Genomic DNA, 89,088 nt, shown 5'->3' on the forward strand with positions numbered 1-89,088 from the left:
TCAGGCTGACAAGGGGAAATTTAAAATAATTTTCCGAGTGATTATTTTTTATTCTTTGCGCTTATTTTGGCAACGTTTTGTGGGTTAATTGGGCAATTTCCCGTGCAAAACCCGCGACCTGTTCCCAATCGGTATACACCACTTCTTTATGCGTATCCGTTTCACCGCCTGACATCTTCATTATCAGTTGGATCATCACACGGTCATACCAGCGATAGCGGGGATACAGCAAAGCGCCGGCAATAACCGCACTGCGATCCGGCCGCCACGGCGAACTCATCAGGAACTTACGCGCATAGCTGTTGGTTTGCGGCGTACGCTTCTCCGGTTTACGGGCAACCAGGTTAACGGAGTAGAACGCACTCGGCATCGCATTCAGCCGCGTGGCATGCTTTTTCACAAACTCCTGAAATGCGGCATGGTAATGACCATAGCGAATCGAGGCGCCAATCACCACGCTGTCATAATTTTGCCAGTCAGGCTCCGCGGTGCGATGCAAATTAACAACATCCGTCCAAACGCCCAGCTCTTTGAGTTCAGAAGCCAGATACTCGGCGATTTCACGCGTTTGCCCGTCCCGGGAAGAAAAAAGAATCAGTGTTTTCACGTGTTACTCCATTATTCACGCCAGAAAGTAGGGGTAAAGAGTACCAGCAGAGTAAAGACCTCCAGACGACCAAACAGCATATTGGCAATCAGGATCCACTTCGCCACGGGGTTCATACTGGCAAAGTTGTCGGCGACAACGCCCAGCCCTGGCCCGAGGTTATTCAGCGTCGCCACCACGGAGGCAAACGCGGAGAAGTCATCAACACCGGTCGCAATAATCGCCAGCATACTGATAATAAAGACCAGTGCATAGGCAGAAAAGAATCCCCAGACGGCTTCAAGAATTCGCTCCGGCAGCGCACGGTTACCCAGCTTGATACTGTAAACAGCATTCGGGTGAACCAGACGTTTCAACTCGCGGTTACCTTGCTTAAACAGCAACAGGATACGAATCACTTTCAAGCCACCGCCCGTAGACCCGGCACAGCCGCCGATAAAGGCAGAACACAACAACAACACCGGCAGGAACAGCGGCCAGCGGGCAATGCTGTCGGTGGTAAATCCGGCGGTCGTCGCCATTGATACCACCTGGAAAAAGGCCTGGTTGATGGTCGTGAGCGCTGAACCGTAGGTATTGTGTATCCACAGTACCAGCGTACAGACAGCCACTAGCGTCAACTGCACGCCGATGAACATGCGAAATTCCGGATCGCGCCAGTAGACCTTCAGGCTACGGCCGCTTAATAAAGAGAAGTGCAGGCCATAGTTACAGCCGGAGATCAGCAAGAAGATAGCAATGATGGTGTTGATCGTGGGACTGTCGAAATATCCCACGCTGGCATCGTGCGTGGAAAAGCCGCCAATCGCAATCGTGGCAAAGCTGTGCCCAATGGCGTCAAACGCTGGCATCCCGGCAAACCATAGCGCCAGTGCACATGCCACCGTCAGCAATACATAGATAAGCCACAGGGTTTTCGCCGTTTCGGCAATACGCGGGCGCATTTTATTATCTTTCAGCGGCCCCGGCATTTCTGCCCGGTAGAGCTGCATCCCCCCGACGCCAAGAATAGGCAGAATAGCCACCGCCAGCACGATGATCCCCATCCCGCCGAACCATTGCAGCATCTGCCGATAAAAGAGGATAGCGTGTGGCAATGAATCCAGCCCCACCAGCGTTGTTGCCCCGGTGGTGGTCAATCCGGAAAAGGATTCAAAAAATGCATCGGTAATCGTCAGGTTAGGGCTTTCCGCAAAGATGAACGGCAGCGCACCCACGCTACCCAGCACGGTCCAGAACAAGACGACAATCAGAAAACCTTCGCGAGATTTCAGCTCGCCTTTCTCTTTGCGGTTCGGCCACCACAGCATGGAGCCGATCGCCAGAGCAACGAAGAAAGTTTGGGTAAATGCACGCCCTGCCCCATCGCGATAGATGAGAGCCACCAGTCCGGGGATAATCATTGTTCCCGAGAATAAGATGACCAGTAGTCCAACGATTCGGGTAATGGCGCGAAAATGCATCTCTACCGCTTCCTTAGTTCTTTAAAATGAGGTGGGGATTATTCTTCAATCGCTAACAATTGCAATGAACCACGACTAAAATCCGCCAGTTTTGCCGAAAATTCATCCACTTTGGCATAAGGAAGCGCCACCCTGAGCCGAACAAAAGCCTGGTAATCACTGGCAACGACTTTACCGTCAAACTGACCCAGCAAAGCTTCTATGCCTGCCAACTGACCGTACTCACACTGCAAAGTATATTCGGTTAATGGCGTCTTGCGCTGTGTCGTTAACTGACGCAACGCCTGATTCACACCGCCACCGTAGGCTTTTACCAGCCCCCCCGTACCGAGAAGGATACCGCCGTAGTAGCGCACCACCACCGCGGTAATCTCACCGACACCGCTGCCCATCAGTTGCGCGAGCATCGGCTTGCCTGCCGTTCCCCTGAAAAGCCCAACTGCTGCGAGTCATTCGGCGCACCGGCCACCCATGCCACACAATGGTGGCGGGCGTCCGGGTGTTCCGCTTTGACGGACTCAACGAATGCTTTCGCCGCTTCTACGCCGTCCGTATGGGCGAGCAGCGTAATGAAGCGGCTTTTTTTGATCTCTTCAACGACGCTAACCGGCGCCGCAGGGATTAACCAACTGTCCATTACGCCAGTTTTAAATCCCGCGTCATGTTCTCGATATTGTTCTCGTGGACCACCACGTTGTCTTCAATACGAATACCGCCGAACGGTTTCAGAGCTTCAATTTTCTGCCAGTTGAAGTGTTTGCTGAACTGCCCTTCACGCCACGGCGCCAGCAGCGATTCAATAAAGTAGATGCCCGGTTCGATGGTCAGTACCATGCCCGGCTGCAGAACACGGGTGCAGCGCAGGTAAGGATACTTCGACGGGGCAGCAAGGTGGGTACCGCTGTCATCCTGCATAAAGCCAGCGACATCATGCACCTGCAGACCCAACGGGTGACCAATACCGTGCGGCATAAACGGTCCAGTAAGATCGTTTTCCACCATCGCCTCTTCACTCATATCGGTGATGATTTGATGCTTACGCAGCAGCTTCGCGATGCGCTGATGGAACTGAATGTGGTAATCCACGTAGCTGGTACCCGCTTTCATGGTAGCAATAAGCGCCAGCTCTTCGTCGTTAACATCTTTCACCAGATGCGCATAGTCGTTGTCGCTTTTCGCCGACCAGGTACGCGTCAGGTCTGCCGCATAGCCGTTATATTCCGCACCAGCGTCCAGCAGGAAGCTGCGAATTTCAGACGGCGCCTGATGATCCAGTTTGGTGTAATGAAGAACCGACGCATGCTCATTAAGCGCAACGATGTTGCTGTATGGCACGTCGGTGTCGCGGTGACCGGTCGCGGTCAGATAAGCCAGGTTGATGTCAAATTCGCTCATCCCGGAACGGAACGCTTCTTCCGCGGCACGGTGTCCATTCACCGCCATTTTCTGCGCTTCGCGCATACAGGCCAGTTCGTAATCCGTTTTAAAGGCGCGGTAATAATGCAGGTAGTCGATCACCCCTTTCGGGTTGATGTTGCTGGCCGCGATGTCCAGTTGCAACGCACGTTCCGGAACCGGACCGATATAACCGATATTGCCGCGAGCAGCTGGCAGTTGGCTACCGATACCGTCCGCTTTTGGCAGCGCGATGATCTCGATTTCTTCTGTCCAGAAGGAGGTCGGCAGCGGCTCAACGTTATGCCAGTAGTCGACCGGCAGATAGAACCACAATTTTGGCTTATTCACACCATCCACCAGCAACCAGCAGTTAGGGACCTGCGTTACGGGTACCCAAGCTTTGAATTGCGGATTGACCTTAAACGGGTACGGATGGTCGTCAAGAAAGACGTTAACAAGTTCGCCAGAGTGAATAAGTAACGCATCCAGCTTGAAGCGTTCCAGCGCGTCGCGCGCCCGCTCTTGTAAGGTAACGATATGATTTTTATAGAGTGCGGCCAGTGATTCCATTTTCTATCCTTCTGTTTTTGACCTCAAGACTCCGCATCTTAGCACATCGCTTTGTGAGTGCGTGATTTCTGCCGAGCGTGATCAAATCGTCATTTCTTTAATCATTCATTTGCATTTTTTTAACATAAAACACACACTTCGATTCATCTGGTATGACCAGATCACCTTGCGGATTCAGGAGACTGACATGCTTTACAAAGGCGACACCCTGTACCTCGACTGGCTGGAAGATGGCATCGCCGAACTGGTGTTCGATGCCCCTGGTTCGGTCAATAAACTCGACACGGCCACCGTTGCCAGCCTGGGCCATGCGCTTGACGTGCTGGAAAAACAACCGAATTTAAAAGGGCTGCTGCTGCGCTCTAACAAAGCAGCCTTTATTGTCGGTGCCGATATCACCGAATTCCTTTCATTGTTCCTCGTGCCTGAAGAACAGTTGAGCCAGTGGCTGCATTTTGCCAACAGCGTCTTTAATCGTCTGGAAGATCTACCTGTTCCGACCCTCTCAGCGGTAAATGGCTATGCGCTGGGCGGCGGCTGCGAGTGTGTGCTGGCGACCGATTACCGTCTGGCAACGCCGGACCTGCGCATCGGCCTGCCGGAAACCAAGCTGGGCATTATGCCGGGCTTTGGCGGATCCGTACGTATGCCACGTATGCTGGGTGCGGACAGCGCGCTGGAAATCATTGCTGCGGGTAAAGATGTTGGTGCTGAGCAGGCGCTGAAAATCGGCCTGGTCGATGGCGTCGTGAAACACGAGAAACTGCTTGATGGCGCGATCGCCATATTACGTCAGGCGATTAACGGCGATCTCGACTGGAAAGCCAAACGCCAGCCGAAGCTGGAACCGTTGAAACTCAGCAAAATTGAAGCGGCGATGAGCTTTACTATCGCCAAAGGTATGGTGGCGCAGACGGCCGGGAAGCATTATCCCGCACCAATCACTGCCGTGAAAACGATTGAGGCGGCAGCCCGTTTTGGCCGTGAAGAAGCGCTGAACCTGGAAAATAAAAGTTTTGTTCCACTGGCGCACACCAGTGAAGCTCGCGCATTGGTTGGGATCTTCCTTAACGATCAGTTCGTGAAAGCCAAAGCCAAAAAGCTCACCAAAAATATTGAAGCGCCAAAGCAAGCGGCGGTGCTGGGCGCGGGCATTATGGGCGGCGGTATCGCTTACCAGTCGGCCTGGAAAGGCGTGCCGGTTGTGATGAAAGATATCAACGACAAATCATTAACGCTGGGCATGACCGAAGCGGCCAAGCTGCTGAACAAACAGCTCGAGCGCGGCAAAATTGACGGCCTGAAAATGGCGGGCGTGATTTCCACTATCCATCCAACCCTCGACTATAGCGGTTTCGAGCGTGTGGACGTAGTAGTCGAAGCGGTTGTGGAAAACCCGAAAGTGAAAAAAGCGGTACTGGCGGAAACCGAAGATAAGGTACGCCCGGACACCGTACTGGCTTCGAACACCTCAACCATTCCAATCAACGAACTGGCCAGCGTGCTCAAACGCCCGGAAAACTTCTGTGGCATGCACTTCTTTAACCCGGTGCACCGCATGCCGTTGGTTGAGATCATTCGCGGCGAAAAAAGCTCAGATGAAACCATCGCTAAGGTTGTCGCCTGGGCAAGCCAGATGGGCAAAACGCCAATTGTGGTCAACGACTGCCCTGGTTTCTTCGTCAACCGCGTGCTGTTCCCCTATTTTGCCGGTTTCAGCCAGTTGCTGCGCGACGGAGCGGATTTCCGCAAAGTCGACAAAGTGATGGAAAAACAGTTTGGCTGGCCTATGGGCCCGGCTTATCTGTTGGACGTGGTGGGGATCGATACCGCGCATCACGCACAGGCGGTGATGTCTGCGGGCTTCCCACAGCGTATGCAGAAAGATTATCGCGATGCGATCGATGCCCTGTTTGATGCTAACCGTTTCGGACAGAAAAACGGTCTCGGGTTCTGGCGTTATAAAGAAGACAACAAGGGCAAGCCGAAGAAAGAAGAAGATGCCGCCGTTGATGGTCTGCTGGCAGAGGTCAGCCAACCGAAACGCGACTTCAGCGATGACGAGATTATCGCCCGCATGATGATCCCAATGGTCAACGAAGTGGTGCGTTGTCTGGAAGAAGGCATTATCGCCAGCCCGGCAGAAGCCGATATGGCGCTGGTTTATGGCCTGGGCTTCCCTCCGTTCCACGGCGGCGCGTTCCGCTGGCTGGATACGCTCGGCAGCGCGAAGTATCTCGATATGGCCCAACAGTATCAGCACCTAGGCCCACTGTATGAAGTTCCGGCCGGTCTGCGTGATAAAGCGCGCCATAACGAACCGTATTATCCCCAGGTTGAGCCTGCCCGCCCGGTTGGCAGCCTGAAAACGGCTTAAGGAGTCACAATGGAACAGGTTGTAATTGTTGATGCGATCCGTACCCCGATGGGCCGTTCAAAAGGGGGAGCGTTTCGTAACGTGCGGGCAGAAGACCTCTCCGCACATTTAATGCGTAGCCTGCTGGCGCGTAATCCGGCGCTGGAGCCATCCGCGCTTGATGATATTTACTGGGGCTGCGTGCAGCAAACGCTGGAGCAGGGTTTCAATATCGCTCGTAACGCGTCACTACTGGCGGAAATCCCACATTCAGTACCGGCAGTGACCGTTAACCGTCTGTGTGGTTCATCCATGCAGGCGCTGCATGATGCAGCACGCATGATCATGACCGGCGATGCTCAGGCGTGCCTGATTGGCGGCGTGGAACATATGGGGCATGTGCCGATGAGTCACGGCGTTGATTTCCACCCGGGTATGAGCCGCAACGTGGCGAAAGCCGCGGGGATGATGGGCCTGACGGCGGAAATGCTCTCCCGCATGCACGGTATTAGCCGTGAAATGCAGGATGCCTTCGCCGCACGTTCACACGCTCGCGCCTGGGCTGCTACACAGTCTGGCGCATTTAAAAATGAAATCATCCCGACTGGCGGTCATGATGCAGACGGCGTGCTGAAGCAGTTTAACTACGATGAAGTTATCCGCCCGGAGACCACGGTTGAAGCGCTTTCTACCCTGCGCCCGGCATTCGATCCAGTTAGCGGCACGGTGACGGCCGGTACCTCTTCCGCGCTTTCCGATGGTGCTGCCGCGATGCTGGTCATGAGCGAAAGCCGTGCCCGTGAGCTGGGTCTGACGCCACGTGCCCGAATTCGTTCAATGGCCGTTGTCGGCTGCGACCCTTCTATCATGGGTTACGGTCCGGTTCCGGCTTCAAAGCTGGCGCTGAAAAAAGCGGGACTCTCCACCAGCGACATCGGCTTGTTTGAGATGAATGAAGCTTTTGCCGCCCAGATCCTGCCGTGTATTAAAGATCTGGGGCTGATGGAGCAGATCGACGAGAAGATCAACCTCAACGGCGGGGCGATCGCATTGGGTCACCCGCTGGGTTGTTCCGGTGCGCGTATCAGCACTACCCTGCTCAATCTGATGGAACGCAAAGACGTACAGTTTGGTCTGGCGACGATGTGTATCGGGTTAGGTCAGGGTATCGCGACGGTATTTGAGCGAGTTTAATCAAGGCACGCCGGGGGCGCTTCGCTTGCCCGGCCTACGAAATGTTATCTCAAAGCCATTGGTGCCAGAACAAGGCGGCAAGTGAATGAATCCCGATGAGCTTACGTGTAGTAAGTGATTCGGGTGAATGAGCGCAGCCAACACAGTTATGGTGCTAATGGCGAAGAGAGAAAATTTAGTTGCCGTTCTTCCCGCCTGTCAGGGGCGGGTTTTTTATTTCCCTGAACTACCACGTACCACTAACTGCACCGGCAGCAGCAGATTCTCTTCCTGCTTCTCTTCCAACAGTAAACGCAGCGCTTCCCGACCCAGCTGTTGCTTATCAACCGCGATAGTGCTCAGCGGCGGATGTGACCAGGCTGCAGCATCAATATCATCAAACCCTACCAGCGCAAGGTCTTCCGGGATACGTATGCCCTGCTGCGCGCACACTCTTTGAACAACCATCGCTGCCGCATCGTTATAGGCAAAAATGGCATCGGGTGGCTCCGGCAGCCTGAGCAGTTCATTAACCGCCTCTACCAAAGATTGCTCGGTATCCAGCAACGGCGGCGCGATGGCTTCGTACTCTGGCGGCATCAGCAACCGGGCTTCATACAATGCCTGACGATAGCCCTTCTCACGCTGACGAATACTGTAGTGAGAAAGTGTACTGGCAAGAAACGCGATGCGGTTGCGACCTTGTGCAATCAGGTGTTGCGTGGCCAGATAGCCGCCCTGGGTATTGTCCGGATTGACACAAGGCAGGCCAGGCGCCCAGAGATCCACCAGCACCAGCGGCAGTTTCATCTGTTGCAGCAGCCCAAGCAATTCAGGCTCAAAAAATCCGGCGCAGATCAGCGCATCCGGCTGGTGCAGCATCACCTGCTCACTCACCGTATCACCCGGACCGATAGACAGAAAGCTCAGCGCAATACCATTCTCGCGACAAAGATCTTCTATACCTAACAACAGTTGGGAGTAAAACGGTAATGCGCGGCTGATATTGTGCTGACGATGCAGCAAAAACAGGACGCGTTTGATCTTGTCGCTGCGCAAGCGGGAAAAATCATAACCCTGCTGCTGCGCCACAGAAATAATGCGCAACCGGGTATCTTCACGCAGCCCCGGCTGCCCTTTTAGGGCGCGGGAAACAGCGCCAACTGAGACCCCACATGCTTCGGCAATGTCTCTGATACGTACAGGTTTCGTCATTTCACTCTCATTGATTCTACGCAGGCTCGTTGCGCCCCCAGCCAGGCGGCACCACGCACGCCGCTGCTGTCGCCGTGTCTGGCCGGAACGATCGGTGTACGGCACTGTTTACCAAATACGTACTGTGCTACTCGCGCCTGCAAGCCAGAATACAGTAAATCGATATTAGATACCCCGCCCCCCAACACAATCACATCGGGATCGAGCGTATTCACCACGCTTGCCAACGCCCGCGCCAGTTGATCGCAATAGCGTTCCCATAACAAACAGGCATCTGCATCACCCGATTCTACCTGTCGCATAATTTGTGGCACACCCGCATGTTGCGCGGTGTGGTTCAAATACTGGCGTTCCAGGCCGCTGCCGGAAATAAAGCTTTCGATACAGTTCAACTGTCCGCAATAGCATGTCACTGCGGCCCCATCCCGGGATTCATGATAACGCGGCAAGGCATTATGCCCCCACTCGCCTGCGCAGGCGTTAGGGCCGGAAATCAGGCGGTTATCGATACACACACCGCCGCCGCAACCGGTACCGAGGATGACGCCAAAAACGACGCTGTGTCCATATCCGCTGCCGTCCATCGCCTCTGACAGCGTAAAGCAGTTAGCATCGTTGGTGACGGGCACAGCCATCCCTAACGCTTGCTCAAGATCTTGCGCAAAGCTCTGCTGATTCAGCACCAGAATGTTGGAGTTTTTGATTAACCCTTCGCTATCCACCGCACCGGGCACCCCAACGCCAACCGAGAAAGACTGATTAACGGCCTGCCTGGCCTTAGCAATCATCTCCGTTACGGCGTGGAAAAAATCGCCATAGCTCTGCTTTGGGGTTGCGCATCGCTCGCGATAAACAATTTCCCCCGTATTATCAATCACTACCGCTTCGATTTTAGTCCCGCCAATATCCAGACCAAGCCTCATGATTTTCCCTCGTTTGCGCCTTGTAATGTGATGCTGCATAGCTTGCCAACTTTGTTTACTAAACAAAAAGAGTTCCGTCACAAAAGCTTGTTTTTATGATTAATAGATAGCCAAAAAATGTTTACTAAAAACTGGTGAGGAAAGAAAGGCAACGAGACCGGGCTTGCACCCTGTTAGTAGAAGTAAGGTGAGTAATGAATGCGCCGGAAGGGCTCCGGCGCACAGCGCTTAAATAAACGCGAACGCGTCGCCAAACAGGCGGTCTTCACGCGCACTGCGTTCATTGCAGAACAGATCGCGCGCGATTTTAGCCATTTCAAAACGTCCGGCAATGTAGATATCGTGTTCCGCCAGGGTACCGTAATCCTGTAATACTGCCGTTAATACGGTGCCCGTACGGCCACGCCAGCCTTCTTCAGGCTGTTCTACCACTGGCTCAACGCGCAGATTCGGGTGATTTACTGACAGCGCTTCCAGCTCAGAGAGATCGTAGAGATGCTTCTCTTCGCGCCCGCCCCAGTAAATAGTGATATCGCGATTTGGATTGCGCGCCAGCGCGGTAAGCAGAATGGAACGCGCGTATGAGAATCCCGTCCCGCCGGCAATCAGGAGCAACGGTCGTTCGTCCTCATCACGTAGCCAGGCTTCGCCATGCGGAATGTCGACCTTAATTTCCCGGTCTTTCAGAATGCGGTCCATCACGGCCATGGCGTACAGATTTAGCTCAGAAGCGCCAACGTGCAGTTCAATGAACCCCTGCTCGTCCGGCGTAGATGCCATGGAGAACGGGCGCTTATCTCGTTCGTCCATCACGACCATTAAATACTGGCCGGCACGAAAGGAAAACGCCGCGTCTGGCACTAAACGAACGCGATATACGGTGTCAGTGATAGCTTCTACCGAGGTCACTTTACAGCTTAAGGTTGTCATGCGCTCTCTCTGTCGGATCAATAGGCAAAACGATCGCGCCTCAGGCGCTTTTGCCGTCATTAAAGATGGCCAGTTCATCCCAAATTGCGTCAATACGTGCAGTGACTTCAGGATCTTTTTTTATCGGACGTCCCCATTCGCGTTGGGTTTCGCCCGGCCATTTATTGGTGGCATCCAGCCCCATTTTTGAACCAAGACCGGAAACCGGCGAGGCAAAATCCAGGTAATCAATGGGTGTATTCTCTACCAGTACAGTATCCCGGGCGGGGTCCATACGCGTCGTAATCGCCCAAATCACATCATTCCAGTCGCGTGCGTTGACGTCATCATCGCAGACAATAACAAATTTGGTGTACATAAACTGACGCAAAAACGACCAGACACCCATCATGACGCGTTTGGCATGACCGGCGTACTGTTTTTTTATCGTCACTACGGCCAGACGATATGAACAGCCTTCCGGAGGCAGGTAAAAGTCGACGATTTCCGGAAACTGCTTTTGCAGAATAGGCACGAAGACTTCATTCAGCGCCACGCCAAGCACTGCGGGCTCATCCGGCGGGCGTCCGGTGTAGGTAGAGTGATAAATTGCATCTTCACGCTGAGTAACGTGCGTGACGGTAAAGACCGGGAAGCTATCTACTTCATTGTAGTAACCAGTATGATCGCCATATGGTCCTTCCGGGGCCATTTCACCCGGTTCGATATAGCCTTCCAGCACAATTTCAGCGCTGGCAGGCACTTCCAGATCGTTGGAAATACATTTGACCACTTCAGTTTTGGTGCCACGCAACAGCCCGGCAAATGCGTACTCAGATAATGTATCCGGGACAGGGGTAACAGCGCCCAGAATTGTTGCCGGGTCTGCTCCCAAGGCCACAGAAACCGGGAACCGTTCACCAGGATGCGCCGCGCACCACTCCTGATAATCAAGCGCGCCGCCGCGATGGGAAAGCCAGCGCATAATGAGCTTGTTTTTGCCAATCAGCTGCTGACGATAGATACCGAGATTCTGCCGCTCTTTATGCGGGCCGCGCGTAACGGTCAGCCCCCAGGTAATCAGCGGCGCAGCATCCTCTGGCCAGCAGGTCATAATCGGAATACGGTTTAAGTCGACTTCATCGCCTGAATAGATTTTTTGCTGGCAAGGCGCGCCGCGTAACCGCTTAGTCGGCATGTTCAACACCTGCTTAAACTGCGGCAGCTTATCGAACAGATCGCGAAATCCTTTCGGTGGCTCAGGCTCTTTCAAAAACGCCAACAGCTTACCAACTTCCCGTAGCGCCGAGACATCTTCTTGCCCCATCCCCATCGCCACACGCTTCGGTGTGCCAAACAGGTTACACAGCACCGGCATTGTATAGCCTTTAGGATTTTCAAACAGTAACGCAGGCCCACCGGCACGCAAGGTGCGATCGGCAATTTCAGTGATCTCCAGATGGGGATCCACCTCAAGCGAAATGCGTTTGAGCTCGCCCTGCTGTTCAAGCAGCGTCAGGAAGTCGCGTAAATCGTGATATTTCATGGCGTCCATTGTGGCCTCTTCGTAAGCGCTTCATTATACGGCGTTCATCATTGTGATGCTGTATTTTTGTTAAATTAGCGTGAACTCTGGCGATACATATCAGGCCTGGGAGTATATACCCATTGGGTTTCAGCCTGCTTTGCGGCGGGTATAATTAACTTAACTCATGGCTTTTGCTATGCTGGCGCTCAGAACAAGCGGATAAGAGTTATTATGCAATCCTGGTATTTACTGTACTGCAAACGTGGGCAACTTCAGCGAGCCCAGGAACATCTGGAAAGACAGGCGGTGAACTGCCTGACGCCTATGATCACCCTGGAAAAAATGGTGCGCGGTAAACGGACCACAGTCAGTGAACCCCTATTCCCTAATTATATGTTTGTCGAGTTCGACCCGGAAGTGATCCACACCACCACCATCAATGCCACGCGTGGTGTCAGCCATTTCGTCCGTTTCGGTGCGACGCCGGCGACCGTTCCTTCTCCCGTCATTCATCAACTTTCCATCTATAAACCTGAAGGTATTGTTGACCCTGAAACCCCTCATCCGGGGGACAGTGTGATTATTACCGAAGGTGCGTTTGAGGGGTTGAAAGCGATCTTTACCGAACCTGATGGCGAAGCGCGTTCCATGCTGCTGCTTAACCTATTGAATAAAGAGGTTAAGCAGAGCGTGAAAAACACTGGCTTTCGAAAAATTTAAGTCGCCTTAGAAAGTCACTTCAAACAGCGTTCTGACGTTCGCATCAATGGTTGCTGACAACCATTGAGGATCCTCGCCGCGCCAATGGGCAATACGCTCAAGAATATGGGGTAGGTGTGCAGGTTCATTGCGCCGTGACGCTGGTTTAGGCGTTAAATCCCGGGGAAGTAAGTAGGGCGCATCGGTTTCGATCAGCAATCTCTCAACCGGGATAAAGGGCAGCAGCTCACGCAGTTCCATGCCCCGGCGCTCATCACACACCCACCCGGTGATACCAATGTAAAGACCGCGATCTACACAGTCCTGCATCTCCTGGCGCGAGCCTGTAAAGCAGTGCAGCACCGCACCGGGCAGGCTGTCCAGCCATGGCTCCAGTAACGTCAGAAAACGCTCATGGGCGTCCCGACAATGCATGAAAACCGGCATCTGCAGTTCAGCAGCAATGCGCAGTTGTGCCACAAAAGCACGCTCCTGCTCCTGCGGCGTGGAGAAATTGCGATTGAAATCCAGGCCGCACTCACCAATAGCGACCACCTGTGAATGGTTTGCCAGCGCAACAATTTCTGCTTCTGTTGAGGACTGCCATTGGCTGCTGTCATGCGGGTGCACGCCAGCCGTGGACCAGCAATGCGGATAATGCTGCGCCAACGTTAAAGCCTGCTGGCTTTCGTGCAGGTTTGTTCCGGTCAGAAGCATACCGTTTACGCCCGCAGCAAAGGCGCGCGCCACGACCTCATCCCGGTCTTTCGCAAATTGTGAACTGGTTAAATTAACGCCAATATCAAACATGCTTCCTCCCATATGACAACCGCCCTGACGGGCGGTTGCGTTTATTCTTCAGTTTTCTCGGTGGCTTCAGCTTCTTTTGCTTCTTCAGCCTCGTTATCCTCATCTCGCGTACGTCGCTTACCGACATAGAATCGAGAGAAGAACACACCCACCTCGAACAGGCAGTACATCGGTATCGCCAACAGCGTTTGCGAGAAGACATCAGGCGGGGTCAATAGCATCCCGACGACAAATGCGCCCACTACAACGTAAGGGCGTTTCTTGCGTAAGTCTTCAGGCGTCGTAATGCCCATCCAGCATAGCAGCACAATGGCGACAGGGACCTCAAAAGAGACACCGAAAGCCATAAACAGCGCCATTACGAAACTGAGATAGCTGGCAATGTCTGTCGATACCTGTACGCCTTGCGGAGCCGTATTGGCAAGGAAACCAAACGCCAACGGGAAGACGACAAAATAGGCAAATGCCATACCGATGTAGAACAATAACGAACTGGAGACCAGCAACGGCACAACCAGGCGACGTTCATGTTTGTACAAAGCAGGCGCAATGAATGCCCAGACCTGATAGAGGATCACTGGCGCTGACAGAATCAGCGACACCATGAAGGTTAACTTTATCGGGGTAAAGAATGGCGAGGCCACATCGGTGGCGATCATCGTTGCGCCCTGCGGCATCTGTTTGATCAACGGCGCCGCAACCATATGGTAAATGTCGTTGGCAAAGTACACCAATGCCAGAAAGATCACGAACACAGCAATAATGCAGTTCAGGAGTCGCTTACGCAGCTCAATAAGATGCGTGATGAGCGGTTGGGTATCTTCTACAGCCATGTTTACGGTTTATCACTCGACGAGGGGGAGGATTCGACAACAGGTGCGGCAGCTTTCTTTTCTGCATCCATCAACGTGGCGGAAGTGTTTTCCGTCGGCTCTGGCGTTTTAGCACCCGTGGATTCCGGTTTTTGCTCCGGCGAACTGGCCTGGTTTTCAGCGGCAGCTGGGGTGACCCCTTCTCGCTGCGCTTCACCGTCTTTCACCACCGGATTATGGATAGTGTGCGCTTCATCGCTGGCTTTCTCAGGATCGTGCACGCTATAAGAACGCTTCATCGACTCCGCCGCTTCACGCAGCTCATCCATTGATGCTTTCAGCTCCGGGGTCAGATTTGTCAGGCTCGCTTTCTCTACTTTCTTCAGGCTGTCCTGGAATTCCTGAAGCTTAAGCTCCTGGGTCAGTTCGTTCTGAACAGTAGTTGCAAGGGAACGCAAAGCGCGAACCCAGCCAGCAACCGTTTTTACCGCCACGGGTAATCGTTGCGGCCCCAGGACAATGAGGCCGATCACGAATACCAATAACAGTTCGCTAAAACCGATATCAAACACGGATTATACCTGCTCTTTATCTTGGCTTTTGGCGTCTTCCTTTTTCACTTCGCCCTGCTTATCGGTAATGGATTTAGCAGTAAAATCAGCGTCCTGGCTGGTTTTATCTTGCTTAGGTTCATCATCACCCATCGCTTTTTTGAAGCCTTTAATAGACGCGCCAAGATCGGAACCGATGGAGCCGAGTTTCTTGGTGCCAAATAGCAGTACAACGATGACGGCAATGATCAACAACTGCCAAATACTGATACCACCCATACATGTTCCTCTGTCATAGATGATGAATTAATAAGGCCGTAGTATACGTTACACGGCCTGCCTTGGGCGATGAAAAATTCAGCGCATTTTGCGCCAGCCAATTATCCAGGCTATGACGCCTCCCGCCATTAACCAGCCCGGCATAAGCCCCCACTCAGGGCGGCTTACCAGCAGGAATGTTCCACTTAGCAACAATGTTGCGCCAATGCCCAATAAATAACGGGATTGTCCCTGACGCACATGATTCGCGTGAAGCTCGCGGGCAATCTTATCAACACTGTGCTGTAAATATTTGCCCTGGCGCAAACTGTCATACACCAGTTCAGGTATTTCTGGCATTTTTTCGACCCAGAACGGAGCTTTTTCTTTAAATGCCCTGACGAGCGCAGGAATACCGACCTGATCTTTAATCCAGGATTCGAGAAACGGCTTGGCCGTTTTCCACAAATCTAACTGCGGATAGAGTTGTCGTCCGACACCTTCAACGTACAGTAGCGTCTTCTGGAGCAAAACCAACTGAGGCTGGACTTCCATATTGAATCGACGCGCGGTGTTAAACAGATTCAACAGCACGTGGCCAAAGGAAATCTCCGCCAGCGGTTTTTCGAATATCGGCTCGCACACGGTACGGATTGCAAACTCAAACTCTTCAACGTTGGTATCAGGCGGAACCCAACCTGAATCCACGTGCAGTTCGGCAACTTTGCGGTAGTCTCGGTTAAAGAACGCAATAAAGTTTTCAGCAAGATAGCGCTTATCTTCTTTATTTAAAGAACCCACAATCCCGCAATCAATACCAATGTATTTCGGGTTTTCAGGGTGCTCATAACTCACGAAAATATTCCCAGGATGCATGTCCGCATGGAAAAAACTGTCGCGAAATACCTGAGTAAAGAAGACCTGCACGCCGCGTTCAGCCAACAACTTCATGTTGGTGCCATTCTTCTCAAGCGTTGCGACATCAGATACGGGGATACCATATATGCGCTCCATCACCATCATGTTCTGACTGCAATAGTCGGAATACACTTCCGGGATGTACAGCATCGGGCTATCTTCAAAATTACGTCGCAGCTGAATTGCGTTCGCCGATTCGCGCAGCAGGTTCAGCTCATCAATCAACGTTTTTTCATACTCGCGGACCACTTCTGTTGGCCGTAGACGACGACCATCCGGTAGCAGACGAGGAACCCAGCGCGCAAGGCGGTAAATCAGTTTTAAATCCGCTTTAATGACCGGCAGTATGTCCGGGCGGATAACTTTGATCACCACCTCTTTACCATTGGACTTCAGTCGTGCGGTATGGACCTGAGCAATAGACGCGGATGCCAGCGGCGTGATCTCAAAATCATCAAACCACTCCTCGACGGGCAGCCCGCCCATGGCTTCTTCGATTTGTTCTTTCGCTCGCTGCCCATCGAATGGGGCAACGCGATCCTGCAATAGCGCAAGCTGATCGGCGATGTGCGGTGGGAAAAGGTCACGACGGGTAGAGAGCATTTGCCCAAATTTGATCCACACCGGGCCGAGCTCCTGTAAAGCCAGTCTCAGCCTTTCTCCCAGCGGTTTGTCTTTATGTTGGTTGGGCATCCAGAACAGCGAGTAACGCCACAACCGAAGCGGCAGCGTGATACGCATTTTAGGGATGAGTTCATCAAGACCGTAGCTTAAAAAAGTGCGAATGATGAAATAAAGGCGCCGTACTTCACCTGGCGTCATTTGGCCTCCAGTTTTTCCAGCCGTTTGGCCAGAGATTCGACCGCACGTTCAACGGCTGCCGTTTCTTCTGCAAACCATGCAACCTCGAGCGAGCCGGGAGCCATACGCCACTCTTCGGTGATCGCTTCGGCTACATAGCGCTGCTGGCGCTGAATGTTATGGCGCAAGAACTTCGCGCCGCCACGCAAGACTTTGCTGACTCCCTCCGCGACGATATCGCCGGTATAGGGCGCTAACAGTTCTGCGGGATCAAACTCAGCCAGATCGGCCAGCGCCACAAAGTTCTGCACCACCTGGATATCACCCTGAACCTCCAGCTCACCGCTGCGAATAAGCGTGGTAAGTTGCTGGCGGTCGCGTAATTTCGGCAACACGCTGGCATGTGTGATTACTGTGCAATCGGCTTCGCCTTCCCATGCCCCCAGCACATCGACCTGGCGCTCACTAAACACCAGGACTAAGGGTGTTGAAAATCCTTTAAGATCAACACGCAGCACCTTGCTCTGTAAACGCGTTCGGGCTGATTTCAGCGCAGGAGAACGATACAGAAAGGTATTGAGCAGATTTTCAACGCCTGCGGTCACTAAGGGTTTTAAAGGCATCCCCAATCTCCTGTCAGAACTTGTAACCACGATGCAGCGCAACGACACCAGCCGTCAGGTTGTAGTAATCAACGCTTTCGAACCCGGCATCTTGCATCATTGCTTTTAGCGTGTCCTGATCGGGATGCATACGAATGGATTCCGCCAAATAGCGGTAACTGTCCGCATCGCTTGCGACCATGGAACCGATGCGCGGCAGAACATGGAAAGAATAAGCATCGTAGGCCTTGCTCAGCGGTTCGATAATCGGCTTGGAGAACTCCAGCACCAGTAAACGTCCGCCCGGCTTCAACACGCGATACATGGATCGTAAAGCTTTGTCTTTATCCGTTACGTTGCGCAGACCGAAAGAAATGGTAATGCAGTCAAACGTGTTGTCAGGGAAAGGCAGTACTTCCGCGTTCGCCTGAACGTACTCAACGTTACCTACTACGCCGATATTACGCAGCTTTTCGCGACCCATTTTGAGCATTGAGTCATTGATATCCGCCAGTACGACTTTACCGGTTTCACCCACCATGCGAGAGAATTTCGCCGTCAGGTCGCCCGTACCGCCCGCCAAATCCAGAACGGTTTGACCGCGACGCACGCCACTGCAATCAATGGTGAAGCGCTTCCACAAACGATGAATGCCAAATGACATTAAGTCATTCATAACGTCATATTTCGAGGCCACAGAATGAAAAACGTGGGCCACCATGTCAGCTTTCTGCTCTTTAGCGACGGTCTGAAAGCCAAAGTGCGTCGTTTCTTGTGAATTATCCACCATCTCAGTGCCTGCTCATTCAAAAAATGTTCAAGAAGTGTAACAGATTGGGCCAATTTGCCCTACCCTTCTGCCCCGTTCAACTACCCCAAACGGACTAGTTTGATTGCTGATTTACCGCTTCGTCATCAGGGTAAGGCGCATCCTGTTGCGTCTCAGGGACCGAGCGCAAGCGGTACTCTTCATCCTGCGTAGTGGCTTGTTCAGCCAGCTCAGGATTTATCTCGCGCTTAATTTCCACACCTAAACTGCGAAACGCCTCTGCCTGTGACAGGACGTTTCCACGGCCTGAAGAGAGTTTTTTCATCGCTTGTCGGTAGTTGTCCTGGGCTTTATCCAGACTTTGGCCAATCGCCGACATATCATCCACAAACAAGCGCATCTTGTCATAAAGTTTACTGGCCCGATCGGCAATTTGTTGCGCATTACGGCTCTGATGCTCGTAGCGCCACAGGTTGGCGATCGTGCGCAATGCCACTAACAACGTGGTGGGGCTGACCAGCATAATGTTATTTTTAAGCGCCTCGGTTATCAGTTCAGGTTGCCTGTCCAGCGCCAGCAAAAAAGCAGGCTCGACGGGAATAAACATCAGCACGTAGTCAAGCGAACGCAGCCCGGGAAGCTGTTGATAATCTTTTCGGCCCAGCAGACGAATATGGTTTCGCACTGAGGCGATGTGCTCCTGCAACGCGCTCTCGCGGGTATATTCATCTTCCGCGTTAAAATAGCGCTCATAGGCAACCAACGTCATTTTTGCGTCGATCACCACATCTTTCCCCTGGGGTAGCCGGACAATGACATCGGGCTGCATACGCGAACGGGCATCGTTTTCAATGCTAACCTGAGTTTCGTATTCATAACCTTCACGCAGACCGGAGGCTTCAAGCACCCGCGTGAGTACCACCTCCCCCCAGTTGCCCTGCGTTTTGTTATCGCCTTTTAACGCCCGCGTCAGGTTTACCGCTTCCTGCGCCATCTGCGCGTTCAGTTGCTGAAGATTACGAATTTCATGCGCCAGAGTATGACGTTCCTGCGCCTCTTTGCCGAAGCTATCCTGAACCTGACGACGAAAACCGTCCAGCTGTTCACGAAGCGGCGCCAGCAGGCTGTTCAGGCTTTGGCGGTTTTGCTCATCGACGCGGCGGTTGCTGTGCTCAAAAATGCGGTTCGCCAGGTTTTCAAACTGTTCACTCAGGCGCTGTTCGCTGTTGATCATCTGGCGGATTTTATCTTCCGCATGCTGCTGCGTCGCTTCCAGCCGGGTAGTGACTTCACGGAGATCGGCTTCCAGAGAGGTGTTGATGCTGTGCAGGCTGCGTAATTCGTTATTGAGTAGCTCGCACTCGTCGCGCCAGTGGGCTTCCTGTGCGAGTTGTTGGCGGGCAGCGCTTAACGCAATATCCAGTTCACGTCGCTCTTCGATGAGGTCGGCACGGATCTGATCGGCCCGCGCTTTTGTCGTCAGCCACCCCACCAGCAGCCCTGCGGCTAACGCCAACACAGCACTCATCATAATTGAAATATCCACAACGCCCCCTTACAGCAACGGCTTACCCGCACAAAATAGAATTGTGCTGTATAAACGTCCAGTTTAAAAGGAATTTCCTGCGAGGCACTACGCAAAATAAAAAGGCCGAACACGTCGGCCTTTTTGAACAGAAGTGAGAATTACAGTAAACGGCGGGCAGCTTCCACCACGATTTTCACCGCGTGGCTTTCCGTTTGTTTCATCGTTTCCGCATTGGGGATCTCTTGCTGAGTACGGTTCACGATAACACCAGCAACCATACCGGCACGCAGGCCCTGGCTGGCACACATGGTCAGCAACGTTGCGGATTCCATTTCGTAGTTCATGACCCCCATGGACTGCCACTCTTCCATCGAGCCTTTGAAACGGCTCACTACGCGACCAGAGAAGGTGTCATAACGCTCCTGGCCCGGGTAGAAGGTGTCAGATGACGCGGTGACGCCCACGTGGGTAGTCGCACCGATAGATTTCGCCGCTTCCACCAGCGCAGTGGTGCACTCGAAGTCGGCAACGGCCGGGAATTCCATTGGCGCGAAGTGCAGGCTTGCACCATCCAGACGGACAGACGCAGTGGTGACCAGCACGTCGCCAACATTGATGTGCGGCTGAATTGCGCCAGTCGTACCGATACGCAGGAAGGTACGAATGCCCAGTTGCGCCAGTTCTTCTACGGCAATAGAGGTGGACGGGCCGCCGATACCGGTAGAGCAAACGATCACGGCTTTACCATCCAGCTCAGCACGCCAGGTCGTGAACTCGCGATGGGATGCCAGCTTAACCGGCTTATCCATCAGCGCGGCGATCTTTTCCACACGCTCCGGGTCGCCAGGGACGATAGCGAGCTGGGCCCCTTGTAAATCGTTCTTAGTGAGGCCGAGATGAAAAACATCAGACTTAGACATAAAAACTCCTCTGTGAATCGGTTTTGTCAGAAGAAGCAAAAACACACTTTACCGAAGGCATAAACAAATTTTCGTGACAGACATCACCATGATGTAAATCAATTGCATTCTATTACCATGAAATAGTGATGAACATCACATAAATGACGTGATGTAAGGACGCCTTGCACAAAAGATAGACCGTTTAAGGCAATGTGGTTCGTTGCATATGTCTATAGTTAATAATGCGCTTTTTGGCTGAATATTTAAGGGTACGGAGAATACCATGACCACACGACAATCTGGCTTTGCACCTGCTGTATCTCCACCGACGTCTACTACGGTTCACACACCGGATAACGCAATTATCGCCGGTGTAACGTCCATACCTTCACAAGGCGATGATATGCCAGCGTATCACGCACGACCAAAACAGACCGATGGCCCCCTGCCCGTGGTCATTGTCGTGCAGGAGATTTTTGGCATTCATGAACACATTCGTGACGTTTGCCGCCGTCTGGCCCTGGAAGGGTATCTGGCTATCGCGCCAGAGCTCTATTTCCGCGAAGGCGATCCCAATGACTTTGCCGATATCCCCACGCTGCTCAGCGGCCTTGTCGCCAAAGTGCCTGACGCTCAGGTACTAGCCGATCTGGACCACGTCGCCAGTTGGGCCTCCCGCAACGGCGGTGACGCGCATCGATTAATGATCACAGGTTTTTGCTGGGGTGGACGCATCACCTGGCTGTATGCAGCGCACAATCCGCAGTTAAAAGCAGCGGTAGCGTGGTATGGCAAACTGGTAGGCGATAAGACCCTCAACTCGCCGAAACATCCCGTTGATATCGCCACCGATCTTAACGCTCCTGTTCTGGGGCTTTATGGTGGTCAGGACACCAGTATTCCTCAGGTTACCGTCGAAACTATGCGTCAGGCGCTACGCGCCGCTAATGCAAAAGCGGAAATTGTGGTTTATCCCGATGCCGGGCATGCATTTAATGCCGATTACCGCCCGAGCTACCACGAAGAGTCCGCCAAAGATGGCTGGCAGAGAATGCTGGAGTGGTTCGCGCAATACGGCGAGAAGAAATAAGTATCGCCAGGTAAACCGATCATCAAAACGGAGGCGTTAGCCTCCGTTTTGTTTTTAAGCCTGACGCAAGTTCTGCGCGGCCTTCACCATATTCGCCAGTGCGGCACGGGTTTCCGGCCAGCCTCGGGTTTTCAGGCCGCAGTCCGGGTTCACCCACAGCCGCTCCGCCGGAATACGCTGCTCCGCCTTCTTCAGCAGGGCCTCAATCCACTCCACGCTCGGGACGTTCGGCGAGTGAATATCGTAGACACCCGGCCCAATTTCATTCGGATAGTCGAACTCTTCAAACGATTCCAGCAACTCCATGTCGGAGCGTGAGGTCTCAATGGTGATCACATCCGCGTCCAGCGCCGCAATGGAATCCATGATGTCGTTGAACTCGCAGTAACACATGTGGGTGTGGATCTGAGTTTCATCCTTCGCCACCGCCGCGTTAATGCGGAAGGCTTCTACCCCCCACGCCAGATACGCGGCCCAGTCGCTGCGACGTAGCGGCAGACCTTCGCGCAGCGCCGGTTCATCAATCTGAATAATACCGATACCCGCCGCTTCCAGATCCGCCACTTCATCACGCAGCGCCAGCGCAATCTGCTTGGCGATGGTTTCACGCGTCACGTCTTCACGCGGGAATGACCAGCAAAGAATGGTCACCGGACCGGTCAACATACCTTTTACCGGCTTGTCGGTAAGCGACTGCGCGTACTTCGCCCACTCCACGGTGATCGCTTCCGGGCGGCTGACGTCGCCAATTACCACCGGCGGCTTCACGCAGCGAGAACCATAGCTCTGCACCCAACCGTTCTGGGTAAAGACAAAACCATCCAGATGCTCGCCAAAGTATTCCACCATGTCATTACGCTCGGCTTCACCGTGCACCAGCACATCGAGGCCCAGACGTTCCTGTTCAACGATCGCCTGTTTTATATGTTCGGCGATACCGGTACGGTAGTGACCAGCATCCAGGTTGCCCTTTTTGAAATCCAGCCGCAGACCGCGAATTTCGGTGGTTTGCGGGAATGAACCGATCGTAGTGGTCGGCCATGCCGGTAGATTAAAGCGGGCACGCTGCGCCTCGGCGCGAACCGGGTAAGCGTTGGCGCGCTGGCTGTCTTGCGCGGTGATCGCCGCCAGACGTTTTTCCACTGCGGCGTTGTGTACGCGGGTAGAGTGACGACGCGCCTGGATCGGTGCGCTCCATTCCACAATTGCCGCCGTATCGCCGCTGTTCAGGGCATCGCGCAGCAGCGCCAGCTCGCCGCACTTTTGCAGCGCGAAGGCAAACCAGCTCTTCACTTCGGCATCAAGGCGGGTTTCCACACTGAGATCGATTGGGCTGTGCAGCAGAGAGCAGGAAGAAGCCACCCACAGAGCACGTTTCCCGACGATGTCTTTACTTTGTGCATATTTTTCGCTGAGATCGGCGCGCCAGACGTTACGACCGTTTACCAAACCGGCTGACAGCAGCCAGTCGGCAGGCAGGCGTTGGTGCAGCTCGGCAACGTCATCTTTGCCATGAACGAAATCAACGTGCAGACCCTGCACCGGCAGCGCGGTAATGGTATCCAGGTTCGGCGTTACGCCTTCAAAATAAGTGGTCAGCAGTAATTTTACCTGCCCTGCCAGCGCGTCATACGCGGGTTTGAAGGCGTTCAGCCAAACCTGCGGCAGCTCCAGTACCAGCGCGGGTTCATCAATCTGTACCCACTCAATACCGCGTTTCGCCAGCTCGGCCAGCACCTGCTGGTAAACCGGCAGAATGTCGTTGAGCAGGGTCAGGCGGTCAAACTGTTCGCCCTTCACTTTCCCCAGCCACAGGTAAGTTACCGGCCCAAGCAGTACAGGCTTCACCTTGTGGCCGAGCGCCAGCGCTTCGTCCACTTCATCCAGCAGTTGGGTCCAGGTCAGTTTGAACTGCTGACCTTTGGTGAACTCCGGCACCATGTAGTGATAGTTGGTGTTAAACCATTTGGTCATTTCTGCCGCCGCCGCTGGCTCACCCGTCGGGGCGCGACCACGACCAATGCGGAATAAGGTATCGATATCAACCGAGCCGTCTTTATTTTGATGACGCGCCGGAACGTTACCGAGCAGCAGGCTGGTGGTTAGCACGTGATCGTACCAGGCAAAATCGCCCACCGGCAGCAGGTCAATGCCCGCCTGCTTCTGCTGATCCCAGTGGCGGGCGCGCAGCTCGCGGCCAACGGCCAGCAATTCCTCACGGGAAGAATTTCCCGCCCAGTAGCTTTCTTGCGCTTTTTTCAGCTCGCGACGCAGGCCAACGCGAGGGAAACCGAGGGTGTGATTCAATATTGTCATTTTTCTTCCTCTAATTATATGTAAATCCTATGGATTTTGAATTTAGGGAAGGCGGCAAGTTTGCTCATCCCAGGAGCTTACTGAAGTAAGTGACTGGGGTGGGGAAACGAAGCCAACGCACCATAAATTTAAAAGACGAAGGATTTTAGCCATCCAGATGTTTACACATCCATAATTGGCGGTTACTGTATATTCCTCAAGCGCAATTTGTTCATGCCGAAGTGAAGGACTTTCATGATCGAGATTAAACACCTGAAAACGCTCCAGGCGTTGCGGAATAGTGGTTCGCTGGCAGCCGCAGCGGCGACGTTGCATCAGACCCAATCCGCCCTTTCTCACCAGTTCAGCGATCTGGAGCAACGCCTCGGCTTTCGTCTTTTTATCCGTAAAAGTCAGCCTCTGCGCTTTACGCCGCAGGGCGAAATTTTGCTGCAGCTGGCAAACCAGGTGTTGCCGCAAATCGGTCGCGCGCTGCAGGCCTGCAACGAACCGCAGCAAACCCGGCTACGCATCGCGATTGAATGCCACAGCTGTATCCAATGGCTGACGCCCGCGCTGGAGAATTTTCGTGCCAACTGGCCGCAGGTGGAAATGGACTTTAAATCCGGCGTGACGTTCGATCCGCAACCTGCGCTACAGCAGGATGAATTGGATCTGGTGTTGACCTCCGACATTCTGCCGCGCAGCGGATTGCACTACTCGCCGATGTTTGATTTTGAAGTACGCCTGGTCCTGGCGCCGGACCATCCGCTGGCCAGCAAAACGCAAATCACCCCGGAGGATTTAGCCAGCGAGACGCTGCTTATTTATCCGGTACAACGGAGTCGGCTGGATGTCTGGCGGCATTTCCTGCAGCCTGCGGGCGTTAGCCCGTCGCTGAAGAGCGTGGATAACACCCTGCTGCTGATTCAGATGGTTGCAGCCAAAATGGGTATCGCGGCTTTACCACACTGGGTGGTGGAGAGTTTTGAGCGCCAGGGTCTGGTGGTAACCAAAACCCTGGGTGATGGATTGTGGAGCCGACTGTACGCCGCCGTGCGCGATGGCGAACAGCGACAGCCGGTCACGGAAGCGTTTATTCGCTCAGCGCGGAATCACGCCTGCGATCACCTGCCGTTTGTGCGGAGTGCGGAACGACCCACTTTCGATGTACCCACAGTGAGGCCACTATCACAGCCGCACCAATGATGAAGCTCGGCCAGTGAGGCTGTTGATGCCAGATAGCCAGGTTAACCAGCAGCCCGGCCGGCACATGCATATTGTTCATGATGCCCAGCGTACCCGCATCCACCTGCGTCGCGCCATAGTTCCACATAAAGTAACCGATGCCGGACGCCGCCACGCCAAGAAACACCAGGATGCCCCACTGTAGCGTAGTTGCAGGCATTTTCTGCGCGTTACCCAGCATGAACCAGGCCACTATCGCCACCATAAATGCCCCCATGTAAAACCAGGCGAAGGCGTTGTGCTGCGGCATTGGCCGTGTTTCCATCAGACGCTTGTAGCCCACCATGCCAATGGCAAAGCTGATATTGGACAACTGTACCAGCAGCAGGCCGGTCCAGAAGTGGCTGGTCACCTGGTCGTAACGAATGATCCCCGCACCGATCACCGCCAGCAACGCACTGAAGGCGTAGCTCCAGCGCAGACGACGTCCGCTCATGAGATCATAAATCAGCGTAATGTAGAGCGGCGTCAGTACGGTAAAGAGCAGCAGTTCTGAAACCGTCAGGTACAGATAGGCGTGAAAACTCAGCATATACATAATGCCAAGCTGCATGGCCCCTACCAGCATATACAGCGCGATCGTTTTTACGCTGTGCCCACGGGTGCGTAAAAATGGCAGGAACACCAGCGCCGCCAGCCCAACACGCACCAGCACCGCAAAATAGCTATCGACATGACCGGCAAGGTACTCGCCAAACAGGCTAAAGGAAAAGGCCCACAGAATTGTGGTAATGATGAGTAACGCCACAATGGATGTCTCTTAACAAAAGGTACACCCATTGTAGCGAAGTTTTTAGTTGACAACTGGTCAACTAACGAACGATGACGTTACTGCAAAAAGAGCTTACGCAGATAGTGCGGCACGGCATCATCGGCGTTGAGTCCAATCACGTCCAGTTCCGGATGAAGATCTTTCAGGCGTTGGTGCGCGTTGCCCATGATGCAGCCTTTACCAGCCATGGAGAGCATTTCCGCATCGTTCATGCCATCGCCGAAAGCGATGCAGTCCTGCAGGCTGTAGCCCATCGCTTTCGCCACTGCTTCCAGCGCATGACCTTTCGACACGCCGCCAGCCATAACTTCCAGACAGGTAAGCGTAGAGAAGCTGACGTTGACGCGATCGCCCCAGCGGGCGTTAATCGCCTGCTCCAGCGGCAGCAGCCTTTCATGAGAATCGGTGGTAAAAAACACTTTGCTGACGCCTTCAGGCTCCAGTAGCGCAGGTTCAAACAGAGAATAGTTAAATACCGCTTCTTTAAAGAAGCGCATTTCGTCCGGGCGATGGCGATTCATAAACCATTCATCATCACGATAAACGTTGGTTACGATGTCCGGATTTGCATTTACCACGCCGAACAGGTCGCTGGCAATGTCGCGATCCAGGTTATGGGTAAACACCAGATTCCCGGCAGAATCGTGCACGCGCGCGCCGTTGGATGTGATCATGTAGGTTTTAATGCCAAGGTTATCGCGAATTTGCCCCACATCAACATGATGACGGCCAGTCGCAAACACGAAGTTAACGCCACGTGCGGTCAATAATTTCAGTGTCTCTTTGGCATAAGGGGACAACGTATGGTCGGGGGAAAGCAGCGTACCGTCTAAATCAGACGCAACAACCTGATACATAAGAAAATTAAACCTCTAGGCAAAGCGGTTTCCGCTGGATGAGTTATGCTTGTCGAAAAATTCGACAATAGCGTTAAGCGCGACTGAGCGCATTGCGTCCTTTTCAAAAAGGATCTCATGGTACGCGCCTTTGATGACAAGCGGCTGGCCTCCCTCTACTGGATGGCCCGCTGCAGCGCGGAGTTCACAAAAGCGATCGTGCATACGGTTATCAACCAAACGCTCTTCTTCGGCCTGGATAAGCAATGTTGGCGTCGCGTCATCTCCCGCCCCGGCCAGGACCTGTTCACCCGCCAGAATGCCTTCACGTACCCAGTGGTAAGTGGGACCGCCCACGCGCAGCCGAGGTTCATCGGCATAGAAACGCAGATTGCGCCGATAGCGCTGTCGACTGTGGGTTACCGCATTCATCCCGAATGGCAGCGCCCGCCAGCGCCCGGTCCCCATGGCATAACCCTCGCGGATCCGTGGATGCCCTTCAGCCCAGTCCAGAATTTGACGCACCATCCAGTCGGGAAAGCGCATCACAATACCAAACATCGGCGCGCAAAGCGCAATGGCATCACACTGATTCGGGTGACGCTGCAGAAACAACGTGGCAATCGCCCCGCCCATAGAATGCGCCAGTATATAGCGTTTTCTCCACGGACCGGGTGACACTTCCTGCTGCCAGAAAGCGGTTAAATCGTCGACATAGTCATTAAAGTTATCCACATGACCGCGATGCGGATCCGAAAGCATACGGCCGGAACGCCCCTGGCCACGGTGATCGATAATGAGAACGTCAAAACCAGAATGAAACAGGTCGTACGCCAGTTCAGCGTATTTTACATAGCTTTCAATGCGTCCAGGACAGACGACGATGACGCGATCGTTTTTCTCTGCGTGAAAGCGCACAAAATGTACGGGGACATTATCTACGCCCGTAAACTCCGCTTCTTCCCGCTGACGCCAGAAATCTGTCAGTGGTCCCATGGAAAAAGCAGCAAACGCGTTTTCTCTTGTTTCCCAGTCTTTTTGCTGCTGAAACATCGGGTATCCAGCCTCGTTGACCAAGTAAAATCGTTTTTTTTGCCATGTCTGATACAACGTACCGACAGTAGCGTATTGTGGCATAAAAATAGACAATCCGGGAGTTTCTCATGACCTTTGAATGGTGGTTCGCCTACCTGCTGACCTCTATTATTTTGAGCCTGTCTCCAGGCTCTGGCGCAATCAACACCATGACCACCGCCATCAGCCACGGTTATCGCGGTGCCAGCGCATCGATTGCGGGTCTACAGACCGGACTGGGCATTCATATCGTTTTGGTTGGCGTAGGGCTGGGAACGCTATTTTCACGTTCAGCGATCGCGTTTGAAGTGCTGAAGTGGGCGGGCGCGGCTTACCTGATTTGGCTAGGAATTCAGCAATGGCGGGCGGCGGGCGCTATCGATCTGAACACCATGGCGAATACGCAATCGCGCAGCCGCCTGTTCAAACGCGCGGTCTTTGTTAATCTGACCAACCCCAAAAGCATTGTTTTTCTTGCCGCCCTGTTCCCGCAGTTTATCCTGCCGCAGGAACCGCAGTTGATGCAGTATGTGGTGCTTGGCATCACGACCATTGTGGTCGATATTATTGTGATGATCGGTTACGCGACGCTGGCTACGCGCATTGCTGGCTGGATTAAGGGGCCAAAGCAAATGAAAGCGCTGAACAAAGTGTTTGGTTCGCTGTTTATGCTGATAGGCGCCCTGCTGGCATCGGCAAGGCATGCCTGATAACGGTGCCGGATGGCGTTAGCGCTTATCCGGCATGAAGGAAGCTTAGCGCGAAATGATCAGATGGATACCGAAACCCGCGAACAGCGCGCCGGCAAAGCCATCGATCCACTTCGCCAGACGTTGATAGCCGCGACGCATTTTCGGTAATGCAAACAGGCTGGCAACCACGGTAAACCACGCCAGCGTTTCCACGATGATCAGCGCGAAAATGCCCCAACGCGCGCCCGTTCCTACACTATCGCCAACAAACAATGAGAACACGGAGCCAAAATAGATAATCGCTTTCGGGTTGGCGAGGTTGGTCAACAGGCCTTTTAAAAAGCTGCGTCCGCTCTGCGCCAGTTCAACCTGTGGGGCAGGGGCCGCTACGTCCTGTTTTTTAAACGCGCCGCGCAGCATCTGGTAACCCATCCAGCACAGATACAGGCCGCCGCCCACCATGATAATGGTGTGCAGCCAGGCCATTTTTTCGATAATCAGATGCAGGCCAAGCAGCGCCACGCCAGCCCAGACCATGACGCCACAGGTAATACCCAGCACGCCCATCATGGCTTCTTTGCGCGAACGGCTAACGGCCGTTTGAGAAACAAAGAAGAAATCGGGACCGGGACTCATCAGCGCAACGATATGCACCAACGCAACGGTAAAAAATAGCGTTAACATAAAAATGACTCGCGGGGAAATAGTTCAGTGAGTCACCATCCTGGCACTTTTTTGCCTGGCTGACTACTCTTCGTCGTCACCATCGACGTGGGCGCGAATAAGTGCCATAAACTCTTTGCCAAAACGTTCAAGTTTACGCATTCCCACGCCGTTGACGCTCAGCATTTCGCTCGGCGAAACCGGCATCTGCTCGGCCATTTCAATCAACGTGGCGTCGTTGAACACCACATACGGCGGGATATTCTCTTCATCGGCAATGGCTTTACGCAGCTTACGCAATTTGGCAAACAGTTTGCGATCGTAATTGCCGCCGAAGGATTTCTGCATAGCGCGCGGTTTCAGCGCCACGATTCGCGGTACCGCAAGCTGCAACGGGACTTCGCCGCGCAGAACCGGACGCGCGGCATCGGTCATCTGCAGTGCGGAATGCTGCGCGATATTTTGCGTCACCAGCCCAAGATGGATAAGTTGGCGAATTACGCTCACCCAGTGTTCATGGCTTTTATCGCGCCCCATGCCATAAACCTTGAGTTTATCGTGTCCCAACTCGCGGATACGCTGATTATTCGCTCCGCGCAGAACCTCCACCACATATCCCATACCAAAGCGCTGATTGACCCGGCCAATCGTGGAAAGCGCAATCTGCGCATCGTTTAAGCCGTCGTATTGTTTTGGCGGATCGAGACAGATATCGCAGTTACCACACGGCTCCTGACGCCCCTCGCCAAAATAATTCAGCAGAACCAGACGACGACAGGTTTGCGCCTCGGCAAACGCCCCCATCGCATTGAGCTTATGGCGTTCGATATCCAGCAGTTGTCCGGCAGGTTTCTCTTCGAGGCAACGGCGGAGCCACGCCATATCAGCCGGATCGTAAAACAGCATCGCTTCCGCCGGCAGGCCATCACGCCCGGCACGACCGGTTTCCTGATAATAGGACTCAATGTTGCGCGGGATATCAAAATGCACCACGAAGCGCACGTTAGGTTTGTTGATCCCCATGCCGAACGCTACGGTCGCCACCACAATTTGCAGGTCATCGCGCTGGAATTTTTCCTGCACCTCGGCGCGCACGCTGTTTTCCAGCCCGGCATGATAAGCCCCGGCGCTGATGCCGCGGCTTTGCAGGCGCGCAGCGGTGTCTTCGACTTTGGCGCGGCTGTTACAGTAAATAATGCCGGATTTACCGCGTTGTTCTTGCACGTAGCGCATCAGTTGATCGAGCGGCTTAAACTTCTCCATCAGCATGTAGCGAATATTCGGCCGATCAAAGCTGCTGATCTGAATTAACGGATCGTTGAGGCCCAGCAGGCGCACGATATCCAGCCGGGTGGTTTCATCCGCGGTCGCGGTTAACGCCACAAACGGCAGCGTTGGGAAACGCTGACGCAGTTGGCCCAGCGCGGCGTATTCAGGGCGGAAGTCATGCCCCCACTGCGAAATACAGTGCGCTTCATCCACCGCCAGCAGCACCGGATTCCAGTGCCCAAGATGCTCAAGGAAGTTATCCAGCATCAGGCGTTCAGGGGCAATATACAGCAAGCGAACCTGCCCGCTGCGACAGCCGGCCATCACCTCAAGCTGCTGCTCACGACTTTGGGTGGAGTTCAGGCACGCCGCCGCCACGCCGTTGGCCAGCAGTTGATCGACCTGGTCTTTCATCAGGGAAATCAGCGGCGAAACAACAACGGTGAGTCCGTTGAGTAATAATGCGGGAATTTGATAGCACAGGGATTTGCCGCCACCGGTGGGCATAACGACCAGGCAGTCGCGACCAGAGAGCACGGTGTCGATAATTTCTTCCTGGCCTGGGCGAAACTGTTGGTAGCCAAAGGTTTCCTGCAAAACCTGTTTAGCGCCCATTTCCAGATTCAACACTTCCGCCTGCGCCACATTAACCCCATTAACCTGAAATAAAAACAGGCGCTATTTTCAGCGCCTGAGAAAGAAACTGCAATGATTAAAATACTCTCAATATCTGTCAGAAGATATCGTTAAGCATTACACCCACGCCAACACGGGTCTGATTGAAGTTGTAGTCAATCAGCGATTCTCCGTAACCACTGTAGACCTGGGTGTAGAGACGAACATGCTTCGTAATAGGATAGCTTGCCCCTAACTCTGCGCCGCCGTAGCCGGTGTTCCAGTTGTACTGACCTTTCACGCTGATAACGGCGTCGCCCAGGTGATACCCCATTTTCAGCTGATAATAGCCCATGTATTTGGTGATGTCGGGGTTATCATCGGTACTGCCAATGACGTACCACGGCTTTACTTCCACCAGCCAGTTGCCGTTTTCTGCCATCAGGCGGGTATACAGGCGGTTCCAGCTACGTGAAGTGGGGTCGGAGCGCCCGTTGGAATCATGGTTATAACCCATTTCGACATCACGTAGCGTCCACCCGGCAAAGCGATAGTCGGTGGCGAAACCAAGGAACAACTGCGGCTCGTAGTTGGTTTCGCGAAACGGTGAAGATTCTTCACTGTTCGAAAGCTGCCACCAGGATTTCTGCGTATAGGAACCGCCAAGAACCGAGTTCGGACCCAATATTCCTCGCCAAAGGGGAAACGCCAGGCTTAGCTGAAACTTCACCTCATCTTTGCGCGCATTGTCCGACCAGCTATAGCTGCTGATCGCCTCTTTGTTCATGTCGCTGGTATTGGTGTAGATAAGGTAGTTGGTGTCATAAGGGTAAAGCGTGAAAGGGTTGTCATGCTCTTGCAGCATATTAGCGATGATACTGCCCCGAACTGCTGGTGCATCATGAATCTCTTTTACTGTCGCTTCCTGCGCATACGCGGTCAACGGCAGCATGACTGCTGGTAGTAACCATCCCAGAATCGCCCGCATCGGTAATGTTCTCCTGAACCAAAATATTGATGAATTGTATAATTTTCTGACAAGCATTCTACATACTTAGCTCGTTCCTCGTTAGTTATCCCGTCCTAAAGTAGAAAACAACAAATAATAAGCATAATATCAACATTTCATTAACCAATAAGGTATTAAGATCGTATGTCTGCTGTACTGACCGCTGAAGAAGCCCTGAAGTTAGTGGGTGAAATGTTTGTTTATCATATGCCGTTTAACCGTGCGCTGGGGCTGGAACTGGAACGCTATGAAAAAGAATTTGCGCAATTAGCGTTTAATAATCAACCGATGATGGTCGGTAACTGGGCGCAAAGCATTCTGCATGGCGGAGTGATCGCCTCAGCACTCGACGTCGCCGCCGGACTGGTGTGTGTAGGCAGCACGTTGACCCGTCACGAAACGATCAGTGAGGACGAACTGCGTCAGCGCATGTCACGTATGGGCACCATCGATTTACGCGTTGATTACCTGCGCCCGGGGAGAGGGAATCGCTTTACCGCTACCAGCAGCCTGCTGCGGGCGGGTAATAAAGTAGCCGTTGCGCGCGTGGAACTGCATAACGAAGAACAGCTCTATATCGCCAGCGCAACCGCCACTTATATGGTGGGGTAAGCGCTTAAAAAAAGGTAAACTGCTGTTACATTTCTGCAATGAGTTTTCCCGATGGATGCTAAACAAACGCGGCAGGGCGTGTTACTCGCTCTGGCTGCCTATTTTATTTGGGGTATCGCTCCCGCCTACTTCAAGCTGATTTACTATGTCCCGGCGGATGAGATCCTGACGCACCGCGTCATCTGGTCATTTTTCTTTATGGTGGTGCTGATGAGCATCAGCCGCCAGTGGTCGGGTGTTAAAACGCTGCTACAAACGCCAAAGAAGATCTTCCTGCTGGCGCTCTCTGCGGTGCTCATCGGCGGAAACTGGCTGCTGTTCATTTGGGCGGTCAATAATCACCATATGCTGGAAGCCAGTCTCGGCTATTTTATTAACCCGCTAGTGAATATCGTGCTGGGGATGCTTTTCCTCGGCGAGCGCTTTCGTCGCATGCAGTGGTTGGCGGTACTGTTAGCCGCCTGCGGCGTACTGGTACAGCTGTGGACCTTCGGCTCATTGCCGATAATCGCGCTGGGACTGGCGTTCAGCTTTGCTTTTTATGGTCTGGTGCGTAAGAAGATTGCCGTTGAAGCGCAAACCGGCATGTTGATTGAAACCCTGTGGCTCTTACCCGTTGCCGCTATCTACCTGTTTGGCATTGCGGATAGCCCAACCAGCCATATGGGGCAAAACCCGATATCACTCAATCTGCTACTGATTGCCGCCGGTATCGTGACCACCATTCCGTTGCTGTGCTTTACCGGCGCAGCGACACGTCTGCGTCTTTCCACACTGGGTTTCTTCCAGTATATCGGACCCACGTTGATGTTCCTGCTGGCGATCACCTTTTACGGTGAAGTGCCGGGAGCGGATAAAATGGTGACGTTCGCCTTTATCTGGGTGGCGCTGGCGATTTTCGTGATGGATGCGATTTATACGCAACGCAGAACGCGTATGGGGATGTGAAGGCTTTTTGCCTGATGGCGCTACGCTTATCAGGCCTACGGGAGCTGTAGGCCTGATAAGACACCGCCATTAAAGCCAGTTCTTACGTTTAAAGTACAGATACGGCGCCAAACCTGCGAGCATCATAAAGACAATCGCGCCAGGATAACCGAAGCTCCAGTGCAGTTCCGGCATGAATTCAAAGTTCATGCCGTAGCTGGAAGCCACCAGCGTCGGCGGCAGAAATACCACCGAGACCACCGAGAAGATCTTGATGATGCGGTTCTGCTCAATATTGATAAAGCCCATCGCCGCCTGCATCAGGAAGTTAACCTTCTGGAACAGCGATTCGTTATGCGGCAGCAGAGACTCGATATCGCGCAGGATCTCACGCGCCTGCTCCAGTTGACCACCCGGCAGACGCGCTTTACGCACCAGAAAGTTCAGTGCGCGCTGGGTATCCATCAGACACAGGCGTACCTTCCAGCCGATATCTTCCTGTTCCGCCAGCGTGGAAAGCGCTTCGTCATACTCATCGCCCTGACGCCCTTCCATGATCACACGGCTGAGTTTTTCCAGGTCGCTATAGATGTTTTCAATCTCATCCGCCAACTGTTCAATTTTGGTTTCGAACAGATCGAGTAGCAGCTCGTAGGCGTTACCATCCACCATCGCCTGGTTACGCGCACGCATGCGATACAGACGAAACGCCGGCAGTTCGCGTTCGCGCAGGGTAAACAGGCGGCCTTCGCGAATGGTAAATGCGACGGTTGAGTTACCCGCGTGATCGTCGGCGTCTTCATAGAAGAAGAAGGAGTGAATGTGCAGTCCATCCTCGTCTTCAAAAAAACGTGCGGATGCTTCGATGTCTTCCAGTTCAGGGCGCGTGGCCAGATTCTGGCCCAAGTCCTTTTGCACACGGTTTCGTTCTTCGTCATCCGGCTCGACTAAATCGACCCAAACCGAACTGGCCAGGTGCTCGATCTCGTCTGCCTCAAGGCGAGTTAAACGATTGTTTTCCAGTTGAAATGCGCTCAGCATGACCGGGACTCCCAATGCAAAAAATTATCGGACAGTTCGGAGGGCACACAGAAACAAATTGGGTTTCAGACCATTAAACAGCCTGACTCAGCGCGACGGGAAAAAACAGAAGGTCGCTGACAACCGCGAAGGCTATCAGCAAAAAGGGATAGCCTTAGGAGTTGATCCTGGATGACAGGATAATGAGCCAGTATCTACTGGGTGTGTCCAAGGCGAATGTCCTCTTAGCGTAATCGTGCGCGCATGTTACGCCAGCAAAATTTTGACGTCAACACGCAACGGATGGCGAAAAAGTAATAATTTCCCCTTATACAGAAAGGTTAGCAGAGGGGAATTATTTATCTATGATTTCAGAATATTAACCGGCAGATAGCCGAATGGCGGCTTCGCCTTATCCGGCCTACAAATCAAAATGTTACCCGGTCAGTAGATCTGATACGCGCAACGACATCAGGCGATCACACCGTTTCCAGTCTGGCGTAAGCCGCCACCAGCCATTTAATGCCCTGCCCCTGGAACGCGACCTGCAAACGACTGTGCTCACCGCTACCTTCGAGGTTGACGATGGTACCCTCGCCGAACTTCGCGTGGCGTACCCGCTGGCCAAGTTTGTAGCCGGTATCGTTTTCCGCCATTGGCGTGCCCATCCGCTGATGGCTCACCGGACGGCTAACCGTGGCGCGCAGACGCACCTCTTCAACGCACGCTTCCGGCAGTTCGCCGATAAAGCGCGACGGACGATGGTAAACCTCTTTACCGTACAAACGACGCGTTTCGGCGTAGGTGAGCGTCAGTTTCTGCATCGCGCGGGTGACGCCAACATAGGCCAGGCGACGTTCTTCTTCGAGACGGCCGCCTTCATCCAGCGACATCTGGCTCGGGAACATGCCTTCTTCCATACCCACGATAAATACCTGCGGGAACTCCAGCCCTTTCGCCGAGTGCAGGGTCATCAGCTGTACCGCGTCCTGCCAGGTATCCGCTTGCCCTTCGCCTGCTTCCAGCGCGGCGTGGGAGAGGAACGCCTGCAGCGGCATTAAGTCTTCGTCTTCTTCGTTGTAGCTGAACTGGCGCGTTGCCGTCACCAGTTCGTCTAAGTTTTCGATACGCGTCTGACCCTTCTCGCCTTTTTCCTGCTCGTACATCATGCGCAGACCGGAATCTTTAATCACCCGGTCAGTCTGCACGTGCAGCGGCATATCGGCAGTCTCTTGCGCCAGCGCGTCAATCAATTCCATAAAGCGCTGTAAGGCGCTGGCGGCGCGACCGGCCAGGGCTTTTTCCTGCAGCAGTTCACGACAGGCCTGCCACAACGTTAGCTGGCGGTCACGGGAAGTCTGGCGTACGACATCTAAAGTACGATCGCCAATCCCGCGCGTTGGCGTATTCACCACACGCTCAAACGCGGCATCGTCATTGCGATTAGCGATCAGACGCAGGTAGGAGAGCGCGTCTTTAATTTCCTGACGTTCAAAGAAGCGCATACCGCCATAGATACGATACGGCATGCTGGCCTGTAGTAAGGCTTCTTCCAACACGCGTGACTGGGCGTTGCTACGATACAGAATCGCGCACTGTTCCAGCGCGCCGCCGTTGTCCTGCCAGGTTTTAATGCGATTGACCACGAAGCGCGCTTCATCAAGTTCGTTGAAGGCGCAATACAGCGAGATCGGCTCGCCGTCGACGCCGTCGGTCCACAGTTTTTTACCCAGGCGCCCGTTGTTATTTTCAATCAGGGCGTTAGCTGCGCTAAGAATATTGTTGGTCGAACGGTAGTTCTGCTCCAGACGAATGGTTTCTGCGCCCGGGAAATCGTTGAGGAAGCGCTGAATGTTCTCCACCTGCGCGCCGCGCCAGCCGTAGATCGACTGGTCATCATCGCCCACGATCATCACCTTGCCGGTGTCGCCCGCCAGCAGACGGATCCAGGCGTACTGAATGTTGTTGGTATCCTGGAATTCGTCCACCAGGATATTGGTAAAGCGTTCGCGGTAGTGCTGCAGAATGTGCGGCTTGTTGAGCCACAATTCATGTGCGCGCAGCAGCAGTTCGGCGAAATCCACCAGCCCCGCGCGATCGCAGGCTTCCTGATAAGCCTGATAGACCTTCTGCCAGGTCTGTTCGACCGGGTTGCCGTAGCTTTGCAGATGGTGCGGGCGCAGCCCTTCATCTTTCTGGCTGTTGATAAACCACATTGCCTGACGCGGTGGCCACTGCTTTTCGTCAAGGTTCATCGCTTTGATCAGGCGCTTGAGCAGACGCAGTTGGTCCTCGCTGTCGAGGATCTGGAAATCCTGCGGCAGATTCGCATCCATATGGTGCGCGCGCAACAGACGGTGCGCCAGGCCGTGAAAGGTCCCCACCCACATTCCGCCCTGGCTGGTTCCCATGATCTGACCAATACGGTGGCGCATTTCCGCCGCCGCTTTGTTGGTAAAGGTCACCGCCATAATGGAGTACGGCGAGTTGTTCTCTACCGTCAGTAACCAGGCGATACGGTGCACCAGTACGCGAGTTTTACCACTCCCCGCGCCTGCCAGAACCAGCATGTTGCTGCGTGGCGCGGCCACCGCTTCACGCTGTTTATCATTAAGGCTGTCGAGCAGGTAAGAAACGTCCATTGGCACCGCCGCGTAAAAGTATGTAAGGCGGAGAAGCGTAGCGCCATCCGCCAAAAAGCTGGGTATATATACAGAGTTCTGCTGGTGATTATATCAGCGAGGTCAGAGATGCCAACTGTGAAATTTCAATATGCGGCAGCAAACGGCTGTCTGCGGTTTGCATCAGGTCGGCATTTTCCGGTTTGATCCAGCAAGCCTGCATACCACAACGAATAGCGCCTGCAACGTCTGTCGTCAGGTCATCACCCACATGCAGAATTTCACCTACCGGCATTTTCAGTTTTTCCGCCGCCAGCGCGTACATGTCGCTGAACGGTTTTGAGCGCCCGTCGGGACCGGCGCGCAGCACAAACTCAAAATAATCACCCAGACCAAACAGTTCCGGCTGCGCGTTACCATTGGTGATCGCCACCAGCGGCCATTTGCGGGCCAGCGCCTTCAGCGTGTCATGCGTCGCCTGCGGAACATCAATGCGGCTACGCCATTTGGCGAAATTCATCATCGCCGCATTCGCCCCCATCAAGGCTTCTGCCGCTGACAGACCAGCCTCAAGCATAGCGCGCTCTACGGCGCGGTGACGCCATTGGGTAACGTCGTGGTAGATTTCCGGCTCGGCGTCACGAACGGCCTGACGTAAGCGCTGCAGGTCGCTATTTTGCAGCGAATTCAACGCCGGATGATAATTCTGTACAAACGCGAGCGCTTCCTGCTCTGTGCGTGTGATAACGGGACGGTTATCGTAAAGGGTGTCATCAAGGTCAAAGGTGAGCGCAGAAATACGCCCCAAAGGCCGGTAAAAACGCATTATTTCCCCCGTTTGGCGCGCGGATGCGCCGCATCGTACACTGAAGCCAGGTGTTGAAAATCAAGATGGGTATAGATTTGAGTAGTGGAGAGATTGGCATGACCCAATAACTCCTGCACTCCGCGTAGATCGCCGCTCGACTCCAGCATATGCGTCGCAAAAGAGTGGCGCAATTTGTGGGGATGGACGTGGCTGTTCAGCCCCTGTTTGATACCCCATTCCGCAAAGCGTTTCTGCACGTTACGCGCAGAGATGCGCTTGCCCAGTTTAGACAGGAACAACGCATCGTCATCCCCGCCAAATAAACCGCGCAGATCCAGCCAGTGCTCAATCCACGCCACCGCATTGCGGCCGATCGGCAGACGACGTTCTTTACTGCCCTTGCCCATCACCCACACTTCGCCGGTGTCGAGATTGAGATGTTTAATATCCAGCCCAACCAGTTCAGATAAACGCAGTCCCGCGCCGTACATCACTTCCAGCATCGCCCGGTCGCGCACGGCAAGGGGATCGTTGAGATCGATATCCAGCAGACGATTAACATCATCGACGTCGATATTTTTAGGTAAGTGGCGTGGCGCTTTCGGCGCGGAAACGCTTTTTGCCGGGTTGGCTTTCAGCTCGCCCTGATTAACCAGCCAGTCGAAGAAACTGCGTAGTGCGGAGAGACGCAATGCCAGACTCGCCGCTCCCAGCCCTTTACGACGGCTGCGCACAGCAAAGCTGCGTACCATTGCAGCGTCACATTGTTGCCAGCTTTGCAGACCGGTTTCTCCGGCTAACGCGATGATGGCATCAAGCTGACGCTGATAATTGAGTAGCGTGATCGGGCTAAGCTGGCGCTCAACGCCCAGATAGCGCAAAAAGCGCGCCACATCCTGAGAAAGGGGTGAATCGGTCATACGCGTTCAATCCAGCGCTCCAGCAGCTCCGGCAACATCAGCGAGATTTCTTGCAGTAATTGTGTACCTTGCCCCTGCTGGTAATGGTTAACGTCACGGCTGCTGAATAGCATCACGCCCAGGGAACCATCTTGCCCCAGCATCGACATCGCCACCGAGCCTATCGCTTTCGCCTCCGGCATCATAACCAGCAATTCCGGACCATTGAGTGGCCCAAGATAGTGCTGCGACTGCCCCAGACGCTGAATACGCAACGGTTCAAAGGCCTGACGGCTTAATGCCAGATGCGTAAATTTGGATGGCGCGCCAAGTCGCCACCGGTCCGGAAACAGACGCACCGTCGCGCCGGCCAGCCCCAGCTCACGCGCCCAGCGATGAAATCGCATCAGCATATCGTCAAGACTGCTGGCCGACACCAGGCGACTTTGCAGATTTAGCAGACGATAGAACAGGCTTTCATTGGCGTTGGCTTGTTCCATCAATAACGCCATGTTCTCTTCAAGCACATTAATATGATTACGTGCCCGCGCCATATGCCATTCAACTAAAGAGATCGTGCCCCGCACAGGGTGTGGGACGCGCATCGCTTCAACTGCCCGGGCATTACGGATAAAAAACTCAGGATTACGTTGCAGGTAATCGACGACCGCCCGATCGTCGAGCTCCATGAGCGTTTCCTGTAGTTCTTCCCCTGGTTGCTTCATAAGTGAATAAATCCGTCGTAGACATGTGCCGCCGGGCCAGTCATATACAGCGGATGACCCGGACCTTTCCAGGCGATATCAAGTCGACCGCCAGGTAACTCCACCCTCACCTCTTCTGCCAGCAGGCCCTGCTGAATACCTACCGCAACAGCGGCGCACGCTCCGCTGCCGCAGGCCTGCGTTTCACCCGCCCCGCGTTCATAGACGCGCAGCCGGATATGCTCGCGCTTTACCACCTGCATAAAGCCGATGTTGGCGCGTTCAGGAAAGCGTTCGTGGCTTTCCAGCACCGGTCCCAGCGTTTCCACCGTGGCCGTATCAACATCATCAACCTGAATCACGCAGTGTGGGTTCCCCATTGAAACCACGCCGCACAATATTGTCTGTTCGGCCGCGCGCATAATATAGGTCTTCTCTGCTTTGTTGGCGCGAAACGGAACCTGCGAAGGTTCAAAGTTGGGTTCCCCCATATTCACCCGCACCAGTTCGTCGTCGGTTACGGTTAACACCATACGACCATTCGCGGTACTGACGCGAATATCACGTTTATTGGTCAGCCCTTTCAGGCGAACAAAGCGAGCAAAACAACGGGCGCCATTGCCACACTGTGACACTTCACTGCCGTCGGCATTAAAAATACGGTAGTGGAAATCCAGCTCCGGATCATACGGAGGTTCAACCACCAGCAACTGATCAAACCCAACGCCGAGATGCCTGTCGGACAGGCGGCGGATCAGCTCTGGTGAGAAAAAGACATTCTGCGTTACCGCGTCGACGACCATAAAATCGTTGCCAAGGCCATGCATTTTAGAGAATTGCATCATTCACTCCGTTCACGCGGGTACAGAAATGTAAATCTATTCCTGCCGTCAGTAATTCACCTGAGAAGGGCCGTCGCTGATCCCACGATCGTTTTTCTCAGGCGTGGTGGATTGCGATTGCGGCTGAACGCTCTTGGTCGGAGGCGGCGCGGTTTTATCTGCTGGCGGGAAATAGAGCGGGCCTTTTAGCCCGCAGCCCGTCAGGCTGAACAGAGTTAAAATGACAGCGAGTGGCTTTAACACGTTTTTCATTATGGATTGCCTGTAAAGTTCATGCTTTCTGTTTTCTATCATCGCAGGAGAAGGCGTAAAAGCAAGAGTTAGCCTGTAATCTGCAACGCGTTTTGTTTCAGGTTATACTGCCGTCATCACGAAAAACAGGATAAGAAAATGAACGACAGTGAATTTCATCGCCTTGCCGACACCCTGTGGATGACCATTGAGGAGCGTCTGGATGACTGGGACGGCGACAGCGATATCGATTGTGAGATCAACGGCGGCGTGCTGACCATCAGCTTCGAAAACGGCAGCAAAATCATTATTAACCGTCAGGAGCCGCTGCACCAGGTGTGGCTGGCAACCAAACAAGGCGGCTACCACTTTGACCTGAAAGGCGACGAGTGGATCTGCGACCGTAGCGGCGAAACGTTCTGGGATTTGCTGGAGCAGGCGGCAACGCAGCAGTCGGGTGAAGAGGTGAGCTTCCGTTGATTTTTTGCCGGATACGCTTTGCTTATCCGGCCTACAGTAGGCCCGGTAAGGCGTAGCCGCCACCGGGCGAAAAGCCTCAGGAGAAATACTGCTGCAACATCGGCGTGTCGTTATCCTGATTAGCTGGCGGGACTGGGTTGAGCGGCTGGGTACGGAACGGAATCACCTGCGCACGTCCGTCGGTTTTCACAATCTGATAGAACTGCGGCAGGTTAAAGTTGATGAAGCTGGAGCCGTAGGTAAAGCGATCGTGCGACGATGAATAGAAGCGGCTGACATCACGTACCAGCTCTTCTTTGCTTCCCTCGCAGTGGTGATACACCTCCGCACGGTTACTCTCATCCAGTATATAAATATTAAAGCCCTGCTCATCGCCCGTTTCTTCGAAAAAGAACTGAATGATCCCTTCACTGGCAAAACCGTCCACCACCGACGGGAGTTTCACGTGGTTCGTTTCAACCTGGACGGAAAGGCCGTGCAGTTTGTTGTGTGAAATCGCCCCATAGAATTCGATGGCGTTTTCCAGTTTCTGTACCGATACGTTCAGACGCTCGAAGAACAGTCCCCACGTCTGACCAGACACGCGCAGCGCTTTGAAACGCCCGGTTTCCTGGCGGGTACTGGAAAGGCGCAGCTCGATACACTCAGAAACCAGTTGCTGCACGCGGGTACGGATTAACCCACGCAGATGCTGGCTGTAGCAGAACACTTCGACGCTATCCGGCGGCGCGGCATCCTGGTGCATTTTGCCCAGAATCGTTTTTAACGCTTCAATCATCGCCTGCTCGCCGTTGAAGTGCAGCGTACGTACTTCATTCCACGAGTTGCGGTACAGCAGGTCGACGCTCCCTACCAGGCAATTTTGCTCTTCGCCAAAGCTGAAGACGTCCAGCTTACGGAAATCAAAATGCACCACCTGATTACGGAATGCGGTCGTCGGGTCATATTCAAGGTTAACGATAATCGCCAGATGGCGAATTTCGCACGGGCTGTAGAGCGCTTTCGGCGTTGGTGCCGGCAGGCGCAGCGGGAAGTGGTGCGATACATCGGCGACCATTTCCTGCAGCTTCGGCAAATCAACAATACCGTTGCCCTTAATAAACAAATGCGTACGCGATGTCAGCAGACCGTTGAACCAGGCCCACGCCACCAGCTTGTTGAGGTAGCGGTTATATTCCAGCGGCTGATGGCTAATGATCGAATCCATATTTGGCGCGCGGTTGTAGAGATACCAACCCGAACGATTGGCGCGGCCCGGCGGCACATGGATAAAGGTCAGGTTCGGTTCTGAGAGGTCCGGAGATATTTGCGGGTTCACCAGCGTTACCTTACCCGGCAACGCTTCAAACGCGGCATACAGCTTACGGGTCAGCACGCCGATATCCTGCGGACTGGCGCTAACGCTGAGGTTATTGCGCCGCGCAAAGCGGATCAGATTACGATAGCTCTGCATCATCGCATCAAGCAGTTCGTTATGCGCTTCACGTACCTGATCAATCTTCCAGTTAGCGCGGTTATCCAGCATTGTCAGACGGGCTTCGTCCCAGCCCCATTCTTGCACTAACTGACTTAATACTTCACGACGCCAGCCCACGCAGGCGCGCTCGCGGCTCAGTTTCTCACACACTTTTAAGTAGAAACATCGACGCACTAAATCCAGGCGCGTCGGGTCTTCGATCGCCGTGAGATATTCGGTCACACGCTCCAGCATCATGCAGTAGGGATCGAGACCAAAAGAGACGATCTCGCCATCGTGCAGGCGCTGTTTAATGTCTTTCGCCAACAGGCGAGGATTGGGATATTCCCAGGAGTAGGCTTCCAGCAGCAGCGTCTTCAGCACCGCTTTGTACGGGGAATCGATACTTTTATATAACTGCCAGAGGCTGGCGCCAAAGTACTCTTCGGCGGAGAGCGAACTGAGTCCGCCGAGATCCAGCCATTCGTTTGGCGTTAATACGCCCTGCGCGTAGAGCTTCATGACGTAATCGTCGTAATGCTCTTCTTCGTCGCCCGGCACCATATTCCACAGAATACGTTTGCCCGCGAGGCGCACAGCGGTGCGATAGAATTCATCAAGCAACAGGATATGCTGCGTCGAGCCACAGTCTTCACCACCAAGACTGCCGCTTTCATTGTGACGGAAACGGTTTTCATCAATCAGGAAGAAACTGACTTCCACGCCCAGCGAAGCGGCCCAGCTTTCGAGCAGGCTACATTTACGCTGCAACAGCTGGCGCTCTTCGCTATCCAGCCAGGATTGGTGGCAGACCCAGATATCGAGGTCGGAAGAACAGCTTTGCCCTACCGAAGAGGTGCTGCCCATTGAGTAGACGCCGGTGATCGGCAGTTCGCCCTTGGGAGGTTCCTGCGGTGACATACCGCGGTACAGTTCGAGTTCGTTAAGGTAGTGGCGTTGGGTTTCATCAGGCGTGTAAAAGCATATGCCTTTGGGAACGTTACCATCGAGGTAACCCGGCATCAGAGGGTGGTGGTAGTGCAATAATGTCGGCAGCAGACTGTATACCTGCTGGAAAGCAGGTCCCATGGCAGCAAGCGCGCGATCCACACGCAGTTGATTTATGGCATCCAGTCTCTGTTTCAGAGTCTCAATATAGAGGTACAAGACGTATCGCCTGATGTTGCTATCCGTCATGCTGTCGATTGCTGCGGCGCAAGCGCTCACAATAATCGACATCAATTCGGATAAACCGTATGTCAAAAATAACCGTTACCTGTTTTTCGTCCGTATTTTTTTGTGCGGTACAGCCGAAAAAATGGTCTAAAACGTGATCAATTTAACACCTTGCTCATTGACCGTAAAGAAAGATGCGCTACATACAAGTGTAGCACCGTTCGTTACGTGTAAATTCCTTCATACGGTCGGAAGGTTTCTCGTCATTATTCACTGCCACTGATGATGCAGCAGCTTTTCCTCTCACTTACGTTTGAGCGTAACGCTGACATCCCTTTGATAAGGATGTTAGGATGGTCAATGATTGATAATGACGGTAACAAGCATGTTAGACAATGTTTTGAGAATTGCCACACGCCAAAGCCCCCTTGCGCTCTGGCAGGCACATTATGTCAAAGACGCCTTAATGGCAAATCACCCCGGTCTGATCGTGGAACTGGTTCCTATGGTAACCCGTGGCGATGTGATCCTTGATACCCCGCTGGCAAAGGTCGGAGGGAAAGGGTTGTTTGTTAAAGAGCTGGAAGTCGCGCTGCTGGAAAAACGCGCCGATATCGCCGTGCATTCCATGAAGGATGTGCCGGTTGAATTCCCTGACGGTCTTGGACTGGTCACCATTTGCGAGCGAGAGGATCCGCGTGATGCTTTCGTCTCAAATAAGTACAACACGTTGGATGACCTTCCCGCAGGTAGTATTGTCGGGACATCCAGTTTGCGTCGCCAGTGCCAGTTGGCAAAGCGTCGCCCGGATCTCGTCATCCGTTCGCTGCGCGGCAACGTCGGTACGCGTCTCGGCAAATTGGATAACGGCGATTACGACGCCATTATCCTGGCGGTCGCCGGGTTAAAACGTTTAGGGCTTGAATCGCGAGTCCGTACCGCACTGCCGCCGGAAGTCTCCCTGCCCGCTGTCGGGCAAGGCGCCGTCGGCATAGAGTGCCGACTGGACGATATGCGTACTCAGGCGTTGTTAGCGCCGCTCAACCACGAAGAGACCGCGCTACGCGTAACAGCCGAACGCGCCATGAACACTCGCCTCGAAGGGGGATGTCAGGTGCCTATCGGCAGTTATGCCGAACTCATCAACGGTGAGATTTGGCTACGCGCGCTGGTCGGCGCGCCTGACGGATCGCAGATGGTATGCGGGGAACGTCGCGGTGCCGCGCTGGATGCTGAACAGATGGGCATCTCTCTGGCAGAAGAGCTCCTGGAGAATGGTGCGCGCGCCATTCTGGCTGAAGTTTATAACGGAGAAGCACCCGCATGAGTATTCTGGTCACCCGCCCGTCTCCCGCAGGGGAAGAGTTAGTGAGCCGTCTGCGCACACTGGGGCAGGTGGCCTGGAGTTTTCCGCTCATCGAGTTTTCCCCGGGTCGGGAACTGGCAACACTCGCCTCCCGACTGTCGGCGCTGACGGATAACGATCTGGTTTTTGCCCTCTCGCAGCACGCTGTCACCTTTGCCGATGCCGAACTTCAGCAACAAGGGAAAAGCTGGCCTTCCCTTCCGCATTATTTTGCCATTGGTCGTACAACGGCGCTGGCACTGCATACTGTTAGCGGCTGCAATATTCACTATCCTCTGGATCGGGAAATCAGCGAAGTCTTGCTACAATTACCTGAATTACAAAATATTGCGGGAAAACGCGCGCTTATTTTACGCGGCAACGGCGGTCGGGAACTGATAGGTGAAACCCTGACGGCGCGTGGAGCCGATGTTGATTTTTGTGAATGTTATCAACGCAGTGCAAAAAATTACGATGGTGCGGAAGAAGCAATGCGCTGGCAATCTCGCGGCGTGACCACGGTGGTGGTCACCAGCGGTGAGATGTTACAACAGCTCTGGTCGCTCATTCCGCAGTGGTATCGTGAGCACTGGTTACTACGCTGTCGGCTGCTGGTCGTCAGTGAGCGTCTGGCGCACCTCGCCCGGGAACTGGGCTGGCAAGATATTAAGGTCGCTGATAACGCCGACAACGATGCGCTACTACGCGCATTACAATAACTCTCATAATGGGATGCCATAATGACGGAACAAGAAAAATCCTCCGCCGTGGTTGAAGAGACCAGGGAGGCCGTGGAAACCACAGCACAGCCAGTCAATACTGAAAAAAAGGGTAACAACAGCACGGCGCTGATTCTGAGCGCGGTGGCGATTGCTATTGCGCTGGCAGCAGGTGTGGGTCTGTATGGCTGGGGGAAACAGCAGGCAACAACGCAGACGGCAACCAGCGATGCGCTGGCGAACCAGCTGACGGCGCTGCAAAAAGCGCAAGAAAGCCAAAAAGCTGAGCTGGAAGGCATCATTAAACAGCAGGCAACGCAGCTTGATGAAGCCACTCGCCAGCAAGCCGCGCTGGTCAAACAGCTTGATGAAGTGCAGCAAAAAGTCGCCACTATCTCCGGCAGCGATGCTGGGACATGGCTGCTGGCGCAGGCTGATTTTCTGGTAAAACTGGCTGGTCGTAAATTATGGAGCGATCAGGACGTTACCACCGCCGCGGCGCTGCTGAAAAGCGCCGACGCCAGTCTGGCGGATATGAACGACCCGAGCTTAATTGCCGCCCGTCGCGCGATTACTGACGACATCGCGAGCCTCTCCGCGGTAACTCAGGTCGACTATGACGGCATTATCCTGAAAGTGAATCAGCTCTCTAACCAGATTGATAACCTGCGTCTGGCCGACAACGACACCGACGATTCACCGATGGACTCCGACAGCAGCGAGCTGTCCAGCTCAATTAGTGAATGGCGCGTCAACCTGCAAAAAAGCTGGCAGAATTTTATGGACAGCTTTATCACTGTTCGCCGTCGAGATGAAACCGCCGTCCCGCTGCTGGCGCCGAACCAGGACGTTTACTTACGTGAGAACATTCGTTCTCGCCTGTTAGTAGCCGCCCAGGCCGTACCGCGTCATCAGGAAGAGACATACCGCCAGGCGCTGGAAAATGTCTCTACCTGGGTACGCGCCTACTACGACACCGACGATGCAACCACCAAAGCTTTCCTGGAAGAGGTAGACCAGCTGAGCCAACAAAGCATCAGTATGGATGTGCCAGAAACACTGCAGAGCCAGGCTATTCTCGACAAATTAATGCAGACCCGCGTGCGTAATTTACTGGCGCAGCCTGTCACAGCGCCGGTTGCCGCCGCTCCTGCTCCTTCGGCAGACACCCCGGCAACCGCGCCGCAAGGAGAATAATGATGCTAAAAGTATTATTACTCTTTGTACTGTTGATTGCCGGGATCGTCGTTGGTCCAATGATTGCCGGTCATCAGGGCTACGTGCTGATCCAAACCGATAATTACAACATTGAAACCAGCGTGACGGGCCTGGTGATCATCCTGATCGTCGCGATGGTCGTCCTGTTTGCGATTGAATGGCTGCTGCGCCGAATTTTCCGCACCGGCGCGCATACCCGCGGATGGTTTGTCGGCCGTAAACGTCGCCGCGCCCGCAAGCAGACTGAACAAGCGCTGCTCAAACTGGCGGAAGGCGATTATCAGCAGGTTGAAAAGCTGATGTCGAAAAACGCCGATCATGCTGAACAACCGGTAGTGAATTACCTGCTGGCGGCAGAAGCGGCCCAGCAACGCGGCGATGAAGCGCGCGCGAATCAACACCTTGAGCGTGCAGCTGAACTGGCCGGGAATGATACGATCCCGGTAGAAATCGCTCGCGTTCGTCTGCAACTGGCGCGTAATGAAAATCACGCCGCGCGCCACAGCGTAGATAAGCTGCTGGAGGTGACGCCACGTCATCCGGAAGTGCTGCGTCTGGCTGAGCAAGCCTACATTCGCACCGGCGCATGGAGTTCGTTACTGGATATCATTCCATCTATGGCTAAAGCGCATGTGGGTGATGAAGAGCACCGCGCAATGCTGGAACAACAGGCATGGGTGGGTCTGATGGATCAGGTTCGCGCCGATCAGGGCAGTGAGGGGCTACGTACGTGGTGGAAAAACCAGAACCGTAAAACCCGTCATCAGGTTGCCCTGCAGGTAGCGATGGCTGAACATCTGATTGAGTGCGACGATCACGATACGGCTCAGCAGGTCATCATTGACGGTCTGAAACGTCAGTATGACGACCGTCTGGTGCTGCCGATCCCGCGCCTGAAAACCAACAACCCGGAACAGATAGAAAAAGTGTTGCGCCAGCAGATTAAGGCCGTTGGCGATCGCCCGTTGCTGTGGAGCACGCTGGGGCAATCGTTAATGAAGCATGGCGAATGGCAGGAAGCCACGCTCGCCTTCCGTGCTGCGCTCAAACAGCGCCCGGACGCCTACGACTACGCCTGGCTTGCTGACGCGCTGGACAGGCTGCATCAGCCGGAAGAAGCCGCCACCATGCGCCGTGATGGTCTGATGTTGACGCTGCAGAACAACAATCCCCCGCAGTAATTCCCTCTTGCCCGGTGGCGCTTCGCTTACCGGGCCTACCGTCTACACAAAATCATTCAAGATGCATCAAGGCGGCAAGTCTGGGAATCCCCAAGAGCTTACATAAGTAAGTGACTGGGGTGAGCAGACGTAGCCAACAAAGAGGCAGCTTGAAGGATGACGTGTATATGCATAAAAAAACGCCCGCTCGGTAAGGAGCAGGCGTTAAACAGGTCTGTATGACAACATAATGGGTGCTTCACTCAACGTTATGTCCATGGTGTTTGATGAGGCATGAGCGACATCTGTCTGTGGACGATAAGCACCGTAAACGGCTCTGCATCATTCCTGAGTTTATGAGGCCTGATGGCGAACATAAGAGATGGAATGAGCATCTACCCGTATATTATTGCACAACGCATGCCACGATTGCACTGCAAAAACTATGGATTCGAACTTTTTAAGACATCAGGTAATTCGCGAGAATAAAGGCTGAGGAGGGAAAATCAGAAAACAAAAAACCCCGCCGAAGCGGGGTTCAAAATTGGTCGGCGAGAGAGGATTCGAACCTCCGACCCACTGGTCCCAAACCAGTTGCGCTACCAAGCTGCGCTACTCGCCGTTTTACTGCTTTTTGAATTTTTAGTTCAATTCTTTAAGTCGTGGTGCGAGGGGGGGGACTCGAACCCCCACATCCTAAGGACACTAACACCTGAAGCTAGCGCGTCTACCAATTCCGCCACCTTCGCATTTCACAACTTTAAATTAATGGGGTGGCTAATGGGATTCGAACCCACGACAACTGGAATCACAATCCAGGGCTCTACCAACTGAGCTATAGCCACCACTGCAAATCTTTTACGCGGTATTAAAACCACCGCAGCTCCGGCACCTAACTAAATGGTGCGCCCGACAGGATTCGAACCTGAGACCTCTGCCTCCGGAGGGCAGCGCTCTATCCAGCTGAGCTACGGGCGCTTAGCGCCGTTGCGGGGCTGGATATTACGGAGGTCTCGGTCTTCTGTCTAGTGCTTTTTTAAAATAAATTATCGTTTGGTCATGGTTTGTGCGTTTTGTCGCTTATTCCCGCAATTTATGGGCTGTGCCATGACGATTCAGACCAAAAACCTTATAAATGAGCGTCACAGCCAGTAAGAAGATAATCCCAACAAACAGCGACATTCGGGTATCTTCATTAAAGTACATACCGATTAATACGCAAACCAGGAACGCCATCGTCAAATAATTCGCCCACGGGAACAGAATCGAGCGGAAAGGATGACTGGCGATCGCCGCTTTATGCGCCTGACGGAAACGCAGCTGGCTTATCAGGATCACAAACCACGGCACCATCCCCGGCAACACACTGGCACTATAGACATAAACGAACACCCGTTGCGGATTGGGAATGATGTAGTTCAGGCACGAACCAATCAGCAGGATCGCGATAGAAATCGCTACACCGGCAACCGGCACGCCATGGCGAGAGACTTTTCCAACAGCGGCTGGTAGCTGGCGATTCTTTGCCAGCGCGTAGAGCATACGCCCGCAGCTGTACATGCCGCTGTTACAGCCAGACAGTGCCGCCGTCAGGACCACAAAGTTAATAATCCCTGCCGCGGCGGTAATACCAATCTTGGCAAAGGTGAGAACAAACGGGCTGCCGTTGCTGCCGATCTCGTTCCACGGGAAAATAGTGACGATAACAAAGATCGCGCCGACGTAGAAAATCAGGATACGCCACAGCACCTTCCCCACCGCGCTACGCAGCGTGACCTGGGGGTTCTTCGCCTCACCCGCAGTAATGCCGATCAGCTCTACGCCCTGGTAGGAAGCCACGACAATACACAATGCCGTCAGAAAACCCTTCCAGCCGCCGGCAAAGAAGCCGCCGTGGTCGGTCAGGTTGCCAAAGCCAATCGCCTGACCGCCATTGCCAAAGCCGAAGAAAATGACCCCTAACCCAATAACGATCATCACAATGATGGTGGTCACTTTGATCATGGCAAACCAGAATTCAATTTCACCATACAGGCGAACCGCGGCGAGGTTTGCCAGCGCAACCAGCCCGACAGCAATCAGGGCAGGTATCCATTGCGCCATTTCCGGGAACCAGAACTGTACGTACACCCCGATGGCGGTAATCTCTGATATCCCTACCGCCATCCACATAAACCAGTATGACCAGGCGGTGAGATAGCCAAAGAAGGGGCTCATGTAACGGTGCGCGTAAACCGCGAATGAACCGGCAACCGGCTCGAGGAATAACATCTCCCCCATGGAACGCATAATGAAAAAGACGAACAGCCCCGCGACGATATACGCCAGCAGTACCGAAGGCCCCGCCCATTTCAGGGTACTGGCGGCGCCCATAAACAGTCCGACGCCAATAGTGCCTCCAAGGGCAATTAATTCGATGTGACGAGCCTCCAGCCCACGCTGTAGCTCAGGTTTGTTCTCGGCCATAAATCCTCTTGATGTGTTTGCATGCTGTCCGGTATTACCGGTTCTCGTTATGGGTACATCTTGTTATTCCATAACAGGCCATACGGCACCGACCGCTTAACGGTTGACGCCAAAAACACCACGGCACTGTAATGATTGTTGCGAATGGTTTCCTAAAATCGCTTAAATGGCAATTAAAGCATTCAAAAAATGAATAGATTGTGCGAGAAAGCAGCGATTATGTTGTGAATAAGTAGCGTGATTAGCAGATCACGCTACTTATCAGAGGAGAGAGCATCAGAGGTTGCCGGTATAGTGCCAGCGGAGATAGCGCAACAAACGAAGTTGACGGGTGATACGGCTCGGCTGTGACAGTAAGCGATACAGCCACTCCAGCCCCAGATTTTGCCAGAGTTTAGGCGCACGCTTAACGTGACCGGTAAAGACGTCGTAGGTCCCCCCTACCCCCATATACAGCGCTTCAGGGTGGATCTTCCGGCAATCACGCATAAAAATTTCTTGTTTCGGCGATCCCATCGCTACCGTCACAATTTGCGCACCGCTGGCGTGGATACGTTCAAACAATGCCTGACGCTGCTCCGGCGTAAAATAACCGTCCTGGCTACCCACAATGTTCACATGCCACTGCGCACGCAATTTGGCTTCGGTTTGCGCCAGAACCTCAGGCTTGCCGCCAATCAGGAAAACCGGCGTTCCCTCCTGCCCGGCTCTCGCCATTAGCGCTTCCCAGAGATCGGCCCCCGCTACGCGTGAAATCTGAGCCTGCGGGAATTTTTTACGCACCGAACGCACCACGCTAATACCATCCGCATATTTGAACTCAGCGGCGTTAATCAGATCCCGTACTTCAGGGTTATCTTCTGCCGTCAGCATTTTCTCGGCATTGATAGCCACCAGCGTCCCAGGCCTGAGGCGTCCTTCGGCAAACAGGTAATTTAGCGCGTGTTGCATATCGCGCCAGCCAATCAGTTGTAGTCCGCGCAGCGAATAGAGTGGCGCAGTTGTGTTATCCGTCATTACGATCCTTCAATCTGTGTCCGGGGCAGCGATTTAATTCGTTTATGGATAAGTCCCGCGCTATCGAATAGCCAGAACAGCAGTTTTGCCACCAGCAGACAAACGCCAAAAATCACGAGGAAAAAGACCACTCGCGAGACAAACGAATCCAGTCCTTCACGTGCCAAAACGATCATATTGAAAATGGCGCCAAAACAGAAACTGTGCAAAATGGCCGCCTTGTAGCGATTGGTTTCGCGGTTACCTAATTCATATAGCCAGTCGAACCATTTAATGATTAACCCGACGACAATCGCGCCTAACGGTATAAACAGCGCCCCGCCCATCACCACCAGCGAACCAATTAACGTGGGTGAAATCGCCAGCCCCGAGTGGTTGTTCAACACTTCCCAGGTAAAGTAGTTCGCGGAGTTGAGAACGATACTCGGCCGCCCAGGCCACAGCCAGGTGGGGATAAAGACGTAGAAATCACGGACGATCGGCGCCAGCCCCTGGAACTCAATATTGTGGTAGTTCTGCAGCAACAGCGCCAGGTTTTCCCACGGCGAGAAAGTATCACGCGTCAGGTACAGGAAGGTATAGAACGCCTCGTCACCGCTCACGTTCATCCCGTAGCGTTTCAGCGCCAGCCAGAACATACCGACGATGCCCAACACGCCTGCTGCGGCCAGCATCCACAGCGAAATCCAACCGCGAATAATGCCGATAAACAGGAAGATGGCAAACGCGATAATAATATTGGCGCGCGTTCCGCCGACAATCATATAGGTCAACAAGCCAAACGCGACGGTGCTTACCAGGAAGAACAGCCACGCTTTGCTGTCCTGACGCAGAAAGTAGACCACCAGCATCGCCGGAATGAAGAAGTAGAAGAAGCGCTTTAACGCCACGCCAGAGACTTCACTGGAAAAAATCTGGCTGTAGGATTGCAGTCTGAACAGCAGGAACCCATTGTGCATAAAGAAGACGCCCACGCTCACCAACGCAATCGCCATCAGAATAACCCAGGTTAAATGGGCTTCAACGCGATTAATGGTAAATAGCGGCCTGCGCGGCTTATCCTCTACGCGCTTACGTAAACGCGTTTTATACGTCACGTAGTAAACGGCATAGAAGCAAGCGGCTGACAGCAAAGCCTGCAGCAGGATCTCCGGGGGCGCTACCGCCACATCAAAACGAAACACCAGGATGCTGGTCAGCGGGAATCCGAAGAAGAACGTTAGCAAAAACAGCAACGAGAAAAAGACGTTGAAGTTAAAACGCACGCGGCGAAATTCAAACCAGGTCAGCGTGGCGATAAACAAAGTGGAGAGCAGCCAGACCACCAGCAGCCCGCTGAATTGCATCAGGCTCATTTAGTTTCTCCTGAAGCAATGCGCAGCGCGTTATGCCACGGCTGCAGATAATTCGGACTAAAGAAGGTGATCGTATTTTTATCTACCAACGCCAGTTGCCGCTGCGCTTCGCGTACGAGACCTTCATTGAGTTGATCTGTCGTAAACAGAACCGGGATATTTTGCTCTGCCATATCCTGCCAGAAAGGATTTTCACGGTTGAGCACGCACGGGATACCGGCCTGGATCAACAAACATAAGGTGCCGATCCCTTGCTGACGAGCAAAAATAAAGTAGCCCAGATCGCACTGACGCAATAGTGCCAGATAGGCATCAAACTCCAGTTTTTCACTCAATATTTGCAAATTATCAGCGCTAAATAATGCCAGACCCGCCTGACGAACCTCGTCGATATAGGCCGTATTATTGGCAGGATACCCCATCGGCACTATCACATTCACCGTGTCACCAAACTGCTGGCGAACAGCACGTAGCGCGGCAATATGCTCATTGCTGCGATCGCCAGAGTTGCCAACCAACACCGTCATCTTACCGCTGCGCTGGCTTTCACTGCTCATATTATTGAGCGAGGGATCCATCCGCGTTGGGAAATAGAGCAGTTCGCCGCGAACGTGCGGATGCTGCCCGGCGAAATAACGTAAATCGCCTCGCGTAGCAAACACGCAGCCCACGCGATTCTGCGCCATGCGACGAATCGGGTAAAACAGGCGGAATTTCAGCCCACTGGAAACTTCATATAAATCCGCGCCCCAGATGTGCCAGTAAAACTGCTCCGGTTTAATTCCCCCACTCAGCAGCGCCAGCCACAGGCTGGTGTTGAACTGACCATGAAAGAAGAAGCGCTGTTGGCGATCCGCTTTCGCCTTCGCAATAACCGCCTGGGCCAGCGCCTTTTTTCCGTCGTAGAAACTCAGCGATAACGCCGGGCAGCTCTCACTGAACCCAGCATCCTGGCCTGCAACCATAAACGTGCGCGCATGCTCGCTCGTCGCAGCCAGCGAATCGTTAAAAAACCGCAGCACGGTGTGGTTATGGTGAGGGATATCCGATCCCAGAACGTGAATCAGTACAGTCATGCCCGCCTACGCCAGAGTAAAAACACGCCACAACAAAGAGAAAAATAGACGATGTATGTTGCCATATACGCCTGCGCTGCGCCCAGAGCACCATGTGCCGGGATCAGCCAGTGGGCAAACGCCGTCAATAACATGAACTGGCTAATTTCAGCCAAAATATAAAACCGCAGCGACGCTTTCGCGATCACCAGATACCCAAAAACGTAGGCGCCAACTTTCAGTACATCGCCGACCAGTTGCCAGGCAAACAGGTCGCGCATGGCGGTAAATTTTGCGGAAAAGAGCAGCCAGATCGCAAAATCACGCAATAGCCAAACCGTAAAGCTCGCGGCGGCAACCGCCGGCAGCACGAACTTCAGCGACTTAATGACCTCGCGGGTAATGTCATGCTTTTCTGTCAGCCGCGACAACGTCGGCAGCAAGTAAACGCTGAATGAGGCGGTAATAAATTGCAGATACGCATCGGAGATACTGCTGACCCCCTGCCAGATCCCCACATCATCCCAGCTGTACTGTGCCGCCAGCAGGTTTCGCATCATCACGTATGCCACAGGCAGCGTTACAGAGGTAATCAGCGCCATCAGCGTAAACTTGCTTAACTGCCCTGCCAGACCATTGTCCCACGAGGGCTTCAGGTAATGCAGCGGAATAGTTCCACGCTTAAGCAGCATAATAATGGCAGGGATAACGACCAGCGCAGGCACCAGAGCCAGGCCCAGCAAGGCGCCTTCATAGCCCCCCAGGCGATAGCAGCCATAGTAAGCCACTACGCCAACCAGGCTACCCACAATCAGCGACAGCGCGTTGCCTGCCGCATCGCGGAAGCCTTTCATCAGCGCCAGCAGCAGGTTAGCCCAGGCGATGCCCATCTGCACCAGCGCAACCAGTCGAACCAGCCCCTGATAATGCGTATGGCCAAACAACCCCTGACTGATCGGCGCGGCCGCCAGCAGAAAAACCGCCGCCATCAGCGTAGAGAATCCCAGCACCATTGCGGAAGATGTACCGACCACCTTACGGAGCCGGGCCGGATCGTCATGGTGCTGCGCAACGTATTTCGTGACACCGTTGAAAATGCCAGCCCCCGCCAACACGCCCAGCACGGTGACCATTTGGCGAAAATTACCCGCCTGGCCCACACCTGCCGGGCCAAAGGAGACGGCCAATAGTTTCACCACCAGCAAACCCGCCCCAATTTTTACCAGCGTACTGGCCGCCGTCCATAAGGACGCTTTAGCAAGCGACATATCAGGAGAAGTAATTGAGTAAGGTCGAAATTACCGTTCGCTGGTTAACCGGTGACAGGTTATAGAACAGCGGTAAACGCAGCAGACGCTCGCTCTCTTTGGTGGTGTAACGATCAACACCGGCAAACTCGCCAAATTTATCGCCAGCCGGGCAATCATGCAGCGGAATATAGTGGAACACCGCCATAATTTCGGCTTCTTTGAGGAAATTAATCAACGCGGTGCGATCGTCGATATCGCGCAGCTTGATATAAAACATATGGGCATTCTGCACGCAGTTTTCCGGGACAGCAGGCAGCTCAATACGTCCGGCACGCGCCAGCGGTTCGAGGGCATCATAGTAATTCTGCCACAGCGCCAGACGCTGCTGGTTAATACGGTCGGCCGCTTCCAGTTGCGCCCACAAATAGGCAGCCTGCAGATCGGACATCAGATAGCTGGAGCCGATATCGCGCCAGGTATACTTATCTACCTGGCCACGGAAAAATTGACTACGGTTTGTCCCTTTTTCACGAATAATCTCGGCACGTTCGACTAATTTTTTATCATTGATCAGCGTCGCGCCGCCTTCACCGCCTGCGGTATAGTTTTTAGTCTCATGGAAGCTAAAGCAGCCGATGTGACCAATTGTCCCCAGCGCCCGGCCTTTGTAGGTCGACATCACGCCCTGAGCCGCATCTTCGACCACATACAGGTTATGTTTGCTGGCCAGCGCCATAATGGTATCCATTTCGCAGGCCACGCCCGCGTAATGTACCGGCACAATAGCGCGGGTTTTGTCGGTGATCGCCGCTTCAATCAGCGTTTCGTCAATGTTCATGGTATCCGGACGGATATCAACAAAGACGATTTTCGCCCCGCGTAAAACGAATGCGTTAGCCGTGGAGACAAATGTGTAGCTCGGCATGATGATTTCATCGCCGGGCTGAATGTCCAACAGCAATGCCGCCATCTCAAGCGATGCGGTACAAGATGGCGTCAACAGAACTTTCTCGCTGCCAAAATGCTGCTCCAGCCACTGCTGACAGCGACGGGTAAAGCCGCCGTCGCCACACAGTTTGCCGCTGTTCATCGCAGACTGCATGTAATCGAGTTCAGTTCCCACCACCGGCGGTGCATTAAATGGAATCATCGTGTCACCTGTATAACCAATACGCGGTGCTTTCCACATTCGCACCACTGTGTATGTAACGTTTAAGCGCGGCGGTGTTACCCATTTGGGTTGCCACGCGCAATATTGTTTTACCGCGGGCCTGCGCCCAGCAAAGCGCAGCCAGCATTAGTTCTTCACCCGCACCACGCCCAGCCAGTAGGCCTATTCGCGCCTCGGTCGCATTCAGTTCGCGCAGCGAGACATAACCACGAATTTCACCTGTCGGCGTGCGTAAAACGAGGCATTGATGATCGAACGTCCCCAGCACCGCATTTTCAATCCACTGCGCATAAAAACGCGAACTGGCATCTGCGGCATACCACGGGGCGCGAAAACGGCTTTGCGCGAATGCCTGTTCTGCCAGGCAGCGTAATGCCGGGATATCCGTAGTTTGCGCGATCTGCGCGTCAGAGTTGCCGCTGGCACACGTCACGGGCAGTACAAAATCCACTTCGCCTTCGACCAGTGAGAAACCCAACCGCTGCAAGGCATCCAATTCATGGGTATTTGCGGCAGCAATTTTTGCCTGTACCCGCGACCAGGGACGTAACGCATCCACCGTCAGAACCGGCGCGTGTTGGTCAAAACGTATAATGGCGCTATTCACGCCAAAAAACGTATTTTCCCAGCTAAGCGGCTCAATACTGGCGCGGACGAGCACGGAGCAGCTCCAGCAAATATTGGCCATAGCCCGTTTTAGCCAGCGAGCTGGCGGCACGTTTCACGCCTTCATCATCCAGCCAACCGTTACGCCAGGCGATCTCTTCCAGACAGGCTATTTTAAAACCCTGACGTTTTTCTACCGTCTGCACAAAAGTACTCGCTTCGATCAGACTGTCATGCGTACCGGTATCCAGCCAGGCAAAGCCACGTCCAAGCAATTCCACCGTCAGATGCCCATCATCAAGATACATCTGGTTGATCGACGTAATCTCCAGTTCTCCACGCTCAGAAGGTTTCACGCGTTTTGCGTATTCCACCACTTTACTGTCATAGAAATAGAGCCCTGTTACCGCCCAGTTAGATTTCGGTGCTTTCGGCTTCTCTTCCAGAGAGATAGCGCGAAAATTGTCGTCAAACTCCACAACACCAAAACGTTCAGGATCCATGACCTGGTAACCAAACACCGTCGCACCTTCTGTGCGGGCGGCTACATGACGTAGTTTTGGACTGAAGCCCTGACCAAAGAAGATATTATCCCCTAATACCAGACATGATGGTTCACCGTTAAGGAACGTTTCACCAATGATAAATGCCTGCGCTAATCCATCCGGGCTGGGTTGCTCGGCATAGTGCAATTCAATGCCGAACTCAGAGCCATCGCCTAACAAACGCTGGAAATAACCTTTATCTTCCGGCGTGGTAATAATCAGAATTTCGCGAATCCCCGCCAGCATTAGCACTGATAGCGGGTAGTAAATCATCGGCTTATCGTAAATGGGCAATAGCTGCTTCGATACGCCACGCGTAATGGGATACAGGCGAGTACCTGAACCGCCCGCCAGAATGATACCTTTCATGCGTTGTCTCCTCCGGGAGCCAAAACCAGGCTGTTAGCCCTTCAGACCTAAACGTTCACCCTGATAGCTGCCATCCTGCACGGGTTTCCACCATGCCTGATTATCCAGATACCACTGCACGGTTTTGCGCATTCCGCTTTCAAACGTTTCCTGCGGTATCCAGCCTAATTCACGCGCAATTTTCGACGCGTCAATGGCATACCGCACATCATGACCCGGGCGATCGTCAACAAAAGTGATCAAGTCTCGGTACTGTGCAATGCCTTGTGGTTTTTGCGGCGCCAGCTCTTCCAACAGGCTGCAAACCGTTTCGACAACGTCCAGGTTTTTACGCTCATTGTGACCACCAATATTATAGGTTTCCCCAATCGCGCCCGTTGTCGCCACGCAATAGAGCGCCCTGGCATGATCTTCTACATACAACCAGTCGCGGATCTGTTGCCCATTGCCGTATACCGGCAGCGGTTTCCCAGCCAATGCGTTGAGGATCATCAGCGGGATGAGTTTTTCCGGGAAATGGTAGGGGCCATAGTTGTTAGAGCAGTTGGTAATGAGCGTTGGCAGGCCATAGGTTCGCAACCACGCGCGTACCAGATGATCGCTGCTGGCTTTCGACGCGGAATAAGGGCTACTCGGCGCATAAGGCGTGCTTTCAGTAAAGAAATCATCTGTCGAATGGAGATCGCCATACACCTCATCAGTTGAGATATGGTGGAAGCGAAACGCCGATTTTTTCTCGCTGGCCAATGCACTCCAGTAAGCGCGTGCCGCTTCCAACAGCGTGTAGGTGCCCACAATGTTGGTTTCGATAAAAGCAGCCGGACCATCAATAGAGCGATCGACATGGCTTTCTGCCGCCAGATGCATCACGCAGTCTGGCTGGTAGTGTTGAAACACTTTGTCGAGCGATGCCCGATCGCAGATATCCACTTTCTCAAAGGCAAAACGGTCATTCTGTGCAACCGGCGTCAGCGACATCAGGTTTCCGGCATAGGTCAGCTTATCGACCACAACCACCGCATCCTGGGTCTCTTGAATAATATGCCGTACAACCGCCGAGCCGATAAACCCCGCGCCACCGGTAACCAGAATTCGTTTCATTAGCGCCAGACCCCTTTGGTATCAACGATGTACTGCTGAAGAACCGCATCGCCTTTAATGGCTTTAAATTCATTATGGTCGACCAGCATGACCAGCACATCGGCGCTTGCCAGCGCATCGTCCAATGTCGCCAGTTGGCAAATGCCGTCCAGTTTTTTCGGCAGTTGATGGATATTCGGTTCCACCACCAGCATTTCACCTTTGTGCCAATGCGCGATACTCTGCGCAATTCCCATCGCCGGGCTTTCACGTAAATCATCAATATTCGGTTTAAAAGCCAAACCAAAGCAGGCGATTTTCACTTCACTGGCCCGTTTGTTGGTATCTGCCAGACAGTCGGCCACAGCGGCTTTTACCCGCTCGACGACCCAATGAGGCTTACCATCATTAACTTCGCGTGCGGTACGGATCAGTTTCGCCTGCTGCGGGTTCTGCGCCACGATAAACCACGGATCGACCGCGATACAGTGTCCACCAACGCCAGGTCCTGGTTGCAGAATATTGACTCGCGGATGACGGTTTGCCAGGCGAATCAGTTCCCAGACGTTAATCCCCTGATCGGCGCAAATTAGCGATAATTCATTCGCAAAGGCGATATTAACGTCGCGGAAGCTATTCTCAGTCAGCTTGCACATTTCCGCGGTGCGGGCGTTGGTCACGACACATTCGCCCTCAAGGAAGATGTTATACAACTCACTGGCACGCGCGGAGCAGACGGCGGTCATCCCGCCGATCACGCGGTCGTTTTTAATCAGTTCGACCATGACCTGGCCTGGCAGCACGCGCTCCGGACAATACGCAATATTCACATCGGCCTGTTCACCGACCTGCTGCGGGAAAGTCAGATCAGGCCGCATTTCTGCAAGCCATGCGGCCATCTGTTCAGTTGCCCCGACAGGTGACGTCGATTCAAGTATCACCAACGCGCCTTTTTTCAGCACTGGCGCAAGAGACTTCGCCGCAGCTTCAACGTAGACCATATCGGGTTCATGCTCTCCCTTGAACGGGGTAGGCACAGCAATCAGATACGCATCAGCGTCTACGGGAGTAGTGGTTGCACGAAGAAATCCGTTTTCGACCGCCGTTTTCACCACAGCGGCCAGATCGGGCTCAACAATGTGAATTTCGCCGCGATTAATGGTATCCACTGCATGTTGATTTACATCTACGCCAATTACATGTTTTTGACGGGAAGCAAAGGCAGCCGCCGTTGGCAGTCCGATATAACCCAGCCCAATGACAGAAATGGTCGTAAAACTCATAGCGATACCCGATTATTTTTTAACGCGTGTAAAATGCGGCCACACGCCAGCCCGTCACCATATGGGTTATGGGCACGGCTCATGGTCTGATATTCATTGTCGTCATGCAGCAAACGCGTGACTTCTTCTACAATACGCTGTGGGTCAGTCCCCACCAGGCGTACAGTGCCTGCGGTAATAGCTTCAGGCCGTTCCGTTGTTTCACGCATCACCAGCACCGGTTTCCCCAGGGATGGGGCTTCTTCCTGAATCCCGCCGGAATCGGTCAGGATCAGCCAGGCGTGATTCATCAGCCAGACAAACGGCATGTAGTCCTGCGGTTCAATCAGAATCACGTTTTCAACGTGCCCCAGGATGCGGTTGACCGGCTCGCTGACGTTAGGATTCAGGTGTACCGGATAGACAATCTGCACATTCTGATTAGCCGCAGCAATTTCCGCCAGCGCGTGGCAAATGTTTTCAAAGCCGCGACCGAAGCTTTCCCGACGATGACCGGTCACCAGGATCATCTTTTTATTAGCGTCGAGGAAAGGGTAATGTTCGGCCAGTTCAGCCCGCAATGCATCACTCGCCAGTACGCGGTCGCGTACCCAGATCAACGCATCAATAACCGTATTGCCCGTGACGAAAATACGATTATCAGGAATAGCTTCCCGTAACAAATTCTGCCGCGAGTTTTCTGTCGGCGCAAAATGATACATAGCCAGACGCCCGGTAAGCGTACGGTTCGCCTCTTCCGGCCAGGGAGAGTAAAGATCGCCAGTACGTAAACCCGCCTCTACATGCCCCACCGGGATGCGCTGATAGAACGCAGCCAAACTGGTAGCAATAGTGGTCGTGGTATCACCGTGCACCAGCACCACATCAGGTTTGAAATCAGCCAGAATTGGCTTTAACCCTTCAAGGATTCGGCAGGTAATTTCTGTTAGCCCCTGACCTGGCTGCATAATATTGAGATCGTAGTCAGGTACTATGGAAAAGAGGTTCAACACCTGATCGAGCATCTCCCGATGCTGCGCTGTGACGCAAACTTTTGCCTCAAAATCAGGATCTTTTGCCAACGCATGAACCAGAGGTGCCATTTTTATAGCCTCCGGTCGCGTGCCAAATACAGTCAGTACTTTCACATCGATTCTCTTCGGATTGGCAGTAAGGGCCCAGCCCCTCACTGCAACGGTATTGCTAAATCGCGCGGCGACGGGTTAACGCGACGCCAGCACCAATCAGAGCTCCAACAATGCCCCACATAATCATCAGGAAGGCACGGCGAGGGCTGTCACGTTTTACTGGCTCTTCCGGCGTACGCAGATAACGATAGGTCTGAAAACGCGGATCCAGAGTTGGCCCAACGTTCAGTGTGTTCAGCATGGCTCGGTTTTGGAAGTAGTCCAGATCGAAGTCCGGACCAACAGACTGCAAGTTTTCAAGTCGCGCCTGCAGCATAGGACGTCCAAGTAAGAACAGTTCAGAATCCGGCAACTCATCAGCAGGAACATCAGTGGAGGTACGCGAAATGTTATGCTGTTCGGCAATTTTGAGTGCCTGCTCAATGTTGTGAACACGGCGGGAGAATAGTGATTTCGCCACTTCTTCCTGGCGTTTAACCTGCGCCTTCATCTGCACAGTGCGTGCAGCCCAGGCCCCTTTTAACTCTTCGTTCAGATGATGCGCCGCGCGCTGACTGGCAAAGGCGACGTACTGACGCAGTAGATTGTTGGCATCAGGAGCCGTCTCCGCAATCAGCTTCACACTGTCATTGGTATTACGTAACGCATCGCCAGGCATAAACTGGATGTTACCAATCAGTTCATCCAGCATCGCCGCATCGGCTTTACTGTTACCTACCATACGCTGCTTATAGTAATCAGTCTGCTGCCAGAATTCACGACGCGTATCCCAGGAGGCGAGCTGCATGATGAATTCTTTATAGGCTTCGTCCATTACCGACGGCTGGTCCGCAGATGCGAGGCTGGCCTTAATATCCAGGTTACGCAAAAACTGCTGTTGAGAGTAGTAACCGCCCAACATATTAACCGTTGGCTTGTCTGAAATCGCCGTAGCACTCCACTCCTGACGAGCAAAGAACGTATAGGCAAGAGCGACTATCGCAAAGGCAAGCGCGATACCAATAATCCACACTTTCCCTGCCCATAAGGCACGAAACAACCCACGGATATCCAGTTCATTTTCTGCGCTCACGGCGTGTTCCCCCGGTAATGGTTGTGTCATCGCATCCTCAATTCACTTGGTTAAGTTTGGTTTGCCTTCGCGGTGCCTTCGCAGCCTGCGCTTAACACGCTTAATAAATCTCGCCACCTTCCATGCCCGCTTAATACAGTAACCGTAAAGACCGAATGCCAGTAAAAAGAGCACCAACATGGCCCATTCAGGGACTAAACGAAAATATTCAGCCAGTACGCCGATAGAGGCCAGAATCGCTGCAGCCAGCGTGATCAGAACAAATGCCTGTCGGGAAGTAAACCCTGCGCGCATCACTAAATGATGAATATGCTGGCGATCTGCAGAGAAAGGACTCATGCCTTTACGTAAACGACGATACATAATCGCCACCATATCCATTAACGGAATGGCGATAATCCACAGTGCAGTGACCGGGCTAATAGGGTGTGTTGCACCTTGTGTGGTCTCCAGCAGGATCCAAATGACTGTAAAGCCAATCAGCGTACTCCCCGCATCGCCCATAAAGACTTTATAGCGGCGTCCAAGAATGCCCAGATTCAGCATGATGTAAGGCAGGATGGCGGCAATCATGGCAAAACACCAGATAGCCAGGCTTGTCTGACCATCGAACCACAGGATAAACCCCATCGCGGCGAATGAGACGCTGGATAGCCCGCCTAACAAGCCATCAATACCATCAACCATATTAAAGGCGTTAATCGCCGCCCAGACGGCAAAAAGGGTGAGAAAATAACCAAAGGGACCCAACAACAACTCCCACGGGCCAAAAATATACCCCAGGCTACTTAGGTAAAGCTCACCTTTTACCATCATCACAATAGCAATCGCCGCCTGAACGACTGCCCGAATTTTTACGCTGATATCAAAACGATCGTCAAGCGCGCCAACAAACACCAGCACACTTGCACAAAAGAGGTATAACGAGGCATGGGGAATGTAATAATCCGAAAGACCAAACATAAAATTGATCCCTGCAAACACAGAAATCCCGCCCACTAAAGGAATAATCCCTTGGTGACGTTTGCGGAAGTTTGGCTTATCCACTAAACCTATTTTTATGGCTACTTTTCGCGCCAAAAAAATAAAAATGGTTGTGAATAAAAAAATACTAACTAGCTCAGAGAAAGCAGCGAGTAGATTCACAGTGTATGTGTTCTCAGCATATATCATTTCCTTAAAGTATAATGCGTTAAGACGCCCCCTTGAAGAGAGCAGCTAAAACATTACACTTCCTACCTCTTGTAGGTCATGCCGCACATTGTGACAATCCATGACGCCGATAATATTGACAATTTTATCTGACCAAACATTAGGATGAATCGTAAAAGCAAAACGCCACGTAAAAACGTGGCGTTTTCAGATGATGCCAGAATCAGGAACGCTTCATCATATCGAAGAAGTCGTCGTTGGTCTTGGTCATCGCCAGCTTATTAATGAGGAATTCCATCGCGTCGATTTCACCCATCGGATGGATAATTTTGCGCAGGATCCACATTTTCTGCAGCTCTTCCTGAGTGGTGAGCAGCTCTTCTTTACGGGTACCGGAACGGTTGTAGTCGATAGCCGGGAAGACGCGTTTTTCAGCAATCTTACGAGAGAGGTGCAGTTCCATGTTGCCGGTACCTTTAAACTCTTCGTAGATAACTTCATCCATTTTAGAGCCGGTATCGATCAGCGCAGTCGCGATGATGGTCAGGCTGCCGCCCTCTTCCACGTTACGCGCAGCACCGAAGAAACGTTTCGGACGGTGCAGGGCGTTAGCGTCCACACCACCAGTCAGAACTTTACCGGAAGCCGGAACTACGGTGTTATAAGCACGCGCCAGACGGGTGATGGAGTCAAGCAGAATAATAACGTCTTTCTTGTGTTCAACCAGACGCTTCGCCTTCTCGATGACCATTTCCGCAACCTGAACGTGACGGGAGGCGGGTTCGTCAAAAGTAGACGCAACAACTTCACCTTTCACCAGACGCTGCATCTCGGTTACTTCTTCCGGACGTTCGTCAATCAGCAGCACCATCAGCACACAGTCTGGATGATTGTAAGCAATGCTCTGCGCGATGTTCTGCAGCAGCATGGTTTTACCCGCTTTCGGCGGAGCAACGATCAGACCGCGCTGACCACGACCGATCGGCGATGCCAGATCCAGTACGCGCGCCGTTAAGTCTTCAGTAGAACCATTACCACGTTCCATACGCAGACGAGAGTTTGCGTGCAGCGGGGTTAAGTTCTCAAAGAGGATTTTGTTACGGGCGTTTTCTGGTTTGTCGTAGTTAACTTCGTTAACTTTCAACAGCGCAAAGTAGCGTTCACCTTCTTTCGGCGGGCGAATCTTACCAGAAATGGTATCACCAGTGCGGAGGTTGAAACGGCGGATTTGGCTGGGAGAAACGTAGATGTCATCAGGACCGGCGAGGTAGGAGCTGTCTGCAGAGCGGAGGAAACCAAATCCGTCCTGCAATATCTCCAGCACACCGTCACCAAAGATATCCTCGCCACTCTTTGCGTGCTGCTTCAGGATGGCAAAAATAATGTCCTGCTTGCGCATACGAGCCAGGTTTTCAAGGCCCATATTTTCGCCGAGAGTGATCAGCTCAGAAACCGGCGTATTCTTTAATTCGGTAAGATTCATAATGGTGTGAGTTCTTAAACTTGGGGTAAATCTCGAACTTAATGTTGTGAATGGTATGGCAGGGTCATCCATGCCTGTTTACGGCCATCGACTCATGTCTGTTCGCTGTCTGGTCACAGGAAAGTACGCAGAACTGAAACGACAAGACGGATTGAGTGATAAGGCCCTGAATCTGTCCACTTCTCGCGCGAGAAACTACGGGAAGTATGGGATATAACCAGATTCAAACTTAATAAGGTATGTTTAATACGAAGTCAACACTAACTTAGCACGACTCAAGTCGGGCGTCCAGTCATCCGAATCAATTCGAAGTATGGTCGCCCGATCATGAGACTTCCTTACGCCAAATTCGCGTCGAGGAATTCTTTCAACTGACCTTTGGACAGTGCGCCGACTTTAGTCGCCGCTACTTCGCCGTTTTTAAACAACAGCAGGGTCGGGATACCACGAATACCATACTTCGGCGCGGTGCCTGGGTTTTGGTCAATGTTCAGTTTAGCAACCGTCAGTTTGCCCTGATATTCGTCAGCGATTTCATCCAGAATCGGAGCGATCATTTTGCACGGACCGCACCACTCTGCCCAGAAATCAACAAGGATCGCTCCGTCCGCTTTGAGTACATCCGTGTCAAAACTGTCGTCAGTCAGGTGAATAATTTTATCGCTCATATATAACTCCACAGGAATAAGCCTGGCGTGTTGGTGTAGGCTGTTGGTGTAGCATTAACCAACTAAAGGTTGACTTTATTTCACCGGATACGCTTTCGTAAAGCAATAGTAAGCTGATATTCTACCACACTATGAGCAAAACACATTTAACAGAACAGAAGTTTTCCGACTTCGCCCTGCACCCAAAGGTGATAGAAGCCCTTGAAAATAAAGGGTTTCATAACTGCACGCCCATTCAGGCCCTCGCGCTGCCGCTAACGCTGGCAGGTCGTGATGTTGCAGGGCAGGCGCAAACCGGTACCGGAAAAACGATGGCGTTCCTGACGTCAACGTTTCATTATCTTCTCTCTCATCCCGCGATTGCCGATCGCAAGGTGAACCAACCGCGTGCGTTAATTATGGCGCCAACGCGTGAGTTAGCCGTGCAAATCCACGCTGATGCCGAGCCGCTGGCACAGACCACCGGTCTGAAATTAGGCCTGGCTTATGGCGGCGACGGTTACGACAAACAGCTGAAAGTGCTGGAAAGCGGCGTCGATATTCTTATCGGCACCACCGGTCGTCTCATTGACTATGCAAAGCAGAACCACATTAACCTGGGCGCGATTCAGGTCGTGGTGCTGGATGAAGCCGATCGTATGTACGATCTGGGCTTTATTAAAGATATCCGTTGGCTGTTCCGTCGTATGCCGCCAACCACCCAACGTCTGAACATGCTGTTTTCTGCAACCCTCTCTTATCGCGTCCGCGAACTGGCGTTCGAACAAATGAATAACGCTGAGTATGTGGAAGTCGAACCAGAGCAGAAGACAGGTCACCGCATTAAAGAAGAACTCTTCTATCCTTCCAACGAAGAAAAAATGCGTTTATTGCAAACGCTGATTGAAGAAGAGTGGCCAGATCGCGCCATCGTCTTTGCTAACACCAAGCATCGTTGTGAAGATATCTGGGGCAGCCTCGCTGCGGATGGTCATCGCGTCGGCCTGTTGACCGGTGACGTGGCGCAGAAAAAACGCCTGCGTATCCTGGATGAGTTCACCCGTGGCGATCTCGACATTCTCGTTGCGACTGACGTGGCCGCGCGTGGCCTGCATATCCCAGCCGTAACGCACGTCTTTAACTATGACCTGCCGGATGACTGTGAAGATTACGTTCACCGTATCGGTCGTACAGGTCGTGCTGGCGCAAGCGGTCACTCTATCAGCCTGGCCTGCGAAGAATACGCGCTGAATTTACCTGCAATCGAGACCTATATCGGCCACTCGATTCCGGTCAGCAAGTACAACCCGGATGCGCTAATGACCGATCTGCCGAAGCCGCTGCGCCTGACGCGCCCGCGCACAGGTAATGGCCCACGTCGTACCGGTGGCGCTCCGCGTAATCGTCGTCGTTCAGGTTAAGAAAAGTTATGCCATACACAAAATCATTCAGCCTTTATCAAGGCGGCAAGAAAACGAATCCCGATGAGCTTAATAAAGTAAGTGATTCGGGTGAGAGAACGCAGCCAACACAGATACAGGTTGAAGGATGAAGTGTATGAACTCTACCTCGTTGTATGCGGCAATCGATCTCGGCTCCAATAGTTTTCATATGCTGGTCGTACGCGAGGTGGCGGGAAGCATCCAGACGCTCACGCGTATTAAACGCAAAGTGCGTCTGGCCGCTGGACTCAATAGCGACTACGTTCTCTCCGCAGAGGCGATGGAGCGCGGTTGGCAATGTTTGCGCCTGTTTGCTGAACGCCTGCAGGATATTCCTCAACCGCAAATCCGCGTGGTTGCCACGGCAACATTACGCATCGCCGTAAATGCCGATGAGTTTATCGCTAAAGCGCAAGATATCCTCGGCTGTCCTGTCCAGGTCATTAGCGGCGAAGAAGAAGCACGACTGATTTATCAGGGTGTTGCCCACACTACCGGCGGGGCCGATCAGCGTCTGGTCGTTGATATTGGCGGCGCCAGCACTGAACTGGTTACCGGCTCCGGCGCACAAACGACTTCCTTGTTTAGCCTGTCAATGGGCTGCGTCACCTGGCTCGAACGGTATTTTACCGATCGTAATCTGGCGCAGGAAAACTTCGACCAGGCCGAGCAGGCTGCGCGCGAAGTGCTGCGTCCGGTCGCTGACAAACTGCGTTTTCATGGCTGGAAAGTCTGCGTTGGTGCTTCTGGTACCGTCCAGGCGTTGCAGGAAATCATGATGGCGCAAGGCATGGATGAGCGTATCACGCTGGCGAAACTTCAGCAGCTAAAGCAGCGAGCCATTCATTGTGGCCGTCTGGAAGAGCTGGAAATTGAAGGCTTAACGCTGGAACGTGCGCTGGTTTTCCCCAGCGGGCTGGCGATCCTGATTGCCATTTTCACCGAACTGAATATTCAGTGCATGACCCTTGCTGGCGGCGCATTACGCGAAGGGCTGGTCTATGGCATGCTACATCTGGCGGTGGATCAGGATATTCGCAGCCGCACGTTACGTAATATTCAGCGTCGATTCATGGTCGATACAGAGCAAGCGCATCGTGTTGCCATGTTAGCAACGAAATTCCTCGATCAAGTCGAAAATAAGTGGCATCTGGAAGCAATTAGCCGCGAACTGCTGATTAGCGCCTGCCAACTGCATGAAATTGGGTTGAGCGTTGATTTTAAACAGGCACCACAGCATGCGGCTTATCTGGTGCGCAATCTCGATCTTCCAGGTTTTACGCCGGCGCAGAAAAAACTGTTAGCCACGTTGTTACTCAACCAGACCAATCCGGTCGATCTCTCTTCGCTCCATCAGCAAAACGCCGTGCCACCGCGCATCGCGGAGCACCTTTGCCGTTTGCTGCGTCTGGCGATTATTTTCGCCAGCCGTCGCCGCGATGATTTGGTGCCGGAAATTCAGCTGGATGCAAGAGATGAGCACTTGACGGTCATACTGCCTGAAGGCTGGCTGGAACATCACCCGCTAGGTAAAGAGCTCATCGATCAGGAAAGCGAGTGGCAAAGCTATGTCCACTGGCCGCTGGAAGTACGTTAATCGTTGATTTGCCGGAAGGCGCTTGCGCTTATCCGGCCTACGGCTTCGCTTTCGCCTTTGCCATCATCGCCCGAATATTGGCAATACTGGCCTGCCCTTTTTGCATCCGTTCCTCAGCGCTTACCACTTTACGCTCCTGTTCCCAGATAACGTCATCCTGTGGCAGTTCTAACAGGAAACGGCTCGGTTCCGGGCGTACCAGCTCACCGTACTGACGGCGTTCTTTGCACAGGGTAAAGATGAGCTCTTTCTGTGCGCGGGTAATCCCTACGTAAGCCAGACGACGCTCTTCATCGATATTGTCTTCATCAATGCTGCTCTGGTGCGGCAAAAATCCCTCTTCCATTCCCACCATAAACACGTACGGAAACTCCAGCCCTTTCGAAGCATGCAGCGTCATCAACTGCACCTGATCCAGTTCTTCTTCGCTCTCTCCGCGCTCCATCATGTCACGCAGGGTAAAACGAGTAACCACCTGGGTCAGGGTCATTGGCTCTTCCAGCTCGCTGCCTTCCAGCATCTCTGTCATCCAGCTAAATAGCGTGTTGACGTTCTTCATGCGCATTTCTGCCGCTTTCGGACTCGGCGAGGTTTCATACAGCCAGGACTCGTAATCAATGCCGTGGATAAGATCGCGCACGGCCGCAACGGGCTCACGCTCTGCCTGGCGCTGAATTTCACCCAACCAGTGCGTAAAACGGGTCAGTGAATCATATCCGCGTCCGGTCAGCGTCGAGCTCAGGCCCATGTCAAAACTGGCGGTAAACAGGCTTTTATTACGCGTCATCGCCCATTCACCCAATTTCTGCAGCGTCGCCGGGCCAATCTCGCGCTTCGGCGTATTAACGATGCGCAGGAACGCGCTGTCGTCATCCGGGTTGCTGAGTACGCGTAGATAGGCCAGCAAGTCTTTAATCTCCGGACGAGAGAAGAACGAGGTACCGCCGGAAATTTTGTACGGGATGCGGTTCTGCATCAGGAATTTTTCAAACACCCGCGACTGATGGTTGCCGCGATACAGAATCGCATAGTCCTTATACTGCGTCTTATTGACGAAGTGATGGGCGATCAGTTCACCGGTGACGCGCTCCGCTTCATGCTCTTCGTTATTGGCGCTCAATACCTTAAGCTCCGCACCATAGCCCAGCTCAGAAAAGAGTCGCTTTTCAAACACATGCGGGTTATTAGCGATGAGAATATTCGCCGCCTTGAGAATGCGCCCGGAGGAGCGGTAGTTCTGCTCCAGTTTAACCACCTGCAAGTCCGGGAAGTCTTTGCTCAGCAGCACCAGGTTCTGCGGACGCGCGCCGCGCCAGGAGTAGATCGACTGATCGTCATCGCCCACGACGGTGAAGCGTGCCCGTTTCCCCACCAGCAACTTCACCAGCTCGTACTGACTGGTGTTGGTATCCTGATATTCATCCACCAGCAGATAGCGGATTTTATTCTGCCAGCGCTCGCGCACTTCTTCATTGCGCTGAAGCAGCAGCGTCGGGAGCAGGATCAGATCGTCAAAATCGAGAACGTTACACGCCTTCATATGGGCGTCATACAAACCGTAGCAGTGGGCAAAAATACGATCGCGTTCGCCCTTCGCGCTGGCTGCCGCCTGCGTCGGGGTCATCAGATCGTTTTTCCAGTTGGAGATCGTCGAGATCAGCTGTTGGAGAATAAGCTTATCGTCTTCAATTAGCCCTTCGGTCAGTTCCTTAAGCAGGGCCACCTGGTCGGTATCGTCAAACAGCGAGAAGTTCGACTTCATCCCCAGCGCCGCATATTCGCGCTTAATGACATCCAGTCCCAGTGTGTGGAAAGTTGAGATCATCAACCCGCGTGCTTCTTTACGCCCCAGCGTTTGCGCCACGCGCTCTTTCATCTCGCGCGCAGCCTTATTGGTAAAGGTTACGGCCGCAATATGTCGTGCCTGGTAGCCACACTCACGAATCAGATGCGCGATTTTATTGGTGATAACACGCGTCTTACCGGAACCAGCTCCCGCCAGCACCAGGCAAGGTCCGGTGACGAATTCGACGGCTTGTTGTTGTCCGGGGTTCAAACGCATAGAGGATTGCTCAATCTGTAAACACGGGGAGGTGGATTGTAGCAGAAAGAGGGGGAGAAAGAGTAACTGGCTACCTCTGCGGGTAGCCAGAAAATCGGGTCAATCAGGAAACCGTCGCGGCAAGCGGTGTATAGCCATTTCGCTGCGCACTTTTGATCCAGCCGTACGCTCCCATGACAGCAATCGCAGTCAGGATGACATACTCAAGCGACATGGCGTAAACGCCCTGCACCGCGTATATAACCACGCTAATAACATCGATAAGTACCCATAGCAGCCAGTTTTCAACATATTTACGCGTCATCAGTACCATGGCCGCAATCGACAATACCAGCATGGTGGAATCCCAGAACGGGAAGGCATCGGGCTGGAGGTCAGGCATAGCGACCTGCATACCAAATGTTTGCAGCAGGGCAATCATGATGCGGGTGAGCGCCGAAAACACCGGGTCGATAAACAGCGTCATCAGAACTATCGCCACCGCGCATACGCCGCCCAGTACCAGGGTTTGCTGGCGGGAAAGCCAACGTACTTTGAGCGCAGCTTCCTGCGCCTCGTTTTGCCGGCTCCACGCATACCAGCCGTAAATGTTAGCGGCGAAGAAAAACACCTGCAGCAGCAGGCTGGCATAGAGCTGAATCTGGAAGAAAATTGCGGCAAACAGTGTGACGTTAATCAAGCCAAACAGGTAATTGATGATTTTTTCCCGGCTGGCACACCAGATACATAACAGACCAAATACGGTACCAATGGCTTCAATCCACGATAGCGCATACCCGCCTTCGCCGAGAGGAATGTTGACCATCACATTGTTAATGCTAAAAAAGTCCATCACTGACCTCCTGACTGGCTGACGGAATAAATGGCGCGGAGCGCCAGGGCAATTTGCCGTTCTTCACCCTGCTGGCACAACGCGTCCTGCTGGACATAATCATTGATGCTGCTATCCAGACAACCGTTGTGGGCAACCACCACGTTGAGTAATGACGCCGTACGTAACCCTCGCAGCGCGCCGATAGTCATCAGAGCGGCGCTCTCCATATCCGCGCCCAGAACGCCGAGCGCCGACCACTGCGCATCCAGTTCTGCTTCCCGATCGGTATAAAAACTGTCGTGACTACGCACCAGGCCGCACACGGCGGGGATATTCATCTGGCGCGCCTGCACCATCAGTTCCCAGGTTAACTGCGGGTCGGTGCAGGCCGGATAGCCCGTTGGCGCATAGGTACGGCTGGTCCCGTCATCCGTTACTGCGGCATGGGCGATAATCACGTCACCGAGCGCAAGATTATCCTGCAACGCCCCACAGCTACCGATACGAATCAGGGTTGTTATGCCGATCTGGCGCAGTTCTTCAATGGCAATCGCCGTAGACGGCCCGCCGATCCCGGTAGAGAGCACCAAAATCTCGACGTCCTGATACCAACCTCGCGCAGCGCGAAACTCCCGGTTTTGACCAAGCTGTTCTGGGTTATCAAGAAAATTGACGATGCGGTCCACCCGCAACGGATCGCCCGGCAGCAGCGCATAGCGTGCGCCGGTCATCTCCTTGCTTAACTGGATATGGGGTTGCAGCGACATTCTCGCGCCTCCTTCACTCTTGCGGTTATCCGATATCAGCCTCCTGCTTTAACTTTTCAGGGACTAACAACACAATGCTTTCACCATCGGTATCAATAATCTGTAACGCTTTCAGATCATGTAAAATACGATTAATACTACGGGTCGTCGCCGCCAGCTCCTCGCTGAGGTTTAGCTTATCCAGCAAGATTGCGTTGGTGCCATCTTGTTGATAACGCAGCCATAACGCCTGACATACTCGCTGATGCAGCGAGTAAAGATTGTCGCTGCTGGCCTTTTTTGACAGCTGATAATATTGCTGACTAAAGAAGCGCAGCATCCGCTGGTTAAAATGGTTATCTAAGGCCAGCCAGCGGCAAAAATATTCCTGCGACAAACTCAGGAGCTGCACATGCCCTACCGCCACCACCGAACAGATGTAATGACGTGACTCAAAGATCTCGAGCTCACCCAGCATGTCGCTTTTCCGGTAGCGGGCCTGACGATAACGACGTCCATCTTCAGCCTCATAGAACACATCCACTTCGCCAGCAATAATCAGCGAAAAGCGCTGACATATTTCCCCCTGCCGGCAAATAAAGTCTCCACGCGGGATCTCTTCAAAGCGCCATTGCTGCATGATTTCCAGAGGGCAATATTTCAGTAATTCATAAAGCTGTGGATCGCGAACAATATCACTAAGCCCGGAAAGCCAGCCGACTGAAAATTCAGGTTTTTTCATTGTATCCATGTTATCTCGCTCCACAGCGGTAGGGACAGGACGGCTGTCCGTGACAAGAAGGAACAGGACAGATAAAAATGTCGCTCATCTCTCGCTTCCATACATCAGGCGAGACATCTGTCCCGTGATGGCGAAGAGTATATGTTCACGGCGAAGGCGGATGATAAAGTAACGAGATATCTTTGAGACATGAGAACAAAATAATGGCTAAGAGCGCGGCAGCCCTGCACATCCTGGTAAAAGAAGAAAAACTTGCTCTGGAGATCCTGAGCAAGCTGGATCGCGGTATTAGCTTCGATCACCTGGCAAAACGCTACTCTCGCTGCCCATCCGGGCGCAACGGCGGCGATTTGGGTGAGTTCAAACAGGGGATGATGGTCGGGCCATTTGATGCCGCCGTGTTTAGCTGCCCACTGCTTAAACCTTACGGGCCGGTCAAAACCAAATTCGGCTATCACATCATCAAGGTGCTGTATCGCCGATAAGCCATGCTAAAATCGCCAGCCTTATATATTCCCTTTTGAAGGCACGATCATGGCAAAAACAGCAGCAGCAGTGCATATCCTTGTAAAAGAAGAGAAACTGGCACTGGATCTTCTGGAGCAGATTAAAAACGGCGCCGACTTCGGCAAGCTGGCGAAGAAGCATTCCATCTGCCCATCGGGCAAACGCGGTGGCGATTTAGGTGAATTCCGTCAGGGCCAGATGGTGCCGGCGTTCGACAAAGTGGTCTTCTCCTGCCCGGTGCTGGAGCCAACCGGCCCGCTGCACACTCAGTTCGGTTACCACATCATTAAAGTGCTGTACCGCAACTAATAAAAAGCCCGGTGTTTAAACACCGGGCTTTTTTATCGGATGGCGATACGCTTATCCAGCCTACATAATGGTCACTTTATTGTAGGCCGGATAAGGCGTTCACGCCGCCATCCGGCGATTCCAGAAGCCTCTTATCCAGCTACTGCAATGCGCTTCATATCAGTCATGTAGCCACGCAGTTTCTGGCCTACTTTCTCGATAGCATGACCGCGAATTGCGTCGTTCACGTCGCGCAGCTGCGCGTTGTCTACCGCGCCTTCGGCAATCGCTTTGCCCAGATCGCCGGTCTGCAGCGTGGTCATGAACTCTTTCAGCAGCGGTACGCAAGCGTAAGAGAACAGGTAGTTACCGTATTCTGCGGTATCGGAGATAACGACGTTCATTTCATACAGGCGCTTACGGGCGATGGTGTTGGCAATCAGCGGCAGTTCGTGCAGTGATTCGTAGTAAGCAGATTCTTCGATGATGCCGGAATCGACCATGGTTTCGAACGCCAGCTCAACGCCCGCTTTCACCATCGCAATCATCAGCACGCCTTTATCGAAGTACTCCTGCTCGCCGATTTTACCTTCATACTGCGGCGCGGTTTCGAACGCGGTTTTGCCGGTCTCTTCACGCCAGGTCAGCAGTTTCTTATCGTCGTTGGCCCAGTCAGCCATCATGCCGGAAGAGAATTCGCCGGAGATGATGTCGTCCATGTGTTTCTGGAACAGCGGCGCCATGATCTCTTTCAGCTGTTCAGACAGCGCGTAAGCACGCAGTTTCGCCGGGTTAGACAGACGGTCCATCATCAGGGTGATACCACCCTGCTTCAGCGCTTCGGTGATGGTTTCCCAGCCGAACTGAATCAGTTTTTCGGCGTAAGCCGGGTCGGTGCCTTCTGCCACCAGCTTGTCGAAGCACAGCAGAGAACCGGCCTGCAGCATGCCGCACAGGATGGTCTGCTCGCCCATCAGGTCAGATTTCACTTCCGCCACGAAGGAAGATTCCAGTACGCCCGCACGGTGACCGCCGGTGGCCGCAGCCCAGGCTTTAGCAATCGCCATACCTTCGCCTTTCGGATCGTTTTCCGGGTGAACGGCGATCAGCGTCGGAACACCGAAACCACGTTTGTACTCTTCGCGCACTTCGGTACCCGGACACTTCGGCGCCACCATCACTACGGTGATGTCTTTACGGATCTGCTCGCCCACTTCGACGATGTTGAAGCCGTGAGAGTAGCCCAGCGCCGCGCCGTCTTTCATCAGCGGCTGTACGGAACGCACCACGTCAGAGTGCTGTTTGTCCGGCGTCAGGTTAACCACCAGGTCAGCCTGCGGGATCAGCTCTTCATAAGTACCCACTTTAAAACCGTTTTCGGTCGCTTTACGCCAGGAAGCACGCTTCTCAGCAATGGCTTCTTTACGCAGGGCATAAGAAATATCCAGACCGGAGTCACGCATGTTCAGGCCCTGGTTGAGACCCTGAGCGCCACAGCCGACGATGACCACTTTTTTACCCTGAAGGTAGCTCGCGCCGTCGGCGAATTCGTCGCGGCCCATAAAGCGGCATTTACCCAGCTGCGCCAGCTGCTGGCGCAGATTCAGTGTATTAAAGTAGTTAGCCATGATGGTGTACTCCGTGATGTTGTGTGTCGTTACTCTATGGATTTCGAGTTACAGGAAGGCGGCAAGGCAGCGAATCCCCAGGAGCTTACTCAAGTAAGTGACTGGGGTGAGCTGACGCAGCCAACGCATCTGCAACTTGAAAGACGACGAGTATATTGTTCGGGTCGCGTTTCAGCGAGAATGTACCCACATTACAACAGGAAATTTATTGCGGAAATTGATATATTCACAACGTCATGTTGCAATTTCTGCAATGTAAAGCCGTGAGGTGAAATCGGTGGATTTACGCGATCTGAAAACCTTCCTGCATCTGGCGGAAAGCCGCCACTTTGGCCGCAGCGCGCGGGCGATGCACGTCAGCCCCTCCACGCTCTCCCGGCAAATTCAGCGGCTGGAAGAGGACCTCGGTCAGGCGCTGTTTGTGCGTGATAACCGCACGGTCACGCTGACCGAAGCAGGGGAAGAACTGCGGGTATTTGCCCAGCAAACGTTGTTGCAGTATCAGCAACTGCGCCACACCCTCGATCAGCAGGGGCCATCACTTTCTGGTGAACTGCACATTTTCTGTTCGGTGACGGCGGCTTATAGCCATCTGCCGCCGATCCTCGATCGTTTTCGCGCCGAGCATCCCTCCGTCGAAATTAAGCTCACCACCGGCGACGCCGCCGACGCCATGGACAAAGTGGTCACCGGCGAGGCCGATCTGGCGATTGCCGGTAAGCCGGAAACGCTGCCCGGCGCGGTGGCGTTTTCCATGCTGGAGAATCTGGCGGTGGTGCTGATCGCCCCGGCGCTGCCCTGCCCGGTGCGCAATCAGGTTTCCGTCGATAAGCCCGACTGGTCAACCGTGCCGTTTATCATGGCCGACCAGGGGCCGGTGCGCCGTCGCATTGAGCTGTGGTTCCGTCGCCACAAAATCAGTAACCCGCAGATTTACGCCACCGTCGGCGGCCATGAGGCGATGGTCTCGATGGTAGCGCTAGGCTGCGGCGTGGCGCTGCTGCCGGAAGTTGTGCTGGAAAACAGCCCGGAGCCGGTGCGCAATCGCGTGATGATTTTAGAGCGCAGCGACGAAAAAACGCCGTTTGAACTGGGCGTCTGCGCGCCGAAAAAGCGGCTGCATGAGCCGCTGATCGATGCCTTCTGGAAGATTGTGCTGGAGCGTAAAATCGCCGAGTAGCGTCAGCGTCTGGCCTAAAATCAGTGGTAGATTCAGTATTGGCACTCCTTTTCTGTATAATGTCCCGTGCCATAATAGATGTGGGGGGCTTGTTAACCATGTCGTTAAGCAAGCCAGAACAGACGGTGTCATTGCGCACTTGACAGCGAAAATACAAACTTAATTAGCCATCATTATGATAATCAAACCAAAAATTCGTGGATTCATCTGTACAACGACCCATCCGACTGGCTGCAAAGTCAATGTGGAAAAACAGATCGAGTACGTTAAGCAAAACGGGAAAATTGAGAACGGTCCTTCCCGCGTGCTGGTGATCGGTGCTTCCACCGGTTACGGCCTGGCATCCAGAATTTCCGCCGCCTTTGGCAGCGGTGCCGCCACTATCGGCGTATTTTTTGAAAAACCGGGCACGGAAACCAAACCAGGTTCCGCGGGCTGGTATAACTCTGCCGCCTTCGATGAGGCTGCCAAACGTGAAGGTCTGTACTCCAAAAGCATCAACGGCGACGCGTTCTCTGACGAGTGCCGCGATGAAGTTATCAAACTGATCAAAGAAGATCTGGGCCAGATCGACCTGGTGGTTTACTCACTGGCGTCCCCGGTGCGTAAAATGCCGAAAACAGGCGAAATCGTTCGTTCTGCGCTGAAGCCGATCGGCGAGGTTTACACCTCTAAAGCGATTGATACCAACAAAGATCAGATCATCACCGCCAGCATTGAGCCGGCAACCGAAGAAGAAGTTCAGAACACCGTTACCGTCATGGGCGGCGAAGACTGGGAACTGTGGATGGGTGCGCTGAGCGAAGCAGGCGTGCTGGCTGACGGCGTGAAAACCGTGGCTTATTCCTACATCGGTACCGACCTGACCTGGCCAATCTACTGGCACGGCGCGCTGGGCAAAGCGAAAGAAGACCTCGACCGCGCGGCGGGTGAACTGCGTAAGCAGCTGGCACCGCTCAACGGTTCCGCTAACGTTGCCGTCCTGAAATCGGTTATCACGCAGGCATCTTCTGCTATTCCGGTGATGCCGCTGTACATCTCTATGGTCTTCAAGCTGATGAAAGAGCAAGGCATTCACGAAGGTTGCATCGAGCAGATCAACCGTCTGATGACCACCAGCCTATACGGCGATAAAGTGGCGCTGGATGACAATCAACGCATCCGTATGGATGACTGGGAACTGCGTGACGATATTCAGCAAGCCTGCCGCGACCTGTGGCCGCTGATCACCACCGAAAACCTGACGCAGGAAACTGACTATGCAGGTTACAAGCAGGAATTCCTGAACCTGTTCGGTTTTGCCCTCGACGGTGTGGATTACGATGCGGACGTGAACACCGAAGTTGAATTCGAAGTGATCACGCTGTAATTCTCTGATTCAGATGTAAAAAAGGGTTCATGTCTCCATGAACCCTTTTTTTATGGCCGCCGTTAGCCCGCCAGGAAGAAGCGGAACGCCGGGTTATTCGTCTCGTCGTGGCACTCATAGCCCAGTTCATTGAGCCGGGTTTCAAAGTCCGGTTCATTCTCGCCCAGTTCAAACGCCGCCAGTACACGGCCATAGTCGGTACCGTGGCTACGGTAGTGGAATAGCGAGATATTCCAGTGCGTTCCCAGGGTGTAGAGGAACTTCAGCAGCGCGCCCGGTGATTCCGGGAACTCAAAGCTATAAAGGCGCTCTTGCAACGGCTTAGAAGGACGGCCGCCGACCATATAGCGCACATGCAACTTGGCCATTTCATCATCTGACAGATCCACCACGCTGTAACCGCCGTCTTTGAGTAGGCTAAGGATTTCCTTGCGCTCCTCAACGCCACGGCTCAGCCGCACGCCCACGAAGATGCAGGCATCTTTGGCGTCAGCAAAGCGATAGTTGAACTCGGTCACCGAACGCCCGCCCAGCAGTTGGCAGAACTTCAGGAAGCTGCCCTTCTCTTCCGGAATCGTCACCGCCAGCAGCGCCTCGCGCTGTTCGCCCAGCTCGCAGCGTTCGGACACGTAGCGCAGACCATGGAAGTTCACATTAGCGCCGGACAGCACATGCGCCAGACGTTCGCCGCGAATATTGTGCTGGGCGATGTATTTCTTCATACCCGCCAGCGCCAGCGCCCCGGAAGGTTCCGCCACCGCGCGTACATCTTCAAACAGGTCTTTCATCGCCGCGCAGATAGCGTCGCTATCGACTGTGATAATGTCGTCGAGATACTCCTGGCACAGACGGAAGGTTTCATCGCCGATGCGTTTGACCGCCACACCTTCAGCAAAGAGACCTACGCGTGGCAGATCCACCGGATGACCGGCATCCAGCGCCGCTTTCAGGCAGGCTGAATCTTCGGCTTCGACGGCGATCACTTTGATCTGCGGCATCAGCTGTTTAATCAGCACCGCCACGCCCGCCGCTAATCCGCCACCACCCACCGGCACAAACACGCGGTCAAGGTGAGCATCCTGCTGAAGTAACTCCAGCGCCAGCGTGCCTTGCCCGGCAATCACCATCGGGTGATCAAATGGCGGCACCCAGGTAAAGCCCTGCTGCCGGGAAAGCTCAATCGCTTTGGCTTTGGCTTCATCAAAATTCGCGCCGTGCAGCAGAACTTCACCGCCGAAACCGCGAACGGCGTCGACTTTGATATCAGCAGTCGCCACCGGCATCACAATCAGCGCCTTCACGCCTAATCGCGCAGAGGAGAAAGCCACGCCCTGGGCATGATTACCGGCCGATGCGGTAATGACGCCATGGGCTTTTTGCTCTTCAGTCAGGCCTGCCATCATCGCGTAGGCCCCGCGCAGCTTGAAGCTGTGCACCGGCTGTCTGTCTTCGCGCTTGACCAGAATCACGTTATCGAGGCGCGAAGAGAGTTTTTCCATTTTTTGTAGCGGCGTTACCTGCGCCGCTTCGTATACCGGCGCACGCAGCACCGCTCTCAGATACTCGGCGCCCTCAGGGGCACCGGACAGGGGTTGTGAATCCGCCATGGTCATTAACCTCCCAGCTTCGATTTATCGCGCACCGCGCCTTTGTCGGCGCTGGTGGCCAGACTGGCATAGGCGCGAAGGGCAAAGGAGACCTGACGCTCACGGTTCTTCGGCGTCCACGCCTGATCGCCGCGGGCTTCCTGCGCTTCACGACGGGCGGCGATTTCCGCCTCGCTCAGTTGCAGTTGAATACCGCGATTCGGGATATCGATAGCAATCATATCGCCGTTTTCGATGATCGCGATGTTGCCGCCGCTGGCCGCTTCCGGAGAAACGTGGCCGATAGACAGGCCGGAGGTGCCGCCGGAGAAGCGGCCATCGGTGATCAGCGCACAGGCTTTACCGAGGCCCATCGATTTCAGGAAGGTGGTTGGATAGAGCATTTCCTGCATGCCCGGTCCGCCTTTCGGCCCTTCATAGCGAATCACCACCACGTCGCCTTCGACCACTTTACCGCCGAGGATAGCCTCAACCGCCTCGTCCTGGCTTTCGTAGACTTTCGCCGGGCCGGTAAATTTGAGAATACTGTCGTCAACACCTGCGGTTTTTACGATACAGCCATTTTCCGCGAAGTTGCCGTACAGCACCGCCAGACCGCCATCCTTGCTGTAAGCGTGCTCCAGCGAGCGGATACAGCCTTCGGCGCGATCGTCATCCAGCGTATCCCAACGGCAATCCTGCGAGAACGCCTGGGTGGTGCGAATGCCCGCCGGACCAGCGCGGAACATTTTTTTGACCGCCTCATCCTGGGTGACAGCGATGTCGTACTGCTCCAGCGTCTGCGGCAGAGAGAGACCAAGGACGTTTTTCACGTTGCGGTTCAGCAGCCCAGCACGATCCAGCTCACCTAAAATGCCCAAGACGCCGCCGGCGCGGTGAACGTCTTCCATATGGTATTTCTGCGTACTTGGCGCCACTTTACACAGCTGCGGCACTTTACGAGACAGCTTGTCGATATCACTCATGGTGAAGTCGATTTCCGCTTCCTGCGCCGCCGCCAGCAGATGCAGAACGGTGTTAGTGGAACCACCCATCGCGATATCCAGCGTCATGGCATTCTCAAACGCTGCTTTGCTGGCAATGTTGCGCGGCAGCGCGGAAGCATCATCCTGCTCGTAATAACGTTTGGTCAGCTCAACGATGCGTTGACCTGCGGTGAGGAACAGCTCTTTACGGTCGGCGTGAGTGGCCAATAGCGAGCCGTTGCCCGGTTGTGACAGGCCCAGCGCTTCGGTCAGACAGTTCATCGAGTTGGCGGTGAACATCCCGGAGCAGGAGCCGCAGGTCGGACAGGCGGAACGTTCAACCTGCTCGCTCTGCGAGTCGGAGACTTTCGGGTCTGCGCCCTGAATCATCGCGTCAACCAGGTCGAGCTTGATGATTTTGTCGGAAAGCTTGGTTTTCCCGGCTTCCATCGGACCGCCAGAGACGAAGATCACTGGAATATTAAGACGCAGCGAGGCCATTAACATACCGGGGGTGATTTTGTCGCAGTTGGAGATGCAGACCATCGCGTCGGCACAGTGGGCGTTAACCATGTACTCAACGGAGTCGGCGATCAGCTCGCGGGACGGCAGTGAATAAAGCATGCCCCCGTGGCCCATAGCGATACCGTCATCCACCGCGATGGTGTTGAACTCTTTCGCCACACCGCCTGAGGCTTCGATTTGTTCGGCAACCAGCTTACCGAGATCGCGCAGGTGTACGTGACCCGGCACGAACTGGGTAAAGGAGTTCACCACAGCGATAATCGGCTTGCCGAAGTCGGCGTCGGTCATCCCGGTGGCGCGCCACAGTGCGCGGGCACCCGCCATATTGCGGCCGTGGGTGGTGGTGGCAGAACGATACTTAGGCATGCTTGATTAACTCCCGTCTGTCTTTCCCCTGCATACTTCACGCCGCAGGTGCGTTGGCTGCCTCGCTCACCCCAGTCACTTACTACAATAAGCTCCTGGGACTTCCTGCAACGTGAATTATTTTGGGGAAATATTAATATTGTTATTGGTTTACTGAATCCAACCAGCCGTATTTGTCTTCCGTTTCACCGGTGAAGAGGCCAAAGAAGGCCTGCTGGATGCGTTTGGTGACCGGGCCGCAGCGGCCTTCGCCTACCTGAATACCATCTACGCTGCGTACTGGCGTGATTTCCGCCGCGGTTCCGGACATAAACACTTCGTCGGCCAGGTACAGCGATTCACGGGACAGCACCTGCTCACGCACTTCGATATCAAGATCTTTCGCCAGTTTAATGATGGCATCACGGGTGATACCCGGCAGCGCGGAAGAGGTAAATGGCGGGGTAAACAGAATGCCGTCTTTAACTTCAAACAGGTTCTCGCCCGCGCCTTCGGAAATGTAGCCATTCACGTCCAGCGCAATACCTTCCTGATAACCATGACGACGCGCTTCGCTACCCACCAGCAGCGAAGACAGATAGTTACCGCCCGCTTTAGCAGCGGTAGGGATGGTGTTCGGCGCAACGCGGTTCCAGGAAGAAACCATCGCATCGATCCCCTGTTCCAGCGCTTCTGCGCCGAGGTATGCCCCCCACGGAAACGCGGCGATGATCACATCAGTGGTGTAACCCGCTGGCGGGTTAACGCCCATCCCGACATCGCCAACAAATACCAGCGGACGAATATAGGCGCTGGTCAGGTTGTTTTTGCGGATCACTTCGCGGCAGGCTTCCATCAGTTCATCAACGCTCTGAGAGACCGGAAAACGGTAGATCTTGGCTGAATCACGCAGACGCTGCATATGTTCACGATGACGGAACACCACCGGCCCTTTGTGAGAATCGTAGCAACGGATGCCTTCAAATACAGAAGTACCGTAGTGCAGAGCGTGGGACATCACGTGAACCTTCGCGTCTTCCCAACGAATCATCTCGCCATTAGACCAAATATAATCAGCTTTTTTCGTCGTCATTTTTCTTCCTTTTGCGCTCAGGCGCGGATTTGTTGTGATGTGGTTGTGCTCTGGCAGATAGCAACATGTGCAACGTCTACCAGCTTACTTAACTGACTAAACAGTAAGTCGACCGACCGGGGGCTGGCAACGGTCAATTCGATATTTATATTCTGCGCATCGCTGGCGGCTGCCATATTCATGGAGCACACCTGAAAACCACGATGGCGTACCACGCGTAAAACACGTTCTAACGTTTCCGGATTGAAACGAGCCTCAACGGCGACCTGATGTTGCATCATGATAATTTCTCCAGCATTTCTGAGTTACTGGCGCCAGGCGGCACCAGAGGCCAGACATTCTCAAGTTCGTCGATTGAGACATGAAGCAGGTATGGCCCCTCGCTGTTCAGCATGGTGTCGAGTGCCGCTTCAACCTGGTCTTTACGGGTGATGTGCTGACCAGGTATGCCGAAGGCGCTGGCCAACATGAGAAAATCGGGGTTATCGGTAAGGGTGGTTTCGCTATAACGTTCCTGGAAAAACAGCTGCTGCCATTGTCGCACCATGCCCAAGCGCTGGTTGTCGAGTAAGACTATCTTCAGCGGCAACTGCCTGCGTTTTACGGTGCCCAGTTCTTGTACATTCATCATGAAAGAACCGTCACCGGAGATACAGATTACCGTATCGTTCGGACGAGCCACCTGCGCGCCAACAGCAGCTGGCAGGCCAAAGCCCATCGTACCCAAACCGCTGGAGGTGATGAAATTTTCCGGGCGGGTATAGGTCATATGCTGCGCGGACCACATTTGATGCTGACCAACATCCGTCGTCACCACGCTATCTGCTGGTTTGCGTTCAGACAGCTGTTTTAACAACAGCGGCGCGTAGATAGCGTCACCCGGATGATCATAGCGCCAGGCATGTTCTGCGCGCAGCTCTGCACAGGACTGACGCCATGCGTCGATCTTCAGCGGTTGTTGTAATGCCGGCAACAGCGAATTTAAATCGCCCTGCAACGCGACGTGTGCCTGACGCAGCTTATTCATTTCCGCCGGGTCGATATCCATATGGATGACGCTGGCGTTAGGCGCGAAAGTATTCAGCTTACCGGTTACCCGGTCATCAAAACGTGCGCCCACTGCGATCAGTAAATCACTCTCTTGCACCGCGAAATTCGCCGCCTTAGTACCGTGCATTCCCAGCATGCCCAAATAGTACGGGTAGTCCGCGTTTACTGCGCCCAGGCCTTTCAGCGTGCAAGCGACCGGTATTTGGGTAAGCGCGATAAACTCACGCAGGGCAGAGACCGCCTGCGCCATACCCACGCCACCACCTACGTACAGGATGGGTTTTTGCGCCTGAGCCAGCATTTTACGCGCCTGCTCAACGTCAGCATGCGGGAAAGTCTCTACGTTTCCGACGGTCGTGAAATACGGTTCCAGCGTACCGCTGGCTAACTGGATATCTTTTGGGATATCGACCAGAACGGGGCCCGGACGACCAGAGTTCGCCACGTCGAAAGCTTCTGCCATGATGCGCGGCAGTTCCTCCAGTGACTGCACCAGGAAACTGTGCTTGGTGCAAGACAGAGACATACCGAGAACGTCCACTTCCTGGAACGCATCCGTTCCGATGAAAGGTGATGCAACCTGGCCGGTGATCGCCACAACGGGGACAGAATCTAACAGCGCATCGGCAAGACCGGTGATCAGGTTGGTCGCGCCTGGGCCGGACGTAGCGATACAAACACCGGTTTTACCCGTAGCACGAGCATAACCAATCGCCGCCATCGCCGCGCCCTGCTCATGTCGACACAACAGGTGTTCTACGCCGCCGTCATATAACGCATCATAAACCGGCATAATTGCGCCACCGGGATAACCAAAGACGGTTTGAACCCCTTGTGCACGCAACGCATGTACCACCCACTGTGCCCCATTCATAGTTACATCCCCGCCGTAAATCTTGAGAAACAGAATTTTATGCTACCGTTCACTTTCTGCTCCTCGTGTATGTTTTTAAAGTCAAAAAAAACCCCCGGACCTTTCGGTGCGGGGGTCTTAGTTCGTTAAGGCTTGTTTTCTAAGCCTTTCCTCGTCCAAGTGCAGCCCCGCACGGTGGGATAATAATCACCACCACGCTAATCACGACCAGGCTAATCACTCGTAGAAGGGCTGTCATTTTTATATTTTCTTGCATCTTGTTCGAAGGAATACCTAAAGAGTTACCATAGAATTTGCAAATAACACAAGAATTTTTTTTATTCGTTTTTCTGAGCCCGGTAACGGTTTTGATAAATCGCCTTGTTTTTTATATAAAAAATTAAAAAATGAAAATATTTCACGTTTCAGGTCATGCTTGAGCACACACTCCCCCGCGACAACACCTCATAAATACGTTTGCGAGCGTTATCCCTGGTTTCATGCAAAAGATTTAATTTGCAGAAAAATACGTGAATCAGCATCTAAAATCCGCGATCAAGTTAAATTTTGCCGTGATGCATTACCGCATAATGCCTTCATCAGGAGGAGTTATGTCACTATCGATTGTTCATACACGCGCCGCGCTTGGCGTGAATGCGCCAGCCATTACCATTGAGGTACATATCAGCAATGGTCTACCTGGTTTAACCATGGTGGGATTGCCAGAAACAACGGTGAAAGAGGCCCGCGATCGGGTTCGCAGTGCGATTATTAATAGTGGGTATGAATTCCCGGCGAAGAAGATAACCATTAACCTCGCTCCTGCCGATCTTCCCAAAGAAGGAGGGCGATATGATTTACCTATCGCAGTTGCGCTTCTGGCCGCTTCTGAGCAGCTTACAGCCCATAATCTCGATACCTACGAGCTGGTAGGCGAATTAGCGCTTACAGGCACGCTACGCGGCGTTCCAGGAGCGATTTCAAGCGCAACCGAAGCAATAAGAGCAGGCAGGAGAATTATTGTCGCAAAAGAGAATGCCGCTGAAGTTGGACTGATACATGGTGAAGGGTGTCTGATTGCCGATCACCTACAGTCCGTATGCGCATTTCTCGAAGGGAAGCATGATTTAGACAGACCGTTATCTGCAGACTTCACGCCAGAGCCATTAGCCGATGATCTGAGCGATGTCATCGGTCAGGAACAAGGCAAACGCGGGTTGGAGCTCACTGCGGCTGGCGGTCACAACCTGCTGCTTATCGGCCCTCCGGGGACGGGAAAGACCATGCTGGCCAGTCGCCTCAGAGGACTACTCCCGCCGCTTAGCAACGATGAGGCACTAGAAAGTGCTGCGATACTCAGCCTGGTCAATTCCACTACGATACAAAAACAGTGGAAGCAGCGCCCCTTTCGCTCACCGCATCACAGTGCTTCATTAACCGCCATGGTAGGTGGCGGGTCTATTCCTGCGCCGGGAGAGATCTCTCTGGCGCATAACGGCATACTATTCCTGGATGAATTACCTGAGTTTGAGCGACGTACGTTGGATGCCCTGCGTGAACCTATCGAGTCCGGGCAGATCCATTTATCCCGCACTCGGGCTAAAATAACCTACCCTGCACGCTTTCAACTCATTGCTGCAATGAATCCAAGCCCAACGGGTCATTATCAGGGGAACCATAACCGCTGCACCCCAGAGCAGACGCTGCGTTACCTCAATCGATTATCAGGACCGTTTCTTGACCGTTTCGATCTCTCCCTCGAAATCCCTTTGCCTCCGCCAGGCATACTCAGCCAGAGTGCGATGAAAGGGGAAGATAGTGCAACGGTGAAGCAACGCGTTATCGCCGCACAAGAGCGTCAGTATCGGCGGCAAAATAAGTTAAACGCGCATCTGGACAGTCAGGATATACATGAATATTGCCGACTTCGCAGTGATGATGCGCAGTGGCTTGAAGAGACATTAGCGTATCTCGGATTGTCTATCCGCGCCTGGCTGCGATTGATAAAGGTCGCCCGAACCATCGCGGATCTCGAGCAATGTGATCATATTACCCGTCAGCACTTGCAGGAGGCCGTTGGGTATAGGGCGATAGACAGGTTACTCATTCATTTGCAGAAACTACTGACATAAAAAAAGGGCTTTCGCCCTTTTTTATTAATCATCAGATTCGGTGTAGTCTTCTGCACCTTCCACCTGAGGTTTCCCACCAGACAACGTATGGAAACGTTTTGGACGCTTAATACGCGTCATATACTTAGACCACACGCGTTCGGCTTCGGTAACCGGTTCACGTTCACCACGGCATACCGCAACAAACAGTTTTTCTTCTTCCGTTACCGGCTCACGTTTGCCCAGATCCAGCTCGTTGAAAGCATAACCGTGACGCTCAAGCAGTTGTGCTTCTTTAATGGTGAAATCACCATGACGGGAGAATCCGCGGGGATAATATTTATTGTCGAAATATCGATTAGTCGTCGTAAAGCTTTCCGCCATCCTGCACGCTCCTAATTCTTTGGCCGAGCTATTTATGGCGCGGAGTATTAGTTACGCTTGACAGAGCGTCAAACAAAAGATTTAAATCATCACGACAAATAATTTTATGGAGCGAGTTGTGGATACGGAATTGTTAAAAACTTTCCTGGAGGTTAGCCGGACACGCCACTTTGGCAGGGCTGCTGAAGCGCTCTATCTGACCCAATCGGCGGTTAGTTTTCGGATCAGACAACTGGAAAATCAATTGGGTGTAAATCTGTTCACCCGACACAGAAACAATATCCGTTTAACCGCGGCGGGTGAGAAATTATTGCCTTACGCTGAAACGCTGATGAACACATGGCAAGCAGCGCGCAAGGAGGTCGCGAATACCTCGCGGCATAACGAGTTTTCAATTGGTGCCAGCGCATCCCTTTGGGAATGTATGCTTAATGACTGGTTAAGGCGTTTGTATCAGTCACAGGAACCACAAACCAGCCTGCAGTTTGAAGCGAGAATCGCTCAACGGCAGTCGTTAGTAAAGCAGCTACATGAACGACAGCTTGATCTGCTGATCACCACCGAAACGCCCAAAATGGACGAATTTAGCAGCCAACTGTTGGGATATTTCACGCTGGCGCTCTATTGCAGTTCACCTTCACAAACCAAAGATGAACTGAATTACCTACGCCTGGAATGGGGACCCGATTTTCAACAACACGAAGCAGGACTGATCGCGGGGGATGAAGTGCCGGTACTTACCACCAGTTCGGCAGAACTGGCCAGGCAGCAACTTTCTGTCCTTAAGGGCTTTAGTTGGTTGCCCGTTAACTGGGCTAAAGCCAAAAGCGATCTACACACGGTTACCGACAGCACAACGCTGTCACGTCCTTTATATGCCGTCTGGCTGCAAAACAGCGACAAACATGCCCTTATTTGCGATCTGCTAAGAACAAGTATTCTGGAAGATTAAAGAAAGCACTGGCAAGGATGCCGGAAGCAATACAGCAGAAAGGCACAGCTCAAATTGCAGATAAAAAAAATCCTTAGCAAGGATGCTAAGGATTGTTTCTGGCAGGGGCGGAGAGACTCGAACTCGCGACACCCGGTTTTGGAGACCGGTGCTCTACCAACTGAGCTACGCCCCTAAATTTTTTTATCATTAAGCCTGCTTAGTAGCAGGCTTAATTTTCTAATAAGTGGCGGAACGGACGGGACTCGAACCCGCGACCCCCTGCGTGACAGGCAGGTATTCTAACCAACTGAACTACCGCTCCACCGAATTTCTTTGTCACCACCCGGATTTTCATCCCGGCTTACTGCAATTTGATGCCTGGCAGTTCCCTACTCTCGCATGGGGAGACCCCACACTACCATCGGCGCTACGGCGTTTCACTTCTGAGTTCGGCATGGGGTCAGGTGGGACCACCGCGCTACAGCCGCCAGGCAAATTCTGTTTATTAACCCGCTTCTCGCCGGTTAATGTAATCTGTAATCAAGCTGAAACTGATGTCTGTCTTTCGCCAAAACACCTTCGGCGTTGTAAGGTT

The 89,088-nt window shown here is 53.4% G+C and carries 81 protein-coding genes, 6 tRNA genes, 1 rRNA gene and 1 pseudogene; 21 read left to right on the top strand and 68 right to left on the bottom strand.

Annotated features, from left to right (window positions below; genetic code table 11):
- Window positions 1-61: 61 nt before the first annotated feature.
- The 4 genes and pseudogenes from hemG to pepQ form a co-directional block, all read right to left on the bottom strand.
- On the bottom strand, window positions 62-607 hold the full coding sequence (gene hemG / locus FDX09_RS17670) for a menaquinone-dependent protoporphyrinogen IX dehydrogenase (protein WP_038634428.1): 546 nt from the start codon (window positions 605-607) through the stop codon (window positions 62-64).
- An 11-nt stretch (window positions 608-618) separates the two neighbouring features.
- Window positions 619-2,070, bottom strand: a complete 1,452-nt coding sequence (gene trkH / locus FDX09_RS17675) for a Trk system potassium transporter TrkH (protein ID WP_003017848.1) — start codon at window positions 2,068-2,070, stop codon at window positions 619-621.
- A 38-nt stretch (window positions 2,071-2,108) separates the two neighbouring features.
- Window positions 2,109-2,707 (bottom strand): annotated as a pseudogene (locus FDX09_RS17680) (IMPACT family protein).
- Window positions 2,707-4,038 carry a Xaa-Pro dipeptidase gene (gene pepQ / locus FDX09_RS17685; RefSeq protein WP_038634435.1) on the bottom strand — a complete coding sequence of 444 codons (1,332 nt, stop codon included), beginning with the start codon at window positions 4,036-4,038 and terminating at the stop codon, window positions 2,707-2,709. Before pepQ ends, FDX09_RS17680 begins: the two are co-directional and overlap by 1 nt.
- Before the next feature lie 187 nt (window positions 4,039-4,225).
- Here pepQ and fadB point away from each other — a divergent pair, with 187 nt between their 5' ends.
- Window positions 4,226-6,415: a fatty acid oxidation complex subunit alpha FadB gene (gene fadB, locus FDX09_RS17690; RefSeq protein ID WP_069325074.1), complete on the top strand. Its 2,190-nt coding sequence runs from the start codon at window positions 4,226-4,228 to the stop codon at window positions 6,413-6,415.
- A gap of 9 nt (window positions 6,416-6,424) precedes the next feature.
- Window positions 6,425-7,588, top strand: a complete 1,164-nt coding sequence (fadA, locus tag FDX09_RS17695) for an acetyl-CoA C-acyltransferase FadA (RefSeq protein ID WP_038634440.1) — start codon at window positions 6,425-6,427, stop codon at window positions 7,586-7,588.
- Window positions 7,589-7,801: 213 nt separating this feature from the next.
- Here the strand turns inward: fadA and FDX09_RS17700 are convergent, their stop codons facing one another.
- The 4 genes from FDX09_RS17700 to ubiD form a co-directional block, all read right to left on the bottom strand.
- The gene (locus FDX09_RS17700; RefSeq protein ID WP_137347630.1) at window positions 7,802-8,782 is read right to left on the bottom strand and encodes a LacI family DNA-binding transcriptional regulator; all 981 of its coding nucleotides are present in this window, start codon (window positions 8,780-8,782) and stop codon (window positions 7,802-7,804) included.
- Complete coding sequence (locus FDX09_RS17705) at window positions 8,779-9,705, bottom strand: ROK family protein (RefSeq protein WP_137347631.1); 927 nt, start codon at window positions 9,703-9,705, stop codon at window positions 8,779-8,781. Before FDX09_RS17705 ends, FDX09_RS17700 begins: the two co-directional genes overlap by 4 nt.
- A 228-nt stretch (window positions 9,706-9,933) precedes the next feature.
- Window positions 9,934-10,635: an NAD(P)H-flavin reductase gene (gene fre / locus FDX09_RS17710; protein WP_038634448.1), complete on the bottom strand. Its 702-nt coding sequence runs from the start codon at window positions 10,633-10,635 to the stop codon at window positions 9,934-9,936.
- Between the two features lie 40 nt (window positions 10,636-10,675).
- The gene (gene ubiD / locus FDX09_RS17715) at window positions 10,676-12,169 is read right to left on the bottom strand and encodes a 4-hydroxy-3-polyprenylbenzoate decarboxylase (protein WP_137347632.1); all 1,494 of its coding nucleotides are present in this window, start codon (window positions 12,167-12,169) and stop codon (window positions 10,676-10,678) included.
- A 204-nt stretch (window positions 12,170-12,373) separates the two neighbouring features.
- On the opposite strand from ubiD, the gene rfaH reads away from it, so the two are divergent.
- Window positions 12,374-12,862: a transcription/translation regulatory transformer protein RfaH gene (gene rfaH, locus FDX09_RS17720; RefSeq protein ID WP_038634455.1), complete on the top strand. Its 489-nt coding sequence runs from the start codon at window positions 12,374-12,376 to the stop codon at window positions 12,860-12,862.
- Between the two features lie 6 nt (window positions 12,863-12,868).
- Here the strand turns inward: rfaH and tatD are convergent, their stop codons facing one another.
- From tatD to udp, 9 genes are all read right to left on the bottom strand, one after another.
- Window positions 12,869-13,651: a 3'-5' ssDNA/RNA exonuclease TatD gene (gene tatD, locus FDX09_RS17725; protein ID WP_137347633.1), complete on the bottom strand. Its 783-nt coding sequence runs from the start codon at window positions 13,649-13,651 to the stop codon at window positions 12,869-12,871.
- Window positions 13,652-13,692: 41 nt separating this feature from the next.
- The gene (tatC, locus tag FDX09_RS17730; protein ID WP_038634459.1) at window positions 13,693-14,484 is read right to left on the bottom strand and encodes a Sec-independent protein translocase subunit TatC; all 792 of its coding nucleotides are present in this window, start codon (window positions 14,482-14,484) and stop codon (window positions 13,693-13,695) included.
- Window positions 14,485-14,486: 2 nt separating this feature from the next.
- Window positions 14,487-15,035: a Sec-independent protein translocase protein TatB gene (gene tatB, locus FDX09_RS17735; RefSeq protein WP_085049780.1), complete on the bottom strand. Its 549-nt coding sequence runs from the start codon at window positions 15,033-15,035 to the stop codon at window positions 14,487-14,489.
- A 3-nt stretch (window positions 15,036-15,038) separates the two neighbouring features.
- Window positions 15,039-15,293 carry a Sec-independent protein translocase subunit TatA gene (gene tatA / locus FDX09_RS17740; RefSeq protein ID WP_003017888.1) on the bottom strand — a complete coding sequence of 85 codons (255 nt, stop codon included), beginning with the start codon at window positions 15,291-15,293 and terminating at the stop codon, window positions 15,039-15,041.
- Between the two features lie 78 nt (window positions 15,294-15,371).
- Window positions 15,372-17,012 carry a ubiquinone biosynthesis regulatory protein kinase UbiB gene (ubiB, locus tag FDX09_RS17745; RefSeq protein ID WP_069325080.1) on the bottom strand — a complete coding sequence of 547 codons (1,641 nt, stop codon included), beginning with the start codon at window positions 17,010-17,012 and terminating at the stop codon, window positions 15,372-15,374.
- Complete coding sequence (ubiJ, locus tag FDX09_RS17750; RefSeq protein WP_038634468.1) at window positions 17,009-17,614, bottom strand: ubiquinone biosynthesis protein UbiJ; 606 nt, start codon at window positions 17,612-17,614, stop codon at window positions 17,009-17,011. Before ubiJ ends, ubiB begins: the two co-directional genes overlap by 4 nt.
- A 13-nt stretch (window positions 17,615-17,627) precedes the next feature.
- Window positions 17,628-18,383, bottom strand: a complete 756-nt coding sequence (ubiE, locus tag FDX09_RS17755; protein WP_137347634.1) for a bifunctional demethylmenaquinone methyltransferase/2-methoxy-6-polyprenyl-1,4-benzoquinol methylase UbiE — start codon at window positions 18,381-18,383, stop codon at window positions 17,628-17,630.
- Window positions 18,384-18,477: 94 nt separating this feature from the next.
- Complete coding sequence (gene rmuC, locus FDX09_RS17760) at window positions 18,478-19,908, bottom strand: DNA recombination protein RmuC (protein WP_137347635.1); 1,431 nt, start codon at window positions 19,906-19,908, stop codon at window positions 18,478-18,480.
- 140 nt (window positions 19,909-20,048) lie between these two features.
- Window positions 20,049-20,810 carry a uridine phosphorylase gene (gene udp / locus FDX09_RS17765; protein WP_006686084.1) on the bottom strand — a complete coding sequence of 254 codons (762 nt, stop codon included), beginning with the start codon at window positions 20,808-20,810 and terminating at the stop codon, window positions 20,049-20,051.
- A 265-nt stretch (window positions 20,811-21,075) separates the two neighbouring features.
- On the opposite strand from udp, the gene FDX09_RS17770 reads away from it, so the two are divergent.
- Complete coding sequence (locus tag FDX09_RS17770) at window positions 21,076-21,882, top strand: dienelactone hydrolase family protein (protein WP_038634473.1); 807 nt, start codon at window positions 21,076-21,078, stop codon at window positions 21,880-21,882.
- Between the two features lie 54 nt (window positions 21,883-21,936).
- On the opposite strand, the gene metE is transcribed toward FDX09_RS17770, so the two are convergent.
- Window positions 21,937-24,198 (bottom strand): 5-methyltetrahydropteroyltriglutamate--homocysteine S-methyltransferase, encoded by a 2,262-nt coding sequence (gene metE / locus FDX09_RS17775; protein ID WP_137347636.1) that lies wholly within the window; start codon window positions 24,196-24,198, stop codon window positions 21,937-21,939.
- A 234-nt stretch (window positions 24,199-24,432) separates the two neighbouring features.
- Between metE and metR the strand changes: the two genes are divergently transcribed.
- The gene (gene metR, locus FDX09_RS17780) at window positions 24,433-25,386 is read left to right on the top strand and encodes an HTH-type transcriptional regulator MetR (protein WP_038634477.1); all 954 of its coding nucleotides are present in this window, start codon (window positions 24,433-24,435) and stop codon (window positions 25,384-25,386) included.
- Here the strand turns inward: metR and FDX09_RS17785 are convergent.
- From FDX09_RS17785 to pldB, 3 genes are all read right to left on the bottom strand, one after another.
- Entirely contained in the window at window positions 25,274-26,173 is a 900-nt protein-coding gene (locus tag FDX09_RS17785; RefSeq protein ID WP_121529766.1) for a carboxylate/amino acid/amine transporter, read from the bottom strand. The two genes, metR and FDX09_RS17785, sit on opposite strands and share 113 nt — an antisense overlap.
- A gap of 80 nt (window positions 26,174-26,253) precedes the next feature.
- Window positions 26,254-27,054, bottom strand: a complete 801-nt coding sequence (gene yigL / locus FDX09_RS17790) for a sugar/pyridoxal phosphate phosphatase YigL (RefSeq protein WP_038634479.1) — start codon at window positions 27,052-27,054, stop codon at window positions 26,254-26,256.
- Window positions 27,055-27,069: 15 nt separating this feature from the next.
- Window positions 27,070-28,086, bottom strand: coding sequence for a lysophospholipase L2 (gene pldB / locus FDX09_RS17795; protein WP_038634482.1), 1,017 nt, complete (start codon window positions 28,084-28,086; stop codon window positions 27,070-27,072).
- A 110-nt stretch (window positions 28,087-28,196) separates the two neighbouring features.
- Between pldB and rhtB the strand changes: the two genes are divergently transcribed.
- A complete protein-coding gene (rhtB, locus tag FDX09_RS17800; protein WP_061381045.1) occupies window positions 28,197-28,817 on the top strand; it encodes a homoserine/homoserine lactone efflux protein in 621 nt (206 codons plus the stop codon).
- A gap of 45 nt (window positions 28,818-28,862) precedes the next feature.
- Here the strand turns inward: rhtB and rhtC are convergent, their stop codons facing one another.
- From rhtC to pldA, 3 genes are all read right to left on the bottom strand, one after another.
- On the bottom strand, window positions 28,863-29,483 hold the full coding sequence (rhtC, locus tag FDX09_RS17805) for a threonine export protein RhtC (protein WP_038634488.1): 621 nt from the start codon (window positions 29,481-29,483) through the stop codon (window positions 28,863-28,865).
- A 63-nt stretch (window positions 29,484-29,546) separates the two neighbouring features.
- Window positions 29,547-31,376, bottom strand: a complete 1,830-nt coding sequence (gene recQ, locus FDX09_RS17810; RefSeq protein WP_038634489.1) for an ATP-dependent DNA helicase RecQ — start codon at window positions 31,374-31,376, stop codon at window positions 29,547-29,549.
- Window positions 31,377-31,464: 88 nt separating this feature from the next.
- Entirely contained in the window at window positions 31,465-32,334 is an 870-nt protein-coding gene (gene pldA / locus FDX09_RS17815) for a phospholipase A (protein ID WP_038634493.1), read from the bottom strand.
- A gap of 165 nt (window positions 32,335-32,499) precedes the next feature.
- Here pldA and yigI point away from each other — a divergent pair, with 165 nt between their 5' ends.
- Both yigI and rarD read left to right on the top strand, forming a co-directional pair.
- Window positions 32,500-32,967: an acyl-CoA thioesterase YigI gene (gene yigI, locus FDX09_RS17820; RefSeq protein WP_003017917.1), complete on the top strand. Its 468-nt coding sequence runs from the start codon at window positions 32,500-32,502 to the stop codon at window positions 32,965-32,967.
- Window positions 32,968-33,018: 51 nt separating this feature from the next.
- Window positions 33,019-33,915, top strand: a complete 897-nt coding sequence (gene rarD, locus FDX09_RS17825) for an EamA family transporter RarD (protein WP_137347637.1) — start codon at window positions 33,019-33,021, stop codon at window positions 33,913-33,915.
- 69 nt (window positions 33,916-33,984) lie between these two features.
- Here the strand turns inward: rarD and corA are convergent, their stop codons facing one another.
- The 8 genes from corA to FDX09_RS17860 form a co-directional block, all read right to left on the bottom strand.
- Entirely contained in the window at window positions 33,985-34,935 is a 951-nt protein-coding gene (gene corA / locus FDX09_RS17830; RefSeq protein ID WP_038634499.1) for a magnesium/cobalt transporter CorA, read from the bottom strand.
- A 154-nt stretch (window positions 34,936-35,089) separates the two neighbouring features.
- Window positions 35,090-35,146 (bottom strand): YsgD/CorL family protein, encoded by a 57-nt coding sequence (ysgD, locus tag FDX09_RS23785; RefSeq protein ID WP_212723238.1) that lies wholly within the window; start codon window positions 35,144-35,146, stop codon window positions 35,090-35,092.
- 247 nt (window positions 35,147-35,393) lie between these two features.
- On the bottom strand, window positions 35,394-37,556 hold the full coding sequence (uvrD, locus tag FDX09_RS17835) for a DNA helicase II (protein ID WP_038634502.1): 2,163 nt from the start codon (window positions 37,554-37,556) through the stop codon (window positions 35,394-35,396).
- An 88-nt stretch (window positions 37,557-37,644) separates the two neighbouring features.
- Entirely contained in the window at window positions 37,645-38,361 is a 717-nt protein-coding gene (yigB, locus tag FDX09_RS17840) for a 5-amino-6-(5-phospho-D-ribitylamino)uracil phosphatase YigB (protein ID WP_069325085.1), read from the bottom strand.
- Window positions 38,361-39,263, bottom strand: a complete 903-nt coding sequence (gene xerC, locus FDX09_RS17845; RefSeq protein WP_137347638.1) for a tyrosine recombinase XerC — start codon at window positions 39,261-39,263, stop codon at window positions 38,361-38,363. Before xerC ends, yigB begins: the two co-directional genes overlap by 1 nt.
- Window positions 39,260-39,967, bottom strand: coding sequence for a DUF484 domain-containing protein (locus FDX09_RS17850; protein WP_038634510.1), 708 nt, complete (start codon window positions 39,965-39,967; stop codon window positions 39,260-39,262). The genes xerC and FDX09_RS17850 overlap by 4 nt, the downstream gene beginning before the upstream one ends.
- Window positions 39,964-40,788 carry a diaminopimelate epimerase gene (gene dapF / locus FDX09_RS17855; RefSeq protein WP_038634512.1) on the bottom strand — a complete coding sequence of 275 codons (825 nt, stop codon included), beginning with the start codon at window positions 40,786-40,788 and terminating at the stop codon, window positions 39,964-39,966. The genes FDX09_RS17850 and dapF overlap by 4 nt, the downstream gene beginning before the upstream one ends.
- A gap of 48 nt (window positions 40,789-40,836) precedes the next feature.
- Window positions 40,837-41,040 carry a lipoprotein gene (locus FDX09_RS17860; RefSeq protein ID WP_032940199.1) on the bottom strand — a complete coding sequence of 68 codons (204 nt, stop codon included), beginning with the start codon at window positions 41,038-41,040 and terminating at the stop codon, window positions 40,837-40,839.
- Window positions 41,041-41,178: 138 nt separating this feature from the next.
- Here FDX09_RS17860 and cyaY point away from each other — a divergent pair, with 138 nt between their 5' ends.
- Complete coding sequence (gene cyaY / locus FDX09_RS17865) at window positions 41,179-41,499, top strand: iron donor protein CyaY (RefSeq protein ID WP_038634515.1); 321 nt, start codon at window positions 41,179-41,181, stop codon at window positions 41,497-41,499.
- A gap of 76 nt (window positions 41,500-41,575) precedes the next feature.
- On the opposite strand, the gene cyaA is transcribed toward cyaY, so the two are convergent.
- Window positions 41,576-44,122, bottom strand: coding sequence for a class I adenylate cyclase (gene cyaA, locus FDX09_RS17870; protein WP_038634518.1), 2,547 nt, complete (start codon window positions 44,120-44,122; stop codon window positions 41,576-41,578).
- 394 nt (window positions 44,123-44,516) lie between these two features.
- Here cyaA and hemC point away from each other — a divergent pair, with 394 nt between their 5' ends.
- Genes hemC through hemY form a run of 4 tightly spaced genes read left to right on the top strand, consistent with a single transcriptional unit; the run spans window position 44,517 to window position 48,594 of the window.
- A complete protein-coding gene (gene hemC, locus FDX09_RS17875; RefSeq protein WP_137347639.1) occupies window positions 44,517-45,458 on the top strand; it encodes a hydroxymethylbilane synthase in 942 nt (313 codons plus the stop codon).
- Complete coding sequence (gene hemD / locus FDX09_RS17880) at window positions 45,455-46,195, top strand: uroporphyrinogen-III synthase (RefSeq protein WP_042314019.1); 741 nt, start codon at window positions 45,455-45,457, stop codon at window positions 46,193-46,195. The genes hemC and hemD overlap by 4 nt, the downstream gene beginning before the upstream one ends.
- Window positions 46,196-46,216: 21 nt before the next feature.
- Window positions 46,217-47,392 (top strand): uroporphyrinogen-III C-methyltransferase, encoded by a 1,176-nt coding sequence (hemX, locus tag FDX09_RS17885; RefSeq protein ID WP_038634526.1) that lies wholly within the window; start codon window positions 46,217-46,219, stop codon window positions 47,390-47,392.
- Window positions 47,393-47,394: 2 nt separating this feature from the next.
- Entirely contained in the window at window positions 47,395-48,594 is a 1,200-nt protein-coding gene (hemY, locus tag FDX09_RS17890) for a protoheme IX biogenesis protein HemY (RefSeq protein WP_038634530.1), read from the top strand.
- A gap of 524 nt (window positions 48,595-49,118) precedes the next feature.
- Here the strand turns inward: hemY and FDX09_RS17895 are convergent.
- The 20 genes from FDX09_RS17895 to trxA all read right to left on the bottom strand — a co-directional run bounded on the left by FDX09_RS17895 (window position 49,119) and on the right by trxA (window position 66,272).
- Window positions 49,119-49,195, bottom strand: a tRNA-Pro gene (locus FDX09_RS17895).
- A 41-nt stretch (window positions 49,196-49,236) separates the two neighbouring features.
- Window positions 49,237-49,322: transfer RNA gene (locus FDX09_RS17900), tRNA-Leu, on the bottom strand.
- 20 nt (window positions 49,323-49,342) lie between these two features.
- Window positions 49,343-49,418, bottom strand: a tRNA-His gene (locus tag FDX09_RS17905).
- Between the two features lie 56 nt (window positions 49,419-49,474).
- Window positions 49,475-49,551, bottom strand: a tRNA-Arg gene (locus tag FDX09_RS17910).
- Window positions 49,552-49,653: 102 nt separating this feature from the next.
- Entirely contained in the window at window positions 49,654-51,039 is a 1,386-nt protein-coding gene (locus FDX09_RS17915) for an amino acid permease (RefSeq protein WP_137347640.1), read from the bottom strand.
- Window positions 51,040-51,315: 276 nt separating this feature from the next.
- Window positions 51,316-52,056: a lipopolysaccharide N-acetylmannosaminouronosyltransferase gene (gene wecG / locus FDX09_RS17920; protein ID WP_069325088.1), complete on the bottom strand. Its 741-nt coding sequence runs from the start codon at window positions 52,054-52,056 to the stop codon at window positions 51,316-51,318.
- Window positions 52,056-53,411 carry an ECA oligosaccharide polymerase gene (gene wzyE, locus FDX09_RS17925; RefSeq protein WP_038634539.1) on the bottom strand — a complete coding sequence of 452 codons (1,356 nt, stop codon included), beginning with the start codon at window positions 53,409-53,411 and terminating at the stop codon, window positions 52,056-52,058. Before wzyE ends, wecG begins: the two co-directional genes overlap by 1 nt.
- Window positions 53,408-54,487 carry a TDP-N-acetylfucosamine:lipid II N-acetylfucosaminyltransferase gene (locus FDX09_RS17930; RefSeq protein ID WP_137347641.1) on the bottom strand — a complete coding sequence of 360 codons (1,080 nt, stop codon included), beginning with the start codon at window positions 54,485-54,487 and terminating at the stop codon, window positions 53,408-53,410. Before FDX09_RS17930 ends, wzyE begins: the two co-directional genes overlap by 4 nt.
- The gene (gene wzxE / locus FDX09_RS17935) at window positions 54,484-55,734 is read right to left on the bottom strand and encodes a lipid III flippase WzxE (protein ID WP_038634544.1); all 1,251 of its coding nucleotides are present in this window, start codon (window positions 55,732-55,734) and stop codon (window positions 54,484-54,486) included. The genes FDX09_RS17930 and wzxE overlap by 4 nt, the downstream gene beginning before the upstream one ends.
- A 1-nt stretch (window position 55,735) precedes the next feature.
- Complete coding sequence (rffA, locus tag FDX09_RS17940; protein WP_069325091.1) at window positions 55,736-56,866, bottom strand: dTDP-4-amino-4,6-dideoxygalactose transaminase; 1,131 nt, start codon at window positions 56,864-56,866, stop codon at window positions 55,736-55,738.
- Between the two features lie 4 nt (window positions 56,867-56,870).
- Window positions 56,871-57,548: a dTDP-4-amino-4,6-dideoxy-D-galactose acyltransferase gene (gene rffC, locus FDX09_RS17945; RefSeq protein WP_038634550.1), complete on the bottom strand. Its 678-nt coding sequence runs from the start codon at window positions 57,546-57,548 to the stop codon at window positions 56,871-56,873.
- Complete coding sequence (gene rfbA / locus FDX09_RS17950; RefSeq protein WP_038634554.1) at window positions 57,526-58,407, bottom strand: glucose-1-phosphate thymidylyltransferase RfbA; 882 nt, start codon at window positions 58,405-58,407, stop codon at window positions 57,526-57,528. Before rfbA ends, rffC begins: the two co-directional genes overlap by 23 nt.
- 33 nt (window positions 58,408-58,440) lie before the next feature.
- Window positions 58,441-59,508 carry a dTDP-glucose 4,6-dehydratase gene (gene rffG, locus FDX09_RS17955; RefSeq protein ID WP_137347642.1) on the bottom strand — a complete coding sequence of 356 codons (1,068 nt, stop codon included), beginning with the start codon at window positions 59,506-59,508 and terminating at the stop codon, window positions 58,441-58,443.
- Window positions 59,508-60,770, bottom strand: a complete 1,263-nt coding sequence (wecC, locus tag FDX09_RS17960) for a UDP-N-acetyl-D-mannosamine dehydrogenase (protein WP_137347643.1) — start codon at window positions 60,768-60,770, stop codon at window positions 59,508-59,510. Before wecC ends, rffG begins: the two co-directional genes overlap by 1 nt.
- Entirely contained in the window at window positions 60,767-61,897 is a 1,131-nt protein-coding gene (wecB, locus tag FDX09_RS17965) for a UDP-N-acetylglucosamine 2-epimerase (non-hydrolyzing) (protein WP_085049769.1), read from the bottom strand. Before wecB ends, wecC begins: the two co-directional genes overlap by 4 nt.
- A 55-nt stretch (window positions 61,898-61,952) precedes the next feature.
- Window positions 61,953-62,999 (bottom strand): ECA polysaccharide chain length modulation protein, encoded by a 1,047-nt coding sequence (gene wzzE / locus FDX09_RS17970; RefSeq protein ID WP_085049768.1) that lies wholly within the window; start codon window positions 62,997-62,999, stop codon window positions 61,953-61,955.
- A gap of 12 nt (window positions 63,000-63,011) precedes the next feature.
- Window positions 63,012-64,115: a UDP-N-acetylglucosamine--undecaprenyl-phosphate N-acetylglucosaminephosphotransferase gene (gene wecA, locus FDX09_RS17975; protein ID WP_085049767.1), complete on the bottom strand. Its 1,104-nt coding sequence runs from the start codon at window positions 64,113-64,115 to the stop codon at window positions 63,012-63,014.
- Between the two features lie 229 nt (window positions 64,116-64,344).
- Window positions 64,345-65,604, bottom strand: coding sequence for a transcription termination factor Rho (gene rho, locus FDX09_RS17980; protein ID WP_002437993.1), 1,260 nt, complete (start codon window positions 65,602-65,604; stop codon window positions 64,345-64,347).
- A 78-nt stretch (window positions 65,605-65,682) separates the two neighbouring features.
- On the bottom strand, window positions 65,683-65,784 hold the full coding sequence (locus tag FDX09_RS17985) for a rho operon leader peptide (RefSeq protein ID WP_110496374.1): 102 nt from the start codon (window positions 65,782-65,784) through the stop codon (window positions 65,683-65,685).
- Between the two features lie 158 nt (window positions 65,785-65,942).
- Entirely contained in the window at window positions 65,943-66,272 is a 330-nt protein-coding gene (trxA, locus tag FDX09_RS17990) for a thioredoxin TrxA (RefSeq protein WP_001280776.1), read from the bottom strand.
- Between the two features lie 131 nt (window positions 66,273-66,403).
- Between trxA and rhlB the strand changes: the two genes are divergently transcribed.
- Together rhlB and gppA are read left to right on the top strand one after the other, a co-directional pair.
- Window positions 66,404-67,672 (top strand): ATP-dependent RNA helicase RhlB, encoded by a 1,269-nt coding sequence (rhlB, locus tag FDX09_RS17995; protein WP_003829013.1) that lies wholly within the window; start codon window positions 66,404-66,406, stop codon window positions 67,670-67,672.
- Window positions 67,673-67,808: 136 nt separating this feature from the next.
- Window positions 67,809-69,290 carry a guanosine-5'-triphosphate,3'-diphosphate diphosphatase gene (gppA, locus tag FDX09_RS18000; RefSeq protein ID WP_038634581.1) on the top strand — a complete coding sequence of 494 codons (1,482 nt, stop codon included), beginning with the start codon at window positions 67,809-67,811 and terminating at the stop codon, window positions 69,288-69,290.
- 37 nt (window positions 69,291-69,327) lie between these two features.
- Here the strand turns inward: gppA and rep are convergent, their stop codons facing one another.
- From rep to FDX09_RS18020, 4 genes are all read right to left on the bottom strand, one after another.
- Window positions 69,328-71,352, bottom strand: coding sequence for a DNA helicase Rep (gene rep, locus FDX09_RS18005; protein ID WP_137347644.1), 2,025 nt, complete (start codon window positions 71,350-71,352; stop codon window positions 69,328-69,330).
- 103 nt (window positions 71,353-71,455) lie between these two features.
- The gene (gene pnuC, locus FDX09_RS18010) at window positions 71,456-72,184 is read right to left on the bottom strand and encodes a nicotinamide riboside transporter PnuC (RefSeq protein ID WP_087856747.1); all 729 of its coding nucleotides are present in this window, start codon (window positions 72,182-72,184) and stop codon (window positions 71,456-71,458) included.
- Window positions 72,184-72,933, bottom strand: a complete 750-nt coding sequence (locus FDX09_RS18015; protein WP_170973249.1) for a nucleoside phosphorylase — start codon at window positions 72,931-72,933, stop codon at window positions 72,184-72,186. Before FDX09_RS18015 ends, pnuC begins: the two co-directional genes overlap by 1 nt.
- 25 nt (window positions 72,934-72,958) lie before the next feature.
- Window positions 72,959-73,663: a Crp/Fnr family transcriptional regulator gene (locus FDX09_RS18020; RefSeq protein WP_137347645.1), complete on the bottom strand. Its 705-nt coding sequence runs from the start codon at window positions 73,661-73,663 to the stop codon at window positions 72,959-72,961.
- 194 nt (window positions 73,664-73,857) lie between these two features.
- Here FDX09_RS18020 and ppiC (FDX09_RS18025) point away from each other — a divergent pair, with 194 nt between their 5' ends.
- Window positions 73,858-74,139 (top strand): peptidylprolyl isomerase PpiC, encoded by a 282-nt coding sequence (gene ppiC / locus FDX09_RS18025; RefSeq protein ID WP_038634595.1) that lies wholly within the window; start codon window positions 73,858-73,860, stop codon window positions 74,137-74,139.
- A 49-nt stretch (window positions 74,140-74,188) separates the two neighbouring features.
- The gene (gene ppiC / locus FDX09_RS18030; protein ID WP_003017999.1) at window positions 74,189-74,470 is read left to right on the top strand and encodes a peptidylprolyl isomerase PpiC; all 282 of its coding nucleotides are present in this window, start codon (window positions 74,189-74,191) and stop codon (window positions 74,468-74,470) included.
- A 131-nt stretch (window positions 74,471-74,601) separates the two neighbouring features.
- Here the strand turns inward: ppiC (FDX09_RS18030) and ilvC are convergent, their stop codons facing one another.
- Window positions 74,602-76,077, bottom strand: coding sequence for a ketol-acid reductoisomerase (gene ilvC / locus FDX09_RS18035; protein ID WP_069325102.1), 1,476 nt, complete (start codon window positions 76,075-76,077; stop codon window positions 74,602-74,604).
- Between the two features lie 277 nt (window positions 76,078-76,354).
- On the opposite strand from ilvC, the gene ilvY reads away from it, so the two are divergent.
- On the top strand, window positions 76,355-77,257 hold the full coding sequence (gene ilvY, locus FDX09_RS18040) for an HTH-type transcriptional activator IlvY (RefSeq protein WP_038634600.1): 903 nt from the start codon (window positions 76,355-76,357) through the stop codon (window positions 77,255-77,257).
- A gap of 175 nt (window positions 77,258-77,432) precedes the next feature.
- A complete protein-coding gene (gene fabV, locus FDX09_RS18045; protein WP_038634603.1) occupies window positions 77,433-78,626 on the top strand; it encodes an enoyl-ACP reductase FabV in 1,194 nt (397 codons plus the stop codon).
- A 62-nt stretch (window positions 78,627-78,688) separates the two neighbouring features.
- Here fabV and ilvA read toward each other — a convergent pair whose 3' ends face one another.
- The 6 genes from ilvA to ilvL form a co-directional block, all read right to left on the bottom strand.
- Complete coding sequence (ilvA, locus tag FDX09_RS18050; protein WP_038642902.1) at window positions 78,689-80,233, bottom strand: threonine ammonia-lyase, biosynthetic; 1,545 nt, start codon at window positions 80,231-80,233, stop codon at window positions 78,689-78,691.
- A 5-nt stretch (window positions 80,234-80,238) separates the two neighbouring features.
- The gene (gene ilvD, locus FDX09_RS18055) at window positions 80,239-82,089 is read right to left on the bottom strand and encodes a dihydroxy-acid dehydratase (protein WP_137347646.1); all 1,851 of its coding nucleotides are present in this window, start codon (window positions 82,087-82,089) and stop codon (window positions 80,239-80,241) included.
- A gap of 142 nt (window positions 82,090-82,231) precedes the next feature.
- Complete coding sequence (locus tag FDX09_RS18060) at window positions 82,232-83,161, bottom strand: branched-chain amino acid transaminase (RefSeq protein ID WP_003829030.1); 930 nt, start codon at window positions 83,159-83,161, stop codon at window positions 82,232-82,234.
- Window positions 83,162-83,178: 17 nt separating this feature from the next.
- Complete coding sequence (ilvM, locus tag FDX09_RS18065; protein ID WP_038634609.1) at window positions 83,179-83,442, bottom strand: acetolactate synthase 2 small subunit; 264 nt, start codon at window positions 83,440-83,442, stop codon at window positions 83,179-83,181.
- Window positions 83,439-85,085, bottom strand: a complete 1,647-nt coding sequence (ilvG, locus tag FDX09_RS18070) for an acetolactate synthase 2 catalytic subunit (RefSeq protein ID WP_038634612.1) — start codon at window positions 85,083-85,085, stop codon at window positions 83,439-83,441. Before ilvG ends, ilvM begins: the two co-directional genes overlap by 4 nt.
- Before the next feature lie 139 nt (window positions 85,086-85,224).
- Window positions 85,225-85,323: an ilv operon leader peptide gene (gene ilvL, locus FDX09_RS18075; protein WP_001311244.1), complete on the bottom strand. Its 99-nt coding sequence runs from the start codon at window positions 85,321-85,323 to the stop codon at window positions 85,225-85,227.
- A gap of 352 nt (window positions 85,324-85,675) precedes the next feature.
- Between ilvL and FDX09_RS18080 the strand changes: the two genes are divergently transcribed.
- Window positions 85,676-87,196 carry a YifB family Mg chelatase-like AAA ATPase gene (locus FDX09_RS18080; RefSeq protein WP_069325104.1) on the top strand — a complete coding sequence of 507 codons (1,521 nt, stop codon included), beginning with the start codon at window positions 85,676-85,678 and terminating at the stop codon, window positions 87,194-87,196.
- 24 nt (window positions 87,197-87,220) lie between these two features.
- Here the strand turns inward: FDX09_RS18080 and maoP are convergent, their stop codons facing one another.
- The gene (maoP, locus tag FDX09_RS18085) at window positions 87,221-87,559 is read right to left on the bottom strand and encodes a macrodomain Ori organization protein MaoP (RefSeq protein ID WP_003018025.1); all 339 of its coding nucleotides are present in this window, start codon (window positions 87,557-87,559) and stop codon (window positions 87,221-87,223) included.
- A gap of 106 nt (window positions 87,560-87,665) precedes the next feature.
- Between maoP and hdfR the strand changes: the two genes are divergently transcribed.
- Window positions 87,666-88,511, top strand: a complete 846-nt coding sequence (gene hdfR / locus FDX09_RS18090) for an HTH-type transcriptional regulator HdfR (protein ID WP_087856748.1) — start codon at window positions 87,666-87,668, stop codon at window positions 88,509-88,511.
- 99 nt (window positions 88,512-88,610) lie between these two features.
- Here the strand turns inward: hdfR and FDX09_RS18095 are convergent.
- The 3 genes from FDX09_RS18095 to rrf all read right to left on the bottom strand — a co-directional run bounded on the left by FDX09_RS18095 (window position 88,611) and on the right by rrf (window position 88,985).
- Window positions 88,611-88,686: transfer RNA gene (locus tag FDX09_RS18095), tRNA-Trp, on the bottom strand.
- Window positions 88,687-88,738: 52 nt separating this feature from the next.
- Window positions 88,739-88,815: transfer RNA gene (locus FDX09_RS18100), tRNA-Asp, on the bottom strand.
- Window positions 88,816-88,869: 54 nt separating this feature from the next.
- Window positions 88,870-88,985, bottom strand: a 5S ribosomal RNA gene (gene rrf, locus FDX09_RS18105).
- Between the last annotated feature and the right edge of the window lie 103 nt (window positions 88,986-89,088).

Source organism: Citrobacter sp. wls717 (assembly GCF_005280955.1).
Taxonomy (GTDB): Bacteria; Pseudomonadota; Gammaproteobacteria; order Enterobacterales; family Enterobacteriaceae; genus Citrobacter; species Citrobacter werkmanii.

Excerpts from the sequence above, each read along its gene's own strand:
- rarD (WP_137347637.1), top strand. The coding sequence starts at position 33,019 with ATGGATGCTAAACAAACGCGGCAGGGCGTGTTACTCGCTCTGGCTGCC.
- rho (WP_002437993.1), bottom strand. The coding sequence starts at position 65,604 with ATGAATCTTACCGAATTAAAGAATACGCCGGTTTCTGAGCTGATCACT.
- xerC (WP_137347638.1), bottom strand. The coding sequence starts at position 39,263 with ATGACCGATTCACCCCTTTCTCAGGATGTGGCGCGCTTTTTGCGCTAT.
- cyaY (WP_038634515.1), top strand. The coding sequence starts at position 41,179 with ATGAACGACAGTGAATTTCATCGCCTTGCCGACACCCTGTGGATGACC.
- FDX09_RS18020 (WP_137347645.1), bottom strand. The coding sequence starts at position 73,663 with ATGGATACAATGAAAAAACCTGAATTTTCAGTCGGCTGGCTTTCCGGG.
- wzzE (WP_085049768.1), bottom strand. The coding sequence starts at position 62,999 with ATGACACAACCATTACCGGGGGAACACGCCGTGAGCGCAGAAAATGAA.
- uvrD (WP_038634502.1), bottom strand. The coding sequence starts at position 37,556 with ATGGACGTTTCTTACCTGCTCGACAGCCTTAATGATAAACAGCGTGAA.
- wecG (WP_069325088.1), bottom strand. The coding sequence starts at position 52,056 with ATGACGGATAACACAACTGCGCCACTCTATTCGCTGCGCGGACTACAA.
- hemX (WP_038634526.1), top strand. The coding sequence starts at position 46,217 with ATGACGGAACAAGAAAAATCCTCCGCCGTGGTTGAAGAGACCAGGGAG.
- ilvA (WP_038642902.1), bottom strand. The coding sequence starts at position 80,233 with ATGGCGGATTCACAACCCCTGTCCGGTGCCCCTGAGGGCGCCGAGTAT.
- metR (WP_038634477.1), top strand. The coding sequence starts at position 24,433 with ATGATCGAGATTAAACACCTGAAAACGCTCCAGGCGTTGCGGAATAGT.
- FDX09_RS17915 (WP_137347640.1), bottom strand. The coding sequence starts at position 51,039 with ATGGCCGAGAACAAACCTGAGCTACAGCGTGGGCTGGAGGCTCGTCAC.
- tatC (WP_038634459.1), bottom strand. The coding sequence starts at position 14,484 with ATGGCTGTAGAAGATACCCAACCGCTCATCACGCATCTTATTGAGCTG.
- pldB (WP_038634482.1), bottom strand. The coding sequence starts at position 28,086 with ATGTTTCAGCAGCAAAAAGACTGGGAAACAAGAGAAAACGCGTTTGCT.
- pnuC (WP_087856747.1), bottom strand. The coding sequence starts at position 72,184 with ATGGACTTTTTTAGCATTAACAATGTGATGGTCAACATTCCTCTCGGC.
- ilvM (WP_038634609.1), bottom strand. The coding sequence starts at position 83,442 with ATGATGCAACATCAGGTCGCCGTTGAGGCTCGTTTCAATCCGGAAACG.
- FDX09_RS17850 (WP_038634510.1), bottom strand. The coding sequence starts at position 39,967 with ATGAAGCAACCAGGGGAAGAACTACAGGAAACGCTCATGGAGCTCGAC.
- ppiC (WP_003017999.1), top strand. The coding sequence starts at position 74,189 with ATGGCAAAAACAGCAGCAGCAGTGCATATCCTTGTAAAAGAAGAGAAA.
- FDX09_RS18080 (WP_069325104.1), top strand. The coding sequence starts at position 85,676 with ATGTCACTATCGATTGTTCATACACGCGCCGCGCTTGGCGTGAATGCG.
- dapF (WP_038634512.1), bottom strand. The coding sequence starts at position 40,788 with ATGCAATTCTCTAAAATGCATGGCCTTGGCAACGATTTTATGGTCGTC.
- rffG (WP_137347642.1), bottom strand. The coding sequence starts at position 59,508 with ATGAAACGAATTCTGGTTACCGGTGGCGCGGGGTTTATCGGCTCGGCG.
- pepQ (WP_038634435.1), bottom strand. The coding sequence starts at position 4,038 with ATGGAATCACTGGCCGCACTCTATAAAAATCATATCGTTACCTTACAA.
- ilvC (WP_069325102.1), bottom strand. The coding sequence starts at position 76,077 with ATGGCTAACTACTTTAATACACTGAATCTGCGCCAGCAGCTGGCGCAG.
- rffA (WP_069325091.1), bottom strand. The coding sequence starts at position 56,866 with ATGATTCCATTTAATGCACCGCCGGTGGTGGGAACTGAACTCGATTAC.
- rhtC (WP_038634488.1), bottom strand. The coding sequence starts at position 29,483 with ATGTTAACGCTATTTTTTACCGTTGCGTTGGTGCATATCGTTGCGCTG.
- maoP (WP_003018025.1), bottom strand. The coding sequence starts at position 87,559 with ATGGCGGAAAGCTTTACGACGACTAATCGATATTTCGACAATAAATAT.
- tatD (WP_137347633.1), bottom strand. The coding sequence starts at position 13,651 with ATGTTTGATATTGGCGTTAATTTAACCAGTTCACAATTTGCGAAAGAC.
- gppA (WP_038634581.1), top strand. The coding sequence starts at position 67,809 with ATGAACTCTACCTCGTTGTATGCGGCAATCGATCTCGGCTCCAATAGT.
- fre (WP_038634448.1), bottom strand. The coding sequence starts at position 10,635 with ATGACAACCTTAAGCTGTAAAGTGACCTCGGTAGAAGCTATCACTGAC.
- ilvD (WP_137347646.1), bottom strand. The coding sequence starts at position 82,089 with ATGCCTAAGTATCGTTCTGCCACCACCACCCACGGCCGCAATATGGCG.
- hdfR (WP_087856748.1), top strand. The coding sequence starts at position 87,666 with ATGGAGCGAGTTGTGGATACGGAATTGTTAAAAACTTTCCTGGAGGTT.
- fabV (WP_038634603.1), top strand. The coding sequence starts at position 77,433 with ATGATAATCAAACCAAAAATTCGTGGATTCATCTGTACAACGACCCAT.
- trxA (WP_001280776.1), bottom strand. The coding sequence starts at position 66,272 with ATGAGCGATAAAATTATTCACCTGACTGACGACAGTTTTGACACGGAT.
- trkH (WP_003017848.1), bottom strand. The coding sequence starts at position 2,070 with ATGCATTTTCGCGCCATTACCCGAATCGTTGGACTACTGGTCATCTTA.
- ppiC (WP_038634595.1), top strand. The coding sequence starts at position 73,858 with ATGGCTAAGAGCGCGGCAGCCCTGCACATCCTGGTAAAAGAAGAAAAA.
- corA (WP_038634499.1), bottom strand. The coding sequence starts at position 34,935 with ATGCTGAGCGCATTTCAACTGGAAAACAATCGTTTAACTCGCCTTGAG.
- rfbA (WP_038634554.1), bottom strand. The coding sequence starts at position 58,407 with ATGAAAGGTATCATTCTGGCGGGCGGTTCAGGTACTCGCCTGTATCCC.
- yigB (WP_069325085.1), bottom strand. The coding sequence starts at position 38,361 with ATGCGTTTTTACCGGCCTTTGGGGCGTATTTCTGCGCTCACCTTTGAC.
- udp (WP_006686084.1), bottom strand. The coding sequence starts at position 20,810 with ATGTCTAAGTCTGATGTTTTTCATCTCGGCCTCACTAAGAACGATTTA.
- FDX09_RS17770 (WP_038634473.1), top strand. The coding sequence starts at position 21,076 with ATGACCACACGACAATCTGGCTTTGCACCTGCTGTATCTCCACCGACG.
- FDX09_RS18015 (WP_170973249.1), bottom strand. The coding sequence starts at position 72,933 with ATGTCGCTGCAACCCCATATCCAGTTAAGCAAGGAGATGACCGGCGCA.
- ubiB (WP_069325080.1), bottom strand. The coding sequence starts at position 17,012 with ATGACGCCAGGTGAAGTACGGCGCCTTTATTTCATCATTCGCACTTTT.
- wecC (WP_137347643.1), bottom strand. The coding sequence starts at position 60,770 with ATGAGTTTTACGACCATTTCTGTCATTGGGCTGGGTTATATCGGACTG.
- ubiE (WP_137347634.1), bottom strand. The coding sequence starts at position 18,383 with ATGGTGGATAATTCACAAGAAACGACGCACTTTGGCTTTCAGACCGTC.
- FDX09_RS18060 (WP_003829030.1), bottom strand. The coding sequence starts at position 83,161 with ATGACGACGAAAAAAGCTGATTATATTTGGTCTAATGGCGAGATGATT.
- ubiJ (WP_038634468.1), bottom strand. The coding sequence starts at position 17,614 with ATGCCTTTAAAACCCTTAGTGACCGCAGGCGTTGAAAATCTGCTCAAT.
- metE (WP_137347636.1), bottom strand. The coding sequence starts at position 24,198 with ATGACAATATTGAATCACACCCTCGGTTTCCCTCGCGTTGGCCTGCGT.
- yigI (WP_003017917.1), top strand. The coding sequence starts at position 32,500 with ATGTCTGCTGTACTGACCGCTGAAGAAGCCCTGAAGTTAGTGGGTGAA.
- wzyE (WP_038634539.1), bottom strand. The coding sequence starts at position 53,411 with ATGAGCCTGATGCAATTCAGCGGGCTGCTGGTGGTCTGGCTGCTCTCC.
- rep (WP_137347644.1), bottom strand. The coding sequence starts at position 71,352 with ATGCGTTTGAACCCCGGACAACAACAAGCCGTCGAATTCGTCACCGGA.
- rhtB (WP_061381045.1), top strand. The coding sequence starts at position 28,197 with ATGACCTTTGAATGGTGGTTCGCCTACCTGCTGACCTCTATTATTTTG.
- rhlB (WP_003829013.1), top strand. The coding sequence starts at position 66,404 with ATGAGCAAAACACATTTAACAGAACAGAAGTTTTCCGACTTCGCCCTG.
- FDX09_RS17700 (WP_137347630.1), bottom strand. The coding sequence starts at position 8,782 with ATGACGAAACCTGTACGTATCAGAGACATTGCCGAAGCATGTGGGGTC.
- FDX09_RS17705 (WP_137347631.1), bottom strand. The coding sequence starts at position 9,705 with ATGAGGCTTGGTCTGGATATTGGCGGGACTAAAATCGAAGCGGTAGTG.
- tatA (WP_003017888.1), bottom strand. The coding sequence starts at position 15,293 with ATGGGTGGTATCAGTATTTGGCAGTTGTTGATCATTGCCGTCATCGTT.
- FDX09_RS17930 (WP_137347641.1), bottom strand. The coding sequence starts at position 54,487 with ATGACTGTACTGATTCACGTTCTGGGATCGGATATCCCTCACCATAAC.
- ubiD (WP_137347632.1), bottom strand. The coding sequence starts at position 12,169 with ATGGACGCCATGAAATATCACGATTTACGCGACTTCCTGACGCTGCTT.
- hemC (WP_137347639.1), top strand. The coding sequence starts at position 44,517 with ATGTTAGACAATGTTTTGAGAATTGCCACACGCCAAAGCCCCCTTGCG.
- fadB (WP_069325074.1), top strand. The coding sequence starts at position 4,226 with ATGCTTTACAAAGGCGACACCCTGTACCTCGACTGGCTGGAAGATGGC.
- pldA (WP_038634493.1), bottom strand. The coding sequence starts at position 32,334 with ATGCGGGCGATTCTGGGATGGTTACTACCAGCAGTCATGCTGCCGTTG.
- wzxE (WP_038634544.1), bottom strand. The coding sequence starts at position 55,734 with ATGTCGCTTGCTAAAGCGTCCTTATGGACGGCGGCCAGTACGCTGGTA.
- ilvL (WP_001311244.1), bottom strand. The coding sequence starts at position 85,323 with ATGACAGCCCTTCTACGAGTGATTAGCCTGGTCGTGATTAGCGTGGTG.
- rfaH (WP_038634455.1), top strand. The coding sequence starts at position 12,374 with ATGCAATCCTGGTATTTACTGTACTGCAAACGTGGGCAACTTCAGCGA.
- FDX09_RS17860 (WP_032940199.1), bottom strand. The coding sequence starts at position 41,040 with ATGAAAAACGTGTTAAAGCCACTCGCTGTCATTTTAACTCTGTTCAGC.
- hemD (WP_042314019.1), top strand. The coding sequence starts at position 45,455 with ATGAGTATTCTGGTCACCCGCCCGTCTCCCGCAGGGGAAGAGTTAGTG.
- fadA (WP_038634440.1), top strand. The coding sequence starts at position 6,425 with ATGGAACAGGTTGTAATTGTTGATGCGATCCGTACCCCGATGGGCCGT.
- ilvG (WP_038634612.1), bottom strand. The coding sequence starts at position 85,085 with ATGAATGGGGCACAGTGGGTGGTACATGCGTTGCGTGCACAAGGGGTT.
- hemY (WP_038634530.1), top strand. The coding sequence starts at position 47,395 with ATGCTAAAAGTATTATTACTCTTTGTACTGTTGATTGCCGGGATCGTC.
- yigL (WP_038634479.1), bottom strand. The coding sequence starts at position 27,054 with ATGTATCAGGTTGTTGCGTCTGATTTAGACGGTACGCTGCTTTCCCCC.